This window comes from Mycobacterium liflandii (genome assembly GCF_022354805.1).
In the GTDB taxonomy this organism is placed as follows: domain Bacteria; phylum Actinomycetota; class Actinomycetes; order Mycobacteriales; family Mycobacteriaceae; genus Mycobacterium; species Mycobacterium marinum.
The window spans coordinates 575650-690992 of sequence record NZ_CP023138.1 but is presented as its reverse complement, the minus strand read 5'-3'; the positions used below and the strand labels follow the sequence as shown (position 1 = coordinate 690992).

General features: G+C 64.5%; 91 protein-coding genes and 12 pseudogenes (2 of these 103 only partly in view). 47 read left to right on the top strand and 56 right to left on the bottom strand.

The annotated features are described in order from the left end of the window. The 3 genes from glyA to CKW46_RS03255 all read left to right on the top strand — a co-directional run. A protein-coding gene (glyA, locus tag CKW46_RS03265; protein WP_482052806.1) for a serine hydroxymethyltransferase crosses the window boundary here: on the top strand, positions 1-808 show its 3' portion. Its footprint begins 470 nt before the window's first position; 808 of the gene's 1278 nt are visible here — the last part of the coding sequence; its start codon lies off the left edge, out of view; the stop codon is at positions 806-808. Next, positions 805-2190, top strand: a complete 1386-nt coding sequence (locus CKW46_RS03260) for an L-serine ammonia-lyase (protein ID WP_015354020.1) — start codon at positions 805-807, stop codon at positions 2188-2190. Before glyA ends, CKW46_RS03260 begins: the two co-directional genes overlap by 4 nt. 117 nt (positions 2191-2307) lie before the next feature. Further along, complete coding sequence (locus CKW46_RS03255) at positions 2308-3921, top strand: FAD-binding protein (protein WP_482052805.1); 1614 nt, start codon at positions 2308-2310, stop codon at positions 3919-3921. Between the two features lie 58 nt (positions 3922-3979). Here the strand turns inward: CKW46_RS03255 and CKW46_RS03250 are convergent, their stop codons facing one another. Continuing rightward, entirely contained in the window at positions 3980-4537 is a 558-nt protein-coding gene (locus CKW46_RS03250) for a TetR/AcrR family transcriptional regulator (protein WP_011742382.1), read from the bottom strand. Between the two features lie 238 nt (positions 4538-4775). On the opposite strand from CKW46_RS03250, the gene CKW46_RS03245 reads away from it, so the two are divergent. Further along, a complete protein-coding gene (locus CKW46_RS03245; protein WP_015354018.1) occupies positions 4776-5051 on the top strand; it encodes a hypothetical protein in 276 nt (91 codons plus the stop codon). A 118-nt stretch (positions 5052-5169) separates the two neighbouring features. Here CKW46_RS03245 and CKW46_RS03240 read toward each other — a convergent pair whose 3' ends face one another. From CKW46_RS03240 to CKW46_RS03210, 7 genes are all read right to left on the bottom strand, one after another. Then, complete coding sequence (locus tag CKW46_RS03240; RefSeq protein WP_238559480.1) at positions 5170-5622, bottom strand: hypothetical protein; 453 nt, start codon at positions 5620-5622, stop codon at positions 5170-5172. Positions 5623-5774: 152 nt separating this feature from the next. Then, positions 5775-7826: an EspK C-terminal domain-containing protein gene (locus CKW46_RS03235; protein ID WP_482052804.1), complete on the bottom strand. Its 2052-nt coding sequence runs from the start codon at positions 7824-7826 to the stop codon at positions 5775-5777. Between the two features lie 3 nt (positions 7827-7829). Next, complete coding sequence (locus CKW46_RS03230) at positions 7830-8201, bottom strand: hypothetical protein (protein WP_238559479.1); 372 nt, start codon at positions 8199-8201, stop codon at positions 7830-7832. 7 nt (positions 8202-8208) lie between these two features. After that, on the bottom strand, positions 8209-8574 hold the full coding sequence (locus CKW46_RS03225) for a hypothetical protein (RefSeq protein WP_482052803.1): 366 nt from the start codon (positions 8572-8574) through the stop codon (positions 8209-8211). Between the two features lie 25 nt (positions 8575-8599). Further along, positions 8600-8887 (bottom strand): WXG100 family type VII secretion target, encoded by a 288-nt coding sequence (locus tag CKW46_RS03220; protein WP_015354013.1) that lies wholly within the window; start codon positions 8885-8887, stop codon positions 8600-8602. 33 nt (positions 8888-8920) lie between these two features. Continuing rightward, the gene (locus CKW46_RS03215) at positions 8921-9223 is read right to left on the bottom strand and encodes a WXG100 family type VII secretion target (RefSeq protein ID WP_117436702.1); all 303 of its coding nucleotides are present in this window, start codon (positions 9221-9223) and stop codon (positions 8921-8923) included. 59 nt (positions 9224-9282) lie between these two features. Further along, on the bottom strand, positions 9283-9411 hold the full coding sequence (locus CKW46_RS03210; RefSeq protein WP_015354011.1) for a hypothetical protein: 129 nt from the start codon (positions 9409-9411) through the stop codon (positions 9283-9285). Between the two features lie 619 nt (positions 9412-10030). Between CKW46_RS03210 and CKW46_RS03205 the strand changes: the two are divergent. Then, a pseudogene (locus tag CKW46_RS03205) lies at positions 10031-11234 on the top strand (ISAs1-like element IS2404/ISMul1 family transposase). A 166-nt stretch (positions 11235-11400) separates the two neighbouring features. Here CKW46_RS03205 and CKW46_RS03200 read toward each other — a convergent pair. From CKW46_RS03200 to CKW46_RS03095, 22 genes and pseudogenes are all read right to left on the bottom strand, one after another. Next, a complete protein-coding gene (locus CKW46_RS03200) occupies positions 11401-13269 on the bottom strand; it encodes a PE family protein (RefSeq protein ID WP_482052802.1) in 1869 nt (622 codons plus the stop codon). A gap of 694 nt (positions 13270-13963) precedes the next feature. Then, complete coding sequence (locus CKW46_RS03195; RefSeq protein ID WP_117437001.1) at positions 13964-15202, bottom strand: MlaD family protein; 1239 nt, start codon at positions 15200-15202, stop codon at positions 13964-13966. Continuing rightward, the gene (locus CKW46_RS03190; protein ID WP_015354008.1) at positions 15199-16326 is read right to left on the bottom strand and encodes an MlaD family protein; all 1128 of its coding nucleotides are present in this window, start codon (positions 16324-16326) and stop codon (positions 15199-15201) included. The genes CKW46_RS03195 and CKW46_RS03190 overlap by 4 nt, the downstream gene beginning before the upstream one ends. Next, positions 16323-17435, bottom strand: a complete 1113-nt coding sequence (locus CKW46_RS03185; protein ID WP_117437002.1) for an MCE family protein — start codon at positions 17433-17435, stop codon at positions 16323-16325. The genes CKW46_RS03190 and CKW46_RS03185 overlap by 4 nt, the downstream gene beginning before the upstream one ends. Continuing rightward, the gene (locus CKW46_RS03180) at positions 17432-18478 is read right to left on the bottom strand and encodes an MCE family protein (protein WP_015354007.1); all 1047 of its coding nucleotides are present in this window, start codon (positions 18476-18478) and stop codon (positions 17432-17434) included. The genes CKW46_RS03185 and CKW46_RS03180 overlap by 4 nt, the downstream gene beginning before the upstream one ends. After that, positions 18471-19544: an MCE family protein gene (locus CKW46_RS03175; protein WP_240274453.1), complete on the bottom strand. Its 1074-nt coding sequence runs from the start codon at positions 19542-19544 to the stop codon at positions 18471-18473. Before CKW46_RS03175 ends, CKW46_RS03180 begins: the two co-directional genes overlap by 8 nt. An 18-nt stretch (positions 19545-19562) precedes the next feature. Further along, a pseudogene (locus CKW46_RS03170) lies at positions 19563-21052 on the bottom strand (MlaD family protein). Positions 21053-21054: 2 nt separating this feature from the next. Then, positions 21055-21888, bottom strand: coding sequence for an MlaE family ABC transporter permease (locus tag CKW46_RS03165; RefSeq protein ID WP_482052800.1), 834 nt, complete (start codon positions 21886-21888; stop codon positions 21055-21057). 28 nt (positions 21889-21916) lie between these two features. After that, on the bottom strand, positions 21917-22762 hold the full coding sequence (locus CKW46_RS03160; protein ID WP_012392173.1) for an MlaE family ABC transporter permease: 846 nt from the start codon (positions 22760-22762) through the stop codon (positions 21917-21919). 9 nt (positions 22763-22771) lie between these two features. Then, on the bottom strand, positions 22772-24412 hold the full coding sequence (locus tag CKW46_RS03155) for a fatty acyl-AMP ligase (protein WP_015354002.1): 1641 nt from the start codon (positions 24410-24412) through the stop codon (positions 22772-22774). An 8-nt stretch (positions 24413-24420) separates the two neighbouring features. Then, positions 24421-24702 carry an acyl carrier protein gene (locus tag CKW46_RS03150; protein ID WP_012392171.1) on the bottom strand — a complete coding sequence of 94 codons (282 nt, stop codon included), beginning with the start codon at positions 24700-24702 and terminating at the stop codon, positions 24421-24423. A 15-nt stretch (positions 24703-24717) separates the two neighbouring features. Further along, a complete protein-coding gene (locus CKW46_RS03145; protein WP_012392170.1) occupies positions 24718-25494 on the bottom strand; it encodes an ABC transporter permease in 777 nt (258 codons plus the stop codon). Then, the gene (locus CKW46_RS03140; protein ID WP_015354000.1) at positions 25491-26465 is read right to left on the bottom strand and encodes an ABC transporter ATP-binding protein; all 975 of its coding nucleotides are present in this window, start codon (positions 26463-26465) and stop codon (positions 25491-25493) included. The genes CKW46_RS03145 and CKW46_RS03140 overlap by 4 nt, the downstream gene beginning before the upstream one ends. Next, complete coding sequence (locus tag CKW46_RS03135) at positions 26440-27183, bottom strand: hypothetical protein (RefSeq protein WP_482052799.1); 744 nt, start codon at positions 27181-27183, stop codon at positions 26440-26442. The genes CKW46_RS03140 and CKW46_RS03135 overlap by 26 nt, the downstream gene beginning before the upstream one ends. Continuing rightward, on the bottom strand, positions 27180-27686 hold the full coding sequence (locus CKW46_RS03130) for an SRPBCC family protein (protein WP_011742406.1): 507 nt from the start codon (positions 27684-27686) through the stop codon (positions 27180-27182). The genes CKW46_RS03135 and CKW46_RS03130 overlap by 4 nt, the downstream gene beginning before the upstream one ends. Then, a complete protein-coding gene (locus tag CKW46_RS03125; RefSeq protein WP_011742407.1) occupies positions 27683-28426 on the bottom strand; it encodes a hypothetical protein in 744 nt (247 codons plus the stop codon). The genes CKW46_RS03130 and CKW46_RS03125 overlap by 4 nt, the downstream gene beginning before the upstream one ends. Then, positions 28423-29931, bottom strand: a complete 1509-nt coding sequence (locus CKW46_RS03120; RefSeq protein ID WP_482052798.1) for a pyridoxal phosphate-dependent decarboxylase family protein — start codon at positions 29929-29931, stop codon at positions 28423-28425. The genes CKW46_RS03125 and CKW46_RS03120 overlap by 4 nt, the downstream gene beginning before the upstream one ends. Then, positions 29928-31277 (bottom strand): aminotransferase class III-fold pyridoxal phosphate-dependent enzyme, encoded by a 1350-nt coding sequence (locus CKW46_RS03115; RefSeq protein ID WP_020785342.1) that lies wholly within the window; start codon positions 31275-31277, stop codon positions 29928-29930. The genes CKW46_RS03120 and CKW46_RS03115 overlap by 4 nt, the downstream gene beginning before the upstream one ends. Then, the gene (locus CKW46_RS03110) at positions 31277-32374 is read right to left on the bottom strand and encodes a fatty acid desaturase (protein WP_015353996.1); all 1098 of its coding nucleotides are present in this window, start codon (positions 32372-32374) and stop codon (positions 31277-31279) included. The genes CKW46_RS03115 and CKW46_RS03110 overlap by 1 nt, the downstream gene beginning before the upstream one ends. Next, entirely contained in the window at positions 32371-33351 is a 981-nt protein-coding gene (locus CKW46_RS03105; protein ID WP_015353995.1) for an SDR family oxidoreductase, read from the bottom strand. The genes CKW46_RS03110 and CKW46_RS03105 overlap by 4 nt, the downstream gene beginning before the upstream one ends. Then, complete coding sequence (locus tag CKW46_RS03100; protein ID WP_482052797.1) at positions 33351-34532, bottom strand: GNAT family N-acetyltransferase; 1182 nt, start codon at positions 34530-34532, stop codon at positions 33351-33353. The genes CKW46_RS03105 and CKW46_RS03100 overlap by 1 nt, the downstream gene beginning before the upstream one ends. Further along, positions 34525-35613: a hypothetical protein gene (locus CKW46_RS03095; RefSeq protein ID WP_015353993.1), complete on the bottom strand. Its 1089-nt coding sequence runs from the start codon at positions 35611-35613 to the stop codon at positions 34525-34527. The genes CKW46_RS03100 and CKW46_RS03095 overlap by 8 nt, the downstream gene beginning before the upstream one ends. A gap of 374 nt (positions 35614-35987) precedes the next feature. Here CKW46_RS03095 and CKW46_RS03090 point away from each other — a divergent pair, with 374 nt between their 5' ends. The 3 genes from CKW46_RS03090 (at position 35988) to CKW46_RS03080 (ending at position 38342) form a co-directional block, all read left to right on the top strand. After that, complete coding sequence (locus tag CKW46_RS03090; protein WP_117437010.1) at positions 35988-36713, top strand: Rv1363c family protein; 726 nt, start codon at positions 35988-35990, stop codon at positions 36711-36713. A gap of 11 nt (positions 36714-36724) precedes the next feature. After that, complete coding sequence (locus tag CKW46_RS03085) at positions 36725-37516, top strand: mannan-binding lectin (RefSeq protein WP_482053506.1); 792 nt, start codon at positions 36725-36727, stop codon at positions 37514-37516. Between the two features lie 247 nt (positions 37517-37763). Beyond that, positions 37764-38342: an Rv1363c family protein gene (locus CKW46_RS03080; protein WP_117437011.1), complete on the top strand. Its 579-nt coding sequence runs from the start codon at positions 37764-37766 to the stop codon at positions 38340-38342. A gap of 162 nt (positions 38343-38504) precedes the next feature. On the opposite strand, the pseudogene CKW46_RS03075 reads toward CKW46_RS03080, so the two are convergent. Continuing rightward, positions 38505-39707: pseudogene (locus tag CKW46_RS03075) on the bottom strand (ISAs1-like element IS2404/ISMul1 family transposase). Between the two features lie 687 nt (positions 39708-40394). Here CKW46_RS03075 and CKW46_RS03070 point away from each other — a divergent pair. From CKW46_RS03070 to CKW46_RS03055, 4 genes are all read left to right on the top strand, one after another. Continuing rightward, the gene (locus CKW46_RS03070; protein WP_012392157.1) at positions 40395-42632 is read left to right on the top strand and encodes an NADP-dependent isocitrate dehydrogenase; all 2238 of its coding nucleotides are present in this window, start codon (positions 40395-40397) and stop codon (positions 42630-42632) included. Positions 42633-42745: 113 nt separating this feature from the next. Then, positions 42746-43870, top strand: a complete 1125-nt coding sequence (locus CKW46_RS03065; RefSeq protein WP_240274448.1) for an adenylate/guanylate cyclase domain-containing protein — start codon at positions 42746-42748, stop codon at positions 43868-43870. Between the two features lie 122 nt (positions 43871-43992). Continuing rightward, positions 43993-45216, top strand: a complete 1224-nt coding sequence (locus tag CKW46_RS03060; protein ID WP_482053505.1) for an acyl-CoA dehydrogenase family protein — start codon at positions 43993-43995, stop codon at positions 45214-45216. A 30-nt stretch (positions 45217-45246) separates the two neighbouring features. Next, positions 45247-46302: a phosphotransferase family protein gene (locus tag CKW46_RS03055; protein ID WP_499018762.1), complete on the top strand. Its 1056-nt coding sequence runs from the start codon at positions 45247-45249 to the stop codon at positions 46300-46302. A 21-nt stretch (positions 46303-46323) separates the two neighbouring features. Here CKW46_RS03055 and CKW46_RS03050 read toward each other — a convergent pair whose 3' ends face one another. Further along, positions 46324-47364, bottom strand: a complete 1041-nt coding sequence (locus tag CKW46_RS03050; RefSeq protein ID WP_015353986.1) for an LLM class F420-dependent oxidoreductase — start codon at positions 47362-47364, stop codon at positions 46324-46326. A 58-nt stretch (positions 47365-47422) separates the two neighbouring features. Continuing rightward, positions 47423-47854 (bottom strand): nuclear transport factor 2 family protein, encoded by a 432-nt coding sequence (locus CKW46_RS03045; RefSeq protein WP_011742421.1) that lies wholly within the window; start codon positions 47852-47854, stop codon positions 47423-47425. Between the two features lie 127 nt (positions 47855-47981). Between CKW46_RS03045 and CKW46_RS03040 the strand changes: the two genes are divergently transcribed. From CKW46_RS03040 to CKW46_RS03015, 6 genes are all read left to right on the top strand, one after another. Continuing rightward, a complete protein-coding gene (locus tag CKW46_RS03040) occupies positions 47982-48548 on the top strand; it encodes a PadR family transcriptional regulator (RefSeq protein WP_012392152.1) in 567 nt (188 codons plus the stop codon). A gap of 139 nt (positions 48549-48687) precedes the next feature. Then, positions 48688-49905 (top strand): GNAT family N-acetyltransferase, encoded by a 1218-nt coding sequence (locus tag CKW46_RS03035; protein ID WP_015353984.1) that lies wholly within the window; start codon positions 48688-48690, stop codon positions 49903-49905. Between the two features lie 77 nt (positions 49906-49982). After that, entirely contained in the window at positions 49983-50627 is a 645-nt protein-coding gene (locus CKW46_RS03030; RefSeq protein ID WP_482053504.1) for a TetR/AcrR family transcriptional regulator, read from the top strand. A gap of 4 nt (positions 50628-50631) precedes the next feature. Further along, positions 50632-51843, top strand: a complete 1212-nt coding sequence (locus CKW46_RS03025; protein WP_015353982.1) for an acyl-CoA dehydrogenase family protein — start codon at positions 50632-50634, stop codon at positions 51841-51843. 68 nt (positions 51844-51911) lie between these two features. Then, positions 51912-53120, top strand: a complete 1209-nt coding sequence (locus CKW46_RS03020; RefSeq protein WP_482052794.1) for a glycosyltransferase — start codon at positions 51912-51914, stop codon at positions 53118-53120. A gap of 54 nt (positions 53121-53174) precedes the next feature. Then, entirely contained in the window at positions 53175-53918 is a 744-nt protein-coding gene (locus tag CKW46_RS03015) for a CPBP family intramembrane glutamic endopeptidase (protein ID WP_020727646.1), read from the top strand. A 21-nt stretch (positions 53919-53939) separates the two neighbouring features. Here CKW46_RS03015 and CKW46_RS03010 read toward each other — a convergent pair whose 3' ends face one another. Then, positions 53940-55103, bottom strand: a complete 1164-nt coding sequence (locus CKW46_RS03010; protein WP_041298618.1) for an AAA family ATPase — start codon at positions 55101-55103, stop codon at positions 53940-53942. Between the two features lie 133 nt (positions 55104-55236). Here CKW46_RS03010 and CKW46_RS03005 point away from each other — a divergent pair, with 133 nt between their 5' ends. The 4 genes and pseudogenes from CKW46_RS03005 (at position 55237) to CKW46_RS02990 (ending at position 57911) form a co-directional block, all read left to right on the top strand. Beyond that, positions 55237-55728, top strand: coding sequence for a MarR family winged helix-turn-helix transcriptional regulator (locus tag CKW46_RS03005; RefSeq protein ID WP_011742428.1), 492 nt, complete (start codon positions 55237-55239; stop codon positions 55726-55728). Between the two features lie 30 nt (positions 55729-55758). Then, positions 55759-56175: a DUF5313 domain-containing protein gene (locus tag CKW46_RS03000; RefSeq protein WP_482052793.1), complete on the top strand. Its 417-nt coding sequence runs from the start codon at positions 55759-55761 to the stop codon at positions 56173-56175. A gap of 95 nt (positions 56176-56270) precedes the next feature. After that, positions 56271-56669 (top strand): annotated as a pseudogene (locus CKW46_RS02995) (Zn-ribbon domain-containing OB-fold protein). Positions 56670-56699: 30 nt separating this feature from the next. Next, complete coding sequence (locus CKW46_RS02990; protein WP_012392143.1) at positions 56700-57911, top strand: thiolase family protein; 1212 nt, start codon at positions 56700-56702, stop codon at positions 57909-57911. An 8-nt stretch (positions 57912-57919) separates the two neighbouring features. Here the strand turns inward: CKW46_RS02990 and CKW46_RS02985 are convergent, their stop codons facing one another. Next, positions 57920-58495, bottom strand: a complete 576-nt coding sequence (locus CKW46_RS02985) for a TetR family transcriptional regulator (RefSeq protein WP_011742432.1) — start codon at positions 58493-58495, stop codon at positions 57920-57922. Positions 58496-58809: 314 nt separating this feature from the next. Here CKW46_RS02985 and CKW46_RS02980 point away from each other — a divergent pair, with 314 nt between their 5' ends. From CKW46_RS02980 to CKW46_RS02970, 3 genes are all read left to right on the top strand, one after another. Continuing rightward, positions 58810-59676, top strand: coding sequence for an amidohydrolase family protein (locus tag CKW46_RS02980; RefSeq protein WP_482052792.1), 867 nt, complete (start codon positions 58810-58812; stop codon positions 59674-59676). 7 nt (positions 59677-59683) lie between these two features. Then, entirely contained in the window at positions 59684-61909 is a 2226-nt protein-coding gene (locus CKW46_RS02975) for an acyl-CoA dehydrogenase family protein (RefSeq protein WP_482052791.1), read from the top strand. A 155-nt stretch (positions 61910-62064) separates the two neighbouring features. Next, positions 62065-63258 carry an amidohydrolase family protein gene (locus CKW46_RS02970; RefSeq protein ID WP_482052790.1) on the top strand — a complete coding sequence of 398 codons (1194 nt, stop codon included), beginning with the start codon at positions 62065-62067 and terminating at the stop codon, positions 63256-63258. A gap of 39 nt (positions 63259-63297) precedes the next feature. Here the strand turns inward: CKW46_RS02970 and CKW46_RS02965 are convergent, their stop codons facing one another. The 4 genes from CKW46_RS02965 to CKW46_RS02950 form a co-directional block, all read right to left on the bottom strand. After that, positions 63298-63564, bottom strand: a complete 267-nt coding sequence (locus tag CKW46_RS02965) for a YdeI/OmpD-associated family protein (protein ID WP_012392139.1) — start codon at positions 63562-63564, stop codon at positions 63298-63300. A 51-nt stretch (positions 63565-63615) separates the two neighbouring features. After that, positions 63616-64752 (bottom strand): MFS transporter, encoded by a 1137-nt coding sequence (locus tag CKW46_RS02960; RefSeq protein ID WP_482052789.1) that lies wholly within the window; start codon positions 64750-64752, stop codon positions 63616-63618. 158 nt (positions 64753-64910) lie between these two features. After that, complete coding sequence (locus tag CKW46_RS02955; protein WP_015353971.1) at positions 64911-65630, bottom strand: NUDIX hydrolase; 720 nt, start codon at positions 65628-65630, stop codon at positions 64911-64913. Between the two features lie 9 nt (positions 65631-65639). Next, the gene (locus tag CKW46_RS02950; RefSeq protein WP_015353970.1) at positions 65640-65954 is read right to left on the bottom strand and encodes a hypothetical protein; all 315 of its coding nucleotides are present in this window, start codon (positions 65952-65954) and stop codon (positions 65640-65642) included. 361 nt (positions 65955-66315) lie between these two features. On the opposite strand from CKW46_RS02950, the pseudogene CKW46_RS02945 reads away from it, so the two are divergent. After that, a pseudogene (locus tag CKW46_RS02945) lies at positions 66316-66918 on the top strand (GAF domain-containing protein); the annotation flags it as partial. A gap of 462 nt (positions 66919-67380) precedes the next feature. Here the strand turns inward: CKW46_RS02945 and CKW46_RS02940 are convergent. After that, entirely contained in the window at positions 67381-68007 is a 627-nt protein-coding gene (locus CKW46_RS02940; RefSeq protein WP_482052787.1) for a response regulator transcription factor, read from the bottom strand. A gap of 346 nt (positions 68008-68353) precedes the next feature. Here CKW46_RS02940 and CKW46_RS02935 point away from each other — a divergent pair, with 346 nt between their 5' ends. The 7 genes from CKW46_RS02935 to CKW46_RS02905 all read left to right on the top strand — a co-directional run bounded on the left by CKW46_RS02935 (position 68354) and on the right by CKW46_RS02905 (position 74246). Next, entirely contained in the window at positions 68354-69613 is a 1260-nt protein-coding gene (locus tag CKW46_RS02935) for a ferritin family protein (RefSeq protein ID WP_482052786.1), read from the top strand. Next, the gene (locus tag CKW46_RS02930) at positions 69613-69738 is read left to right on the top strand and encodes a hypothetical protein (protein WP_265339419.1); all 126 of its coding nucleotides are present in this window, start codon (positions 69613-69615) and stop codon (positions 69736-69738) included. Before CKW46_RS02935 ends, CKW46_RS02930 begins: the two co-directional genes overlap by 1 nt. Beyond that, positions 69738-70829 (top strand): aromatic/alkene monooxygenase hydroxylase subunit beta, encoded by a 1092-nt coding sequence (locus tag CKW46_RS02925; protein WP_482052785.1) that lies wholly within the window; start codon positions 69738-69740, stop codon positions 70827-70829. Before CKW46_RS02930 ends, CKW46_RS02925 begins: the two co-directional genes overlap by 1 nt. After that, on the top strand, positions 70826-71143 hold the full coding sequence (locus tag CKW46_RS02920) for an MmoB/DmpM family protein (protein ID WP_012392131.1): 318 nt from the start codon (positions 70826-70828) through the stop codon (positions 71141-71143). Before CKW46_RS02925 ends, CKW46_RS02920 begins: the two co-directional genes overlap by 4 nt. A gap of 8 nt (positions 71144-71151) precedes the next feature. After that, the gene (locus tag CKW46_RS02915; RefSeq protein ID WP_012392130.1) at positions 71152-72174 is read left to right on the top strand and encodes a 2Fe-2S iron-sulfur cluster-binding protein; all 1023 of its coding nucleotides are present in this window, start codon (positions 71152-71154) and stop codon (positions 72172-72174) included. Positions 72175-72308: 134 nt separating this feature from the next. Continuing rightward, entirely contained in the window at positions 72309-73418 is a 1110-nt protein-coding gene (locus CKW46_RS02910) for an NDMA-dependent alcohol dehydrogenase (RefSeq protein WP_012392129.1), read from the top strand. 69 nt (positions 73419-73487) lie between these two features. Next, a complete protein-coding gene (locus CKW46_RS02905; protein ID WP_015353964.1) occupies positions 73488-74246 on the top strand; it encodes an SCO6745 family protein in 759 nt (252 codons plus the stop codon). A 31-nt stretch (positions 74247-74277) separates the two neighbouring features. Here the strand turns inward: CKW46_RS02905 and CKW46_RS02900 are convergent, their stop codons facing one another. After that, positions 74278-74712 carry a MarR family winged helix-turn-helix transcriptional regulator gene (locus CKW46_RS02900; RefSeq protein WP_499018750.1) on the bottom strand — a complete coding sequence of 145 codons (435 nt, stop codon included), beginning with the start codon at positions 74710-74712 and terminating at the stop codon, positions 74278-74280. 133 nt (positions 74713-74845) lie between these two features. Here CKW46_RS02900 and CKW46_RS02895 point away from each other — a divergent pair, with 133 nt between their 5' ends. Further along, positions 74846-75778, top strand: coding sequence for a quinone oxidoreductase family protein (locus CKW46_RS02895; RefSeq protein ID WP_482052783.1), 933 nt, complete (start codon positions 74846-74848; stop codon positions 75776-75778). Positions 75779-75833: 55 nt separating this feature from the next. Here CKW46_RS02895 and CKW46_RS02890 read toward each other — a convergent pair whose 3' ends face one another. Continuing rightward, on the bottom strand, positions 75834-79169 hold the full coding sequence (locus CKW46_RS02890; protein WP_482052782.1) for a LuxR family transcriptional regulator: 3336 nt from the start codon (positions 79167-79169) through the stop codon (positions 75834-75836). 153 nt (positions 79170-79322) lie between these two features. Between CKW46_RS02890 and CKW46_RS02885 the strand changes: the two are divergent. Next, a pseudogene (locus CKW46_RS02885) lies at positions 79323-80560 on the top strand (cytochrome P450). 16 nt (positions 80561-80576) lie between these two features. Here the strand turns inward: CKW46_RS02885 and CKW46_RS02880 are convergent. Continuing rightward, positions 80577-82917: pseudogene (locus tag CKW46_RS02880) on the bottom strand (FdhF/YdeP family oxidoreductase). Positions 82918-83078: 161 nt separating this feature from the next. Next, a complete protein-coding gene (locus CKW46_RS02875) occupies positions 83079-84461 on the bottom strand; it encodes an AAA family ATPase (RefSeq protein WP_482052781.1) in 1383 nt (460 codons plus the stop codon). Positions 84462-84646: 185 nt separating this feature from the next. Between CKW46_RS02875 and CKW46_RS02870 the strand changes: the two genes are divergently transcribed. The 4 genes from CKW46_RS02870 (at position 84647) to CKW46_RS02855 (ending at position 87315) form a co-directional block, all read left to right on the top strand. Next, complete coding sequence (locus tag CKW46_RS02870; protein ID WP_012392120.1) at positions 84647-85222, top strand: TetR/AcrR family transcriptional regulator; 576 nt, start codon at positions 84647-84649, stop codon at positions 85220-85222. A 516-nt stretch (positions 85223-85738) separates the two neighbouring features. After that, positions 85739-86038 carry a hypothetical protein gene (locus tag CKW46_RS02865; protein WP_020785386.1) on the top strand — a complete coding sequence of 100 codons (300 nt, stop codon included), beginning with the start codon at positions 85739-85741 and terminating at the stop codon, positions 86036-86038. Beyond that, positions 86039-87058, top strand: coding sequence for a hypothetical protein (locus CKW46_RS02860; protein ID WP_482052779.1), 1020 nt, complete (start codon positions 86039-86041; stop codon positions 87056-87058). Further along, positions 87055-87315: a hypothetical protein gene (locus CKW46_RS02855; RefSeq protein ID WP_012392117.1), complete on the top strand. Its 261-nt coding sequence runs from the start codon at positions 87055-87057 to the stop codon at positions 87313-87315. The genes CKW46_RS02860 and CKW46_RS02855 overlap by 4 nt, the downstream gene beginning before the upstream one ends. Positions 87316-88154: 839 nt before the next feature. Here the strand turns inward: CKW46_RS02855 and CKW46_RS02850 are convergent. Beyond that, complete coding sequence (locus CKW46_RS02850) at positions 88155-89036, bottom strand: haloalkane dehalogenase (protein ID WP_482052778.1); 882 nt, start codon at positions 89034-89036, stop codon at positions 88155-88157. Positions 89037-89452: 416 nt separating this feature from the next. On the opposite strand from CKW46_RS02850, the pseudogene CKW46_RS02845 reads away from it, so the two are divergent. Both CKW46_RS02845 and CKW46_RS02840 read left to right on the top strand, forming a co-directional pair. Beyond that, positions 89453-90647: pseudogene (locus CKW46_RS02845) on the top strand (ISAs1-like element IS2404/ISMul1 family transposase). Positions 90648-90753: 106 nt separating this feature from the next. Further along, entirely contained in the window at positions 90754-91728 is a 975-nt protein-coding gene (locus tag CKW46_RS02840) for a PE family protein (protein ID WP_482052777.1), read from the top strand. A 35-nt stretch (positions 91729-91763) separates the two neighbouring features. Here CKW46_RS02840 and CKW46_RS02835 read toward each other — a convergent pair whose 3' ends face one another. Together CKW46_RS02835 and CKW46_RS02830 are read right to left on the bottom strand one after the other, a co-directional pair. Beyond that, the gene (locus CKW46_RS02835; protein WP_240275164.1) at positions 91764-93203 is read right to left on the bottom strand and encodes an FAD-binding oxidoreductase; all 1440 of its coding nucleotides are present in this window, start codon (positions 93201-93203) and stop codon (positions 91764-91766) included. 159 nt (positions 93204-93362) lie between these two features. Further along, positions 93363-93638, bottom strand: a complete 276-nt coding sequence (locus CKW46_RS02830; protein ID WP_482052776.1) for a hypothetical protein — start codon at positions 93636-93638, stop codon at positions 93363-93365. A gap of 237 nt (positions 93639-93875) precedes the next feature. On the opposite strand from CKW46_RS02830, the pseudogene CKW46_RS02825 reads away from it, so the two are divergent. Beyond that, a pseudogene (locus CKW46_RS02825) lies at positions 93876-95079 on the top strand (ISAs1-like element IS2404/ISMul1 family transposase). Here CKW46_RS02825 and CKW46_RS02820 read toward each other — a convergent pair. From CKW46_RS02820 to CKW46_RS02810, 3 genes are all read right to left on the bottom strand, one after another. Then, complete coding sequence (locus tag CKW46_RS02820; RefSeq protein WP_482052775.1) at positions 95080-95361, bottom strand: hypothetical protein; 282 nt, start codon at positions 95359-95361, stop codon at positions 95080-95082. A gap of 108 nt (positions 95362-95469) precedes the next feature. Continuing rightward, positions 95470-96075, bottom strand: a complete 606-nt coding sequence (locus CKW46_RS02815) for a TetR/AcrR family transcriptional regulator (RefSeq protein ID WP_015353950.1) — start codon at positions 96073-96075, stop codon at positions 95470-95472. Between the two features lie 141 nt (positions 96076-96216). Next, the gene (locus CKW46_RS02810) at positions 96217-97230 is read right to left on the bottom strand and encodes a glycoside hydrolase family 6 protein (protein WP_015353949.1); all 1014 of its coding nucleotides are present in this window, start codon (positions 97228-97230) and stop codon (positions 96217-96219) included. Between the two features lie 260 nt (positions 97231-97490). Between CKW46_RS02810 and CKW46_RS02805 the strand changes: the two genes are divergently transcribed. Both CKW46_RS02805 and CKW46_RS02800 read left to right on the top strand, forming a co-directional pair. After that, on the top strand, positions 97491-98522 hold the full coding sequence (locus tag CKW46_RS02805; protein WP_041299850.1) for a fused (3R)-hydroxyacyl-ACP dehydratase subunits HadA/HadB: 1032 nt from the start codon (positions 97491-97493) through the stop codon (positions 98520-98522). 164 nt (positions 98523-98686) lie between these two features. Beyond that, positions 98687-98992: a 2TM domain-containing protein gene (locus tag CKW46_RS02800; protein WP_499018740.1), complete on the top strand. Its 306-nt coding sequence runs from the start codon at positions 98687-98689 to the stop codon at positions 98990-98992. A 104-nt stretch (positions 98993-99096) separates the two neighbouring features. Here the strand turns inward: CKW46_RS02800 and CKW46_RS02795 are convergent, their stop codons facing one another. The 5 genes and pseudogenes from CKW46_RS02795 to CKW46_RS02775 form a co-directional block, all read right to left on the bottom strand. After that, positions 99097-100482 carry a phenylacetate--CoA ligase family protein gene (locus CKW46_RS02795; protein ID WP_482052774.1) on the bottom strand — a complete coding sequence of 462 codons (1386 nt, stop codon included), beginning with the start codon at positions 100480-100482 and terminating at the stop codon, positions 99097-99099. Positions 100483-100545: 63 nt separating this feature from the next. Beyond that, entirely contained in the window at positions 100546-101388 is an 843-nt protein-coding gene (locus tag CKW46_RS02790; RefSeq protein WP_482052773.1) for a hypothetical protein, read from the bottom strand. A 267-nt stretch (positions 101389-101655) separates the two neighbouring features. Continuing rightward, positions 101656-110010 (bottom strand): annotated as a pseudogene (locus CKW46_RS02785) (SDR family NAD(P)-dependent oxidoreductase). 27 nt (positions 110011-110037) lie between these two features. Then, the gene (locus CKW46_RS02780) at positions 110038-110757 is read right to left on the bottom strand and encodes a chorismate--pyruvate lyase family protein (RefSeq protein ID WP_252872241.1); all 720 of its coding nucleotides are present in this window, start codon (positions 110755-110757) and stop codon (positions 110038-110040) included. A 47-nt stretch (positions 110758-110804) separates the two neighbouring features. Next, on the bottom strand, positions 110805-111326 hold the full coding sequence (locus tag CKW46_RS02775) for a thioesterase domain-containing protein (protein WP_482052772.1): 522 nt from the start codon (positions 111324-111326) through the stop codon (positions 110805-110807). Positions 111327-111503: 177 nt separating this feature from the next. Between CKW46_RS02775 and CKW46_RS02770 the strand changes: the two are divergent. From CKW46_RS02770 to CKW46_RS02760, 3 genes and pseudogenes are all read left to right on the top strand, one after another. After that, a pseudogene (locus tag CKW46_RS02770) lies at positions 111504-112698 on the top strand (ISAs1-like element IS2404/ISMul1 family transposase). A gap of 24 nt (positions 112699-112722) precedes the next feature. Beyond that, positions 112723-113055 (top strand): annotated as a pseudogene (locus CKW46_RS02765) (MMPL family transporter); the annotation flags it as partial. 167 nt (positions 113056-113222) lie between these two features. Beyond that, a complete protein-coding gene (locus CKW46_RS02760; RefSeq protein ID WP_117437328.1) occupies positions 113223-114818 on the top strand; it encodes a DHA2 family efflux MFS transporter permease subunit in 1596 nt (531 codons plus the stop codon). Between the two features lie 27 nt (positions 114819-114845). Here CKW46_RS02760 and CKW46_RS02755 read toward each other — a convergent pair whose 3' ends face one another. Further along, a protein-coding gene (locus CKW46_RS02755; RefSeq protein WP_015353941.1) for a class I SAM-dependent methyltransferase crosses the window boundary here: on the bottom strand, positions 114846-115343 show its 3' portion. 162 nt of this gene lie beyond the right edge of the window; 498 of the gene's 660 nt are visible here — the last part of the coding sequence; its start codon lies beyond the right edge, outside the window; its stop codon occupies positions 114846-114848.

The following is a 115343-nucleotide window of genomic DNA, read 5'->3' as shown; positions in this document are numbered from 1 at the left end:
TGCCGTCGCTCAATCAGCCCGCGATCACCAGCCCAAGATGATCATCGCGGGCTGGTCGGCATACCCCCGGCAGTTGGACTTCGCCCGATTCCGTGAGATCGCCGACGAGGTCGGTGCCGTGCTGATGGTCGACATGGCACATTTCGCCGGCCTGGTCGCCACCGGCCTGCACCCCAGCCCGGTGCCGCACGCGCACGTCGTCACCTCCACCACGCACAAGACGCTGGGTGGGCCGCGCGGCGGCATCATCTTGTCCAACGATGCGGTCATCGCCAAGAAGATCAACTCCGCGGTGTTCCCCGGCCAGCAGGGCGGGCCGCTCGAACACGTCATCGCCGCGAAGGCCACCGCCTTCAAAATGGCTGCGCAGCCCGAATTCGTGCAGCGCCAACAGCGTTGCCTCGACAGTGCCCAAATCCTGGCCGATCGGTTGAACCAGCCCGATGTCGCCGAACGGGGCATCACCGTGCTGACCGGCGGAACCGACGTTCACCTGGTGCTGGTCGACCTGCGCAACGCCGACCTTGATGGCCAGCAAGCCGAGGACCGGCTGGCCGCCGTCGACATCACGGTCAACCGCAACGCCGTCCCATTCGATCCGCGGCCCCCGATGGTCACCTCCGGGCTGCGCATCGGCACCCCCGCGCTGGCCTCGCGCGGCTTCTCCCACGATGACTTCGGTGCCGTAGCCGACATCGTCGCGGCGGCGCTGACCGCTGCTGACGACGACCAGCTGGGTGAGCTGCGCAAGCAGGTCCAGGAGCTCGCCGCGCGCTATCCGCTGTACCCGGAACTGCACAAGCCATGACGATCAGCGTTTTCGAACTCTTCACCGTGGGCATCGGGCCCTCCAGTTCCCACACCGTGGGCCCGATGCGCGCGGCCAACGAGTTCATCGCTGCGCTGCGCAGCGCGGGGCAGCGCGATGCCGTCGCCGCGGTACAAATCGATCTCTTCGGCTCACTCGCGGCCACCGGCGCGGGCCACGGCACCATGTCCGCGGTGCTACTCGGCCTGGAAGGCTTTCAGCCCGAGGCGATCAGCAGCGAAGCCAAGGAGCGCCGGCTCGCCGAAATCGCCGAGTCCGGAGTCACCCGGATCGACGGCACCGTGGCGGTCCCCCTTACCGAGGGGGACGTCAAGCTGCATCCCGACGTCGTCTTGCCCACCCACCCCAACGGGATGACGCTGACCGCCACCGATTCCGGCGGGCGGGTGCTGGCCACCGAGACCTACTTCTCTGTCGGCGGCGGCTTTATCGTCACAGCGGGTTCCGATCACAGCGACGACCGCCATTCATGTCGCACCCCCCTGCCGTACTCCTCGGGCCAGGAGTTGCTCGACATCTGCGACCAATTCGGCATCTCGATCAGCGAGGTGGCGCTACGCAACGAATCCTGCTGTCGCAGTGCACAAGACGTCCGAAGCGGTCTGCTGCACCTACGCGACGTCATGGTGGAGTGCGAACAGCAGAGCATTTCGCGCGACGGTTTACTCCCTGGCAGCCTGCAGGTGCGGCGTCGCGCGAAGAGCTGGTATGAGCGCTTGAACGCCGAAGACCCGAACCGCAAACCCGAATTCGCCGAGGATTGGGTCAACCTGGTTGCGCTGGCCGTCAATGAGGAGAACGCTTCCGGCGGCCGCGTCGTCACGGCGCCAACAAACGGTGCGGCCGGCATTGTGCCCGCCGTCCTGCATTACGCCGCCCACTACACACGGGCCGGTACCGCGGACTCCGACGACGCCACGGTTCGTTTTCTGCTGACCGCGGGCGCCATCGGATCCCTATTCAAGGAGCGGGCGTCGATTTCCGGGGCCGAGGTGGGCTGTCAGGGCGAAGTCGGCTCCGCGGCCGCGATGGCCGCCGCCGGACTGGCAGAGGTCCTCGGTGGCACGCCGCGGCAAGTGGAGAACGCCGCCGAGATTGCCATGGAACACAGCCTTGGCCTGACCTGCGATCCCATCGCCGGGCTGGTGCAGATCCCCTGCATCGAGCGCAACGCGATCTCCGCGGGTAAGGCCATCAACGCCGCCCGAATGGCGCTGCGGGGTGACGGTTTCCACCGCGTGACCCTTGACCAGGTGATCGACACCATGCGGGCTACCGGCGCCGACATGCACGCCAAGTACAAGGAGACCTCGGCCGGCGGCCTGGCCATCAACGTCGCTGTCAACATCGTCGAGTGCTGAGGACGTTTCGGTCGCTCCCCATGCCGCCGGTGCAGCCCGCCTCGATCCCCTTCGCCGCGCATTGGCACCTGTTACAGTCACCCGCGCCGGCAAACGAAGACTGATTGGGGTAGCCGCATGGCTGATGACACACCGGAGCACATTGTCGAATCCACCGACGTAGTCGTGATCGGTTTTGGCGCGGCAGGTGTGTCCGCGGCCATCACGGCACGCGAACAGGGCGTGCAGGTGGTGGCGCTGGATCGGGCTAATGGTGGTGGCGCAACCGCGATATCGGGCGGCATCATCTATGCCGGCGGTGGTACGGCGGTCCAGCAGCAAGCCGGTGTGCGCGACAGCTTCGAACAGATGCTGACCTATCTCCGCCTCGAAGTCGCAGATGCAGTCAGCGAGTCGACCCTGGAATCATTCGTGCGCGGTAGCCCCGAAATGATCGACTGGCTGAGCAACTACGGCGTGCCTTTCGACTCCACCGTTTGTCCCTACAAAACCTCGTTTCCGAATAATCACTACTACCTCTACCACTCGGGTAGCGAGAATTCCGGGGCGTTTCGCAGCCACACTCCGCCCGTCCAGCGCGGACACCGAGTCAAGGGAAAAGGCACCTCGGGCAAGCAGCTATATGCGCCACTGGCCAAAGCCGCACTCTCCCTTGGTGTTCAGTTCTACCCCCACACCAAGGTGACAAAGCTGCTGCAGGACTCGACGGGTCGGGTGACCGGAGTCGAAGCGATGACGATGCACGATGCGCCACCCCGCATTCGGCGGGCGTATGCCGCGTTGGCGGCGGTGTCCACCAAGCCCGGGATCTACTATCCGCCGCTGCGAAACTTGATGGAGCGCCGCCTGCGTGCCCTTAAGCGACGCTACGCCCGCGCGGTTCAGATCCGGGCACGCCGAGGGGTGATCGTGTGTGCCGGTGGCTTCATCGCCAACAGCGAATGGATCAAACGGTATGCCCCGCGCTACGTGACCGGGCTTCAACTCGGCACCAGCGGTGATGATGGCAGCGGTATTGCGCTGGCACAGAGCGTGGGAGCGGTCACCGAACGGATGGACAACGTCTCGGCATGGCGCTTCATCACGCCACCGAGCGCATTCATCAGCACCGTCATGGTCGACCAGCAAGGTCAACGCGTCATCGACGAGAGTCGGTACGGCGCTGCGGTCGGCAAAGCCTTGGTGCAAGATCACAACGCCAGGGCATGGCTGGTCACCGATGCGGACTTGATGAATGAAGCTCGGCGCCAGATGCTCAAGCAGCCGTTGTGGTTTCAGCGCGCTCAAGCCGCGGCATTGATGGTCGCCGATTCGGTGAGGGCCGAGACGCTGGTCGACGTGGCGCGCAAGGCGGGCGTCGATCCCGACGGCCTGCAGGCCACCGTCGACGCGCACAACAACGCAATCGACGCCGCAGCGACAGACCCCGCCGGTAAGCCCGCGGAATTTGTGCGCCGAGTAGCCCGCGCTCCTTTCACCCTGCTGAACATCTCGGTTCGGCCCAGCCTGCTCAACCCCACCCCGATGCTGACCCTCGGCGGGATCAAGGTCGATGAACAGACCGGAGCCGTGCTCGACGCATCCGGTGCGGCGATTCCCGGTTTGTTCGGTGCGGGTCGCACGGCAACCGGCATCTGCTCCAACTCCTATGTCAGCGGGCTGTCCATCGCAGATTGCGTGTTTTCCGGGCGTCGCGCCGGCACCCACGCCGCCAGCGCCGCGCTCGAATAGCCCACCGGCAGCGCAACGGGGAAGCCGGCTCGGGCAAGTTCGGATCCGGAAACGGTCGTCACGGCGCGGGGTCGGTCAGGTAATGCACGATCACCGGCCGCAGCCATCTGATGAGTTCCTCGTCGTCCATGTGCAGCAACGGCGGGAGGCCGATTACGTAGCGGGCCGTCGCCACACCGACCATTTGCGCTGCCACCAGCGCGGCGCGTTCGGGCCCCCGGTCCGGCACGATCGCCGATAGCGCTGGGCCGACCCGGTCGACGAACACCTCGACCAGCGCGTCCGCCGCGTCACGGTTGGTCGCGGCCGCGCGCAGTAGCGGGAGGAATGCCCCCCTGGGCCCCCACACCCTGAGGAAATTGGGCAGCAGCGCGTCGGCGATGCGGTCCATTGGGATGCCCGAGAGATCCGGGAATTTGATGTCGAATCGGGTGGCTGCCGTGAAGAGCCCCGCCTTGCTGCCGAAGTAGTGCATGACCAGCGCCGGATCGACCCCGGCGGCCTTGGCCACCGATCGGATGGTTGTTCGCTCGAACCCGTTCTCCCCGAACTGGGACTGTGCAGCGTCCAGGATCGCTGACCGGGTGGCGGTTGCGTCTCGCGTCTTCACGGGCATGCCAACCAGTGTATTCAACGATCGTTGACAGTGGGGATATTGAGATCTAACCCATAGCGGATTGCCATCTTGGCCGCTCAGTAGCCCAGTGCTTCGCGTAGTGCGGCGGCGCGTAGTGCTGCCGCACTACGCGAAGCACTCGACTACTAACCAGCCAAGCCGGCAGCGGTCAATCACTCCACCTACCAACGCCCAACGCCCAACGCCCAACGCCGAAGACAACCAAAGGGATCCAGCAATGACCTCCCCTCTGACCGTCAGTATCCCCAGCCTGCGGACTGCGGCGGGTGAGCTGTTCGCGATCAGTACCGCAGCTGACTTTCCGAGGATTCCGCCGGGAGTCCTTGCGATCGGAACTGATCCGGCATCAGTGCATTTCAATCGGCTTTCGCCGGCCATGTTGGGAACGTTGAACGCGAGGCTGCTGGCTATCCAAAAGGATCTTTTCCAGCTGTCGAATGATATGGCTGCCGCGGCCCGCGCCTACCAAGAGGCCGATGCGGCCGGGAGGTAGGTCACCCCGGCCGGGCGGACGCGCGCCAGCTGACCAATCCGGTCCGGCGTTGACCGGCTCTTCGGACTTGGTAGGGACCTGGTGTGCGGATCCCGTTGGCGATCTTGATCTGTGCCGCTCAGATCTCGGCCAGCAGCACCGTGCCGTCGGCCCCAATGTGCAGGCCGAGCCCGCTGACCTTCAAGATGTTGCTCACATGCTGCGCCGCGATCAACGGCGGGACCGCTTCGGGTTGGGCCTCCCGTGTCACCTCGATCAGCGCTTGAGTGCTGAGGACGCCGGCGAAGATATCCTCCTTGACCTCCGTGGCGAATTCGCACACGTCGAAGTGCCAGTCGGTGACAAGTGCGAGAGCGGCCAGCACGGACCTCATCTGTTCCAGGATTTCCTCGAACCTCACAGCGGCTGCGGCGCCGGCCGGGCCCTGCCAACGACCATCCTCAAACAGCGCCCCCGCCTCCCAGCACGCCTCCCCCACGTCTTCGAGCTGCGCGCACGTGCGGCGCAACATCACCGCCAGGTCCGACACGAGGTCTTCCTCGATGCCGGGCCATCCGTCAGGTTCGAGCATCGCCGGGGCGTCGGCAGTGGTCGGTCTTGGGATGGGCATCGCTTAGCTACCTCCGATGGTTGACGCGGTCAGCTGCGCCCCGAGGGACCACCTTGCCCACTCACACCCTGGCCGAGTGCCGGCTCGGCCAGGGCGTGAGCAGCCGACCCCCATCAGGCAGCGATTGCTTGTGCGCTGTCGAGTTGCGCGGTGATGTACAGCCAGTACAGCCAGTCGGTCACCGCAGCGCGCTGGGCGTCGGCGTCGACGGCGTTGTGTGCCCGCCAAAGCAGAATCTCTTGGCTGTGGGCCGCGTAGTTGTAGAACTCGGCCACGCGCGCAATCTCGCGGCCCGCGCACTCGCTGCCCATGGGTTTGAGTACCTCGAACCACAACCTGTGGCGTCGATCGACCGGCGCATTGGCATCCGCCGGTGCGGCGGGTAACAAGTCGATCAGACGCGCATCAACGGTCGCGGCCAGGCGCTTGGCCGCGCGTGGGTCCACCACTTCCAGCCGAGTTCGACCGCTCATCTGGCCGGTGTCGGGGATCTCGTCGGGTTGCAGCAGAATCTTCGGCACGCCGGGATCGCAGTTGACCAGCTGTTCTTCGGTGGCGATGATCGCGCGCAGCGTGGCGTTGTGATGGGCGGCCCAGCCCTGCACGGCCATCACCGGGTAGGTGGCCCAGCGGGCCCGCTCGCTGGCGGCGATCCCCCGGTCGCTGCTGGCCATGTGCACCGCTGCCGGCAGGTGCACCCCGTCGGGGATGTAGGCCAGCCCGTAGCTGTTGGCCACCACGATCTCACCGTCGGCGGTCACAGCGGTGACCCAGAAGAACCCGAATTCATCGGTGCCGCCGACATCGGGTGCGTTCAGCGCCGCGGCGATGCGTCGGGCCAGGGCCAATGGATCGGGCGCCTCGCTGGTGCGTGGCGTCGAGGCCGCAGCGATCGCATCACGTTCCGCCAGCGCGGCGGCCACCGGAATCGCCACCAGCGCATCAGCATCCATCGTCTCGGCGGTGCCGGCGAAGTCCCCATCCGCAGTGGATCGGGCGTCCACCGGGGCCTTGCCCGCTGACTTGTCTGCTGCCGGTGTGGTGGGCGTTCGACCCGATCGGGTGCCGGCTACCGGAGCACTCGAACGCACGCCCGGCCCCGCGGCGGCACCCCCCGACGCAATCGATGTCGTCGGTGCCGCCGAGGCTGACGAAGCGCCCGACGCGGCGGCCGCCGGATCAGCCTGCGGTACTGGGGAACTCGCCCCGACCTCCGGCCCCAAGAACTGGGGCCGGATCCCTTGTCCACCCGGGTGCGCGCCACCCCCACCGGTGGGCACCGGTGCAGCGGCCGGCTCGGCTGCCGACGTGTCCGGCTCCGAGGAAGGCGGACCTTGAGGGGCGGCCGCCGAGGATCCCGACATTCCCGCACCCGACATCGACGCCAGAGACGACGGTGAACTCAGACTCGACAGCGGGCTCAACGCGGCCGTCGCACCCGAAGTCGGCACCGAGGTGGCTGCCGGCGTGCTCCCCGACGTGGGTTGCACGGTGTCCGATGACGTCGAGTCCGAAGCCTGTTCTTGCTGGCCCAGTAGTGGCTTTATCGGCTTGGGGATGTTGTTGGAGATCGGCGCGGGTAGCGGCGGTAGCGGCGGGTCGAGATCGGGGAGGTAATCCGCGGGTGAGTTCATATCGATCGCCGGGAACATGTCCTCCGGGATCAATCCCAAGCCCGTCTGCAGCGCCGTTGCGACGGTAACCACCATGGCGGTGTTCGACGCGTTGGCCTCAGCGAGCAGCGCCATGATCTGAAGGGGCGCTGCGGGGTTTTCCTCCGCGGACGCCTCGAGTTCGTCCACCTCCGCTTCAGTCTCTATGACGAGCATGCAGATTCGCTTCTTGACCGTCATGAGCAGCGCGGCCATGTCGCCGTACCAGATGTATACGCCCAACAGCTGTTTGACCACGGTTTCCAGCCGCGAGCTGAAGTCGCTGAGCTTGGCGTGGGCGGCCTCAGCGGCATCTCCCGACCAGACATCTTTGGTGAACATCTCGCTCATCTGCTTGAGACAAGCCGAGTGCACTTCGCTCAGTTGCTTGTGTGCCATGAAGTAATCACGGGCCTGGTTGATCAGGTCGAGCTCGTAGACGTTCGGCCACCCGTTCGGTTCGAGCATCGCCTCCGAGTTGGGAGTGTCCGGTTTCTTGATTATCTGCGGCATCGCCTAGCCACCTCTCACGATCTGAAAACCCTCATCGATCACGTCGGCCAGGGCCGACAGAATGCCGTGCAAGTGCGGCAGCGCTCGAGCCAGCCGCTCATCGAGCTCGGCTGGCATCTGCGGGTCGGCGGATTCCAGCACCTCTTGCAGGTACGCACACCAGACCCGGGCCGCTCGGTCGGTGCCCCGATGGTTCTTGGCCGCCCGCTCGAAACCCTGCGCAAGTTGTTGCGGCGCCTGGCTTCCGCCCGTACAGGAGGTCCGCCACGTGTCGCCCGAAAGGGTCAGGACTTCCGCCGCGCTCTGCACCTCCAACTCGGCGCCTTTCGGCGTCAGGCCTTTGGGCGCCACCTGCACATCTGGACGTCTCGTCATGTTTGCGTCAGTCCTCGACGCCAGTACCCGCCGGCGCCTGATTCGCGGCCGCCGGCGGTTGGAACTTGTACTGGCTGAGCTGCTCACCCAGCGTTTTGTCGGTGTTCGTATAGGTGTTGGCTGCGGTGACGATGTTGGAGCCCAACTGGTGCAGGGTGGATTGAGCGGTGTTGAGCACGTCCTTCACCGCGAAGTAGATGTGCGGCAGCACCTCATTGGCCGCGATCACCGCGTAGTCCATTTCCAGCCCGATCGGCGGCTTCGGCGGTGACGGAAACGAGAGACCCCGCAGCGCGTCCCCGGCAGCCGCCAGGACAGGGGCATCGACAGTGACTGGGTTCTTCGATGTCGTCATTCGCGGATCCTTGTGCATGTGTTTGTCATTGGCTGTTGGTGGGCTAGGCGAACAGGGCCGCGAGGCCTGTTTCGGTGGTCAGCATTTCTTGGTTGGACTGGTGGATGGCGTGCGCGAGGGCCTGCAGCGCGGCGTTGAGGTCAGCAGAGGCGCTATCCCATTGCTGTTGGACCTGTTGGTAGGCCTCAGAGCCGCTGCCACCCCACACCTCGGTCAGGGTGGAAAGAACCTGGTTGGCGTCGTGGAGGTGCTTTTGGGTTTTGATGACCTCGGCCTGGATTTCGGCAACCCCGATCTCGATGGCGGCGAAGTTGTAGTGCAGTACTGCCATGTCGCTGTTCCGTTTCTGATGCTCAGGAGGGGACTAGAAGTTCATTTGGTTTGACAGCAAGCCGGTTTCGTGGTCATCGGTGTCGGTGTAGTCCTGCGCGGCAGTCCAGATCTTTGTCGAGATTTCATCGAGTTTCTTGACCTGCTGGGTGGCCGCCTGGTGATACAGCGCAATCGCAGCCTGGGCGGCATGGCCGGCATCACCGCGCCAGGCCAGCAGCAACCCGGCCGCGGTTGTCTCCACCCGCCGGATCGAGGCTTTCAGGTCATCAGCGATCCGTTCGAACTGACGGGCCTGACCGGTCAGGGTCGCGGCATCGGTCTTCATCTCCGCCATGGGCGATCACCTTCTCCTTTTCACAATGCGGGTCAAACTGCCGGCCGAGCACGGCCATCTCACTCGATGACGCCGGGGGTGCTGGCCGGGTTGGGGTCTGGTGTCGCGGGCCGGGCGCCTGGTGTGCCGGGGACGCTGGGCTGGACGCATCCGGTCGCCGCGGCGATCAGCTGGTTCATGTGGTTCATGTCGCCCTCCTCACCGTCGACTCATGTTCGGCGGCAACGACGTTGGTGATGCCGAGGATCTTCTTGTTGGTACGTTGGCGCCCGCTTCCACGGGCGTGGTCAAGCGGGCTCGCGCAGACACTCGAGTCAGGCGCTTGCGCGATAGCTCGCCGATCGCGGTTGCACTGTTCCGGGTCTCTGCACCGGTTAGGAATAACCTAATATCATTATCCGGCGCATTAGCTCAACGATTTTGACTGTGAAATACCTGAAGATTATTAATGGCCATCGGTGAAATTCACCAGCACCGCAGTTTAATTCATCAATTTGGCCAGGCAATTCATCGTTGCGCGCTGGCCGCCATCCGGCCCGGTCAGTAAACATCCTGCTAGAGGCCCCCGTTTGCGACGGGACGCGCCTGCGCTGGATGCCGGAATTCATCACTGTCGACACCGTAATTCGTCGGCTCTCCGCCCGACAATTCATCACTCATGCCCCAGGGCTCCGGCGTTGTTGACTAGCAGGCTTGTGAGCTGGGTTGATGATCTTTGGTGCCGCGCTATTGGGGCCGGAGTGTAGGCACGGGCTATCTGGAGAACGATCGAGTTGGTTACTGTTCGTCGTTGGTCTGGAGTTGCCCGTGCCTACCGTTTCAGTATTGCCTGTGTCGTCGGTTCCAGAGGTGTTCGACCGCTGGAGTCCTGGTGAGCGCAGCGAGCTCATCGGATCGGAGTTTCTCGATGTGTTGGCCTCGGTGCCAGACCCGAGGGACCCACGCGGTCGGAGGTATTCGCTGATGGCTTTGTTGGCGATCGCGGTTCTGGCCACTGCCGCGGGGATGCGCGGCTATGCTGGTTTTGCCACATGGGCGGCCACCGCTCCCGATGATGTGTTGGCCCAATTAGGGGTCCGGTTCCGGCGGCCCAGTGAGAAGACCTTCCGCGCTGTTTTGTCTCGGCTAGACCCCGCCGACCTCAACGCCAGGATGGGCAGTTACTTCACTGCACACGTGGCCAGCAGCGACCCCAGTGGATTGGTGCCGATCGCGTTGGACGGCAAGATGCTGCGTGGTGCCTTTACGCGCCAAAGCGACAGCCACGCATCTCGTGTCGGTGTTCACCCACCGTGCCCGATTGGTGCTCGGTCAACTCGCTGTCGCCGAGAAAAGCAATGAAATTCCCTGCGTACATGCCCTGCTCACGCTGCTGCCGGGTAGCTTGCGGTGGCTGGTCACCGTGGATGCGATGCATACCCAGGTCGTCACCGCGAAGTTGATCTGCGCCACCTTGAAGTCGCACTACCTGATGATCGTCAAGTCCAACCAAGCCAAAATACTTGCGCGTATCACCGCGCTGCCCTGGGCCGAGGTGCCCACAGCCGCTACCGACGACTCCCGCGGCCACGGCCGTGTCGAGACCCGCACCCTGCAAATCATCACCGCTGCACGAGGAATCGGCTTCCCCTACGCAAAACAAATCATCCGGATCACTCGTGAACGCTTGATCACCGCCACCGACCAGCGCAGCGTGGAGGTGGTCTATGCCATCTGCAGCCTGCCGTTCGAGCACGCCCGCCCTACCGCGATCATGACCTGGATGCGTCAACACTGGGGAATCGAGAACAGCCTGCACTGGATACGCGACGTCACCTTCGACGAAGACCATCAAAGGGCACATACCGGAAACGGCGCACAGGTCCTAGCAACGCTACGCAACACCGCGATCAATCTGCACCGCCTCAACGGCGCCGACAACATCGCCGAAGCCTGCCGGATCACCGCTTTGACCGCCAACCGCCACCTAGACCTCCTCAATCCACAATTCCCCAGCTCACAAGCCTGCTAATCAACAACGCCGGAGCCCTGGGGCTGTCCCAGACTCAGGTGTCCAAGCGACGGCGCCGATCTGGCACGCAAGCACGAAGTCAGCAAAATCGGCGGCCCAGTGCGGGCTAGCGGGCCCCGCGGATCGGGACTACCGCCTTCCGGAACGCCCTGGCGGCGCGCGCAATTCACATCGTCTGGGTCAACCCATTCAACCCGTCTGCACCGAGTAGCAGACCGCCGGTGCCACCGTTGCCGCCGCCGCCTGGCGTGCCGCCGGTAACAACGGCGCCACCGTTACCGCCGTTGCCGCCGTTGCCCAACAGCAGCGCGCCGCCACCATCCCCGCCTGCGCCGCCCGTGACCGTGCTATCCCCGCCGGCGCCACCAGCACCGCCGACTCCGCTGGTGCTGTCGCCACCCGCCCCGCCCGCTCCGCCGGCGATCGAAAAGCCGAATCCGCCGCTGCCACCGGTCCCGGCGGCCCCGAACCAACCTCCGTGGCCTCCGGTGCCGCCGGATCCACCGCTTGGGCCCAGTCCGCCCGCTCCGCCGACTCCTCCACCGGAAAACAGCAGCCCCCCATAGCCGCCGGCCCCGCCGATTCCACCGGTACCGCCGGGGGTGACGCCTCCGGTCCCATCGGCGCCGCCGTAACCGAAGATCACGCCGCCATCGCCACCCTGGCCACCTTGCCCGCCATCGCTGGTGTTGGCGTAACCGCCGGCATCGCCGGCATTACCGCTACCGAACAGGCCCGCGATGCCGCCGCTTCCCCCGTCTCCCGCGCCGGTTTCACCGAATCCACCTATGCCGCCCTGGCCCCCGGTCCCGCCAAGTATCCCGCCGGCGCCGCCGGCGCCGCCGGTGCCGCCCGTTCCAAGCAGTGCGGTGCCGCCGGACCCGCCGGCCCCACCAGCGCCCAGCAAGCCACTGTCCCCGCCTGCCCCGCCGACACCGCCGGTCCCGTTGGTGTTGGCGATGCTGAGACCACCTGCCCCGCCGCCGCCGCCATTGCCCCACAACAGCCCCGCGCTGCCGCCGGACCCGCCGGCCCTGGCGTCGCCGACTAGGCCGGCGCTGCCGCCGACCCCGCCGGCCCCGCCGACGGCGTCGACGCTATTGCTGAGTCCACCGGCGCCACCGTCACCGCCGCGACCGATCAACGGTCCACCGTCACCCCCGGCACCCCCGTCGCCTCCGGCGGTAACACCAGCTCCACCGAGCCCTCCGTGACCACCGCCGGTCCCGAACAGACCGCTGAGCAACCCGCTGTCCCCACCGGCACCACCAGCCCCGCCCACGTCCACGAAGCTGGTACCACCAGCACCACCGGTACCGCCGGGCCCGAACAACCCACCGGCGCCACCGGCGCCGCCCTGTCCCCCGGTGGTGCCGACCGTCAGCCCGCCGGCACCACCGGTGCCGCCGGCCCCGAAGAGCCATCCGCCCGCCCCGCCGGCGCCGCCGGCTCCGCCGACTCCGCTAGTGCTGGCACCGCCAGCGCCACCGGCGCCGCCATTGCCGATCAGTCCGGCGGCTCCCCCGGTCCCGCCAGTACCGCCGGCAGAGCCCAGGCCCGGGCGTGTTCCCGAGCCTCCTGCCCCGCCGTTGCCGATCAGCCATCCACCCGCTCCGCCGTTTTGTCCGGTGCCGGGCGCACCGGCGACACCATTGCCGATCAGCGGGCGGTCGGTGAACGCCTGGAAGGGGGCGTTGACTGCGTTCAGCACATCTAGCGGCAAAGTCTGCAGGGAACTGGCCGTGAACGTGGCATTGGCCGCCTCGGCTTGCGAATACTCGTTGGCCCCAGCGCTCAACATCTGTGTGAACCGGGCATGGAACTCAGACAGGTGCGCACCGAACTGCTGGTACTGCTGCCCGTGTAAGCGCAATAACCCCGCAATCGCCACCGACACTTCGTCAGCCCCGGGCGCCAGCACTGTCGTGGTCGACGCGGCCGCCATCGCGTTAGCCGCAGTCATCGACGAACCAATGTTCGTCAAGTCTGCGGCCGCGGCGGCCACCATCTCGGGGAGCACATTGAGAAATGTCATGCCGCGCCTCCATCCGCCCTGCCATTCGTGGCGTCAGGCTAGCCAGGGCAGCCAGTACCGCGACGCTGCTTTCAGCAAATTCCGACAAGACGAAATACCTTCTCTCGCAGCACGATACGAACGCTGTCTCAACACAAGCCCGAGACCAGCACTAACAACCCGGCAGGCCTCGTTCCAGGTCTCACGCGGGAGACGCAGCAGCAGCCGCATCTCCGGTGGTGGCCGGGACTTTGGCGTGGGTTCGCCCCTGACGGAGCAGCGGAAATTGTTGGAGTGACCGACGTTTGCGCCAAACGGTCGCGCGTATTCGGCAAGGAGCATCGCTCGGTGAATGGGCTTCCACAAGGCGTGGCGGACCCATCCGCCGGCCAAAATCCATGAGAGGTAGGCCGAAGGTTTCGGTCGTCGGGAATCCCGGGAATCCCGGGAATCCCGGGAATCCGTCGTGGGAGCGTGCATTCCAGGATTCGCAGTAGCCGGTAACCCACGATGCGCCGGGTTGGATGACTCCAAGGCGAACTGGGCCGGTCGGTCAGGGTGGGACTGCTCCGTTTCGGCCGATGTCCATGCGCATTTTGTTTCCGAGCCATGTCTCGGTAGGCCGGCGGCCGCTGTCTAGCCCCACACCTGGGGCGATGTGGTTACGCGGTGGGCATGGGGTCTGTTTGTTCACGGTGTGGCCGAACCCTGATCGTTAGTGCGGCGGTTCGATCGGCAGCCTTGGTCCGCCGTAGGGGGTCGGGATGGTAAAGCGGCCTTGCGGTGTGGGGCCGGTGGTCGCTCCCAGGTCTGCCCCCGGTGGCGGCCCGGCGGTGTCGTCGCCAGGCGGTCGCGGCGCGTTTCGAGCCCCCCGGATCAGCACCGCCGGATCGTCGTCGCGGCAGTACGTGTACAGGAACGGCTCCGGGTAATCCGCTGCCGAAGGCGGATGGCTCGGCGTGCCGTAATCGCAGGTGTATCGCGGATACAAGTCCGCCGTGGCCCAGAGTCCGCCATCGTGCATGGTGCTCATGAATGCTTCCAACGCCGAACCGCGGTAGTCCGGAAACAACGCTTTGAGCGCGGGTACTCGAAGATACGACAATTTTGCGACGGTCGTCAGGTTGCCCAGCAACTGGACCATCGTGTCGGAGTTATCGCTGAACAGGTTGTCCGCGGCCTCTAGCACCCCCGGTGTCTGGTCGACCATGCGGCGGTACCCGTCATCCATGGACGAAACGCCGGTTAGCAGTTGATGAACGTTGCGAGCGGTAGCGTCGATGCCGTCATTCACATCGATAGCAGCAGATAGCACCACGCGGCTGTTCCTGAGCAGGCTGACCGTTTGCGGTAGCACCGAATCCAGGGTGGAGATGAGGAAGACCCCGCCGTCGACAATCGCGGTCAACTTTTCCGGCGCTGCTTTGCTCAGGTTCAACTCACGCCTGATCCCCGCCAGCTTGGCTGGATCGATCTGGGCCAGTACGCCATCGGCATGCTGCACGAGTTCGGCAGGCGTCACCGGTGTGGTGGTGCGATCTTGTGAGATCGCGTCGCCGTTCTTGAGGAAGGGGCCCTCACCAGAGGTGGCGTTGAAGTCAACGTATTGTTCGCCCGCCGGTGACAACGCCGATACCCGGACCGTACTGGCGACCGGAATGCGCACGCCGGCATTGATTCGCAGTATGGCCGTGACACCGGTCCGAGAGATCTCGAGTGACTCGACTTTACCGATTTGCACGCCGTGCAGGGCAACGTCCTGGTTGGGCAGCAACCCGCCCGACTGGCCCAGTTCGACGGTAAGGGCGTAGTTGGAAGCCAACGGCCTGACGTGCAGCACACCGATTAGCAGGTAGGCGACCGACACCACCAGGGTCAGCAACAAACCAACGCATGACAGCCAGGTGTGTCGGCCGCCACGCATGTTGGTCAAGGAGGGTTCGACGTCGGTCATTGCGGCGGCCCCTGACCGACAACGCGCTCCTGAAGTCGCCACAGCGTGAACTTCAACGAACCGACGAACTTGCGCCAGTCGTACCGCTTGGGGCCATGTAGGCCTGGGTCCCCGCCGAACCCGATGTCCGGAATGGAACCAAGGACCAGTCTGTCGATCCCGGCGCTGCCCGAGATTGAGTTGCCCGCAGTGAGTTTGACGAATGGCGCGTACAAATTCGACAAGGCCGACAACCGTGCGTCGGGGTCCAGCGCCACATCGTTCCACGCGGCGGCAACAGCATTGGCGTCCTTGATGACGCTCCTGCCGCTGCTGTCAGTGCCGGCAATCGACGGGAACTTCTTCAGCTCGGTGGCCGCGCCCCCCATCAATAACAGCAAGTCGGAGATCTGGCTGGCATCTGCTGCCAGTACGCTCGTGGCCGGGTCGGTGGCTTGTAGCAACTCGGCGATCACTTCTCGTTTGCGGTCGAGTTCGGCGGCCAAATGCTCGGTTTGCGACATCGCGTCTTCGAGCTGCCCGGTTCGGGCGTCAAGTTTTCCCAGCAATTCATTGGACTTGCGGATCAGTTCGCCATACACCTCGCCGTCATTGCCGGCGGCCTTGCCCAGCCCATTGATGACGTTGGTCAAGTTATGAGCCACACCACCGTTGATCAGAATGGCCGCCGAACTCAGTACCGATTCGACGGTGGCCGCCGTCGCGGTCTTGTTCAGCGCGATGGTGTCGCCATCTTGGAGCGTGGGGGTATCCGCAGCACGCTGGCTCGGCGGGACGATCGACACAAAGACGTCCCCCAACGGTGTTGCGGTGCGCAGTTCGGCGCCACTGCCCACCGGCACCCGCACGTCGCTCCTGATGCGCAACGTGGTCACCGCGTTGAAGTCGCGAGCCGTCATCGACTCGACGAGGCCTATGTCTGCGCCGCCGAGCTTCACCTTGGCGTGTTCGTTCAGATTGAGCGCATTTGCGAAGATGGCGGTTATCCGATAGCCGCCCGAACCCAGGCCCGGGGCCGGAAGTGGCAGATCAGCCAACCCATTCGTGGAACACGCAGTGGTGGCGAGCACGGTCGCCAGAATCCCCAACCGCCAACGCGGCCTGCCGGATAGCCGCCTGATCATTTCTGCCCCATCGCGGCGAGACCGTCGAGCACATAGGTCAGACCGAAGTCGGGCCCATAGTCCTGCAAGGTGCCGGTACTGCAGCCAAGCTGCCGCAAACCCATCAGGTTGCATACCTCCTTGCCAAACTGCGAGTCGAAGATCATGCGGTCGGTCAGTTGGTGGGCTCTAATCGAACCGTTACGTTGATCGACCGCGTTGTACAGGTTGTCGGCCATCAACGGCAGCACATCGAAGAACTCGGTGACCTCCCGTTGCCGATCAACCACCGACTGTATGGTGGTGTTGCCGTTGGCAATTCCGCGTGCGATGGCTTCGCGGTTGGCATTGAGAATGTCTTCAGTGCGTTGAATCAACGCGTTGAGTTGCTGGCCGCTGGTTCCAGAACCGAAGCCCTCGTTGGCCATGATCTGACTGAGTTGGCGTACGGTCGATCCGAACTGCCGCAACGTCGAGTCATTCTTCGCCGCCGCATCCAGCAGTGAACTGAGATTCTCGATAATCGCGGTCATCTGTTCACGGGTATGCACTCCGCGATCGGCGCTGAGCCGCAACGCTTTCGACAGCTCGTCGAACGCCTCCTTGAGGTGCTGCCCATTGCCGTTCACAACGTCGTACCCGGCATCGAGAACGCCAGCCACCGGACCGCCACCCCGGCCGTCTCCTTGTAGAGAGCTGGCTAGTCTGTCCAGCATCCCGAGGACCCGGTCGAACTCAACGGGTGCCCTGGTACGGGTCAGCCCGATGGTGTCGTGATTTCGCAGCGTGGGCCCACCGCGGTAGGCAGGAGTCAGCTCGATCTGGCGGTCGGTGAGGATTGATGTCGAGATGGTCACCGCCTGCACATCCGCCGGGACCTGCACCGCGCGGTCGACAGTGAATTCCACCTCGGCGTAGCCGGATTTCGCGACGATTTTGGTGATATGCCCCACCGGTATTCCGAGCACTGCCACTGCATTGCCCTCGTAGAGGCCAGCGGCACTGTCGAACTGGGCCGTCACCACGATCGGTCCGCGGTCGCGGGCCAACCCGTACCAGCCAGCGCACGCGAGGGCGGCGACGACCACGAGGCCTACACCAACCCGAATTAGGTTGTGCCGGTGTGTCATGCGCAGTCCTTGAAGTATTGGATCAAACCGAACTGCTTGGCGCGGCCGCTAATCGCACACATCCACGAGTCGACCAGCGGTCCGGCGGCCGCGTTGAGTTCCAACGCATTGCCATAGCCGGACGCATTGGCCAGCTCCCTGACCGGCACTGGGGCGATTTCCAACAAGTTCCTGAAGAGCGCATCCTGTTCGGCGAGTTTTGCGCTGAGCTGCTCCATCGTTTGGACGACATCTTCAAGCGCGGCCCGGTCATCGACCACGATTGTGCGCAGCGAGCCGACGACCTGCGTCAAGGCCTGCATCATTGCGTGGAAGGCCGCTGAATGTGCGACGAACTCTCCGATCAGGTCTTGGCCCTGCCGAATCATGCTGCCGAGGTCGGATTGCTGGCGACGCAATATGTAGGTGACGTTCTGCGTGCTCTTGAGCAGTGTCCCAAGTTGGTCGCGACGCTGGGAAATCACCGAAGACAACGCGCGGACATTCTCTAGCGCTTGCGGAAAGACGTCTGGCAGACCGTTCAGCGCTTGGCCGAGGACGGTCAGCGATGATGCAATTCGATCACCGTCAACCTGCTCGAAGGTTCTGGTCGAGTCGGCCAGCGCCGCCTGCAGATCGTAGGGCACCTCGGTGTGGGCCAAATCGATTGTCTGGCCCGGTGGTACACCAGCACCCGTCGGATGCAGGTCGATGTAGCGGGAACCGAAAATTGTTGTGATCTTGATTGCGGCCCGAGTGTCGCGGCCGAGCGCAATATTGTCCTTGACCCGCAATCGAGCTTCAACATGGTTGCCTGCCAGACGAACGCTGATGACGTTGCCCACCGGTACACCTGCCACCGAGACCACGTTGTCCGGCTGCAAGGACGCCGCTTGCAGAAACTCCGCTGTGTAGCGCCGATAGCCGATGCCTGCTTGCTTGACCAGCAGCAGCGCCCCAATCAGGACTACTGCCAGTGACAGCCCAACGAATCCGAGCCAGGTCTTGTTGTACGAGGCCAGCGGGCGCAGTCGCGGGCGAAGGTGCTTTATTCGTTCAGCCATCGGTGACATTCCTGCATTTCGGGGTGTACATGGGCTTTCCACCGGGCGTCGCCGCGGCCACGATGATAGGGACCATGTCGTTGAGGCCAGGGAAGTACCCGTAGAAGTTGACATCGCAGCCATACACATTCATGTAGGTGCCCTGACCGAACACGCGGGCCAGGCCCTTGAGTAACAGCGGAGTATTCATTCCCACGAAGGCCGCCTGAGGTTCGATGTCCAGCAGGTGCTTGGTGTAACCGGGCTGGCGGTCCAGGATTTGACGGATTTGCGGGTTGACATCTGCGAGGATGCCGCCCAACTGACGGACCACCGCCGCCATGTTGCCGGTCGACTCGACCAATTCCGAACGCCTGCTGTTGAATTGGGAGACCATCTGGCGCGTCTGCGCGATCGTGTGCTCGAATTCAGCGCTTTGGCTGGCCAGGCTGCCGGCCACCCTGTCGAGGCTGCCGATCACGTTGGCCAGGGCGTCGTCGTTACCGGCGAAAGTCGCTGTCAGCGTTGATGTCTGGTTGACAAGGGTGGCAAGAGCCGAAGTGTCGCCCTGAAGTGACGCAATGACCGCTTTGGTGAAGTTGTTGACCTGATCCGGATCGAGCACCGCGAACAGCGGCTCGTAGCCGTTGAGTAGCGTGCCGATATCGAAGGATGGCTCAGTCCGCTCTACCGGAATGACACTGCCCGGCGGTATCGGGATGCCGCGACCGGTGCGGCCGGGGGCAAGCGCCAGATAGCGCTGACCGACAATGTTCTGGTATGTGATCGATGCGATGGTGTCGGTGAGAATCGGCTGGCCCTGCTGCACGATGAACGACACGCGCGCCAGCGTTTGGTCGAGTTCGACCTTCTGTACCCGTCCAACTCGCACCCCCGCGACCCGGACATCGTCACCCTCACGAAGCCCGAAAACATCGGTAAACAGGGCGCCATAGCGGGCCGTGGGGCCTTTGACGTCGTGGCGCAGCGTGACATAGACCATCCACGTCAACGCCGTAGCGACCACCAAGAAGAAAGCCACCCACAGCAGCGCGCCGCGTCGTGTTCGTGTCCGGGGACTAGTCATTGGCCGGCTGCCTTCGCATCATTTGCTCTCCGTCGGTGTTTGCTGAGTTCGGCTGGCGATGGCGCCGCGGGCCACCGGCCCCAGCAGCAGCTGGGTCGCGACGGTCGCTTGCTCCCCGGTGATCAGACTCAGGGCTGACAGTTCTTGCACACTGCCGACCGGCCCGACGTTGCCCCCGAAAGATGACGGAGCCGCGGGAAGCAGATCCGGGTTAGCGGTGCCCGGAACTGGAGGCGCAGGCGTCACCCCGGCAGGCAGTGGCGGATTGGGATCCTCGAGGTTCGGGGTGGGATTGATCAGCGGCGGGCCAACCGCGACGAGGTTTCCGTCAGGACCCACGACCGTCCCAGGGGGGGAGCCAGATTCGGTGGAGGCTGGTAATTCTGCGGGAGTAACACCTCAGGAAGGTCGGGCCGAGCCTGAACCAGGGGTGCGGTAAAGCAGCTCGGGGCCCGCAGCTCCCCGTACCTCGGGCAGTCGGCCCGGGTATAGGTATAGGACGGTGTGAACGAGACGTTCACACGACCGTGGGCAACGGTCGAGGCCGGGTCCCAAACCTCCTCGAAAAACTTGTCCGAGAATCTGGTGATCCGCTCGGTGATCGGCACGAAGTGCTGTGCGTTGTCGGCGAATACACCGACGACCGGGGTGAGATCCGTCGTTATCTGAACGAGCTGGTCGGAGTGGTTCTGCAAGGAATTGACGGCCAGCCCGGTCGTGTATTGCCCGGCCCCGAGGAAGTCGTGCAGCGCCTGCTGCTTGTCGACAAGTGTCCGCATCGGCGCGACGGCATCGTGAAACGCATCCAGTAACTCCGGTGCGCTCTGCGACAGCCCACGCGCCGCATCCACCAGCGCGGCGACAGTCGACGGACCTTCGTCAGTCGCAACGACACCGTTGAGCTCGTCGATGATCCGAATCAGCTGGTGCGTACTCAGCTGCAGTGCGCCGTTGCGATTGTTCGTCGCGGCTCCGACGGCCGCAAGCACTCCGAGGGTGTGATCATCGCGATTACGGCCGGCAGCGGCAAGAATGTCGCGCAGCTTGGTCAGCGCTGTCTGGAACAACACGGTAGGTAGGTCGGTGTCTTCGCTGATCCGCTCGCCGTCGCTGATGGGTGTGCCGGGCCCGTGCTCGACGAGTTGGATCGACGACACCGCAAAGACATTGCTCGGTACGACGCGCGCGGTGACGGTCACCGGTATCGACGCCGCGTACTCCGGTTTGAGGCGAATCCGCACCTGGTTCGGTTGGTTGCCGATCGACGGATCGAGGCTCTCGACGGTGCCAACCTGGATCCCCCGGTATTTGACGTCGGACCCGGCCGGTAGACCGTCGCCGATGTTGCGCAGGTCGGCGACCACTTGGACACCGCGATCCAGATAGCCCATGGACTTGGCCAGCAGCCACGACGTCACCAGCAAGACAACGACCAGCGCGATGCCCCCACGCGCGAGCAACTGTCGCTTCGAGAAGTAAATCCCGTCGAGGTCAATGTGATTGGTCATCGTCAGCCGCCGAACCTGACGCCGGCGTCAACGCTCCACAGCGCCATGGTCAGCACCATGTTGACGATGATGACGACGGTGATACTGGCACGCATGGCGTGTCCGGCGGCAACACCGACGCCCTCTGGCCCGCCTTCCGCGCAAAAGCCGTAGTAGCACTGGACCACCGACGCCAGCGCCACGAAAACCACGGCCTTGATCACCGAGTAGCCAACGTCTCTGGCGTCGATGAGCATCGTGAAGTAGTGCAGATATGGTCCCACCGACCCATGGGTCGTGAAGATAACCATCAGTTGGCACGACAGGTAACTGATCGTCAGACATGCGATGTACAACGGGATGATCGCGACGGCAGAAGCCAGCAATCGGGTGGTGACCAGGTACGGGATCGGCCGGATAGCCATCGCGTTGAGAGCATCGATTTCCTCGGCCACCCGCATTGCACCGATCTGCGTGGTGAAGCGGCATCCCGCCTGGACCGCGAAGCCGAGCGCAGCCATGATGGGGGCGAGTTCGCGTGTGGTCACCAGGGACGAGACGACACCGGTGGCCGGGCCGATGCCCATCATGTTCAGGAAGTTGTACCCCTCGATCGCGACTAGCGCGCCAGCCGTAATGCCCAGCACCAGAACCACTCCCACCGTCCCGCCGCCGACCACGATGGAGCCGTTACCCCAGGTGATGTCGGAGAGTAGCCGCATGAACTCCCGGCGGTAGCGTCGCAGCGCGACCGGAATGGCAAGGACCGTGTGGAGGTAGAACGCAATCATGTGGCCGAACCTGGCGAGCGGCTGGCCGGCACCGGCGCCGGCAAACACTATTTGACGTATCGACATGCGGCGCATCGCGACAAACGAGGTCATGTCACAAACCCGTTCTCGGGAAGAGAACGGTATAGAGCTCACTGACCACGACGTTGACGATCATTAGCAGCAAGACGGCCTCCACAACCGCGGCGTTGACCGAATTGGCGACACCGGCTGGACCGCCCCGAGTTGATAGCCCTTTCTGACATGCCACCACCGTCACGATGAAGCCATAGACAGCGGCCTTCAATAGGGCGAGGATCATGTCGCCGGTGGTGGCAAACGCCGAAAATGTGGCCAGGAAGCTGCCCGCAGAGCCGCCCTGGACGTACACGTTGAACAGGTAGCTGGCCAGGAATCCGACAAAGCACACCACGCCGCACAACGCGACCCCGATGACCATGGCTGCCAGCAATCGAGGGACGACCAGATTGCGGACCACGGAGACGCCCATCACCTCCATCGCGTCTGTTTCCTCGCGCATGGTGCGAACGCCCAGGTCCGCGGTGATTGCGGAGCCGACCGCCGCAGCCAGCAGAATGGCCGCCACCAGCGAGGCGGCCTGCCGGACGACGGTCAACCCGCTCGCCGCTCCAGCCAGCGAGGTCGCCCCGACCTGGCCAGCGAGCATCGCGAACTGGATGGACAGGGTAGCGCCGATGGGCAATGCCACCAGAATCGTCGGCATGATGGCGGTGGCGGCCATGAAGCTCGCCTGCCGGATGCACTCGGTCCATGGGAACCGGCCGGTCACCAGATCTATCGCCAAGTAGCGCAACGCGGCGACGCCCAGCACGATCTGTTCGCCAGCCGTGGCAAGCGATGCCGCTGGGTGCTGACGCAGGTACGTGACGCTGAGGCGGCGCAGCCCGATCAGTCGGTCGTTAACAAAGGTCGTCGCCATCACACGGCCTCACAATGCGTCGTCGAAGAGTCGCAACCGCTCGGAGGTCTGCCGCCGACGCAGCTTTCCCGACGACGTCTTGGGGAGCCAACCCGCCGGGACCACATGGACTGCTCGCGGACTCACCCCGAGATTGACGAACACGCGGTCGGCGACCTCGGTTCGGATACGGTTGCTTTCGGCATCGTCGGCATGCAGCGCAGATTCGGCGACCATTACGAATCCCTCGCTAGCGGAGGCGGTGGCCAGGCGCACGGCGGCGACGCCGCCGGAATGAATGCCCGCGATACCGACAACGGACCGCTCGATGTCCTCAGGGTGCACGTTGCGGCCCGAGATGATGAGAATGTCTTTCTTGCGGCCGCAGATCACCGGTTGCCCGTTCTCGGTCAGGTAGCCGACGTCACCTGTGGCCAACCAACCGCCGGCGTCAACCGCCGGCTCGAAACCCGCCTCAGTGCGGTATCCGGCCGTCACGTTGTCGCCGCGGATCTCGAGTTCGCCGATTTCCGACGGCGCGAGGACGGTTCGGTCTTCGGACACCACTCGCACATCGCATCCGGGCACGGGCGGTCCCAGCATGACTCGCGGTGCCGCCGCTTCGCCCTGTGCCGCGACCAGGTCGGGATGCGGCGGGCAGACCCGGAATCCTTCACCGGGTCGTACGACGGATATCGCCAGGGTCGCTTCGGCCATACCGTAGGCCGGCACGATGGCATCCCGCCGCAGTCCAAAGCGCGCACCCTCGGTGGCAAGCCGCTCCAGCGTGGCGACGTCGATGCCTTCGGCCCCATTGAGCGCAAAGCGCAGGGAGGAGAGATCGAACGCGTGGTCCTGCGCTCTGCGTAGGCGCCGAGCCAGCAGTGAATACGCGAAATTCGGTGCAGCAGTGATGCTGCCGCGGTGCTTGGTGATCAGTTCAGCCCATAGCAGGGGATCGTTGAGGAAGTCCGCCGGCGTTATGTGGACAGCATCCATACCCTCATACATGGGAATGATCAGCAGACCCATCATGCCCATGTCGTGGAAGAGTGGCAGCCAGCTGACTACGACATCGGAGGCGACATCGGCGCTCGCGGCGGCCATCAGTGCGCGCCCGTTTGCCTCGATGTTGCGGTAGGTGATGCTGACGGCCTTGGGATGCCCGGTCGAACCGGACGTCAGTTGCAGGAATGCGGGCGAATCCTCCTCTGCGACAACGATGCGCCCTTCATCTGCGGTAAGCAGCTCGGAAAGTTCCAAGCCGCGTAGGCCCACCTTCGCGAACTCCTGCGCGGCGGACTGAAATGGGCTGCCGACCACGACGGTCGATGCGCCGACCATCGACAAGGTCTTCTTGGTGTCGGCGGCCCACGCTTGTAGGTCGGACCGATGAGTGGGTTGATGCAACATCGTCACCGCGGCACCGCACATCCAGGCGCCCTGCACCAGAGGAGCGATCTCACCGGGCGCGCCAGCCAACACCGCCACCACGTCGCCGGGGGTGACGCCGTCACGTTGTAGCGCACCCGCCGCGCGGCGGCCCAAGTGGTGGATATAGGACCACGGCGTGTTCGTCAGCTGGTCGAGATGGGATCGCCCGTCGGCGCCGACCGGAGCCGTGGTCAGACCGTGCTGTGTCGCCCCCTGGCTGTCACACAGCCTCCGCATGATCGTGTTCACGGGTTACCCGACGCGTTGACGGCAGCATTCACCGCATCCGGCGCGCTCTTCCGGCTCTCCACCAGCTCAACCAACGCGCCCACCGTCTTGGATTCGAAGACGTCGTCTTTGCTCAGTCGCACACCGAACCGGCTGGCAATTTCCGACACCGTCGAAGCGAACGCAAGTGAGTCGAACCCGAGGTCCCTGATGAGTTCGGAAGAGTCCCGCACCTCAGTTGTGGCGATCTCGAGTTCGTCAGCGATGAACTCAACAAGGAAAACACGCACCTCTGACATGACAGCTTTATGCCCTTACTTTCCGATTTTGCGACGAATAACGAAGTGGATGGGAATTTGCAGGATCAAGAACATGCCGAGGCCCACCAGACAACCCCGGAGGACCGTCATGGTGTCGAAATCGCCGTACATGATCGTCGACGCTGCAGAGACGATGTGTGAGAACGGATTCACATTGATGCTGATGCGCAGCCAGTCCGACAGGAATACCGAAGGCATGAGCGCCTGGCTGACGAACAGCACCGGCAGTGCCAAAGGCAGCATCGCGACCGGCGCCTGCGGGTTGAGCGTGCGGAGTGCCACCAGATAGAACAGTGAGCTATATGCGGCCGACCACAGAAACATCAGCAGGATGAGTAGCGCTGCGGTGAGGATCCCGGCGCGCAAAGGGGCATCGAGCAAAGCCAGCAGGCCGATGACGATCACCGCCGCGGGCAGGATCCTGAACATCTCGAAGCCGATCTTGGCGGCCATGATCTGACCAGTCGAGACACCATAAAGCCGCAGCCGGTCGGTGAAGCCCGAACTGATCTCTTCGATCAACGTTCCCGCGCCGTATCCCGCGCCAAGCATCGGAATCAGCATGATGAGGCCCGGGGCGATGTAGGCGGTATAGGAAGTCAGCGGAAATCCGGGCAAGTCCGCGACGCGTTGGAACATCGACCGCACGAAGACCACCAACACGACCGGAAACACGATGGGAAAGATGAAACCGAAGACCGGCTGTCGCAGCCCCACAACGACATAGCGGCGAAAGAGGCGGGCGGTGTTCGCCAGCGCGGAGCGGGTCATTGGGTAGCCTCCAGGAACGCGTCGCGCAGCGACGTCGATCGAATTTCGATGTTCGCGCCGGCCAGTCCGAGCCGATCCAAAACCGTGGCGAGCGAACCGATCTCGGAGGCAGACGCAGAGTCCAGTGATCCGGTTACCGCGCTGCTGCCCTTGCGCTGCATCGGGTAGCCGGCGCCGGCCAGTTGCCGCACGGCGTCGTCGGTTATCTCCTGGGGTGCCGAAATGTCCACGGCGAAGCCGTGGCTTCGGGTGAACTCCTGTGTCGAACCCGCAGCGACGAGCACCCCGTCCTTGATGATTCCGACTTCATCGGCCAGCGAGACGGCTTCGTCCATATCGTGTGTGGTCAGGACGACGGTACGGCCCTCAGAACGCAGCAGCCGGATTGCGTTCCACACCTCCTGCTTGCCTTCGATGTCCAGCCCGCTGGAAGGCTCGTCGAGAAACAGCATCTGTGGGTTGTGCGCGACCGCGAGGGCCACGTCGACGCGGCGGCGCATACCACCAGAAAGTGCTCCGACTTTGCGATTCAGGTACTTTCCGAGGCCGAACTGCTCGACGAGTTCGCCCTCGCGACGCTTCCTGTCGGATTTCGGCCAGCCCGCCATCGCCAGGCTCATGCGTATCTGCTCGACGGGTGACATCCACAGATCGAGGGCGACCTCTTGCAGCGCCACGCCGATGAGTGGCCGCAGCTGCGTCGTGTTGTCAACCGGAACCCCCAGCACCTCCAGCTGGCCGCTAGTCGGGGTCAGCAATGTGGTAGCCATCCTGATGGTCGTGGTTTTACCCGCCCCGTTGCGGCCCAACAGGCAATAGACCACCCCGCGCGGAATCACGAGGTTGAGACCGTCGACGGCGTTGGCGTCCGAACCGGGATAGGACTTGACCAGGTCGACCGCTTCGAGAGCGGAGGTTCCTGGCTGCGAATTTCCGGTTTCGTTGTCAGTCTTGGACTCTGGGGAGGACATAGCGTTCCAGCTCTTCCGTTAGGTTGATGCCTTGGGCGGTCATGTTCACGTCGATGGCCGTATACAGCGGAAAGCTGCCGCCCTTCGGTACATCGTTGATTTGGTGGACTTTTCCGCTCGTCATCCCCGTAATGGTCAAGTCGACAACGGTGCGGGCCAGCTCAACCGGCTTGCCGCGCCACGTAGCCTGGCGCGTCCCGTCGGCCCGCACGGTGCCCGACAACTTCGCGCCCCCGCCGCACTCGCCGTGCAGGTCTCGTGGCTCGTTGAGGTTCTCGAGCGCGATGCCGCCTGCCACGGCGCACTGCAACGACACCCGGGAATCCAGTGGGTTGACGATGGTGATGGCGTTGAGGGTGCTCGCCGTCCCGTCCTTGGAAAGGACGCCGGTCTCGTAGGGGAACCGGTCACCCTGGTAGTAGTGCTGCACCTGCAGCTCACCAGCGCGTGGCCCTGGGCCGATAGTCAGCAGACCGCTCTTGGGCAGGACGGTCGTTTCCTTGAGATATGTAACCGAGCCAGCTACCTCAACCGAGTAGCCGCCATAGGGCGATCCCTCAGCGGGCTCGGCAACCGGCTGCGAAACCGGCTGCGGGTACTCGAGCAGCTGGAACGCATGGCCGACGGGTTCGCCGGCGGCCTTGTTCACCGCCGTACATCCGCCGGTCAGCGCTGCCGCGGCGACCAACACCGACGCGGCCATCGAAGATGGTCTCATTGCGCTACACCGGTTTTGGCCAAACTTTTGCGAAGACGTCGGTGACGGTGAGCAAAAAACGCCGACAAGATCTTGCTCATCAGCTTGCCCCACCCGGGGATAAGGCCCATGGGTGCCTGAGGAGCCAGCGTGATCTCGTCGCTGACCACCGTTTTATCGCCTTTTGGTTCCAGGGTGCGGTGGTGTACCCACACCCGCATCCCCGTCATCGTGGACTCTTCGCGGAACATCCGGCCGGGTTCAATCCTGGTGATGGTGATGTCGTCAAACCCGAAGGGAAGGAACCCGAATAGTAGAAGGAAGCTCTTGCCGATCCGGGTACCCGGTTCCACGTCGGCAATGGATCTGCCGATGAACTGTTTAGGCATGGTCATTTTCATGTAGGGGCCCATCTCATGATTGATCCCCTCTTGGGTGGTGACCGTCTGCCATACCCGTTCGACGGGGCAGTCGATCTCACTGACTTTGCGGAAAACGTGCTCGTCGGTGTGGATTGATCTCATTGCTCTCTCTCTTCTTCCCCGGAAGGTCCTGGTACAGCTGAGGCTGGATGTGGTGCTTGGACTGTCAGCGCCAGCAGTGATGCCGAATCCGCATCCATGTCGCGAATGGAATCCGAGATGAATGACCCGCCGATATCGACTACGGCGGGCACACTGTCGGCGCCGATGTAGTTCGGCAGAATTTCTCCGATCTGGTGCAGGCGATCGGGCAGCAGTTGGCGATACCACTCGAACAACGGCACGACCAGCGCCACCGTGACGAGATCGACGCCGTCGGCGGCGAGACTGCTGAAAAACGCTCGCCAGATCTGTTCGATCATCCCGGAGCGACGCGCGCTTCGCAGCACCCCCTGGGTAGCGAGTTCTGCGATTCGCCGCGGATCGATGCCGTCGAAAAAGTCACTCCAGCGCGGGTAGAGAAAATTGCGGCGAGTGCGTTCGTCCACGGGGTAGTTGCGCGCGTCACGTAGCGTGCTGAAGCTGTCCAGCCCGAGCTCTGGGTCATGGCGCAGCGCGCGGAGAACTCCCACGGGCTGGTGCGGTGCCGCGGTGTCGAGGCTGACGAAAATCTCCGACGAGCGCTCCCAGTCTCGGTAGTGCACCATTTCCGCAGCGGCGATATCGGCATCGCTCGCAAAGTTGTTCTCCAGACCGAAGACGGTGTACTCGACCTGTTTGGCCCATCCAAAACGCGGATCGGACGCCGCCACTCGCTCGATACGACACAGCTGTTCGGTCATGCCTGTGCCGCCAGGTCGTCGGGTAGACCAGCGATTTCGTTGCCCCGGCGGGACACGTCAGCGATGACCCCGGTGGCCAGGTCTGCGGTGATAAGCGGATTGACGAAAGTCAGCTTGATCGCCTGGTGTCCGGCCGCGCGCGATCGACCAACGAGTGCGAGGCCACAACGAGCGAGGCTGCTGCGGATCGCACTGTTGACCGCGTCGCACTTCTGCTCGGTCAGCTCCGGATGGCGCCACCGCAGCACTACCGTGTTGACGGCCACGGGCGCACACAACGTGAGGTGGGGGTGGTCCGATACGGCCCGGCCTGCGGCTGCCGCGGCGGCGCAGGTGGCGTCGATCATCGCCCCGATACGCCGCTCACCGAGCGCACGCAGGGTGAGGAATATTTTCAGCGCGTCGAATCGACGGGTGGTCTGCAGAGACTTGCCGACCAAATTGACGACATCGTGTTCGACATCATCGGCGGGATTGAGGTAGTCGGCGTGGCAGGCCGAGACGCGAAAGGACTCGGCGTCTCGGACCAGAAGGGCACTGCAGCTGATCGCCTGAAACAGCAGCTTGTGAAAGTCGACGGCCACGGAGTCGGCTAACTCGATACCCCGCAACAGATGTCGGTGTTGGGCACTGAAGGCCAGACAGCCCCCGACACACGCATCCACATGCGCCCAGACACCGTGCTGCCGGGCGATCTTGATCGCGGGCTCGAGCGGATCGATGGCCCCGTAGTCGGTGGTTCCCGCGGTGAGGAACAGTCCGAACACCGGTGTGCCGCGGGCTTGGCTCTCAGCGATGCACCCCGCCAATGCCTCGACGCACAAACGTCCTGCATCGTCGGTAGGCACTTCGATCACGGCGTCGGCGCCAAGGCCGAGGATGCGCAGTGCCTGGCGCGCCGAGAAGTGCGCCTGCCGAGTGCAAAGCAGTCGCCATGAGCGCGCCGCCGCCGGCAACCCGGCGGTGCCGACATCCAAACCCAGCGTCCGCTGCGCGAAAACATCACGTGCCATCAGCAACGCGTGCAGATTGGATTGGGTGCCGCCACTGGTGAAGGTACCGTCCGCATCTGTCCCGTATCCGATTCGGGCACAGAGATGTTCGACAACTCGTTGCTCGATGGCCGTGGCTGCGGGAGCTTGGTCAAACGAATCGAGGGACTGATTGAACGCGCTGATGAGAACCTCAGCGGACAGGGAAGCAACGGTGGGCGGGCAGTGCAGGTGCGCCAGGTACGCGGGGTGGGTGACCACAGCGGAGTGCCCCGCCATGAGGCCGACGGCCTCCTCCAGGGCCGCCGGCAGGCCGACACCGGCAACGGTATCGAGCCTGGGCTTATCCGCCAGCTCCTTCAGCAACGAGTATCCGTCCACCAGGCCGGGCGCGTCGGCCGCTTCCAATGCATTCGCAACCAAGCCGCTAGCCAACGTAATTGCGTCGCGGTAGGCGGCCGTGCCGCTGCCCGAGACGAATTCGCCGGCGAAGTCACTCACGTCGCGGCTCATCGCTGGTCCGCCCGGAGGTCAACTGCCTTGGTGCGGTGCCGTTCTACCTGCTTGACGGCAGCTTCGAAGGCAGTCAAAGCCGCGCTGATGTCGGCTTCCTCGATGGTCAACGGCGGCAGAAATCGGATGACGTTTCCATACTGTCCGCCAGATTCGATGATGAGCCCGTTACTGAGGCTCGCACGCTGAATCTGCCTAGCCAGTTCGGGTGCCGGTGCCACACCCGACGGCCACGGCAGCTGCGGGTCCACAATCTCGGCGGCCAGCATCAACCCGCGGCCGCGAACGTCGCCAACGATCTCGCACTCTTCGAGAATGCGTTGCAGTCCGGTGCGGAAGTACTCCCCCATCCGGGTTACATGCTCGGCCAACGCCGCTTCTCGGGCGTATCGAATGACCGCGCTCGCCGCGGCGAAGGCCATCGCGTTGCCCCGGAACGTTCCGGTAAACGCACCGGGTTCCCAGACGTCATAGCCTTCGCGAACCACGATCACGGCAATCGGCACACCCGAACCGAGGCCCTTGGACATCACGACCATGTCGGGCTCGATGTCGCAATGCTCGAACCCCCAAGCCCGTCCGGTCCGAAACATCCCTGCCTGTACCTCATCGGCGATCAGGGGGACTTCGAAACGGTTTGCCAGGTTGCGCAACGCCTTGGCCCAACGCGGGTGGGCCGGCAGCACGCCGCCCTCACCGAGGACGAATTCGGAGATGATCGACGCGGGGGCGCTGATGCCGGCGTGGGGTGCGGCGAGCTGCTCGACGGCCGTCACTGCCAGGTCTACGCCACGTTCGCCCCCGACGCCGAAGGGACACCGATAGTTCTGGGGGAAGGGCAGAAACGTCGTCCGCGGTGCCATCACTACGGGCTGTTGCCGAAGTCCGCCGCCGGAGCTTGCCGCGCGCGCAGCCCTGGTGCAGCCGTGGAAACCTCCCTGCACGCCAACATGTTCACGCCCACCGGTGGCGATTTCGGCAAGCGTGAGGGCCGCCTCGACAGCGCTGGCACCGCTGGGCGAACACAAGTGGACCCGGCCGTCGGCGGCCAATCCCGGCGGCAGGATGGAGAGCAGGTCTTCGACGAACTGCTCCCTCGCGGGGGTATGAAAGTCCAACGACAGCCAGGGCTCACCGGAGTCAACGGTTTTGATGACCGCCTCACTGACCACCGGATGGTTCCAACCCAGCGACATCGCCCCAGCGGCCGCTAGGCAGTCGATATACCAACGCCCGCTGCTGTCACGTACCCGGGTACCGCGGGCCTCGACCAGTCGTATCGGGAGGCGTCGCGAGTAGGTCGCCGCATTGGATTCCCGCATGGGGGGTGGGTTTTTGGCCAGCATCACACAGCCTCATCGGTGAGTTGCCGGATCGGCTTCGACGACTCTGCCCGGCGGCTGAGCAGGCGACGGAATGAGCTGACCACCGATGGGTCCTCGGTCACCCAATAGCCGCGGTCGCGGGGAACTGCCTCCGCGAGCCGTCGTCGAGCCTCGGCGAGCTGGTGGTAGGGCAGCTTGGGGAATAGGTGGTGAACAGCGTGCAGTCGCAGACCCAACGGGGCCCAGAGCTCACCCAGGACCGGCAGCGACGGATGGTCGATAGAGTCGAGCACTTGCTCGGGGAATGTCATCCGCTGGTTTTCGCTCTCGTACCGATGAGCAACGAGCACCCGAATCCAGTTGACGAACAGGATCAGGCTCACGACCGCGTAGGCCTCCAGCAGTCGGTACGGCGCGAATACACCAAGCCCGAAGAGCACGGCCACCCCGACCAGGTAGGCGAAACAGGCGAATTCCTGGATCAGCCAGGAGCGAGGGACGCCACCGGGCGGAAGTGTGCGGCAGAAGTCTGCGTCGATCATCAGTGCCGACGCCCGAGTCAGTACGTACCGACGCAATGGTGGGACAAGCCAACTCAGCGGCGCCAGCACCAGGAACCGCACCACGAAGAACACCGGCCCCAGCAAGGCGGTGAAGGGTAGGGCGACCACCCGCCAGCGCGGTTCGGTGGCATAGGCCACATACTCGCCGTCGGCGGCGGTGCCGTAGGTGCGCGACGCGTGATGTTCTTGATGAAACTCGTAGGTGAATTGCGGAACCATCAGCGGGATCCCGCAGACCGCATGCCAGTACAGCGCGAATGAACGTAGTTCGGCACCGGCGTGCACGATCTCGTGGACGAAAAGGACGGCACGGTATAGCGCCAACGCAGCGACCACCACGCAACCCACAGCGGCGGGCGAAAGGGGTTGCCTGGCCGGGCACAACAGGAATGCCGTGTAGCCCACCGCTACACACACCGTCAGGTCGACCCAGTAAATCCACTGCCGTCTTACAGCGAGGTCGGCTACCAAGGATCGCGCCTGCGCCATCGAGATCCCGAGCACGTCCTTGGAGCCGGCCCCCTCGGCCAGCGCCTGCCGCGTCTGAGTACTCATCCAACAAACTCCGTAATCAATTCCGCCACTGACACTTTGGGAATGCCCAGCTCACGCACCGCCCGAGTAGGGTCGTAGTAGACCTTGCGGGCCATCAGGTCGATGTTCTCGGGAACCAACGGGTCATCGAAATGCGCCCGACTCGAGAAATCGGATGCGATACGTTTTCCCCTCCCGAGGGCGCGGAATGGCCGCATGGGCGCGACCCGTACCTGGTGGGATCGCCCCACGGCGCGCACGAGCAGCTCAGCGATCTGCCGGTACGAAAGGTTGTCGGTGCTGAGTATGTATCGCCGCCCCGGTTGACCCTTGTTCATCGCCGCTGTGACACCGGCCGCGAAGTCGCGGGCCGAACAAACGGCGGTTCCTCCCGGCGGAACGACCCGCAACAGACCTTTGCGCGCCGCGACCAGCAGGCCCTGCCAAGACCGGGGCGGCCCGAACCCAGGCGCGAAGACGGCCGCCGGGTTCACCACCACGACATCGAGCCCGCGGTCGACGAAGTCGAGCACCAGCTGTTCGCCAGCCCGCTTGGTAGTCGAGTAGACGTTGTCGAGCACCGAATCTCGCGGGTCGAAATCTTCGTCCGCGATCACACCATTGGGGGGATATCCGATGGCCGCCGTGGAGGACACGTGCACGAGGCGTTGCACCCCGTGCCGCCACGCCGACTGCGCAACATGGTATGCGCCGAGCACGTTTGTGCGCCAGATCTGGTTGGCTAAACGGGAATTCGGCGATGCGATGCCGGCGAGATGGTAAACGCGCGCAATTCCGCGCATCGCCTCGTCCACGCTTTGAGCATCGGTGATGTCACCCCGAACAACATCGACGTTGGAGCGCAACTCCGGGCTCATGACGTGCGGATCGCCGGGCTGCACCAATATGGTTGCCCGCTCGCCAGCGCGCACCAGCGCTTCCAGGATCGTCGAGCCGAGATACCCCGTGGCGCCCGTGACCAGAATTCGCGGTGCCATCAGAGCTCCTTTTGATAAACTCGATGACGCTTCTCGGGCGCCTTCTTCATCTGCGCCGCAAGCGAATTGGACCACATGTTGTCCTCGTGCATCCACGTGGTGGCGACAGCGGAGTACCCAGCGCCGGTTATCGTTCGCACGATCTCGCCAGCCAGGATCCGGCCTAGGCCCGCGCCGAACTGGGTTTGGACCGCGCCGATGAGCACCACGACGGCAGTGCGCACCCCGCGGATTCGACCGCCTCGTTTGGCCGCGATCCGGAGCAGGGCCGAGGGCGTGAATCTGCCCGATTGACCAGTGATTTCATTGACGTCGGGCAGCATGAACAAGAAGCCCACGGGTGTGTTGTTCGCTTCTACGATCCTGACGATGTTCGGATCGATCAGCGGCCGCATCTCGGCGGCCATGCTGGCAAACACGGGCCTGCTTAGCGGCACGTTTTCTGGATGCTTTGCGAACGAGTCGTTGTAGAGCTTGCGCAAGAGTTCGACTTCCTGCTCGTAATCCGACAGTCGTACCGGCCGAACGCTGGCACCTTGCGCGCCCAGTACCGCATCGGCTCGACCCAGCAGGCGCTGCTGGACTGACGGGTTTTCATCCACGCTCCAGCGAAAACAGGCGGTGTCGAACTTCTTTGAGTATCCGGCCGCCTCAACCAACCTCGGGTAATACGGTGGGTTGTGCGGCTGCATGATCGTTGGTGGAGTGTCATATCCGGAAATGAGTAGCCCGACGTCCTCGCGTGACGTGTAGCTGAATGGGCCGATGATGGCGTTCATGCCGCGCCCTCGCGCCCAGTTCTCGGCGGTGGTCAACAGCGTCGATGCGATGGCCTGATCCGGCTCGCTCTCGAAAAATCCGAAGAACGCGTAGTCGCCATAGCGTTGCACGTAGTGGGAATCGATGCAGGCCGATATCCGCCCCACCGGCCGTCCTTGCCGGTAGGCGACGAAGTTGGCGATCTGAACCTCGGAGTGCAACGGGTTCTTGCGGGGATCCATCTTGGCGCGCATGACTCGGCGCAGTGTGGGCCGCCACGCGTCGTCACCGCGATAGATCTGCCACGGAACGCCGATGAAGTCCTTGATCTCCGCATTGGTGCGTACCGGACGGACGGTCGGCGCCGGCGGGTGCGCTAACGCCTCGGTCCATCGATGTGCGCCGACTTCTTCATCAAGCACGAATGATTCCCAGGTCGTATGCCAACTCGGGATTTTTCTTGCTCTTCCAGAGTGCGCCATCCATGTAGAAGTGATGCAGGACGAAGGTCAGTGGTACGGCAAAAATAATGGTATCGAGTTGCCCGGCAAGCACGCCGAGTCCGGCAAGAAATGCGATGTAGAGCGGCAACGCCTTTCTGGTAGACAGCCGTGCCAGCAGAAGCTTCTTCTCTTCGGAGTTCTTGCTATGCGCAAACCGCGTGTTATTCCTGGTCCAGTTGATCAGGTGATATTGCAGGCTGTGCGTGGTGGTGGCGATCAGGATGAGCGCGAACAGATCTGATACGAGGAGGTAGGAAAGGTTGTAGGACAAGGCGGCCACGACGAAGGTCGCCACCGCCATCGCTGGCAGGGTGCGCTGTCCGTCGCGTTTGAGCTGGAGCTGCTCAATGACGGCAAGGGCCAAACAAACCGCGGCGACGATAAATCCGGCGATGACTATGAGCTTGGGCACCGGGGGCACTGGAACGCTCAAATTAGAGAATGGAAGTCGCTTGCCGAAGACTTCATACTCGGAGAAATGCAGCCCGTGAGCCGCTCGAAAGACTACGGGCGCCAGACACGTCGAGTAGAGGGCGTACTGGATCTTTTTCCTGGGGCCCTTGTAGCCATTCTTTGCGGCGTAGATGTTGATCATGCCGAAATGCTGTTTCAGCACGTGGAAAACTTGCCAGTACGCCCAAATCGCGAGCAGCGGGATGAGCCATCCCCCAAACCATAGGATCGCGACCAGTGTGCCGATCACGGCGAGGCTCATCAGGTAATGCGCCCGGTAGCGCGACCGCTCCCGCGGGTCCAGCCAGATCCGGACCGAGGTGGTGAAGACGTGCGGAAGGTCGGACAACAGGGAAAAACCGACCGCGCCGACCAGGAACAACCCCTTGTGGCTACCGGCGGCAAAGAGGACTGCCGACAGGAAGGCACCCAACCCGAATACCAGGAGGATGTCTACCCGTTGTCCGACGAACCACCCTGGCTGCTGCGCCCCATCGCGCGACAGCGGTTTGGCCGCTTCGGTACGACCACTCGCGAGCCCCTCCATGTACACTCACCCCAACCGATTGGTAATGACAATAATTTTCATTTAGCCTGGCACACGATATGGACTCCGCAGTCCGCATGTCAAACGCAGGCCGCACGTCTTCCCGCTTCGCCTCCGGCCCCAGCCGCTAACAGCGCACGCTGGACCGGCGGGCGCTGCGCGTGACCGGGCCGAGCAGGTTCGGCGGCGCTCAGTGCAGCGCGCGATGGCCCGATCGACGGCTCAACCGTTGGCCGAGCTGCGGGGGCCATCTCGGACTCGAAGGTCGGCCTTAGGCGCGTCTGGCAGGTGGCGGATCTTCACCACCCGCCACGGCCTCGTTGTCCCACAGGCAAGAGGTTTATCAGGCTAGCCGTTGGAAAGGAGCCGTTGCCTTGGTCGCCATCACCGGAGACGACGTCGAGAACAGCAACATCACACAACTCACGGATACGACGGATACGACCGAACGTGGCCAACCTGCTATCGCCACTGATGAGCTCGAGTCACCCAGCACGGCCGCGGGGCCCTGCGCCGATGTGGAATCGGGTAACGCTGACGATCTCGACTGCACGGACACCGACGCCCATGCCCCGCGTGCACCCCGGCGTTGGCGTTCCCGGTGGTCGCGGATGCGAGTCAAGCGGGTCCGCGTCGGATTCAACCAGGCAATCCTGGCCGTGATTCTCGCGTCCCTGAGCGTTTCCGCCGTGCTGGGGTGGCACCTGTTTGCGGCGCATCACGCCAACGTGGCGGCCGAGCTGGCTCAGCAAACAGCGATTGGATACGCCCAGACATTAACGAGCATCGACAGCAACAATGTAGATGCAAACTTCAACCAAGTCCTCGACGGCGCGACAGGCGAATTCAAGGATATGTATACGCGCTCGAGTGTTCAGCTCCGCCAGCTGCTGATCGACAATAAGGCCACAGCACACGGAGTCGTGGTTGATTCCGCCATCCAGTCGAAGTCCAAGAGCAGGGTCGTTGTGCTGCTGATGATCGATCAGACGGTAACCAATGCCGCTCGCCCGGATCCCCGAGTCGACCGGAGCAGGATGAAGATCACCATGGAGAAGACCGACGGGCGTTGGCTCGCCAGCAAAGTCGAGCTCTCATGACCGGCCCCGCTATGTCTGGGTGGAAAGCCGCGTTAGCGGCAGGGGTGCTGGTGGCCGGCTGCGCTGTCTCGACCGCCCCCTCGGCATGGGGATCTGCCCAGTTGTTCTGCGGTGAGCTCGGCGGCGACTTTGACGGCCGCTATTGCCATACCACCGTGACCTCGGTCCGCAAGGCGGACCGAGACATCAGGATGGCAATTCCGGGCGACCTGGTAGACAACGCCGTCAGCGGTCCGGTGGTCCGGGACTACCTGCGGACCCTCTACAACAATTGGAGAGAAAAAGGCGCAGACATGGTTCAGGACAGCTGGGGCGAAGAAAACTACCAGCAGTTCGGCCACCAGAGCGCCGTATCCGTGGTGTTCCATGAGGATTACCATGCCGACGGTCCCAAGATCAACAACGCCTACCGGACCTTCACCTTTGACACGGCCCTCGGCCGGCAACTGCAGCTGACCGACATTGTGAAAGCGGGACTGGATCCTTTGGCCGTCATTCCGCCGCTGGCTGAACCGTTCGTCGCGGCAGCACTCGATCGTGCCGCCCCACCGCACCAGCCGGGAACCTATCCCTTCACCGTCGATCGGTGGACTCCTGACAAGGTTTACTCGGGCGGGTACAAAGCGTGGGCATTGACGCCAAGCGAATTGATCCTCTATTTGCCGGACTACCCTGTCGCGCACGACAACCCGATCAACTATGAGCCCGGCATGCCGGTGTGGTCGATGGACGGGGGTGCGGTTGAGGCCCACATCCCGATTGATGTGCTGGCCCCGGTGTTGAGGTCGGGCTATGGAGGGTAAAGACGACGGGTGCATCTCCCCGCAGGAGGGAGGAACCACCCGCAAGCCTCGAAGAGTCGGTCCTGACGCCAAGGCCAAGGCGGGGTGCACTTCAGCTACGACAGATGCCGCCGCCCAACCGGGGCCCGATCCGACCCGAGATCCGGTCTCCGACTCACCCGAGACATGCGGAGGAGACCACGGCGGCAATACGATCGGTCGCGCGCCGGGTGCTGCCGAACCAAGTAGCCAAGAAACGGAATTGGAGGTGGATCACGACGATCGCGATCCCGGCATCCAAGCCTGTGCCGCCGCTGGCGATGGTCCCGATCCTGCCCTCGAGCCAGGACATGACGTAACGCCACAACGTCGGGCGCGATCACGGACAAAGGACGCTGCCGCACTTGCAGCGGCCGCCGTTCTCGCCGGCACCGCGGCGTTGGGGTGGTTATGGAAAGAGCAGCGTGACAACGAGATTGCTGGCCGACAGGCGCTCAGCGCAGCGCTGCGGTTCACTGAGAACTTGACCACGATCGACAGCGCCAATATTGATGAGAACTTCCGCGAAACCATCGACGGGTCGACCGGAGAGTTCAAAGAGATATACCTCAAGTCCAGCGCCGCGTTGCAGCAGGCACTGAGGGAGAACAAGGCATCAGCGCACGGAGTGGTCGTCGAGTCGGCCATCAAGTCGACATCACCAGACACGGTTGTAGTGGTGCTGTTCGTCGATCAGTCGGTGAGTAATGCGCGAGCACCCGAACCTAGGCTGGACCGAAGTCGCGTCGAAGTCACCATGAAAAAAGTCGACGGCCGCTGGCTGGCCGCGAAGGTCGAGTTGCCCTGACACGAATCACCAGTGAGCAGTCGGCGTTCCGATCAGGACGAGCCGCTCGGCCTCTGACAGCTTGATCGGGCCCGAGTCGACTGCGAGGTATCAGAAGCGCGCCAAATCGTTGGGCAGCATCAGATCGAAGCCCTCCTTTAGGCAGGGCTCCGGCGTTGTTGATTAGCAGGCTTGTGAGCTGGGGAATTGTGGATTGAGGAGGTCTAGGCGGCGGTTGGCGGTCAAAGCGGTGATCCGGCAGGCTTCGGCGATGTTGTCGGCGCCGTTGAGGCGGTGCAGATTGATCGCGGTGTTGCGTAGCGTTGCTAGGACCTGTGCGCCGTTTCCGGTATGTGCCCTTTGACGGTCTTCGTCGAAGGTGACGTCGCGTATCCAGTGCAGGCTGTTCTCGATTCCCCAGTGTTGACGCATCCAGGTCATGATCGCGGTAGGGCGGGCGTGCTCGAACGGCAGGCTGCAGATGGCATAGACCACCTCCACGCTGCGCTGGTCGGTGGCGGTGATCAAACGTTCACGAGTGATCCGGATGATTTGTTTTGCGTAGGGGAAGCCGATTCCTCGTACAGCGGTGATGATTTGCAGGGTGCGGGTCTCGACACGGCCGTGGCCGCGGGAGTCGTCGGTAGCGGCTGCGGGCACCTCGGCCCAGGGCAGCGCGGTGATACGCGCAAGTATTTTGGCTTGGTTGGACTTGACGATCATCAGGTAGTGCGACTTCAAGGTGGCGCAGATCAACTTCGCGGTGACGACCTGGGTATGCATCGCATCCACGGTGACCAGCCACCGCAAGCTACCCGGCAGCAGCGTGAGCAGGGCACGTACGCAGGGAATTTCATTGCTTTTCTCGGCGACAGCGAGTTGACCGAGCACCAATCGGGCACGGTGGGCGAACACCGACACGAGATGCGTGGCTGTCGCTTTGGCGCGTAAAGCACCACGCAGCATCTTGCCGTCCAACGCGATCGGCACCAATCCACTGGGGTCGCTGCTGGCCACGTGTGCAGTGAAGTAACTGCCCATCCTGGCGTTGAGGTCGGCGGGGTCTAGCCGAGACAAAACAGCGCGGAAGGTCTTCTCACTGGGCCGCCGGAACCGGACCCCTAATTAGGCCAACACATCATCGGGAGCGGTGGCCGCCCATGTGGCAAAACCAGCATAGCCGCGCATCCCCGCGGCAGTGGCCAGAACCGCGATCGCCAACAAAGCCATCAGCGAATACCTCCGACCGCGTGGGTCCCTCGGGTCCGGCACCGAGGCCAACACATCGAGAAACTCCGATCCGATGAGCTCGCTGCGCTCACCAGGACTCCAGCGGTCGAACACCTCTGGAACCGACGACACAGGCAATACTGAAACGGTAGGCACGGGCAACTCCAGACCAACGACGAACAGTAACCAACTCGATCGTTCTCCAGATAGCCCGTGCCTACACTCCGGCCCCAATAGCGCGGCACCAAAGATCATCAACCCAGCTCACAAGCCTGCTAATCAACAACGCCGGAGCCCTGCTCCTTTAGGCTATTCCACCGCTGCGTGAAATGACGGCTGGAATGCGCGCTTGGCGCCGAGATCAAATTCCCTTTCATGACACGACCGCCCAACTGGTGAAGCTGCGAACACTCCGGCAAACCGACTAGTCACCTGGTTAGTGGCCAAATTCAGCCCCAAAATAGTTCACTCCGACACACTTTCCACATGATGCGCTGAACACAATTCAGCCAGAAATCCGACCGTCGCATGCGCGTAAATCTGATAACCCACTAGCAAAACTACTACGTACGCCTTGCCGGCCGCTATTGCCGCCTCCGCCGAGAACCGCCATGATCGGCGCGTGGCCCACCTTGCCCACCTTGCCCACCCGTGCCGACCGGGCCCGAACGCGGCCCACACTAGGCTTGAGGAGAAGTCGCAGATATCAGTGCAGGCGACAAGCTGTATGCCGCCGAGCCGCAGCGGGCTGTCTGCCGAGGACGCCGATCCGCGATACTGGTAGCCGCACCTACAACGCAGAGAACCTCGAAACCGAACCGACAGTGACGCCGGGAGATACACATGAGCGCCGAGCAGCCGACCATCATCTACACGCTGACCGACGAGGCGCCACTGCTGGCGACCTACGCTTTCCTGCCCATAGTGCGGGCTTTTGCCGAGCCCGCTGGCATTCAGATCAAGACCAGTGACATCTCGGTGGCCGCACGCATCCTGGCCGAATTTCCCGACTACCTCACCGACGAGCAGCGGGTCCCGGACAATCTGGCCGAGCTGGGCGAGCTGACGCAGGACCCGGACACCAACATCATCAAGCTGCCCAACATCAGCGCATCGGTGCCCCAGCTCAAGGCGGCGATCAAGGAGTTGCAAGACAAGGGGTACGCGATTCCGGACTATCCGGCCGACCCGAAGACCGACGAGGAAAAGGCGCTCAAGGAGCGCTACGCCAGGTGCTTGGGCAGTGCAGTGAACCCGGTTCTGCGCCAAGGCAACTCGGACCGTCGGGCGCCCAATGCGGTCAAAGAGTACGCCCGCAAACACCCGCACAGCATGGGTGAATGGTCGATGGCTTCGCGTACCCACGTCGCCCACATGCGACACGGCGACTTCTATGCCGGTGAGAAGTCGATAACGCTGGACCGCGCGCACAAGGTGAAGATGGAACTGGTGACCAAGGGCGGCCAGACGCTGGTGCTCAAGCCCGAGGTCTCGCTGGATGACGGCGACATCATCGACAGCATGTTCATGAGCAAGAAGGCCTTGTGCGAGTTCTATGAAGAGCAGATCGAGGATGCCTACAAGACCGGCGTGATGTTCTCCCTGCACGTCAAGGCGACGATGATGAAGGTCAGCCATCCCATCGTCTTCGGCCACGCCGTCAAGACCTTCTACCGGGACGCCTTCGCCAAGCACCAGAAGCTGTTCGACGAATTGGGTGTCAACGTCAACAACGGGTTGTCAGATCTCTACAGCAAGATCGAGACCCTGCCGGCCTCCCAGCACGATGAGATCATCGACGACCTGCATCGTTGCCACGAGCACCGCCCCGAGCTGGCGATGGTGGATTCCGCCCGCGGAATCACCAATTTCCATTCCCCCAGCGACGTCATCGTCGACGCCTCGATGCCGGCGATGATCCGGGCCGGCGGCAAGATGTACGGCGCCGACGGAAAGCTCAAAGACACCAAGGCGGTCAACCCGGAGTCCACGTTCTCGCGGATCTACCAAGAAATCATCAACTTCTGCAAGACCAACGGACAGTTCGATCCGACAACGATGGGCACGGTCCCCAACGTCGGCCTGATGGCGCAACAGGCCGAGGAATACGGCTCACACGACAAGACCTTCGAGGTTCCCGAGGACGGCGTCGCCAACATCGTCGACCTTGACACCGGCGAGGTGCTGCTCACCCAGGATGTCGAAGCCGGCGATATCTGGCGCATGTGTGTGGTCAAGGACGCGCCGATCCGCGACTGGGTCAAACTGGCCGTCACCCGCGCCCGCAATTCGGGCATGCCGGTGCTGTTCTGGCTGGACCCGTACCGTCCGCACGAGAACGAACTCATCAAGAAGGTCAAGACGTACCTGAAGGATCACCACACCGAAGGTCTGGACATCCAGATCATGTCTCAGGTGCGTTCCATGCGGTACACCCTGGAACGCCTGATTCGCGGGCTGGACACCATTGCCGCGACCGGCAACATTCTGCGTGACTATCTGACCGACCTATTCCCGATCCTGGAGCTGGGCACCAGCGCCAAGATGTTGTCCATCGTGCCCCTGATGGCCGGCGGCGGGATGTATGAAACCGGCGCCGGAGGCTCAGCGCCCAAGCACGTCAAGCAACTGGTCGAGGAGAATCACCTGCGCTGGGATTCGCTTGGCGAGTTCCTCGCCCTGGGAGCCAGCCTGGAAGACATGGGCATCAAGATCGGCAATGACCGGGCCAAGATTCTGGCCAGGACTCTTGATGACGCAATCGGCAAGCTGCTGGGCAACAACAAGAGCCCCTCACGCAAGACCGGTGAGCTCGACAACCGGGGCAGCCAGTTCTATCTCGCCCTGTACTGGGCCCAAGAACTTGCCGAGCAGACCGACGACGCGGAACTTGCCGAACACTTCGCCAAGCTCGCCAAGGCGCTGGCCGATGGCGAGGAGGCCATCGTGGCCGAACTCGCCGAAGCGCAGGGCGAGGCGGTTGACATCGGCGGCTACTACGCGCCGGACAACGAGAAGACAACCGCGGTCATGCGGCCCAGCAAGACGCTCAACGCCGCGCTGGAGGCCGCACAGGGCTGAGGCCCGCCACCCTCTGAATAGCCTGTGTCCGCTGGAAATCCCGGGCCGGGCGGGCCCAGCTGCGCGGCGCTGGTCCCGCTCACGGCCGCGGGTTTCCAATAGAGTGAGCAGCTATGGCCGCAGACGTCGATATCGAGGCGTCAGGCCTGCTCGACGGGCTTGAGGGGACCGCACGCCAAGACCGCGCGGAGCTGATCGCTTGGCTACTCGAGCGTGGGTTCAGTCTCGAGCACATCCAGGCGTCGGCGGCCGCACCGGTGATGCTGCCCGCCTACCGGGTGCTCGGTGATGATGGAACGCTGGTGTCCGCGCGCGAGATCTGCGCGGCAACCGGCATCGAACTCGATGTGCTGCAGCGCCTGCAACGTGCCGTTGGCCTGCCCCGGATCGACGATCCGGACGAGGCCGTCTTGCCGTGGGCCGACGCCGAGGCGGTCAGACACGCGAAGGTCTTTCTGGATATCGGCTACGACCTCGAAGATGCGGTTGCCGTCATGCGGGTACTGGTGGAAAGCCTGGGGCATGCCGCCGCCATGATGCGGGAGGCGGCGCTGAAGACGCTGTTGCGGCCGGGGTTCTCCGAGATCGAGCTGGCCGAGGCGTCCGAGCAGTTGGCCCAGGCAGCGATTCCGTTGCTGCCTCCGATGATGGACGATCTGATGCGCCTGGAGCTGCGCCATTCGGTGGAGACGGAAGCCGTCAACGCGGCGGAACGGGCCGCGGGCACGCTACCGGGCGCCCGACCCGTCACCGTTGCTTTCGCCGATATGGCGGGCTTCACCCGGCTCGGCGAAGTGATGCCGGCCGAGGACCTGGAACGGGTGGCCGCCCGGCTTGCCGACCTCGCCCACGACGCCGCGACCATGCCGGTCCGGTTCGTGAAGTCGATCGGCGACGCGGTGATGCTGGTCTGCCCAGAACCCGCACCGCTGCTGCGGGCGGCGCTGGACTTGGCCGCCGCCGCGGCAAACAACCTGCCACCCTTGAGGATTGGTGTTGCATCTGGGGCTGCGGTCACTCGGGCGGGTGACTGGTTCGGCAGTCCGGTCAACCTGGCCAGCCGGGTCACCTCGATCGCATACCCGGGCACGGTCGTGGTTGCCGAATCGACCCGTGATGCCGTCGGCAACGCTGGTGACTTCGAGTGGTTTTCGATCGGTGCCCAACGGATCAGGGGGATGCGCGCCGAGGTCAAGCTCTTCCGGGTAGAGCCGGCCCGCCCCGCTGGGCGCGGCTGACACCGGCTGGGGCGGTCGGCGGCACACCCCGCGGCGGGATCATCGCAAGGGTGTAGGAAAAGATCACGCCACCCTCACATGGCGGGTGGCCGACCCCGTGTCAACAGATGCCAGAGGTTCTCATGTCACTGTTCGATATTTCCGATCGCGCCAAGCAGTACCAATCAGACCTGCTCGAGTTCATGGATTCCCAGGTGTACCCGGCTGAGGCCATCTACGACGAACAGATGCGCGCCGCCGGCGACCCGCATTTCCATCCTCCGATCTTGGAGGAACTCAAGGCCGCGGCCCGAAATCGCGGGCTGTGGAACCTGTTTCACCCGCACCCCGAGTGGGGGCCGGGATTGACCAACCTCGAGTACGCGCCATTGTCGGAGATCCTGGGCCGCAGCCACATCGCCTCGGAGGCCTGCAACTGTAGCGCCCCGGACACCGGCAACATGGAGGTGCTGACCCTCTTCGGTACCGATGAGCACCAGCAGCGCTACCTCAAGCCGCTGCTAGAGGGCAAAATCCGCTCTGCCTTCGCCATGACCGAGCCCGCGGTGGCCAGCTCCGATGCGACGAACGTCGAGATGTCGATGGTGCGCGACGGTGACAGCTACATCCTCAACGGGCGAAAATGGTTTGCGTCCAACGGCATGCACCGTAATTGCAAAGTCTTGATCGTGATGGGTAAGACCGACCCCACCGCGCCGGTGCACCGCCAGCAATCGATGATGGTGGTGCCGATCGATGCGCCGGGCCTCACCGTGCAGCGCAACCTGCCCGTCTTTGGCTACCAGGACCGCGAAGGACATGCCGAAATCGACTTCGTCGACGTACGGGTGCCGGTCAAAGACGTGCTCAAGGGCGAAGGCGAGGGATTTGCCATCAGCCAGGCCCGGCTGGGCCCCGGCCGCATTCATCACTGCATGCGCGCGATCGGCATGGCGGAGCGGGCGCTGGAGTTGATGTGCAAACGAGCCCAATCCCGGGTCACCTTCGGCAAGCCCATCAGCGAGAACGCGAACGTGCGCGACTGGATCGCCGAGGCCCGGATCGAGATCGAGATGATCCGATTGCTGACCCTCAAGGCCGCCTACCTGATGGATACGGTCGGAAACAAGCACGCCCGTACCGAGATTGCGGCGATCAAGGTGGCGGCCCCCAACATCGCGCTCAAAATCGTCGACCGGGCCATTCAGGTGCACGGCGGTGGCGGGGTCACCGACGACTTTCCGCTGGCGATGGCCTGGGCCCACCTGCGCACATTGCGGCTGGCCGACGGCCCAGACGAGGTGCACAAACGAGCGATTGCCACCCAAGAGTTGCGCAAGTACCGCAACGGCGCCCACGGATCGTGAACCCGGTCAACCGCACCGATGCCCGGACCCATGAGTGAGGACATTCCCGGTGTCCACGCCGACGCGGTGTCACGGTGGCTGGTCACGCTGGGGCACCAAGTCGCCGCGCCACTGCGTTTTCAACGCATCGGTCTCGGTCAGTCGAATCTGACCTATCGGGTCACCGATGCCGCTGGCCGCGCCTGGGTGTTGCGCCGCCCGCCGCTGGGGCATCTGCTGGCCTCGGCCCACGATGTGGTGCGCGAGGCCCGCATCATGGCCGGGCTGGCCGAGACCGACGTGCCGGTTCCCCGGATCCTCGGAGTTACAACGGATTCGGAGTTTTCCGAGGCGCCATTGGTGTTGATGGAGTTCGTTGATGGATTGGTCGTCGACACCATGGAGGTTGCCGAGGCGCTGACGCCACGGCAGCGCCGCCAGATCGCCTTGTCGTTGCCCCGCACCCTGGCCAAAATCCACGCCGTCGACCTGGCGAAGGTGGGGCTCGACGATCTGGCCAGCCACAAGCCCTACGCCCAGCGCCAGCTCAAACGCTGGGCGGGACAATGGGAGCTGTCCAAGACGCGCGAGCTTCCCGAACTTGACGACCTGACCCGCCGGCTGGTCGCCGCCGCTCCCGAGCAACGGGAAATCAGCTTGGTGCATGGGGACTTTCATCTGCGCAACCTGATCACCTCGCCGGAGACCGGCGCGGTGGTGGCGACCCTGGACTGGGAACTGTCGACGCTGGGCGATCCGCTCGCTGACATGGGAAGCCTGCTCACCTACTGGATGGAGCCCGGTGAATCTGGCGTCGGTGACTTCGCACCCTCGACCCTCGACGGATTTCCCGACCGCGCCGAAATGACCCGCCTCTATCTAGAGGAGACCGGCCGCGATCCGGCCGCGCTGCAGTACTGGCATGTTCTCGGGCTGTGGAAATTGGCGATCATCGCCGAGGGCGTCATGCGACGGGCGATGGACGAGCCGCAGAACAAGGCGTCTGAGGGGACTCCGACCGTCGCATGGATCGATGCGCGGGTACACATGGCTCGCGAAATCGCCGATGCCGCAGGCATGAACCAAGTCTCCGACTCAGCTTCCTGACCCCGGAAAGGCCCCGAGCGCCTAGTCGACCAGTTGGCGAAGCGTGTCGATGAGCTTCACCCGCTCGGCAGCCGTTTCCGCGATCGGCGCCACATTCAATGTCGTGACCCCGGACTCGCGGAACGCCGCCAGCCGGTCCCTGACGAACCCTGGCGTGCCGATCAGGTTGACGTCTCGCACCAGCTCGTCTGGGACAACCTTGGCGGCGCCGTCCTTGTCCCCGGCCAGGTACAGCTGCTGGATTCGGTCCGCCTCGGCTCCGTAGCCATATCTGGTCGCCAGCATGTGGTAGAAGTTCTTGCCCTTGGCACCCATCCCCCCGATGTAGAGCGCCAGATGCGGCTTCACGAATTCGCGAAGGGATTCCACGTTGTCACCGATCGCCAGCACCGGGCCGGCATACACGTCGAGTTCGCCCAACGCCGGGTCCCGTTTGGCCCGGCCGGCCGCCAGCGCCTGGCCCCAGACATCGTGGGCCTTCTCCGGCAGGTAGAAGATGGGCTGCCAGCCTTCGGCCACTTCGGCCGCCAACTCGACGTTCTTGGGCCCCAACGCGGCTAACAAGATCGGGATACGCTCCCGCACAGGCTGATTGATGATCTTGAGTGGCTTGCCCAGCCCGGTACCCTGGCCGGCCGGTAGTGGGATCGTGTAGTGCTTACCCTGATATTCCAGGCGCTCACGGCGCCACACCTGACGACAAATCTCGATGATTTCGCGGGTACGCGCAATCGGGGCGTCATAGGGCACCCCGTGAAAGCCTTCGATCACTTGCGGACCTGAGGCACCGAGCCCAAGGGTGAACCTACCGTCGGATACATAGTCCAGCCCGGCCGCGGTCATCGCCGTCAAGGTGGGCGTCCGCGTGTACAGCTGCAGGATGCCCGAGGCGAGCTGAACGCGGTCCGTGCAGGCCGCCAGGTATCCAAGAGCACTGACGGCGTCGAACGAATACGCCTCGGGGACAAAGACGATGTCCAGTCCGGCACCTTCGAGGTCGGCCACTTCGGCGGCCACCTCCTTGAAGCCGCCCGCGTAATTGATGGCCAATCCGATTCGCATGACCAACACCCTTCCTCAAATTTGTTCACGCTCGGCGCGGAGCCAAGCGATGAAAGTTCTATGCCCCGGCGAACTGCTGGGCCAGTTCCAGCGCCTCTTGTTGGATCCGGTCGAACTGGGCGCCCATCGCCTCCGACAACGCCATGGCGCCCGACATTGGCCGCACCATCACCATGAAGTCATCGATCAGTCCGTCCTCGTTGAAATGCAGGAAGTCACAACCCATGACTTTCTTACCCGACGCCCCGGAAGCCCCGGCAATCGTCGCCTCGAACACGAAGGCGTGGTCACGTCCGTTGCCGTCGGCGATCTCGCGGATGTAGCGAAAGTCTTCGAACACCCGCAGAACACCGCGCAGCAGCGCTGCGGTGATCGCTTTGCCCACGTACGGTTTGAACACTACCGGGCTGGTAAAGACCACCGTGTCGGCCAGCATCGCCTCAACGGCTGTCACATCACGTTCTTCAACCGCTTTACGGAACGGATGCATCAAACACCTCCACCTAGTGTATTTATCGAATATTCATATTTTCGGGTAGCCGCCGTCGCGCCCATAGCGAGCGAACCACTCACGAAGCCAGTTCGCCAGATCTTTCTTGCCATGTATCATGGGCCAGATGTCACTCCGTGACGCGGTTTTGGCTGCCCTCTTGGAAGGCGAGTCGTCCGGATATGACCTCGCGAAAGAGTTCGACGCCTCGATGGCGAACTTCTGGATGGCCACACCACAGCAGCTGTATCGCGAGCTCGAACGCCTGACCGAGCAAGGGCTCATTCAGGCCCGTGTAGTCCACCAAGAGCGCCGGCCCAACAAGCGCATGCACTCGTTGACCGAGTCAGGTCGTGCGGCGATCCTGCAGTTCACCAGCAAGCCGCCCAAGCCCGCGGTGATTCGCGACGAACTGCTCATCAAGATTCAGGCCTGCGATGCCGGAAACATCGACGCCGTTCGGGAATTCGTTGTCGAGCTACTGCAATGGGCCACGGCAAAACTGGAGCGCTACGAGCGGGCACGCAGGCGCATGCTGGACGGCCGCACCGAGCAGGAATACTTGACCCAGGCCGAACGGATAGGCCCTTACCTGACGCTGCTGCGCGGAATTTCCTTCGAGCAGGCAAATATTCAGTGGGCCGAGCAGACGTTGAAAATCCTGGACTTCCGTCTCGCTACGCAAACGGGATAGAAAACGACTGCACGACCCTGGGGAAAAATTGCCCCAGGCGGCAATTTCGGCCGGACACTCGAGTCCATGCCGTCGGCGCGCATGACCCGATCCTGACGCGCTGCAGACCAGCCTCGCACGGACGCGACATGATGGCCGGGTGAGCACCAACATCCGCGTTCTCGACACCGAGCAAGACCTGATGGCGGCGGGCAAAGTGTTCCGCGTCGCCATGGTCGGCCTACCCCCCATGCCGAACCTGTCGCCGGGCCAGATCACCACACTTCTCGAGCCCGGGCGAACCGTGGGCACATTCATCGATGAGCAACTGGTCGGTACCGCCGACGCCGCCACCAGCGACCTGACCCTGCCCGGCGGAGCGATCGTGCGCCATGCCGCCGTGACGCGCATCGGTGTGCTGCCGACGTTTCGCCGCCAAGGCATCGCTACCGAGCTGATGAGCCATCAGCTACGCGACTTCGCCGCACGGGGCGAGACGGTGGCGACGCTGCGAGCCTCGGAGGCAACCATCTATGAACGGTATGGCTACGGCGTGGCCAGTTCAGCGCAGAGCGTTGAAATCCAGACGGCACGGGCGACGTTGCGCCCGGGTGTCGGAACCGGCGGACCGGTGCGGCTACTCGACACCGTCGATAGCTGGGACGTCCTTGCCGGGATCTACGCGAGGAATCGGCCGTCGCGACCGGGAACCATTGACCGCCCGGGGGTTTGGTGGCAGTTCCAGCGACTGCGCGCCGAAACATCGCCGGGGCCTTCGTATATCGCAGTCCACGGCGAGCCGGGGCGGGAGACGGGATTCGTCCGCTACCGCCCCATCGACACCGAGAAGTGGTTCGTCGCCGACCAACGCACCATCGTGGTCGAGGACTTCTTCGCGCCGACCGGCGCCGCCTATCTTGGATTGCTGCGTTTCCTGTTCGGACTCGATCTGATTGACCGCGTGGTCTTCTGGATGCTGCCTTTGGACGATCCGCTGCCCTGGCTGCTTGTTGATCGACGGGCCATGAAGGTGACGGCGGTGCATGACGAGACGTGGCTGCGCGTGATCGATGTCCGGGCCGCCTTGGCCGCCCGGCGTTATTACGGCGATGGCACCGTCACCATCGCGATCGATGATCCCTTGCTGGCCGGCAACTCGGGTCACTTCACCATCTCGGGCGACGGGGCCGAACCGACGAGTCGGCGTCCCGCGTTGCACCTCGACGTTGCGGGCCTTGCCGCCGTTTTGCTCGGTGGCGCGCGTTGGCGCGACCTCGCCATGGCAGGTTTAGCCCGGTGCGAGGACCCGACCGCACCTGCCGTTGCCGATCAGCTGTTCGCGGCGCCGGAAGCGCCCCACGCCGGGTTCTTCTTCTAGGGCGTACTGGCGTTCTACCAGGTACTGGTGGCACCGAGCCACTTGCGCTCGACTTGGTGAGTGAGTACTCTCTCACCATGTCCACGTCCGGACGAGATCGCCTGCTCTCGGCGGCACTGAAGCTCTTTGCCGCCCAGGGCTACGCGGCGACGTCGGTCGCCGACATCCAGCGCTGCTCGGGCCTCGCGCCGGGATCTGGCGCGTTGTACAAGCACTTCGGCTCCAAACACGAGCTGCTCGAGGCCGCGGTTGAGCACCGCATCGACAGCATCGTGGCAGCGCGCGAGCAGTACGACGCCGGCGAGCCGGGCGGTGTGGAGCAGGCGGTGCGAACCTCCGGACACCTCATCTGGACCAACCTGAAACAGAGCGAGGATTTGCTCAAGGTGATGCTGCGCGAGCCCGGTGCACTCGGTGACCTCGACGAGAAAACCTGGCAGATCATCACCGACAACGCCTACCAGCGATTCGCCGACGAACTGGCGGCGTCCAACCGGTCGGGCCGCACCCGAATACCCGATCCCGAAGCGGCGGCCAGTGTCGCCATCGCCTCGCTGTCCTACGCCGCGACGCTGCAGGCACTGACCGGTCGCTCGCCCGGAAACATCGATGACAGCCGCTACTTCGAGGCGTGGGTCAATCAGACCGTCAGCATGCTCTCTCAATACACCAACCCCGCGCCCTCCAGAAAACCCTGGGCCGACAACAAATTCCAGGAGTAAGACTGTGACCTTCTCACTAGAACTCAGCGACGACGTGATCGAAGTACGCGACTGGGTGCACAAGTTTTCGGCCGAGGTTATCCGCCCGGCCGCCGCAGAATGGGATGAACGTGAAGAGACTCCCTGGCCGGTAATCCAGGAGGCCGCGAAGGTGGGGCTCTACTCGCCCGACTTCTTCGCCCAGCAGTCCGTCGAGCCGTCCGGGGTGGGCATTCTCGCCGCGTTCGAGGAGATGTTCTGGGGCGATGCCGGTATCGCGATTTCCATCATGGGCACCGGGCTGGCCGCCGCGGCCCTGGCCGCCAACGGAACTCCCGAACAGCTGGGCCGCTGGCTGCCGGAGATGTTTGGCACCCCCGGCGATCCCAAGCTCGGAGCGTTCTGTTCCTCAGGACCCGACGCAGGCTCCGACGTCGGCGCCATCCGCACCCGTGCGCACTTCGACGAGGCGGCCGGGGAGTGGGTTCTCAACGGAACCAAGACCTGGGCGACCAATGGCGGCATCGCCAACGTGCACATCGTGGTGGTATCGGTACACCCCGAACTGGGCACCCGCGGGCAGGCCACGTTCGTGATCCCGCCCGGCACCAAGGGCCTGACCCAAGGGCAGAAGTTCAAGAAGCACGGCATCCGCGCTTCCCACACCGCTGAGGTGGTGCTCGACAACGTGCGTCTGCCCGAGGACGCGATCCTCGGCGGGCGAGAGAAGTTCGAGGCGCGCATCGCTCGGGTCAAGTCCGGCGCCTCTGCGCGCGGGCAGGCCGCGATGAAGACCTTTGAGCGCACCCGGCCCACCGTAGGGGCAATGGCGGTCGGCGTGGCCCGAGCGGCCTATGAGTACGCCCTGGAATACGCCTGCCAACGCGAACAATTCGGGCGCAAGATCGGCGAGTTCCAGGCGGTGGCGTTCAAACTAGCCGACATGAAAGCGCGCATCGATGCGGCGCGTCTGTTGGTGTGGCGAGCCGGATGGATGGCCCGCAACAATCACAACTTCGATTCGGCGGAGGGATCGATGGCCAAGCTGGTGGCAAGTGAGACCGCCGTTTACGTCACCGACGAGGCCATTCAGATCCTCGGGGGCAACGGCTACACCCGCGACTACCCCGTTGAGCGGATGCACCGCGATGCGAAGATCTTCACCATCTTCGAGGGCACCAGCGAGATCCAGCGCCTGGTGATATCGCGAGCGCTGACCGGGCTGCCCATCCGATGAGCATTCGGTGCGGTAGCGCCGACGGCCGTTGATGATCCGGTAGACGTTCGCAGCCGAAATTTCCGCCGATGAAAGCTGTGGTCGCAAGCTACGGAAGCCGCGGCGACGTTGAGCCGTGCGCCGCCGCCGCGCGTGAGCTGCTGCGACGTGGCCATGAGGTGCGGGTGGCGGCCCCACCCAACCTGGTCGGCTTCCTCGAGTCGGCCGGGCTGACCACGGTCGCCTATGGCCCCGATTCACACCAGCAGATGGGCCCCGCCCCGAACCTGGTTGGCGACTTAGCGGCCACGGCCCAGCACCCAATCACCATGGTGCCCAAACTCATTGAACACCTAACCCGGGTGAACGCGGCCAAGAGTGAGACGCTGACCGCGCTGGCGGACGGTGCCGACCTGCTTGTGGTCGGCTTCAACGAGCAGGCGGTGGCCGCCAATGTCGCCGAGTACTTCGGCATTCCGCTGGCCGGGCTGCACTTCTTCCCTGCGCCGGCATTGCCGGCGGGCATGCTCTCGACGCTGGCAACGAAAGCCGCCGACGACGCCCAACGCCAGGCCCTGGGACTGCCGCCGGCATCGGAATCCGTCCCGCAACGGGTCGCGGAACAGGGATCGCTCGAAATCCAGGCCTATGACCAGATCGTCCTGCCCGGACCACCGGGCCGGTGGGTGCAAGCCGATGGCCGACACCCATTCGTCGGCGCGCTGACGTTGCAGTCACCCACCGATGACGATGACGCGATCCTCGCCTGGATTGCCGAAGGAGCCCCACCGATCTACTTCGGCTTTGGCAGCACCCCGTTGACCTCGCCGGCGGAGCAGTTCGCCATGATCAGTGCCGCGTGTGCTCAGCTGGGTGAGCGGGCGCTGATCTGCGCCGGGCCGAACGACTTTGGCCAGATGCCGCATTCCCACCAGGTCATGGTCGCACCGGCGGTCAACCACGCGGCGGTCTTTCCGGCCTGTCGCGCGATAGTTCATCATGGGGGCGCCGGAACCACCGCAGCCGGCCTGCGCGCCGGCATCCCCATGCTGATTCGCTGGCTATGGCTCGATCAGCCGATCTGGGCCGCTGGCATCGAAGAGCTTGGAGTCGGTGTCGGACAGCCCTTTTCGGCAGCCACTTCGGAGTCGCTGGCCGCCGGCCTGGGTAGCATCCTGGCCGCGCAGTACATCGCCCGTGCCCGCACGGTGGCGGACCAGATGACCCCACCCGCCCACAGCATGGCCATGGCGGCCGACCTGCTCGAGCACACCGCTCACGTCGACCGGCGCAGCTGAGGCGGCTAGTGCGCTAGCGTCACGGCAGTGCAAGCAGAACCCGGCGATGACCCGTTGCTGCCCACCTCGTCGAGCACGCCGGATGCGCCGGCCCTTCGGCCAACCGCGGCGCCCGCACATCGCTGGGGGCTGGGCGCCTTCGTCCTGGTAGAGCTGGTCTACCTACTCAGCTCCACGTTGTTGGCGCTCGTCGTGGCGAGCGCGGGTCCCCGGTCCGCCGCGCTCATTTCACTGGCGGTGGCCGCTCCCACGGTCATCGCGGCGGGGCTGGCCGTATTCATCACGATGCGGCGTGGCAATGGTCCCCGCACCGACCTACGCATGGGCGGGACGTGGCGCGACGTGCGCTTGGGACTCGTTTTCGGTCTCGGCGGGCTGGTGGTCAGTGTGCCCGCGTCCATGCTCTACGCCTCGATCACCGGTCCCGACGCGAATTCAGCCCTATACAAGGTGTTTGGTGACGTCCGGGCCTCGTGGCCGTGGGCGGTGGCCGTGTTCATCGTCGTCGTGTTCGTTGGGCCGCTGTGTGAAGAGATCCTCTACCGCGGGCTGCTCTGGGGAGCGCTGGAGCGGCGTTGGGGGCAGTGGGTCGCGCTGGTGGTCTCCACCGCGGTGTTCGCACTGGCCCACTTCGAGTTCACCCGAGCACCGCTATTGCTGGTGATCGCCGTCCCGATCGCGCTGGCCCGGTTGTACTCCGGCGGCCTGTGGGCAAGCATCGTCGCGCACCAAGTGACCAACTCATTGCCCGGCTTGGTACTGATGCTGATATTGACCGGCACCATGCCCGCATCCTGAGCGCGTCCGGCCCATCAGCGGTTAGCGGGGCGGCCAATGCCAGGACGGCTGATCGAGCATGCCCTGACCCACGATCCGGGTTTCACCGAGTTCTTTGGTCAGGCGGATGGTGTGCACCTCCGCGGCCTGCTGCAGACCCGCCACCAGGGGCTCGGAATGGGTAACGACGATTATCTGGCTGCGTTGGGCGGCCGTGGCGATCAGCGACGCCAACGCCGGCAGCAGCTCGGGGTGCAAGCTGGTCTCGGGCTCGTTGAGCACCAGCAACTGCGGCGGCCGAGGGGACAGCAAGGCTGCGCTCCACAGCAGATATCGCAGTGTTCCGTCGGAGAGCTCCGCGGAACCCAATGGCCGCAGCATTCCGGGCTGTTTCAGCGCCAGTTCAAAGCGGCCGTTGTCGCTGGCGACGTCTATCCGACTGCCCTCAAATGCTCGATCGATGGCTTCATCGAGCGCCGCCTCGTCGCCAATCTCGCGAATCGTTTCCAGCGCGGCGGCCAGGTCGGCCCCATCGTGTCCGAGCACCGTGGTGCGGGTGCCGATCCGGGCCTGCCGGGCGGGTGCGTCGGCATCGGTGCGCAGGTGATCATAAAAGCGCCAGTTCCGGATGCGCTCACGCATCTCGATGAGTTCCGGGGCCCGCACCGGATCTGCCAACTCACTGAGCATCGAATCGAAGGGCCGCAGCGCGTCGGTGATCAGGTGCCAGTTGTCGTCACCGTCGCGCAGCCGCGCGACCGGGCCACCCCGTTCGGCAATCGCCGTGGCGCTGCGCCACACCGGCCCGACCCAGAGCGCCTCCACTTTGACTTCGGGATCGAGTTTGAACTTGCTGATCGACGCCTGCGGCAGACCAAGATCCATCGCATAGCCGAAATCGGATCCGGCGAAGCCGAGTTTCAAACTAACCGAATCGGTGCGAACCGTCCCCTGGACCTGGTGGCGCCCCTGACGCACCGATTTGCCGATCACCGCCGGCCCGGCCCACATGGTCGAACTCAACCCGCCTTCGCGGGCCAACGCGGCCACCGCCCCGTTGCGGGCCGAGTCGGCCATCAGGCGCAACGCGCGATAGAGATTGGATTTGCCGCTTCCGTTGGCACCGGTGACCACATTGAGCTGGTGTAGCGGGACCACCAGCTGGCGCAGCGACCGGTAGTTCTCCACCGCGACAGTCACCAGCACCTGGCCACGCTAATCCAAAACCGGCACGGCGCGCCCGAGCACCCCCGGGCGTACCCCATCGCGGCCGCTCAAGCCCAGAAAGTGACCAATGGCCCTATTGCTGGTGCACTAACTATTAGGGCACGATGTAGATATGGCCGCACCAACGACGCCGCAGGCCGATCCACTTGCCCTCGAACAGCAGGTGTGTTTCGCGCTCGCGATCACCAATCGGGCCGTCCTGGCCGTCTATCGCCCGCTACTGGAACCGCTTGGCCTGACCCACCCACAGTATCTGGTGATGCTGGCCTTGTGGGATAACCAGAGAACATCATCGGGACAGGGTTCTGCGCTGGCGGTCAAGCAGATCGCCGCGACCCTGCAGCTGGATTCGGCCACGCTGTCGCCGATGCTCAAGCGCCTCGAAGCACTCGGCCTGGTCACGCGGACCCGAAACGCGACCGACGAACGCTCCACCGACGTCAAGCTCACCAGGTTCGGTATCGCACTACGCGAACGGGCGGCTGAGGTACCCGCTGCCGTAATCGCGCGCCTGGGCGTCGACCCGACCGAACTCGAGCAACTCCACCGTGTGCTCACCCGTATCAATGTGGCGGCCTTGGCGGCCGACGCACCGCAGTCCTAACAGTTCGAAATTGTCCCTATAGGAGTCCTGATGGCCGCCGGCAAACCGAATTTCTGGCAGTACATTGCCTACTCGTATGGGAAGTGCCTACCCGATTCGATGCGCAGCTGGGTTGCCAACGACCTAGCCGGCAAGGGAGCCATCCGCCGGCACATGATCAGGTGGGCGCTTCCCCCGATTCTGATCCTCGCCCCGTTGTGGCTGTTGCCGGCCTCGCTGTATGTGCATTCCGAGATGACGGTGCCGCTCTACATCTGGTCGCTGTTGATCTCGCTGGCCCTGAACAAGGTCTGGCGCCGGCACCGACTGGCCCAGCACGGTCTGGATCCCAACCTGGTTGACGTGCTCAAACAGAAGAAGCAGGCGCGGATGCACGAGGACTACGCTCGCCGCTACGGCCCGCGGCCCGAAGAGGCGCACTGGCAGTCCAACAGCAGCCCGTTCTAACCGCCTCGAGCGCGGCCGTCGCCGCATCTGTCGCTGATGGCGCGCACTCGCTACGGTCGGGATAGACCGGGGATAGACATGGCGGAGGTGCTCACATGACCAAGCAGATCCCGTTGGTCGACTACCTGGTGCTCGACGACGGCGATCCGCACCTCATGGCCCGGTAATGCACCCACTGCGGCGCCCGCTTCTTCGACCGCCGCAACGCGTGCGCCAACTGCTTTGCCACCGAGTTCACCACCGTGCCGGTGCCAACCGAGGGCACGGTGCGCACGTTCACCATCGTCACTTTCGCCGCACCCGGTATCCCCACCCCGTTCATCGCGTCCGTGGTCGACTGCGACGGCACCCAGGTCCGCGCCAATCTCATCAACATCGACCCCGATCCCGAGCACGTGCACGACGGGATGAAGGTGCGCCTGGCCACCTACGCGATCGGCACCGACGCGCAGGGGACCGAAGCGATCGGCTTCGGCTTCGAGCCCGCTACTTGACCATCCGGCACCGCGGAAAGGGCAACGACGATGAGCGCCAGCGACGAGATTTGGATCCTCGGGATCCGGATGACCAAGTTCGGCAAGCACCCCGACCTCGACACCGTCGACCTGGCGGCCCAGGCCGCGATGAGCGCGCTCGATGACGCCGGCGTGAGCATGGCCGACATCGGCGTACTCGCGGCCGGCAACCTGATGGCCGCCAACGCCGGGATCGGTCAGCAGCTGCAAAAACAGATCGGCCAGACCGGCATCCCGGTGTACAACGTGGCCAACGCCTGCGCCACCGGGGCCACCGCGTTGCGGACCGCCATCATGGCGGTGAAGGCTGGCGAGGTCGACTACGGCATGGCTGTCGGGGTCGAAAAGTTGTCCGGCGCCGGGCTGCTCGGTGGGGGAGGTAAGAAGAAGAGCGACGCCGACGTCTGGACCCCGGCCGGTCGCTACGGCGCGGTCGCGCCGGTGGATGGGCGGATCGGCACCGAGACCATGCCGGGCGTATTCGCTCAGATCGGCACCGAATACGGACACAAGTACGGCGGCACCAGCTTCGAGCTGTTCGCCAAGATCAGCGAGAAAAACCACGCCCATTCGACACTGAACCCGCTGGCCGCCTATCAGAAGAGGTTCACGCTCGAGCAGATCATGAACGACGTCATGATCGCCTACCCCAACACCCGGCCGATGTGCTCGGCCAACTGTGACGGCGCCGCCGCCGCGATCGTGTGCAATGGCGAGACGCTGAAGTCTCTGTCCGCACGGCAGCGTCGACGCGCGGTGAAGGTTTCGGCATCGGTGCTGACCACCGATCCCTACGAGCCGGGCTGCCAGGTCCTGCCAAACGTCAACACGTTGACCCGCAACGCCGCCAAGACCGCCTACGAGCAGGCCGGCGTTGGACCCAGCGATCTCGATCTAGTCGAGCTGCACGATTGCTTCGCCACCGCCGAGTTGGTGCATTACGACAACCTGATGCTGTGCGAACAGGGCGGTGCCGCAGACTTTTTCGAGTCAGGCGCCCCGTGGCGCGACGGCTCCACGCCGGTCAACGTGTCCGGCGGGCTGCAGTCCAAGGGCCATCCCATCGCGGCCACCGGCATCGCCAACGTCTGGGAGATCTGCCATCACCTGCGCGGCGAGGCCGGCGACCGTCAGATCGACAACGCCAAAGTCGGGCTGGCTCACGTGATCGGTTTGGGCTCTGCGTGCGGCGTGCACATCCTGGAAAGGTCGGCGGCCTAACGCCCGCTTCACGGATGCGGCCGGCCTTCATCGAGCAGAGCACGCGCGACCCACTCGACATGGCCAAGCGCTTCCTCCAAGGTCAGCCTGCTGGTCAGCAACCCGGTCAGCGCACCGCTAAGTGCGGCGTTGAGAGCGAAGCTGACATTCGAAATGTCTGCTGGGGCAACACCGTGCAGCAGGCGATTGAACATCTCGACGTTGGTGCGATCCATCTGATCGATCGTCGCTTTCGCGTCCCGATCGGTAGAGGTCATCATCTGAAGCATCAACGCCGTCATCTCGGGATTGCGATGAAAGGCGCGCAACGCGCGGCGCAGGTAGTCCAGGATGCCGGGCAGCGGGTCTTGATCGGGTGAGCCACTGGCGCTCAGAATGCGGCGGGTCAGCCGCATCTGCCAGTCCTGAAGCGCCGCCGCCAACAGGTGCTCCTTGGAACTGAAGTAGCGATAGACGGTGGCCAGGGCCACTCCCGAACGCTGGGCCACGTCACGCATCTGCACCGCGTCGGCGCCGACATCGGCGATCAGATCGATCACCTCTTCGATCACTTTTGCGCGACGAAACAGCTGGCTGGCGGTCATCTCCGCCAGCGGAACGACGTCGGGGTTGGCGCGATCGATCCGCGAGCGGCCCTGCGCCGCCTCGGGCGACAGTGTCAGGCCGGGGACTGATGTACCGATGGCGCGACCTCCGATTCAACCCGACGGCAAGAACGGGCCCCGTTTCCAGAACACCCTTCTTTGTGTTGACCAAATGCTACGGCATACAAACGGCATATCCGGCCTTTTATCCCAGCTTTTGCCCACCACCGTCCTTGACGTGGATAGAACCTGGTTTCACTATTGTGTCAGGCGCGGTGCTAGTGTCGAAAACTCGCGCCTGATCGGAGGACACAATGGCCGGACCTGTCGGTTTGCCGGTGATCGACACCATGATCGGATTCCCGCACGAGGGGTCCGCCCAATATGACTTCATTCGCAAGCAGACCAAGGACCGTGAGTCCAAGGAGAACTTCGAGTTCCCCGTCGAGTACATGTTCAAAGACGTGCCCAAGGGCCTGCCCACCGATGATCCGGTGTCCCTGGTGCTGCAGCAGATGGACCGGTTCAACATCGAGAAGGCCATGATCGGGGTCCGGGAGGACTCCGCGCAGCTGGCACTCAAGACATTCCCCGACCGGTTCATCCCGTCCGGAGCGATCGCCGATCCGAACGATGTGATGGGGTCGGTCGCCGCGATCCGTCGGGAATACGAGCAGTTCGGCATCCGCGCGACCTCAGTGTTTCCGGCCGGCACCTTCCCCCAAGTCCCCATCGATGATCCGAAGATGTATCCCATCTATGCCACCTGCGTCGAACTCGGCATACCCATCTTCGTCTGCGCCGGCATCCCCGGCCCGCGGCTTCCTTTCCGGCCCCAGGAGGTTTCCCGGATCGACATCGTGATGTTCGACTTTCCCGATCTGGTCTTCGTCACCCGCCACGGCTGCGAACCCTGGGAGGAGCTAGCCGTCAAGCTGATGCTGAAGTGGCCCAACCTGTATTACTCCACCTCTGCCTTCGCGCCCAAGTACTACCCGAAGGCCATCATCGACTACGCGAATTCGCGCGGCGCGGACAAGGTTCTCTACGCCGGCTACTTCCCGATGGGGTTGTCACTGGAACGGATATTCAGCGAGCTGCCCAAGGTCGGCCTCAAAGACGAAGTCCGGCCAAAGTTCCTCTACGGCAATGCCGCTCGCATTCTGGGCTTGACGGGCTGACCATCCAGTGGCGCTGGCGATCACGGCCGAACAAGAGCAACTGGCCCAGGCCGTCGCTCAGTTCGCGGCCCGGCATGCGCCGATAGACAAAACCCGGGCCGCATGGGACTCGATCGCGGCCGGCGAATTGCCGCCGTGGTGGGAGGAATTGACCGCGCACGGCTTTCATGCGGTGCATTTGAGCGAGGACGCCGGCGGCCAGGCCGGCACGCTGGCGGACATGGCCTGCGTGCTCGAGGCAGCCGCCGCGGCGTTGCTGCCGGGGCCGTTGTTGAGCACCGCGACGGCAAGCGCGGTCGCGGGGTTGGCGGACACATCCGCGGCAGCACTGATAGCGGAGCTGGCTGGCGGCGCGACCGCGGCCGTCGTGCTGCCCGAACATTGCGACGTGCGCGCCGCCCGGGTCGCGGCCGGTTGGCGCCTTGATGGCTCGTCTCAAACGACGCTGGGAATCTGTGCGGCGCAACGTGTTCTGCTAGCCGCACGCTCCGAAGACGGCGCCCAGCTGTGGTTCGTGCTGGACCCGCGATCGCCGGGTTCGGGCCTTTCAGTCCAGCCGCAGCGCGGCACCGATCTGTGCACCGACGTGGGTGTGCTGACCCTCGCCGACCATGTCGTCGCGGCCGAGTCACTGGTGTCTGGGATCGCGACCGAGCGGGCTCGCTGCCTGGTGGTGGCCCTTGCGGCATGCGCCGCGGCGGGGACGGTACGCCGCGGCGCCGAAGCCGCCGTGGACTATATCCGCACCCGCGAGCAGTTCGGCAAACCCGTTGGGGCCTTTCAGGCCCTGCAGCACAAAGCCGCTGTGCTGCTGGTCAACGCCGAACTGGCCGCGGCAGCGGCCTGGGACGCGGTGCGCGCCGCCGACGAGCCCCTCGAGCAGCACCGCCTGGCCGCTGCGTCGGCCGCCCTGGTGGCGGTGGGTCCGGCCCCCGACCTGACTCTCGATGCCCTGCTGATGTTTGGCGCGATCGGCTACACCTGGGAACACGACATGCACCTGTACTGGCGCCGCGCGATCAGCCTGGCCGCGTCGCTGGGGCCGACAACGCGCTTCAGCCGTGCGGCCGGCGAGCTGGCCCGCACGCTGAGTCGCTCTACCGCAGTCAATTTGGGCAACGTCGAATCCGAGTTCCGGGCCCGAGTAGCGGCCACACTGGACCGGGCACAAGCGCTAGCCAACGAGCACCCCACCGATGACTCCAGGAATCCCGGCCTGGCGCACGGGTCACAACGGGATCTGCTGGCCGAGGCGGGTCTGGCCGCCCCACACCTAGCCAAGCCGTGGGGCCTGGCCGCGACGCCGGTGCAGCAGGTGATCATTGCCGAGGAGTTCAGCAAGCGCCCCGGCGTGACCAAGCCGTCCCTGGGTATCGCGGAGTGGATCTTCCCGACGATTCTCGACCGAGGATCCGACCTGCAACGCGACCGGTTCGGGTGGCCCATCCTGCGCGGAACCCAAAGATGGTGCCAGCTGTTCAGCGAACCGGGAGCCGGTTCAGACCTGGCGTCGCTGCGCACCCGCGCCGTCAAGGTCGACGGGGGATGGCTGGTCAACGGGCACAAGATCTGGACCTCCCACGCCGACCGGGCACAGTTCGGGGCGCTGTTGGCGCGCACCGACCCCGACTCGGCGAAACACCGAGGGATCAGCTACTTCCTCGTCGACATGGCGTCCCCGGGCATCGAGGTCTCACCGATCAAGCAGGCCAGTGGCCGGTTCGACTTCAACGAGGTCTTTTTCACCGATGTGTTCGTTGCCGACGACATGCTGGTCGGAAATCCGGGCGACGGTTGGGATCTGGCGGTGGCAACCATGGCCGTCGAACGCACGGCGATAGGTAATTACGTCAATATCGATCGCACGCAGGTACTTCGACACGTGGCGATGGCCGATGGTCTCGACCAGGACGCGGCGCTGCGGGCAGTCGGAGATGTCGAGTCCCACACCACCGCCATCAAGGCAATGGTGTTGCGCGAGACGCTGCGACAGATCCAGGGACAAGTTGCCGGCCCGACCTCCAGCATCGCCAAGTACGCGATGGTGCTGCTGCTGCGGCGGGTCTGGACCGCAACGCTGGGCCTGGCCGGGCGCGTCGCAATGCTGGAGGACTCGGATCCGGCCGTACTCGGGCCGTACTTCGACATGCCTTCCGAGCTCATCGGCGGGGGTACCGCGGAGATCCAGCTCACCGTCATCGCTTCGATGATCCTCGGCCTTCCCCGCAAATAGCTTCACCTAAACAGAACACTGTTCTTGCCTTTTCCCGGATAAATGAGCACTATAACGCGCATTTGGCTTGTACAAAGTGAAACATCGTTCTAGCCTTCGATGATGCGGCCTGGCTCGGATGGATCGGGTCCGGCCACGGAAAGGACACGACGGCGATGAAGACCGAGCTCGGGTTCACGTTCTTCGACTGCGACAACCACTACTACGAGGCGGTGGACGCGTTCACCCGCCACATCGAGCGCGAATACAAAAAGCGTGCCATCCAGTGGGCCCAGCTGGACGGCAGAGCGCGGCTGATCGTCGGGGGCAGGGTAAACAGGTTCATCCCGAATCCGACCTTCGACCCGGTCGGCAAGCCCGGCGCGCTCGACGAGTACTTCCGCGGCCGCAATCCCAGAGGCGCCGACCTCAACGCACTGTTCGACGACTTGGAGCCGATTCGTCCCGAGTACCGTGACCGCGACGCTCGGCTGGCGGCCATGGACGAACAGGGCATGCAGGGCTGCATCATGCTGCCCACCCTCGGGGTCGGGATGGAGCAAGCGCTGCTGCCCGACCTGGAGGCCACGGCGGCGACCTTCCGCGCCTTCAATCGCTGGATGCAGGAGGACTGGGGATTCGCCTATCAGGAAAGGATTTTCGCCGCCCCCTACATCACGCTGTGCATACCGGATAACGCTGTGCGGGAGCTCGAGTGGGCGCTGCGCCACGACGCGCGCTTCATCGTCATGGTTCCCGGACCGGTCACCACCGAGGTCGGCATGCGTGCGCCCGGTGATCCACTGTTCGACCCGTTCTGGCAGTTGGCCAACGACTCCGGCATCACCGTGTGCTACCACTCGGGCGAGACCTACTACTCGAAGTTCATGCCGGCCTGGGGCGAAGCGGACTACATGATGTCTTTTCAGGCGCTGCTGGGCTTTCGGTCGTTGTTCTCCGGGGATCCGTTGCAGGACACCTTCGCCAACCACTTGCACAAGGGCCTCTTTCACCGGTTCCCCAACCTGCGGATGGCCTGCATCGAGAGCGGTTCGGCCTGGGTCTTCCACCTGTTCGAGAAGCTGGCCAAGTCCTACGGCCAGATTCCCTTCATCTATCAGGAAGACCCCCGGGAGACCTTCAAACGTCACGTCTGGGTGTCCCCGTTCTATGAGGACGAGCTGGCGGACCTGCTGAAACTACTGGGTGCGGATCGCATCATCATGGGTTCGGACTACCCCCACGTCGAAGGACTGGCCGAACCCGCCTCCTACATCAAGGATCTGCAGAACTTCGACTACGCGCCCGACCAGTGTCGCGCCGTCATGCGTGACAACGGCCTCGAATTGGCTCTCCGCCGGCCGGTATGACAGCCGATCGGTCCGGCCCAGAGATTCAGCGCGCCGGGCTCACTTGCCGGTGCGCTCGCGATGCTTGCACCCCGGCCAGCAGCAGGGCCGGCGCTGGCCTTCTTCCAGCTCTTCGCGTGTCCGGCGAATACGGCGCTCACGCGTCTTCTGTTGCTTGGCATCCTCGACCCAGCAGATGAACTCGTTGCGGGCCAAGGGCGTAATGTCGTTCCAGGCGGCCAGCGCGGTGGAGTTGGTCACCAACGCCTCACGCAGGTCTGGGGGCAGCGCGTGTACCACCCCACCGGGCACTTGCTTGCTGCTCACCAGGTCAGCGTAACCCGGTGCGCGCTGCCCCGGTCCGGACTCGAACCCCGATCACCTCGCCCGTCGCCGCGTACCGGCCGCGGCGGCCAGCAGCGCGAGCGCGAACACCGCTCCGGCCCCACCCGAGATCAGCAGCGGCAGCCGCCCGTCCACACCCCACAGGAACCCGGCCCAGAGTCCCGCCGCCAGCACCGCAAATCCGCTCAGGCCCTGGAACACACCTTGGGCGCTGGACTGTAGCTCCGCACTGACAATCGCCGAGATCCAGGCCTTCCCCACACCGTCGTAGCAAGCGGTAAACAGCCCGTAGGCCGCGATCAGCGCCCATGCGGTTGCGGTGTCGGTGGTGATGCCCAGCCCGAGATAGCCGACCGCGAAAAACACCAGCCCAAACGCGTACACCACCGGCCGACCCAAGCGGTCGGCAAGCGCCCCCACCGGAAAACTCGCCAGTGCGTACACCGCGTTGTAGCCGACGTAGGCCATGATGACGCCCACCACCGAGAAGCCGATCTGCTTGAGCCGCAACAGCAGCAACGCGTCCGGGAAATTGGCGATGCTGAACAAGACCAGAAACGAGACCACCGCCCAGTATCGACGGGGCAGCCGCCGAGTCCCGTCGAGTATCGATGCAGGCTTGGCTTTCGCAAGATTGCGCGGTGGTTCCCGAACCCAGGCGATGAGCAGCACGCTGAGCACAGCGGGAATCACAGCCAGGTAGAGCACCGGGCCGATGACCGCGCCGAGCGTATCCATGGTGCGGTGAAACCCGAATGCGCGACCGCGCTGCGCCGGCTCGACGCCGTCGACCAGCAACGCGTCGCGAGGCGCACCGCGCAGTCCCTTGCCCAATCGGTCCACAACCCGACCGGCCAGTACACCGGGCCAGGCGCCGGCGGCCGCGACGATGAGCTTGCCCAGCGCCGCCATCCCGTAGCCGCTCGCGATCAGTGGGCGCCGGGCGAACCGGTCGCCCAGCGGGCCCGACACGATCTTGGTGAGTGAGGCGGCCCCCTCGGCCGCGCCTTCCACCGCCCCAACCACCGATGGCGGCGCGCCCAATACGGTCGTCAGATAAATCGGCAGCAGCGGGTAGAGCAGCTCGCTGGCCGCATCTTGCAGCAGCGACACCAGCGAGAGCACCCGCAGGTTTCGGGTGAGCCATTGGGGCGCGCTACCGGAAGTCATCGGCGGTCACCTGAAGTCGCCCGCCGCAGGCATTCCCAAGGGGGGCAGCTGGTGCGCTTCGGTGTGTTGAGTGTGCATTTCGAATGAACTTACTGGCGATCCGAAGCCAGCGCCGGGTGTGCGGACGCCACACCGCAGCGGCCTGATTACCCACCGACCTATTTCCAGGCGAAGACCGGTTGTTCGAGTTCGTCGACCGGATCGTCTCGCCCTTCCAGGCACAGCCAGCGCACCTGCAGCAGCACGGCACCCGTCGGCGCATGAATGAGGTCGTTTCCCAACGGGACTTGAACGACCGGCCTGGGGCTCTCCGGGATGGCGACAAACCGCGGCGAATCCTGACGCTGCAGTTGGTGCAGGCCCACCCGGTAGACCGCCACCACCTCGTCGGGCACCGGGTGCGGATCGAGGCGGCCCCCACCCCAGATCACCACCGGGGTGATGACATATCCCGATCGGGTCGGGTAGTCATCGAGCAGGCCCAGCACCGCCGAGTCCGGCAGCCTGATGCCGATCTCTTCGTCCAATTCGCGCAGCGCGGCCTCGATCGCGTTTTCTCCCGGGTCCACGCGTCCGCCCGGCAGTGCCCACTGGGCGGCATGCGCACGGAGCCGAGATGCTCTGCGACACAAGAAGAACGCCGCACCCCCTGACACGTCGACCATGCGGCCGTCGAGTCCGGGCTCCGGCATCGGGCGCCCCCCGATCCACTCGTCGACCGGCGCCGGATCCACCCGGTCCTCGCCGACTTCGGAGTCCACCAGCACCACCGCAACCGCCGCGTGCCGCTTGGTCGGATCGGTGACGGCGCGGCGCTCGTGCGACGTCAGGCGGGCCCGAATCCGCAAACGCAGCGCCTCGTCATAGGTGATCGTCACCGGTCGACCCTATGCCCGGCCACCACCCCGGTGGCTTACCCGTTGCGCGTGGGCGTCCAACATCTGGCGGATCCGATCGACGGCGTCGCGGATCTCCTCGGCGACGCGACGCTCGGGCTGGCCTTGACCCGCGGGCAGGAATCGGCGCCAACTGCCCCACCACGTGCCCAGGCCGGGACCGGATTCCCGGGCGGTGACATCCCAGACCGTCTCCAGCACGGCCGCCCCGGCACGCGGCGGCGCCACCACCTTGATGGTGATGTCCACGTCATCGAAGTGGAGATAGGCGGCGGCCTTGTGATCCGAACCTCCCGCACGCCACAAAGCTGGGCGGTATCGATGCTGGGCATCTCGGCATGGCTTTGCATACGGTGCACGGACCAAACATCGCACGAAGTCATCGATGCGCGACACCTCCGATCGGAGGTTTGACCACCGGCGTCTCGGCCCCCGCTCGGACATTCACCCGATTCGTCGGTGTCGGCCGCGAAGGCCGCCGCGGGCGGCGACAGCCGGGGCAACCCCAGCTGGGTTCCGGGATTCCAGACGGCGCTGCCCCAGCATCGGGGAGGACATATTGCCCGAACGGGACGCAGGAGATTAATTTCGAGTCAACCAGCGCCAACGACGGCGAAGCTGGCCGAGGAGGTCCACGCACCTGGACACCAATCCTGAGTTCAACGCGGTGTTGGCGCTGCTCGACAGAACAGCGGCGCTGCGCCATGGTGCCGATGTCGTGCACCGGCGCTTGGGTGCAGACCTGGCGGCCGGAGCCAATCGGATCGCCGAGGACGACACCATGGAAGTGGTCGCGGTCGTGGGCGGCCGCACCGAAGAACTCAACGGCTTGGTCATCGGGCCGCAGGAAGGGCTCGGCGGGCAGGCGGCGGTGCTCCGCCGAACTGTCGCGGTGCACGACTACTGCATGAGCCGAGACATCACCCACCACTTCGACCACGCGGTGCGCGCGGAGGGGTTGCGGGCGGCGATGGTTGCCCCGATCGTGCGTGCCCACCGGCTCTACGGGCTGCTCTACGCGGCCCGGCGGTCGCCGGTGGCCTGGACCGACCGTGACCGGGCGGAGCTGCTTTCCCTGGCGCGGCAGGCGGCAGTCGCCATGGAGGTTGCCGACAGCGCCCGGGAGATGGCCGAGGTCGCCGCGTTCGGCGAACGCCAACGCCTGGCGATCCGGTTGCATGATTCCGTCGGCGCGACGTTGTTCAGCCTGCGGGTGGCGTTGATGTCGGCGCAGGAGGAAACCGAGCCCGGCCGTCGCGAAGAGCTGCTGTCGGATGCGCTGGTGCTCACCGAACGCGCGACGTCGGAGTTACGGGCTCAGACCTTGTCGTTGCATGACCTGCCGGAGGACAAGGCGCTGGCAGTCACGCTGGAAGGTGATTGCCGGGACTTCGCCACGCGCACCGGTACCGCCGCGGAACTGGTGGTCTTGGGCGACCTGCCACTTCTGGATTCGGCCAGGACCGATGCGCTGCGGCGCACCGCCCGCGAAGCCCTGCTCAATGTGGAAAAACATGCCGGCGCTCACTCGGTGGTGGTCAGCCTCTACCGCGCAGAAGACGGTGTCGGGCTGACCGTGGCCGACGACGGTACGGCCCCGACATCGCGTCCGAGCACCGGCGCGGGTTGGGGCTGCGGGCCACCGTCGAGCGCATCGAACGGGTGGGCGGGTGGTTGTCGTGCACGGCCAATGAGGAGGGCGGCGGCACCGTACAGGCGTGGGTTCCCGCGGCTAGAGCATTCCGGCCTGTTGGGCCTTGATCACCGCGTCCAATCGGTTGCGGGCATCGAGGTGCGCCAACAGCGACTGCACGTAGGACTTCACGGTGTTGGGTGCCAGCTGCAGCTTTTGGGCGATCTGCGCGTTGGTCTCGCCGATCGCCAGCCGCTCTAGCACCTGATACTCGCGCCGGGAAAGCTCCAGCGGATTGCCGGTGCTGATCACCGGGTCGCAGAATCGCCGTCCGGCGGCGACCTCTTCGATCGCGGTGACCAGTACGGCGCACGCGTTGTCCTTGTGCACCACCGCGTCCATCCCGACCAGTCCCGCAACCTGACTCACCGTCGGCTTGCTGTCCCCGGTGAACAAGATGAGCTTGACGCCCAGGCAAGCCCCTCGCAGCGCGGCGGCGGCTTCCGGCAGCGCCATGTCGGGCAGATGCAGATCCAACAACACCACGTGCGGCCGTTCGGCAGCGGCGACCGCGACGCCGGTTTTCACATTGCGTGCGCCCGTGCACATCTGGACCCTCAGGTTGCCCTGCACGAGCCGCTCCACGCCCAGATGCACGATCGGATGGTCATCGACCACGAGTACGCGCACCGCCTCAGGGGCTGTGTTCGCGGCAGCGGAATGCACAAGTGAGCCGTCCTGGCTTCCTCCGTGCGGATGCACAATTCGACTGTAGCCCCATGCCGGTTGGCTCCCGGGCAAAAGCCGTCGTCGCGACCTCCGATCGGAGGTAGTGCAGACCGGCGGGTGGTGTGATCCTGGTCTCAGCAGTGCTGAACTGCGCACGGGCTTGTACATAGGGGCAAGAGGAGAACGCCAATGACGGCATCGATCACAACCCAGCACGAGAAGATCAAGTCTTTCGACTGGGAGCCCAGCTACTTCCATCGAGACGCGTTGTACCCGACCAAGTACAAGATCCCGCCAAGGACCAAAGACCCGTTCCGCACCCCTGGTGCGCGAGTACGTGGGCATGGAGGAGGAAAAAGACAGCCGCCAATATGGTGCGCTCGAAGATGCGTTGAGCCGGATGAACAACTCGGCTCAGGTCGAGCCGCGTTTCATGGAGGTCTTGAAGCCGGTCCTGGCCTTCGTCGACTTCGGTGAGTACCCCGCGATGAAATGCACGGCCATGCTCATCGACACGGTGGAAAACCCCGAACTGCGCCAGGGGTACCTGGCCCAGATGATCAACGAAGTGCGCCATACCAATCAAGAGGCGTACTTGATGCGCTACTTCGCCAAGCACGCGCCCGACCCCGCCGAGTTCAATTCCGGCTTCGAGATGCGCGCCAACGACCCGATCGGACGACCGGCGCGGGCCGTGTTCGAAGCGTTCATGAACGACGACCCGATCACCAATTCGCTCAATCTTCAGGTCGTTGCCGAGACCGCCTACACCAACCCGCTGTTCGTGTCTTTGACCGAGGTGGCGGCCGCGAACGGGGATCAGGCGACCCCGTCGGTCTTCCTGTCGGTCCAGTCCGACGAGGCGCGGCACATGGCAAACGGCTATGCGACGCTGGCGGCGGTACTGAGCGAACCCGACAACTTGCCGATGCTCCAGGAAGACTTCGACACGGCGTTCTGGCGTCAGCACGCCTTCATCGACAACTTCCTCGGTGGCGTCAACGACTACTTCTCGAAGGCTCGGGTGAAGTCCTACAAAGAGTTCTGGCAGCAATGGATCTGGGAGGACTGGGCCGGTAGTTACATCGAGCGGCTGGAGCCGTTCGGCCTGCATGTGCCCCGGTGGATGGACGACGCCAAACGGCACGTGGAATGGGGCGGTCACACGGCGGCGATGGTGTCCGCAGCGTTGTGGCCGGTGCATGCCTGGCGGTCGGACTACATGACCGACGAGGACTTCACCTTCTTCGAAGACAAGTACCCTGGCTGGGAGAAGTACTACGGCGACTTTTGGCGCGCGTACCGGCAGATGGCCGATCCCCGCAACGGCCAACTCGCGCTCGGACTGTTCCCGGCCATGCCCCCGATCTGTCGGGTATGCCAGATGCCTGCGGTCTTCCCCGGGTTGACGTCAACGAGATCCGGCTATCGGTCGACAAGGCCGGCCAGCGGCACGCATTTTGCTCGCAGGCCTGCCAGCACATCTTCCGCCAGGCCCCGCATCGGCACACCGGCAAGACCTGGTGGGAAGTCAATGACGGCATCGAGCTGTGGCGCTACATCGAGATCAATCATCTGCTTCGATCCGATGGCAAGACGCTGATGGGGCAGCCGCACGTGCACACCGACGAACGCTGGCTGTGGACCATCGACGACATTCGGCGCACCGGGGTCGCCATCCAGGATCCGCTCAAAGCGGCTCCCGCCGAAGCCTTCACGGAGATCTGATGACAACCGGAGCAATTTCCGAAGGCGCGACTCCCGAGGCTATTGGTGAGGGGTTCTACTCGGAGCGCGAGCTGACCTACATCCAGCCCCAGAAGCGCCGACTGTCCGAATACGAGGCCGTCATCTGCAACGCCCAGCCCGACATGGGCCAGTTCGACTCCGGCGGTTGGTATCTACTGAGCCCGGACGGGCTGGGCTGCCAGGACACCCGGACCACCGCACTGGTCCACCCGAATTGGTTCGACTATCGCGACCCATCCGGGCTGTGGCAGCGGTCCTACATCAACATGGCGGCCCAACAGGAACGGTCCATCGCCGGGGCAAGTTCGTCGGCGAAGGCCAACGGCGCATTGGGCGAGATCGCACCGGACTGGCTGCACCTCGTGGCGCGCTACTACGAGGCGTACGGCTCCTTCGAGTGGGGGATGTTCAAGGCGCACGCGTTCGTCACCAGGGAGGCCTTGTCGGACACGCTGTCGATGACATACACCTTCAGCGCGATGGACCGGCTTCGGCACCAGCAGGACATCGCCCTCTACAGCCTGGGCCTCTACGAACAGGCGCCCGGCTACACCGAAGGGGCCGGCCGGGAGGCCTGGCTCAACGACCCGGCCTGCCAGGGGGCCCGCCGCCTGGTCGAACGGCTCCTTTCGCTGCGGGACTGGGGCGAGATGGTGACGATGACCAATCTGGTGGTGGAGCCGCTGATTGCCACGGTGATCGGCAGCGAGTTCTTCCGCCGGCTGGCCCCGTTGCACGGGGACCCGGTCACCGCGGTGATCGAGATGACGGTGGAGGCCGACCGGCGTCGCAACCGTGCCGCAACGCAAGCGCTGGTCAAGATGCTCACCGCCGACACCGACCGCGCGGGCCGGCCGGTACCGGCGGCAGAAAACCGCGACCTCATGCAGCGCTGGGTGGATTCCTGGTATCCGGACGCGTTGGCCGCCGTCGATGCGTTCTTGCCGGTCTTCGACGCCGCCCCGGTCGGCTCCGGTGGTGGTGAACAGGCCAAACGGCGCGTCGTCAGCGCGACCGCAGACATCCTCGAGCTGGCGGGCCTGCGCGCGCCGGTGGAGGTGACGTCATGAGCGCCAGCGAACAGCACGCGTCCACGACCGTCGGCATCGTCTTGATGAAGAGCGAAGAGGCCGACGCGACCGTCGCCTACTTCACCGCGGAATGCCCGCAGGTCCGGATCCAGGACAGACACACCTTCTACCTGTGCGAGACCGAGGGCATGATCCGCATCCCGTTGGCCGAGGTCGAAGAGTTCCTCGGGAAGCCGCTGACCATGTCGCGTTTTCTGGTGGTCATGTCGAGCTACTACGGGCGCGCCCGGGTCGAGGACGACGCGTTCGTCATCACCTCCGAGATGTCCCAGCTCGAACCGGCGAGCAGCTGAGCAGCACCATGGCGCGGGTAACCCTCGAGCCCGGAGCCGAGGAATTCCTGGTCGGCCCCGACGAGGACATTCTGTCTGCGGCCCTGCGTAGCGGCATCAATCTGCAATACGGATGCCGGCACGGCAACTGCTCATCGTGTAAGCACTGGCTCATCGACGGTGACGTCGATGACTCGGCGGCCTCGGTGTACGCGATCCCGCGGGACGAACGCGAGAACGGGGCGATTCTGCTCTGCTGCACGTTTGCCCGCAGTGATCTGGTCATCGAGATCCACCAGAACGACGGCGCCGAGGCGCTGCCACCGATGACCCCGCCCAGCCGAAGGCGGGCGAAGGTCCTCGGGCTGCGGACCCGGACCTCGAACCTGATCGAGCTGCGGGTGGAACTCGACGATCCGCTGAGCTTTCGCGCCGGTCAGTATGCGGAGTTCACCCTGGATAGCGGTGAACGCCGCTCCTACTCACTGGTCAACCCGCCGAGTTCGGCGCGCGAGCTGACCTTCTGCATCAAACGCGTGCCGAATGGCTTGTTCAACAAGGTGCTGGACCGGATCGAACCGGGCTCCACGCTGCATCTGGAAGCGCCGTTCGGCACCATGTTTCTGCGCGACACCGAGCATCCGGTGATCGCCGTCGCGACCGGCTCCGGGATCGCGCCCATCCTGTCCATGCTCACCGATGCCGCCGAACAGCACCCGGACGTGCCCTTCCGTTTCTATTACGGAGCACGCTTCGTCCGCGATCTGGTGTACCTGGATGAGATCGCGGCGCTCTCGACGCGATTGAAGGATTTCCGGTTCATTCCGTGCCTGTCGCAGCAGGCGCCCGACCCGGTGCCCAACGGTCGATCCGGGCGCGTCACCCGGGCCATCGCCACCGACATCAGGGACGCCTCACCCTATGCCGCCTACCTGTGCGGCGCGCCCGAGATGTGCAACGACGTCGGCCGGCTCCTAGAGGCGAAGGGCCTGCCCGAGGCGCGCATCCACGCCGACAGGTTCTATCCGGCCGTGGAATCGATCTCGGTATGACACCGCGCACCACCAAACCGGCGAACCACCTTGACCAGCAACGTGCCGGGGGTATCTGATGACAACCATGGCCACGCCGTCCACATAGCCCTCTAAGAAGCTCTCCAACAACGCAATTCCATCAGGAGCGCATCATGAAGACCACAGCAGCCGTGTTGCTGGAAGCGGGCAAGCCCTTCGAGATCATGGAACTCGAACTCGACGGCCCCCGCGTCGGCGAAGTACTGATCAAATACACCGCCGCGGGTTTGTGCCACTCAGACCTGCACCTGACCGACGGCGACCTGCCACCGCGGTATCCGATTGTCGGCGGCCACGAAGGATCGGGCGTCATCGAGGAAGTCGGTCCCGGGGTCAGCAAGGTCAAGCCCGGGGACCACGTCGTGTGCTCCTTCATCCCCAACTGCGGCACCTGCCGATACTGTTCCACCGGACGGCAGAACCTTTGCGACATGGGCGCGACCATCCTCGAAGGATGCATGAGCGATGGCAGCTTCCGCTTCCACCGCAAGGGGGTGGACTTCGGTGCGATGTGCATGCTCGGCACCTTCTCCGAGCGCGCCACCATCTCGCAGCACTCGGTGGTCAAGATCGACGACTGGCTGCCACTGACCACCGCGGTGCTGGTGGGCTGCGGAGTTCCGACCGGCTGGGGTACCTCGGTATATGCCGGGGGCGTGCGGCCCGGCGACACGACGGTCATCTACGGCGCGGGCGGGCTGGGCATCAACGCCGTACAAGGAGCGGTGAGCGCCGGAGCCAAACACGTCGTGGTGGTCGATCCGGTTGCGTTCAAGCGGGACACCGCACTGAAATTCGGCGCTACCCATGCCTTCCCCGACGCGGCCAGCGCGGCCGCGAAGGTCAACGAAATCACCTGGGGCCAAGGCGCGGACCAAGCGCTCATTCTGGTCGGCACGGTCGACACGGAAGTGGTCAGTGCCGCGGCTGCGGTGATCGGCAAGGGCGGCACCGTGGTCATCACCGGGTTGGCGAATCCGGAGAAGCTCACGGTGCAACTGTCGGGCCTGGATCTGACCCTCAACGAGAAGACGATCAAGGGCACACTGTTCGGATCGGCCAATCCCCAATACGACATCGTGCGCCTACTCCGGCTCTACGACGCCGGCCAACTCAAACTCGACGAGCTGATCACCACCCAATATCGACTCGAAGATGTCAACCAGGGCTATCAAGATCTGCGCGACGGCAAGAACATTCGCGGCGTGATCGTCCACGACTGAGGTCAAACATTCATGCTGGGCCAGCGCACCGCATTGGTAGGTTGGAAACCCCCGCGAAGGAGAATTTTCATGAGCGATAGCGACATGTTCGACGCCGCCCGTGCCGCGGGCTCACCCATCGAACAAGCGGTCGCGGTGTTCATGCTGCACCCGGACACCTTCGCCGAAAGCATCGAGGCCGGATACGAGCACCCGTTCGCGGGATATGTGGCAGGCCGCGCCGGTGTACTGGGCGAGACCACCGGCGTCACGGCGCATTCGGTCTTCGCGGTATTCGAACCCAATTTCATCCATGGGATGTGGGAAACGGGCATCGCGGTTCGCGGCGCGATCGGTGCGGCCGAGCTCTACTGGGACCAGGTCGCCGGCTTCGCCCGCAAGTATCTGGCCGCCGCCACGGGGCTGGATCGCATCGCGGCGCTGGGCGAGAAGATCATCGCGGCGACACCGGACGCGGGCCTGCCGCTGTATGCCGGGTGGCGCACCATGGCGTTGGCCGACGACGCCGCGGCGCGGGCGCTGCAGGTGATGTTTGTCTTGCGGGAGCTGCGGGCCGGTGTTCATTTCAACGCCCTCACCATTTCCGGCATCACCCCGATCGAAGCACACATGCTCAACAAGGGACATGAGTACACGACCATGTTCGGCTGGCCCGAGCCGTTCGCCGATGGCACGGACAAGAAGGACCGCTACGCCGCGGTCGAGGAGGCGACCAACCGCCGGATGGCCGAGATTTTCGGTGCCGCGCTCGACGGTGGCGAGGCCGACGAGCTGGCCCGATTGAGCACCGATGCCCTGGCGACGCTGAAGGCCAGCGCAGCCAGCTGAACGGGCGCGTTTGCGCGGCGCGACCGCAACATCAGCGCTCCAGCGTTTTACTCAGCAACGCCGCCAGGCGCTGCTGTTCCCTGGTGCTCAACCGCCCCAGCATTGGTGCGATCCGCTGCTCAATCGCCTTGGTGGTTTCCCGCTCCAGGCGGCGGGCCCCAGTGGTGAGGTTCACCCGCACCGCGCGGCCGTCGTTCTCATCGGCGGTCTTGACGACCAGGCCGCGCACCGCCGCGCGCTCGATCAGCCCACTGACCGTGGAGCGCTCCAAGCCCGTGTAGCTCGCCAGCTCGCCCATCGTCGGTTCGCGATCGCGCATGATGCCCAGCACGCGCAACTGCGTCAGCGACAGGTCGTGTTCGGCGGCCACTTCGGTAAGCACCGCCATCAGCGCAAAAGATGTTTGCACCAGTGCATCTCGCAGATCATCCGCGAGTTGTTTGCCGGGCGAACCGCCACCACTCATGGCGACAACCATATCCAAATAGATTGGATTGCGAACTATAATAGTTCGTAGTACCATATTTTTACTCGAATCCACCCCTGGCAATCGCGCGGAGTCGCTCGCGCCGCGCAAGACCGGGGAGAAAATGGACACCATGAAAGCCGCGATCGTCCGCACCTTCGATGAGCCGCCCCACTTCGGGGACTTCCCCGATCCCACCTCAACCAAGCCGGGGGAACTGATCGTCGACGTCGTCGCCACGGCACTGCATCCGCGCGTTCGCGCCCAAGCCGACGGTTCGCACTACACCAGCACCGGCGAGCTTCCGTTCGTGCCCGGTATCGATGCCGTGGTCCGCGACGCCGAGGGCACGCTCTACTACGCCCATCTCGCGGACACCACGCTGGGCACCATGGCGCAGCGGACAATCATTGACCAGCAGTGGGCCGTCGCGCTGCCCGACGACGCCGATCCGATCACGGTGGCCGCCGCGGTCAACCCCGTGCTCTCGTCGTGGGTGGCGCTACGAAATCGGATCAACTTCAAACCCGGATCACGAGTCCTGATCCTCGGCGCGACAGGCAGCTCCGGGGGCATGGCAATCCAGGTCGCGAAACGTTTCGGAGCCGCGGAGGTCATCGCCGCCGGACGCAATCGTCAGCGGCTCAACGAACTGACCTCGTTGGACGCCGACCGCACACTCACCCTTGACCAGCTCGGAGCGGCCGGCGATGTCGACGTCGTCCTCGACTACGTGTGGGGACCGCCCACCGCCAAAGGCATGGTCGACCTGGTCACCAATCGTCGCGACCCGCACGAAGAGCTCATCTGGATCCAAATCGGCTCGACGGGTGGCCCCAGCGCCGATATCGTCTCGGCGGCCCTGCGCTCCACTCGCCTGCAGATCGTCGGGAGCGGCATCGGCTCCGTATCCGAACGCGACATCCGCAACGACATTCCCGGGATCGCCCAAGCCGTCGCCGCGGGCGAATTCGAGGTCCGTACCCAGGCGATGCCACTAAGCGACGTAACCTCGGCCTGGACGCGCCCGCTGGGCGCGGACCGGCGCGTTGTGTTTCTTCCCTAGACCGCCAACAGCGCGATACCTCCGTCGGCGCCCGCGTCGCCCGCCGTGACCCGGATCAGGCGTGACGGGCGACCTCATGAACGAGCTGGATCCGCGAGGTCAGCCCGAGTTTGGTGTAGACGTGGGTGAGGTGGGTTTGCACGGTACGCGGTGAGATGAACATCCGCGCGGCGATGTCCTTATTGGACAGCCCTTCCTGAACCAGTCGAACGACGTCATGCTCGGTGGGGGTGAGCGAACCCCATCCGCTGCTGGGCCGCCTGCGCGTGCCCCGGCCACGCCGCACATAGCTGATCACCTCGTCCGTCGAGATGACCGCGCCCTGTCCCCACACCGCGGCAAAGTCCTGCTCCCCCAAGTCGTTGCGAAGTTCGGCGAGAACGACTTCGCAGTGCGCGTCGAGGATTTTCAAGCGGACTTCGCCGGTGCGGTGCCGAATCGCCTCAGCGGAAGCTAACAACCGGGCGGCCTCTCGGCGATCGCCCTCAGTGGCTGCCAGCTCGGCGAGACATTCCAAGGTGTCGGCGACTCCTAGAGTCGTCCCGTTGGCCGCGCTACACGACAGGGCGGCATGGCTATCCCGATCGGCCTGCCCCAGTTCACCCTGCGCCAGCGCGACCCGCGCCCGGGCCGTCAGCGCCACCGATAGGTAGCAGCCGTAGCTGGTCGACACGACGTCGTCGGCCCAACGGCGCGCCGCGCTCAGGTCCCCACTCACCAACGGCGCCAACGCCCCAAAGGGAAAAACGCCGGCCATCTGCGGGTCCATACCCACGAGTTCGCGGGCCTTCTGATAGGCCTGCCAGGCCGCCGTCGCATCCCCTGCGGCCTGGCACGCAATTGCGGCTGTCGCATAGCCGAGCCCCTCGTTGGCGCCCACCAGCTCCGCCGAACTGGTGAAGACGGCATCCGCGCAGGCGCACGCACCGTCTGCGTCACCGACGTAGGCATAGGTAAATCCCTGCACCACTTGACTTATCATCAGCAGCAACAGATCGTGGGCCGCGCTGGCTTCAGCGATTGCCTCGCCGAGTTGGTGCAGTGCTCCGATTGGATCTCCCCGCCAGGCCCGCACCCAGCCGAGCGCACCGCGGCACTCCCGAGACGTCGTGCGATCGCCGATCGCCTCCGCGATCCGCAGCCCCTCCTCGCCCGCCGCCTCGAGCGCAATCGGGTCTCCGGCGGCCATCGCCGCCCGGGTCTGCAGGCTCAGGATCTGGCTCAATCGCCAGGAATCCCCGAGTTCACGCGCGAGCTGGGCCGCCTCATCGAAGTAGGGGCGCGCGACGTCGGCGTCGTAGGCCGTGATCACTCCGCGGGCGACGAGCGCGCGGATCAACAGTGCGGGGTCGGCCAGCTCTCGCGCAATCGTCAGGGCACGCTCGGTGTCATCAAACCCTGCCATCGACCCCGTCCACGCCAACAACGTCACTTTGTCGGCGAGCGCGCGCGCCAGGGTTGAAGGAGAAACCTGGACATCCTCATTACCCAGCCCAGCTTCATTACCCAGCCCGGCTTCCAACCAGGCCAGTCCCTCTCGGCCCTGGCCGCGCGTCATCCACACCGGGTAAAGCGAAGTGGCCAGCTCCAGTGCGCTGTCGAAGTCGCGCGTCTCCAGGCTCCATCCGAACGCGCTTCGTAGATTGTCGAGCTCCTCCTCGGCCTGCGCGAGCCTGCGTTCATGGTCGGTGCCTGTGGGCGCGTCCAACAGCTTCGCCACTGACTTGTAGTAAGTGACGTGGCGCGAGCGAACCGCCTCGACTTCGCCGGATTCCGCGAGCTTCTCTTGGGCGTATTGACGCACGGTCTCGAGAAGCCGGTAGCGCGTTGGGCCCCCGCCGCTTTCGGCGATCACAAGCGACTTATCGACGAGCAGCGCGAGTTCGTCGACGACCTGGTAGCGCTGCACCTGCGAGTCACCCGCGACGGCTTGGGCGGCGTCGAGGTCGAAGCCCCCGAGAAAGACTGCGATTCGGCGGAACAGCACCCGCTCCGGCTCGGTCAGCAGCGCATGGGACCAGTCCACCGACGCCCGTAGGGTCTGCTGGCGACGCACCACGGTTCGTGCGTCACCGGTGAGTAGCCGAAACCGGTCATGCAGGCCCGTGCGGATCTCCTCGATGGACAGGGCTCGGACTCGCGCGGCGGCCAGTTCGATCGCCAACGGCATGCAGTCCAGCCGATTGCAGATCTCGGTGACCGCGGTCGTGTTGTCGTCGGTCACCGCGAAGTCCGGGCGAACGCGCCGCGCCCGGTCGGTGAATAGCTCAGTGGCTTCGGTCACCGACAGCGACGGCACCAGGAACGTCACCTCGCCCGGCACACCGAGGGGTTCTCGGCTGGTGGCGAGTAGCCGCACTGCCGGACAGCGGCCGGTCAATTCCAGCAGCAGGGCAGCCGTCGCATCCAGTAGGTGCTCGCAGTTGTCGAGCACGACGAGCACCTGGTGCTCACCGATGAACCGAGCGAGCGCATCCACCGTTGAGCGCCCCGGTTGATCGGACAGGCCCAGTGCGCGGGCCACCGTCACCGGAACGGCCTCGGCGTGGCTGACCGGCGCGAGGTCGACGTACCAGAGGCCATCACCGAATTCGTCCACCGCGCTGGCCGCGATCTCCACCGCGAGGCGTGTCTTGCCAGCACCCCCAGCGCCGGTCAACGTGACGAGCCGGTTGTCCGCCAACAGGGACCGCACGTCCGCCATCTGCGCGATACGCCCCACGAACCGGGTCAGTCGCGCCGGCATCCGGTGCACAGCACTGGATTTGGTAGTCCGCAGCGGTGGGAAGTCATTTTGCAGGCCGGAATGACACAGCTGCACCACGCGCTCCGGCCGGGGCAGGTCCCGCAGCGGGTGCAGCCCTAGATCAGCCAGCCAGGCCCCATCCGGCAGCTGGTCGACAACCAGCAGTTGCGTGGCACCGGATATTACGGTTTGGCCGCCGTGGGCCAGTTCGCGTATGCGTGCGGTGCGATTGATGGTGGGTCCGATGTAGTTGGTCGGGTCATTGGGGTCGCGCAACTGGATATCGCCGGTGTGTACGCCAATGCGCAGCCGGAGCGGCCCCAGCGGTGATCGCTGCAAGTCCAACGCGCATGCGATGGCCTCGCGAGCGGAAGCGAAGGCGACCACGAAGCTGTCACCCTCACCCTGCTCGACCGGCCGCACCCCATGATGAGTCGCGACGGTCGTGGCCAGCACGGAATCAAGGTGCGCGACGGCTGCCGTCATCGGCTCGGGCTGGTTCTGCCACAGCCGGGTAGAGCCTTCGACATCGGCGAGCAGCAAGGTGACCGTTCCGGTCGGCAGCAGCTCGCCCATGTCGACATCACTCCAGTCCACCAGCGGTGCTTCCGCGCGTGGGTCGATCTCGCTCATGCTAGCCAGCATCGCTGGGGTGTAGGTGGCGAAACATCGGCGTCAGCGCGTAGGTGCGCTCTCGGCACTGCGCAAATCTACGACCCCGCTGGCGCAGATCTACGCGTCGTGGCCGAGTCCGCACAGCCTCATCGTTGAGCCCGAGACGCGCCCGAGGAGGAGATCATGACCAGCACCGTTGACCGCCAGGTCGCCCCGAATGTCTTTGCCGCCGGTCTGCCGAACATTGACTACCAGAACGCGCAGAGCCCCGATGAGGCCCACCAGATCCTCGCCGAAGCGCGGCGCCGGTCGCCGATCGCCCTCGGCCCGCATGGGCCCGAACTCTTGACCTACGACTTGGTGCACACCGTGCTGCGCGACCCTCGATTCCGGATGCCGCCGGGCATGTTCCTTGCCGCCCAGGGCATCACGTCCGGACCGCTGTGGGATCGTCTTGCCGCCAACCTGATCAGTCTTGACGGCCCCGCGCATCATCGGCTGCGCCGGCTGGTGTCGCAGGCCTTCACCCCCGCGCGACCGGGCGGTTGAACACCACGATCACCGAGGTCATCACCGATTTGGTCGACCGCTGTGCCGATCGTGGACGTTGTGATGTGGTCGCCGATATCGCTCGCCGGTACCCGATCCCGATCATCTGCGCGCTACTGGGAGCACCGGCGGGTGACTGGAAACTGTTCTCCGGCTGGACCGACGACATCCTCAAGGCCTTCAGCTGGGATGCCGCCGCCCAGCAGCCAGCCATCCTGGCGGCCTGGGACGAGCTCGACGCCTACATCGACGACATGGTGGCCGCGCGGCGCGGCAGCTTGACCGAGGACCTGATCTCCGCGCTGATCCGCGCCGAAGACGACGGTGATTGCCTCAGCTCCGACGAGTTGCGGATGCTCGTCGCGGGGCTGCTCATCGGCGGCACCGACACCACGCGAAACCAGCTCGCCGCCTCGGTGCAAGCCCTATGCGATCACCCTGACCAATGGGTACTGCTGGCCCAACATCCCGACCTGGCGGCCAACGCCGCCGAAGAGACGATGCGCCACTCGCCGATCACCTTCAGCACATTGCGAATCGCACTGGACGACGTCGAATTGGCCGGCGTGATGATCCCGACCGGCACGCTGGTGATCGCCAACACCGGCGCCGCCAACCGCGATCCGGCGCTCTACCGTGATCCCGACCGGCTAGACATCAGCCGCCCGATCGCGGGGACCATCCAAACCTTCGGTGCCGGTATGCACTACTGCCTGGGCGCCAATCTCGCCCGCCGCGAACTCACCGAAGCCCTCCGGATCATCACCCAGCGCATGCCCGGAGCCCGGCGCACCGGCGCTGCCCCATGGAAGTCGCTGACCGGGCTGAGCGGACCGACAACGTTGCCGATCGAGTTCGACGCCGGGCATTGAGCCGCGCCGAGCCGCACTACCGGCGGTCGTCGCCACCCGAGGCCGGCTCCACCCGCACGACGATCGCCTTCGAGACCGGGGTGTTCGACTTTTCCGCGGTGTGGTCCAGCGGCACTAGTGGATTGGTCTCCGGATAGTAGGCCGCCGCGTTGCCGACCGGAGTCGAATAGCCAATCACCAGAAAGTCTTTTGCCCGCCGCTCCTGCAGATTGCCGCCCGCATCGTGGTATTCCGACACCAAATCGACACGCTCCCCCGCCGTCAGTCCCAGCGCTTCGATGTCGGAGAGATGCAGGAACACCACCCGCCGGCCACCCTTCACCCCGCGATAGCGATCATCGAGCCCGTACACCGGGGTTTTACTGGTCGTGGCTGCGCAGCGTTTGCAGGATCAGTCGTCCCGGTGGCACCGGAACCCACTGCAGTGGGCTGACCGAGAAGTTCGCTTTTCCGGTGCTGGTGGGAAATTCGCGGGCATCGCGCGGCGGATGGGGCAGCTGGAAGCCATCGGGCTGACGCACCCTGAGGTTGTAGTCCGCACATCCGGGCACCACGGAGGCGATGGCGTCGCGGATGGTGTCGTAGTCGCTCGCGAATCGCTCCCACGGAACCGGATGCTGCGCTCCGAGTAGGGTGCGTGCGAGCTGGCAGACGATCTGAACCTCGCTGCGCACCTGGTCGCTGGGCGGATGCAGGCTGCCGCGGGACAGCTGCACCATCGACATCGAATCTTCCACCGACACCACCTGCTTACGGCCGTCGCGAAGGTCGCGGTCGGTGCGGCCCAGGGTCGGCAGGATCAGCGCCGTGCTGCCGTGCACCAAGTGGCTGCGGTTGAGTTTCGTCGAAATCTGCACGGTCAGTGCGCAACTGCGCAAGGCCGCTTCGGTGACGGCGGTATCTGGAGTGGCCGATGCGAAGTTGCCACCCATCGCCATGAACACCGCCGCCTGCCGGTCGCGCATGGCCCGGATCGCGGCCACGGTGTCGTAGCCGTGTTTGCGCGGACTGTCGATGCCGAATTCGCGATCCAGCGCCGCCAGGAATTGTTCGGGCATCTGCTCCCAGATGCCCATCGTGCGGTCGCCTTGCACGTTGGAATGTCCGCGCACCGGGCACACACCCGCGCCCGGCTTGCCGATCATGCCGCGCAGAAACAGCAGGTTGGTGGCCTCGCCGATGGTGGCCACCGCGTGGCTGTGCTGCGTCAAGCCCATTGCCCAGCAAATGATCGTGCGCTGCGAGGCCATCACCATTGCCGCGATGCGCTCGAGCTGCGGCGCGCCAACGCCCGTCGCGGCCAGCACGGTGTCCATCTCGATCTGCAAGGTACGACGCCGATATTCATCGAACCCGGCGCAATGCTGGTCGACGAAGGCCTGGTCGACGACGGTGCCCGGGGCGCGTTCCTCGGCTTCCAGCAGCAGCCTGCCCAGCCCGGCGAACAACGCCATGTCGCCGCCGATGCGGATCTGCACGAACTCGTCGGCGATGGGCACACCGTGCCCGACCACCCCGTTCATCTTCTGCGGGTCTTTGAACCGGATCAACCCGGCCTCGGGTAGCGGATTGATGGCAATGATCTTTGCGCCGTTGGCCTTTGCCTTCTCCAGCACCGTCAGCATGCGCGGGTGGTTGGTGCCCGGGTTTTGCCCGGCGATGATGATCAGGTCGGCATGCTCGACGTCCTCGACGGTGACCGATCCTTTTCCGATCCCGATTGATTCACTCAGGGCCGACCCCGAGGATTCATGGCACATATTCGAGCAATCGGGCAGGTTGTTGGTGCCGAAGCTGCGGACCAGAAGCTGGTAGCAGAAGGCGGCCTCGTTGCTGGTACGCCCCGACGTATAGAACAGCGCCTCATCCGGGCTTCCCAGCGCCTTGAGGTGCTCGGCGATCAGCCGGTAGGCCTCGTCCCAGCCGATCGGCCGGTAATGGTCGTCGCCGGGCCGCAGGACCATCGGATGGGAAAGGCGGTCCTGTTGGGAAAGCCAGTATTCGGGCTTGGCCAACAATTCCGTGACCGAATGCCGGGCGAAGAATTCCGGCGTGACGGTGCGCCTGGTGGCCTCCTCGGCAACGGCCTTGGCGCCGTTCTCGCAGAACTCGGCCAGTTTGCGGCCACCGGGCTCTTCGGGCCACGCGCAGCCCGGGCAATCGAAGCCGTTGCGCTGATTCAGGCGGGCCAGCGCGGCCGCGGTACGAAATGCGCCCATCTGTTCCAGGCCACGCTGTAGCGACACCAGCACCGCGCGCACACCCGCGGCTTCGCGTTTGGGCGAGGTGACCGTTATCGAGTCCTCGTCGTATTCGGCGGGAACGTCACCAGATGCTGCCGAGCGCTGGAAGGCCACCTCGTCAAACTACATCGCCGGGCGCGTCCATCGGCGGGCCAACCGGCCGCGGCGAAACTCGCCGCCGCGCCCTTCGCACGCCAGATCGGGCTAATGTCCACTGAAGCAATGGCTTTCGCCGAGGCGGTGGTGGCGAACCGGCACCAATCCCGCCCGCGGCTCTACAGGTACATCCCGTGCGGCACCGTCGCCCGGTAGCGCCCGCTGCCCAGTTCAGCCAGCAGCGCTGCGGTGCTCACGGAGCCGCGATCGCCGGCCAGCACGGCGCGGCGGACGACTTCGCGGATATCGCTACCGCTGGTCCGCTCGGGGAGTGCGGCCACTACCGCCGCCGTGTCGACGGCCGCTCCCCCGGGAATTTCGCGGATCAGCGCCGCCAGAATGCGGGCGGCGTCGGCGCGGTTGGGGTAGCCGACCTCGACGATGGAGTCGAACCGCCCGGTGCGCACCGCCGCCTTGTCCAGGGTCTCGGCGTCGTTGGTGGAGGCCAGGGTCAGGATGCGGGCCTCGGGCCGAATGTCCATTGCCGCCAACAGCTCCGAGAGGCCGCCATCACCGGCCCGGCGGTCCCGGCACCACAGGTCGACGTCTTCCAACACGATGAGCACCGGACCGCCGAGGCGCTGGGCCTCTTCCACAACGGCGGTCAGCAGGTCCGCCCCCGCTTTGGCCTCGACGTAGATGACGGTGAATTCACCGACCACCTCGGCCGCCACCACCGCGCTGACCGCCGACTTGCCGGGCGGGCCGCACAACAGCACACCGCGCCGTGCTCCCAGGCCGTGCGCGTTGAGCAGGTCGTGGCGGTCGCGCACCGAGGCGACACCGAGATCTACCTCGGTCCACACCGCGTCGGGGACGATGACGGTGTCGCGGGTCGCCGTCGATGGCAGGTCGATCACACTGAAGTTCAGGCCGTGGTTGTTGGTCGCGCGCACCGCTTCGCCCCGGTATGGGTTGAGTTCGTTGGCCCGTTCGGCGAGCCGATCCAGCACGGCGCGGGCATGGGCCTGATTGTCCGGCGTTACGTACGCGCTGACCTCGGCGGAATGCATGACCGTCTCGCGCGCCTCGATGTGGATGACGCAACCCGTCTCAGCCAGCAGCGTCCCGGCCGGAAAGTGCACGCACAAGCACAGTGGGTGGCGGTAGCGGCGGCCACCGATCTCGATCTGGGTCCACTTCGGCGGGTAAGCGTGCTCGCCCGGGCCGACTTCGCAGGCGTGCGCGTGTTGCTCGATCCATTCGGCCAGCGCCAGCGCGGTGGTCAACCGGGAAACGGGATTGAGATCGCGTTCTTCGTCCAGAAGGTGCCCGGAATCCGGCACGCCCAGACAGCGTGCGATGAAGCGATCGGCGTTCTCGCAACCTTCGCGCTCGGCGGCGCCGATCAGCAACTCGCCGAGTGCGCGCAGCGCGGGCCGGACGCCGTACTCCAGCCCGTCCAGCCACGCGTTGACGTCCGTGATGGGCTGGCGGCGCGCCTCATCACCGCCGGTTAGGCCGGTGGTCAGGTCGGTCAGTTCATCGTTGGTCAGGGTCATGGCTGTCTGCTGGTCGGGTACCGGGTTGGATACTGGTCGGGCAATGGTCAACCGACCAGGTTGACACCCGGCCAGCAGACGGTCAACCGATTTTGTTGCGGCCCGGCGCCCTCGGCCCGCCCGAGATGCTGTTCAGCTCTTGGGATCAGCGATCCAGCTCACGTCATAGTGCGGCACGTCCGCAAATGCCCAGATATATCGACGTCGATGGCCTATTCGACATTACGGTGACGGTTTTCGCCGAGTGCGGGTACCGGGCTACCACCACCCAGGAGATCGCCCGCCGGGCCGGCGTCAACGAGGTGACGCTGTTTCGCCGCTACGGCAACAAGGCCACGCTGATCAACAGCGCGCTCACCCACGCTTTGGCGAACTCCCCATTCGCGCGAGTGGTGGCCACCGATGATATCCGGGGCGACCTCCTTGCGCTGGTGACCGCCTATGCCGAGACCGTCCAGAAGTATGGGGGCGCGGTGGTGACCCTGGCGGTCGAGGTGCCCCGCAATCCCGAACTCGGTACGGCCATGGCGGCGCTGATGCCCAACCTGCACAACGCGGCGCAGGTGATCGAAACGCACCAGACCCAAGGCCAACTGGCACCCGGCGACCCCTACCAAAAGCTGGTGATGCTGCTTGGACCGCTGATGGCCGCCGGCCTGTGGTCGCGCACCGGGGCCGAAGCACTGGCATCGCAACTAGACTTCGGCGCCCTGGTCGCGGCATTCCTTGATGGACACCGCGCACCAGAAGACCGTCGGTAGCCGAGTCCGGTTAGCCGCCCGCGAGGGCCCCGTTGTGCCGTGTCGGGAAACAGCGCGGCCCATCGTCGCTGAAAGCCCAAGGGGTCGTTACGTTCACCGAAGATGGTCAGCAACCGACGATCGCTACGCCCCCCATGCCGGCCAACGCCAAAGCCCGTGCCGTCATCCGCGGCAAAAGGGCGTCACCACATCGATTTCGCGCACCGATGCACTACCCATCAGGGCCAGCATCCGCCGGAAGAGCGCGCCGGTCGGCCGCCAAAAGCAGTTGATCGCCGACCTAGCTAGGACAACCGCCAACGCCGTTGGCCGGGCCAGCGATACTGCGGCCCGCCCGCCTGGCCGATGCACCGCTCTCCCCGGCCGCCGCGGCGGCATAAACCTACGACGACAGAAAAGCCACGGCAGGTGCGTCCAAACCTGGTCAACACGCGCACAACGTCACTGGTCACGAATCCAACGAGCGCGCATGAAGCTAAATGGTGTCCCCGCGGCCCTGGCTTTAGACTCGCGCGGGTGGGATCGGATGAACTGCATGTCAAACTTGGTCAGCTGGGAGTTACGGCTAGTCAATGGCAGGACCTTCGCGCCCAACTCGCTGCCGGGGCAACGCCGCCGGCACCGGGCCAGCCGTTTCAAGCCACTGCGGCGGCGGTCAGTGGTATCGGCGCAGCGATCGGCGGTACCGGGGTGGCCTTGGCCACCCGAACTCAGGCTACGGCTGCCGCGGTGGCCGCAGCTGCCGCAGGTTACGCCAACCAAGAGGCGACCGCAGCGGGCGAGATGGCCGCCGTGACGCAGGTGAGGGTGGTGTAGATGCCGGCCACCCTGTCCCAAATCCGGGCATGGAGCACCGAGCACCTCATCGATGCGGCCGGCTACTGGACCAAGACCGCCGATCAGTGGGAAAACGCGTTCTTCCCGATGCGAAACCAGTCCTATGCCCTGGGCTGGAGCGGCGCTGGCGGGGACGCGCTACGGGAACGGACCAGCGCCGACCTGCCGATTGTCGGCGCAAAAGCCGACATGCTGCGCCAGGCAGCCGGGATCGCGCGCAATGGTGCCAGCGACATCAGCGCAGCCCAAAGACGAGTTCTCTATGCTGTCGAGGACGCCCACAACGCGGGATTCACTGTCGGAGAAGACTTGTCTGTCACCGACACCCACAGGAGCGGCACGCCCGCCGAGCAGGCCGCTCGACAAGCCCAGGCGCAAGCATTCGCCGGTGACATCCGGCTACACGCCCGACAGCTCGACGGGGCCGACGCCAAGGTGGCGGGTCAACTCACCGCCGCCACCGCTGACCTAAGCAGTGTCGGCTTTGCGCAAAACCCGATCCCCGCGACGCAAGCCCCAACCACCCACCGCAACGGGGTCCAGTTAGTCGACTTCAAACAGAACGGCGGCGAGCCGCCTCCGTTTGCGCCGTGGGACACCCCTGATGGAACGCCCCCACCGGGAGCGCCCGGCCTGAGCCCTGAGCTGCAGCAAATGATCCTCGGTGGCGACCCAGCCAACCTCACCGGCCAGGGTCTTTTGGACAACCTGCAACAGCTCGTGCAGTCACTGCCCGAAAACGACCCCCGCACCGCCTGGTTGCGCGGCCAGGTGGCGGATCTACGGGCGCACATGAGCGACATCGACTACGCCCGCACCCATTGCACTACGAGCGACTGGTTCGACCGGACCACCCTGTTCGCCAGCGGTCTGGTCAGCACCGGCATCTTGACACTGACCGCAGAGACCGGGGTGGGGGGCGTCGCCGCCGTGGCCAGCGGCTTCGGCACCCTCGTCGCGGGCAAGAATCTGCTCGGATGCCTGGTAGGCAGCAAATGACAGACCTGCTCGTTGCTGCGATCCTGGCTGGCGCGTTTGGGCTGGCACTGTGGGGCGCTGGCGCGTTCGGGCTGGCGCGTCGCCCGCACTACCCTCTGGCGTCCTACCTCGCAGCCGGTGGTGTGGTCGTTGCGCTGATCGTGGTCCTGCTGACCACCGGCCGGACCGACTGGGTCATTGTCTCGGCCGGCGCGCTGGCCCTGTTCATTCCCTTGATTGTCATCAGAGAACGGCGAGCAGAGCGTAAGCGCCGCTGATGCCTGCGGCTGCGTAGGCCAACCGCGCGGTGTTCCAGAATCGGTTGATATTGGGACACTTTCAACACGTGAGCCGTGACGTGCAGAAGCGCAGCACGCCCGGCCTCCCATACTGTATGCCTGAAATCCTTTTCGCGACCGGGAGATTGGTACACCGTGGAAGCACATACGTAGCTACTAAATGTACGGATCTGCTGAAAGCCTTCCGGTCAGTGTTCTGGGCCGTAATGCTCGTGAAATGCGCTGGAGTCGTGCTGCTCGTGGTGTGCCGCCTGGCTTGATCTCGGCGTTGTCCACGCAGGCCCAGTCGAAGATGTAGGTGAGACGGCGCAGTGGCTGGAAGTAGTACAACCGCTTTCTCGCCCACGTGTTGCTGATGCACGCCAGCCAACCACCATCGAAGCACCCCGAGTGGCAACGGCGACTGTGCATGGACCGGCTATTGCCGGAACTCGTCACGATGGACGTTGGCCAGGCGATCGTGGAATCACGCGGCCTCAAAGAGGACCAAAAAGACCATCGAACCGTGGGCAATCTGCGCAGGAAACGCGCTTCGGAGGTCGTCTGCACCTTGATCACGTCGGTGGTCCCACTAAGCCCATGCTGTGGATTCCCGACGCCTGTTGCGGCGCCGTCACGCAGCATCGTTGTGGCGATTCCGAGGACTACGCCCTGATCGAATCCCAAGTGACGATGATAGAAACCCGGGCCTGAAAAGCGCCAAACCCCAGGCCCTGTCTTCCGGCAGGAACTCCTGGGGTCCACTTCTGATAGCACCACAGTGCCTCAGCTGCTAGCTAGCGCAGGCAGTGCGCGCACTGCTCGGCGGTGCTGCGCGTTCAGCCGAGACTCGACAGCCAGTCAGCGATCGCCTGGCCGATCTCATGCGGGCTGTCCTCTTGGATGAAGTGGCTACCGGGCACCGTCACTTCGGTCAGGTTGGTCCAACTTCGGCAGAACTCGCGTTGCGATCCGGTGAGAATGGCACCGGGTTCGGCGTTGATGAACAGCTTTGGAAAATCCGCGGTGGGCAGCCACTGGGCGTAGTCGGAAACGATCTGATGCACGTCGGCAGGCTCACCCTCGATTGGTATCTCACGCGGCCAGCTCAGCGTCGGCCGGCAGTGTCGCGACTCGACGAACGGGCGCCGGTACTCGTCGTGTTCGGCGGGGGTGAGACCGCGCAGGACGGAACCGGGCAGGACCGCCTCCACAAACAGGTTCTTGTCAATGACCATCTGTTCACCCGCATCCGAGCGAAACCCCCGAAAGATTCCCGCTGCGGACTCGGGCCACTCCGCCCAAGTCACCGGCCGCACAATGGCCTCCATGAAAGCGATGCCGCCGATCCGCTCGCGGTGGCGATTGGCCCAGTCGAATCCGAGGGCCGAGCCCCAGTCGTGGATCACCAAAACGACATCATCGCCGAGGTCGAGCTGGTCAAGAAGGCCGTCGAGGTAATGCCGATGCTCAACGAAGCGGTAACTGCCCGGTCCGGTGTCATCGAGCTTGTCCGAGTCACCCTGCCCGATGAGATCGGGAGCGATACAGCGTGCGCGATCGGACACATGCGGAATGATGTTGCGCCACAAATACGATGAGGTCGGATTGCCGTGCAGGAACACAACCGAACGGCCCTCACCGCTTTCGTGGTACGCCATTTGCTTGCCGTCGACGGCCAGGCGGCGTTTGGTGAGTGGAGTGGGATCGATCTCGGTCATCGGAGCCTCCAAGTGGGTCGACGAGAATGCCTGGACTCGAGCGTAGTAGCCGGGCAGGCCGTATCGGCAGTCGATCGGTGGCGCCCCGGCCGGCACTGGGCTCAAGTCCCTTCTCCCACAACGCGGCTAACCCGACGGTTCGGGCCTTCAACATTGCCCGTACCCGGGCATGCCGTCAGAGCCACTCCCAAATGAATGGTGATTGAACGGCGTTGCCGGAAAACGCGCGGGACCAAATTGCCCAATCAGTCAAAAATCAGTTTTCCCACCCGGCAGGGCTCCGGCGTTGTTGATTAGCAGGCTTGTGAGCTGGGTTGATGATCTTTGGTGCCGCGCTATTGGGGCCGGAGTGTAGGCACGGGCTATCTGGAGAACGATCGAGTTGGTTACTGTTCGTCGTTGGTCTGGAGTTGCCCGTGCCTACCGTTTCAGTATTGCCTGTGTCGTCGGTTCCAGAGGTGTTCGACCGCTGGAGTCCTGGTGAGCGCAGCGAGCTCATCGGATCGGAGTTTCTCGATGTGTTGGCCTCGGTGCCAGACCCGAGGGACCCACGCGGTCGGAGGTATTCGCTGATGGCTTTGTTGGCGATCGCGGTTCTGGCCACTGCCGCGGGGATGCGCGGCTATGCTGGCAAGGGCGGCCACCGCTCCCGATGATGTGTTGGCCTAATTAGGGGTCCGGTTCCGGCGGCCCAGTGAGAAGACCTTCCGCGCTGTTTTGTCTCGGCTAGACCCCGCCGACCTCAACGCCAGGATGGGCAGTTACTTCACTGCACACGTGGCCAGCAGCGACCCCAGTGGATTGGTGCCGATCGCGTTGGACGGCAAGATGCTGCGTGGTGCTTTACGCGCCAAAGCGACAGCCACGCATCTCGTGTCGGTGTTCGCCCACCGTGCCCGATTGGTGCTCGGTCAACTCGCTGTCGCCGAGAAAAGCAATGAAATTCCCTGCGTACGTGCCCTGCTCACGCTGCTGCCGGGTAGCTTGCGGTGACTGGTCACCGTGGATGCGATGCATACCCAGGTCGTCACCGCGAAGTTGATCTGCGCCACCTTGAAGTCGCACTACCTGATGATCGTCAAGTCCAACCAAGCCAAAATACTTGCGCGTATCACCGCGCTGCCCTGGGCCGAGGTGCCCGCAGCCGCTACCGACGACTCCCGCGGCCACGGCCGTGTCGAGACCCGCACCCTGCAAATCATCACCGCTGCACGAGGAATCGGCTTCCCCTACGCAAAACAAATCATCCGGATCACTCGTGAACGCTTGATCACCGCCACCGACCAGCGCAGCGTGGAGGTGGTCTATGCCATCTGCAGCCTGCCGTTCGAGCACGCCCACCCTACCGCGATCATGACCTGGATGCGTCAACACTGGGGAATCGAGAACAGCCTGCACTGGATACGCGACGTCACCTTCGACGAAGACCATCAAAGGGCACATACCGGAAACGGCGCACAGGTCCTAGCAACGCTACGCAACACCGCGATCAATCTGCACCGCCTCAACGGCGCCGACAACATCGCCGAAGCCTGCCGGATCACCGCTTTGACCGCCAACCGCCGCCTAGACCTCCTCAATCCACAATTCCCCAGCTCACAAGCCTGCTAATCAACAACGCCGGAGCCCTGTCCCACCCGGCGAGCTGACGTGCCGTTACGCTCATTTTCGCCCTTATCATCGGGCACCCACGGTAATGCGTCGATGGGAGAAGGAAATGTCCTTTGTACTCGCGACACCAGAGCTGATGACGACGGCGGCCCAAGACTTGGCGGCTATTCGTTCCACGTTGGGAGAGGCAAGCGCGACCGCTGCCGCCCCCACAACAGCATTAGCGGCCGCGGCCGAAGATGAGATATCGACCGGGATCGCGGCGTTGTTCGGCGCCTTCGGCTCCGACTACCAAGCGATCAGCGCCCAGGCGCAGGCCTTTCACGAACAGCTGATCGATCTATTGACCGCTAGCGGTGGTGCCTACCTCAGCGCCGAGACCGCAGCTACCGCCACCGTCACTACCGGCGGTTTCCCGAGCCTGGTCGCCAACACCACCGCCAATCTGCAGACCATTGCAGACACCTGGACCAACCAAACGGTGCCCATCCTGACACACGCCGTCACCGGGTATCCGCAGCTGATTTCCACCTCACTGGCCAGCGGCAACGTGCTGCCGCTGCTGGCGATACCGGCAAACCTCGCACAGGGCTCCGCCACCCTGTATCAAGCGTTCAGCAGCCCGGTCTCGCTGTCGTTGACGTCGCTGACTCCGTCGGGCATATCGCTCGGGGTCGAGCTCGGGCTACCGCAGCTTCTGGCCCTCAACGCTTTGGGCGCCCCCGCCAATGCGGGCCTGGCCGTCGGAGCAAGCGGCACAGCATTTTTCGGGGCGCTACAGGCCGGCGACACGATGGGTGCAATCAGCACGCTCGCCGACACCCCCGCCAATATCGCCAACGGATTCCTCAACGGCAGCCAGACGCTATCGATGCAGCTGTCGCTTCCCGGGCTGTCCGTGGCCGCTGACATTCCGTTCTCCGGTCTGCTCAGTCCCCTACAACCACTCTCCCTGACGGCGACGACACCGGTACTCCCCCTGCTGAATTCACTGACCATCACCGGCCCACCGGTCGGCGGCCTCGTCCCGAGCCTGGTGCAGTATGTGCCGGAACTGCTGGCGACGTCGCTAGGCCCCTAGCCATCGGGCAGCCCGGGATTGCCGCCACTTGGCCGCTAGAGATTCAGTCCGGAGAACATCACCCGGCCGGGATCGTACTTCTGCCTAACGGCGCTCAGCCGGGACAGGTTCGGACCGAAGTAGCGCGACGCCGGCTGGTTTGCCTCCAGATAGTTCACGTAGCCACCAGCCGAATACGGTTGCACTGCTTGATGTGCCGTGTTGAGCCAGCCGCTCGCCGCGGCCGGGGAGCCCGGGGTTTCGACATACCACTGCACCAGCGCCGACTCCCGGCGCCACGGAAAGGCCGTGGCCCCCGGCGCCACCGTGGCCAGGGCACCGTCAAGTGCGTGCATGATCGCTAAAGCGCGGCCCGCACCGCGCGGGAAGGCGTCGATCGCCGAGGCGATCCCTTTTGCCGCACCCGCGTTGATGGTGGGCAGCACGTCGGACCCGCCAACGTAGCCAAGCGGTGCGGGGTTGAGGTTCCCGACGGCCAAGTACCGCACCAGATCCAGGTAGTTGAATGTGTGGTGGTCGGTACCGATCGGTTGCACCCCGACGGCGGAGGTGATGGCCGAAGCCACGCTGCCACCTGACCCCACCGGACAGGTGGCAAGAATCCGGCAATGCGTGCCCATCGGGTCGACGGTGGCGTCCGCCAGCGCCCAGTTGTTTCGATCGGCGGTGCGCAGCCATTGTTGCCAACCCAGCAGAACCTGCGCGAAGGACTCGGGCGGGAAGTCGAGGTTCACCACGTCGAGGTCTTTGGTGGCGAATGTGGCAAAGGTCAGCGAGGTCGTGACGCCGAAGTTGCCGCCACCGCCGCCGCGCAAGGCCCAGAACAGATCCGGGTTGCTCGCGGCGGACGCGGTGACCGCCTGGCCGCTGGGCAACACCACCGCCGCCGAGGTCAACGCGTCGCAAAGCAGGCCCGCGTGCCGGGAATGAGCGCCCAGGCCTCCGCCCAACGCGTGCCCGGCGGCGCCGACGCTGGGGCAGGTGCCCGTCGGGATGCCTCGCCCCGCCCCTGCCAACACCTGGTGCATCTCATACAGACTGGTCGACGGTGTCACGGTGACCTGCCCGGTGGCGGCGTCGTAGTTGATGTCGCCGGGAAGCTGTCGCAGGTCGAGGACCATGGCACCGTTGGCGGTGGACGCGCCGATGTAGGAGTGTCCGCCACTGCGCGGGGCGACCTTGAGGTTGTGGGCGGTCGCGAAGGCCATCGCCTTCTGCACGTCTGCCGCCGATGTCGGGGTCACGACCGCCGCGGGCGTGAAATCGTTGTAGTTCGTGTTGAAAACCTGTTTGGCCGTTGCGAACTGGGGTCCATCGTCGGGTCGTAGAACCTTCCCGCCGAGGGCCGAAGAAAGCCCCTCCCAGCCGGAGGGATTCGGCTCGGCGGCGGCGCGGACCGAACCAAACACCGCACCGGCGGCCAACGCACCGGCGGCGCCACGCAAGAACGCCTGGCGCGAGATCTCACGCGCCAATGTCAGGCCCCCGCCGCGTGCGGGCCGGCCAATTGCCTCATGCCCGCATTGTTCAGGCAGCACCACCAGGGCACCGAACGACCTGTCGCGTCGCGACCGAAACGTGCTCGAACCGTTACCCCGCCCGACTAGTTGAGCGCGGGCACTGGCGCCAAGAACCTAGCGCGCCCCCAGCACACTCGTGGCCGCCTCAGCGGATCCGGCGGCGGCCGCCAGGATCGGCCCAAATCCCTCGGCTTGCATCCGATGGATCATCTTGGTGGTCGACGGGCGATGCTCCAGCAGGGCGTTGACCGCCTCCTCGGCGGTATCGACCACCCGAATCAACCGGCCGAATTCCTCGGGCGTCAGCTTCGCATTACCCACGAATAGGCCTTCAAGAACCGGCAGCACCGGTAGTTTTTCGGGCCAGAATTCCCTGCCGTAGAAGATCATCGGAGAAAATTCCTGGCCGGATCTCGGGTAATAGTTTTGGGCGGCGTTCTGGAAAACCTCCTGCAGTGTTCCCGATGCGCCGGGGGTATATATGCAGGGCTCCGGCGTTGTTGATTAGCAGGCTTGTGAGCTGGGTTGATGATCTTTGGTGCCGCGCTATTGGGGCCGGAGTGTTGGCACGGGCTATCTGGAGAACGATCGAGTTGGTTACTGTTCGTCGTTGGTCTGGAGTTGCCCGTGCCTACCGTTTCAGTATTGCCTGTGTCGTCGGTTCCAGAGGTGTTCGACCGCTGGAGTCCTGGTGAGCGCAGCGAGCTCATCGGATCGGAGTTTCTCGATGTGTTGGCCTCGGTGCCAGACCCGAGGGACCCACGCGGTCGGAGGTATTCGCTGATGGCTTTGTTGGCGATCGCGGTTCTGGCCACTGCCGCGGGGATGCGCGGCTATGCTGGTTTTGCCACATGGGCGGCCACCGCTCCCGATGATGTGTTGGCCTAATTAGGGGTCCGGTTCCGGCGGCCCAGTGAGAAGACCTTCCGCGCTGTTTTGTCTCGGCTAGACCCCGCCGACCTCAACGCCAGGATGGGCAGTTACTTCACTGCACACGTGGCCAGCAGCGACCCCAGTGGATTGGTGCCGATCGCGTTGGACGGCAAGATGCTGCGTGGTGCCTTTACGCGCCAAAGCGACAGCCACGCATCTCGTGTCGGTGTTCGCCCACCGTGCCCGATTGGTGCTCGGTCAACTCGCTGTCGCCGAGAAAAGCAATGAAATTCCCTGCGTACGTGCCCTGCTCACGCTGCTGCCGGGTAGCTTGCGGTGGCTGGTCACCGTGGATGCGATGCATACCCAGGTCGTCACCGCGAAGTTGATCTGCGCCACCTTGAAGTCGCACTACCTGATGATCGTCAAGTCCAACCAAGCCAAAATACTTGCGCGTATCACCGCGCTGCCCTGGGCCGAGGTGCCCGCAGCCGCTACCGACGACTCCCGCGGCCACGGCCGTGTCGAGACCCGCACCCTGCAAATCATCACCGCTGCACGAGGAATCGGCTTCCCCTACGCAAAACAAATCATCCGGATCACTCGTGAACGCTTGATCACCGCCACCGACCAGCGCAGCGTGGAGGTGGTCTATGCCATCTACAGCCTGCCGTTCGAGCACGCCCGCCCTACCGCGATCATGACCTGGATGCGTCAACACTGGGGAATCGAGAACAGCCTGCACTGGATACGCGACGTCACCTTCGACGAAGACCGTCAAAGGGCACATACCGGAAACGGCGCACAGGTCCTAGCAACGCTACGCAACACCGCGATCAATCTGCACCGCCTCAACGGCGCCGACAACATCACCGAAGCCTGCCGGATCACCGCTTTGACCGCCAACCGCCGCCTAGACCTCCTCAATCCACAATTCCCCAGCTCACAAGCCTGCTAATCAACAACGCCGGAGCCCTGCCACCGTGGCCACCTCGACGCTGGTGAAGAACTTCGATATTGCGCGCATGATCGAGTGATCGTGCAATGCCTGCATCATCCCGGCGTAGGGGTCATTCGGGCACGCGCCGCCATTGGCGGTGAAGTAACGATAGGTCTGAAAATCCAACGTTTCGGCGGCGCTGAGTGGCCGTTCCGGATCGGAGCCGCTCATCAGCTCTAGGGACGTGTACAACGAATTTCGCAGCGGCTGAAATAGAATATCCATATTCGGCATGCCCACTCCCGGATAGTGAAGAAGGACTGACGCGTCACGGTACTACTCAGGCTGCGGACTCGTCACGTTTCGCCGAACTCCATAAATTCGCCAGCCTCCGGTCTCACCGCACCATTAGCGACTTGCGTCCCATTCGGCGCGTTTGGCGCGGACGCCATCGACAACGGTGCCTAGTGCCGCGGCCACACGGGCCCGGTCATTGCTGGCAAGCAGGTCGAATTGCAGGCCGCGCAACTGGGCGATGAGCAGCGTGGCGAAATTCTCGGCCTCTTCACTGGGGCATCCGGCCTGCACAGCGTGCTGACGGATCGTTTCGATCCAGTCGGTGACGATGCGGTCGAGGAACCCGCGGTACTCGTCTGGGTGGCGCACTGCCTGCGCGTAGGCCTCGAAAAGCAGTTGAGACCGCCGCTGCGCTCCCGGCTCGTTCCAACGCCGCCACAGCGCCTCGACATCATCGGCGCCGAGCTGCTCCGGAATCACGATCCGAGTGCCGATCGCGCCAAGAATTTCGACCAGCAGCTGGTCCTTGGTGCCGAAGTGGTGGCGCAGCGTCACATGCGATACGCCGACCGCGGCGGCCAGCGTGCGAAACGACAGACCGGTAATCCCGTGTTCGAGCACATGGGCCATGACCGCGTCGAAGATTTCGCCGCGCCGGTGCTGATAGCGCAGCTGACGGCCGTCGGCACGCCGCTCGGTCCCGCTGGTGGAGATCATCGCACTCGCCCCCTATCCCGCCCTCACAGAGGAATAGCCATACCATTTGGTAGACCTAATCCGGAAAGATAGAACTACCACATGGTAGAGCCAGGCGGCAACGGGACCGGCCGGCCCGGCATGGGCCGGTACGTGAGACCGCTACTGGCCCGCGTTGTGGGCCAGGTCGATGGCGTACTGGCTGACGAAGTGACCCGCCTGAGGCTCACCGCGGCCGCATGACCCGTCGGACTCACCCGGACGCTTGATCCACAAGTACGCGTCGGCATGCGCGCCGGCGGTGGCGGTGGTAGGCGCCACGCCCAGGGCGCGGCCGTCAGGGTTGCACCAGTTGAGCGGGGACTCCGGGGCCGGGCCGACACCATTTCGGCCCGTGTCGATCACGTAGTGCGAACCGTTCGTCATCCCCGATATCGCCTCGCCGTAGCCGATTTCCTCATCGGTGGTGTAGAAGTTCGAGATGTTGAGGCTGAAACCCCGCGCGTGGCCCACATCGACCTGGTTGAGCCGGGCAGCCATCTCCTCGGCGCTCACCCAGCGCGAATGCCCGCCATCGACGTAGACGGCAGCGGCCGGATCACGGGTCAGCGTGTTGACGGCGTAGCGCACCAAGTCGAAGCGTTCCTGGCGCTGGTCGGCCGAAAGGCAGTCGGCCATGGCCAGCGCATCGGGTTCGACGATGATCGCCGCGGGCGCCGAGCCCAGGCCCGACGAGATGGCGTCGATCCATGCGCGGTAGTCGGCACCCGTCGCGAACCCACCCGATGCGTAGCTTCCGCAGTCACGATGCGGGATCCCGTAGAGCGTCAGAATCGGCATGGCGCCGGCGGCCTGCGCGGCACCGGTCTGCCTGGCAACCGTGCCGCCGACGGTGGAGGCCGGGAACGCTTGGTCGAGCCAGTAGGACTGTGGGGTGTTGGCGATGGCGTTCAGCTCAGGACTCGGCGGGTTGGCGTTGCGCGCCGCGACCATTGCGGCCGAGCCGGGATCGACGTAGAAAGGCTGCCCGGCCAGCGGGTTTGCCCCGTCGACCAGGGTCATCGGCGGGGCCGGAACGACCGGCGCCGGGGCGGCAAAAAACGCCAGGTATGCGGCGGCCGAAACGGCCAGGAAGGGGGCGATCCGGCGTGCGAGTGCGCCAAAAGCTGAGGACATCACCCCAGCAAAATAGTGCCACAATTCGACAAACGCCAATTAGGGACCGCAGCGCGGACGGAACAGAAATTCTCGATGGCGCCGCCGGGGTGGACCACATGGACGGCGTGGCGGGCTGATCAGGCCGGTCATCGGCACACCCCCGCCGTCGGCCACAGCAGCCAGGCAAACGCCATCGGTGTCTATTAACGCGGCTTTGGCGCGTTACTGTGCTCTGGTCGGCCACACCGAACAAGCCGATAGAAAAGTTGAGCAAATTCATGACCGCAGCAGCAGAAGCGTCGGCGATGGAATCGCGGGTCGGCCACTACTACCGGCTGGACGAAACCTACCGGGTCGGCCGCGAGAAAGTGCGCGAATATGCCCGCGCCGTGCAGGACTACCACCCTGCGCACTGGGATATGGCCGCCGCCGAAAAGCTGGGCTACTCCGGTCTGGTGACGCCGCTGACCTTCACGTCGATACCGGCCATGGCCGCCAATCGCTACCTGTTCGAGTCGGTGGTCGTCGGCTACGACACCTACATGCAGACCGAAGAAGTCTTCGAGCAGCACCGCCCGATCGTGGCCGATGACGAACTGCACGTGGATGTCGAACTGTCCTCGGTACGCAGGATTGCCGGCCGAGACCTCATCACCGTGACCAACACCTTCACCGACACCGCCGGCGAACGGGTGCACACCTTGCACACCACCGTCGTCGGCATCACCGCCGAGGATGTCGATCCGGCGATCAAGTCGGCCGTGCAGAACACGATCAGGCACGACGTGAACATCCTCGAGATCGCCGCAGCCGATGCCGCGTATCAGAAGACGGTGCGCCCCGAGGGCGAGATTCGCATCGCCGACGGTGGCACGACCCGGACGCCGGGTACGCCGTCCTTCGATGACGTGCAGGTGGGCGACGAGCTGCCGGTCCGCCACGCGCGACTGTCCCGCGGCGACCTGGTCAACTACTCCGGCGTCGCCGGCGACGCCAACCCGATCCACTGGGACGAAAACATCGCCAAGCTGGCGGGGCTGCCCGATGTGATCGCCCACGGGATGCTGACCATGGGTTTGGGTGCCGGATTCCTCTCCGCATGGTCGGGGGACCCGGGCGCGGTTACCCGCTATGCGGTGCGGCTGTCCCAGCCCGCCATCGTGTCCGCCGCCGAAGGCGCGGACATCGAATACAGCGGCCGGATCAAGTCGCTGGACCCGGCGACCCGCACCGGCGTCGTCATCGTCGCCGCAAAGTCCGGTGGCCGCAAGATCTTCGGCCTCGCGACTCTGAACGTTCGCTTCAGCTGACCGCGGCCGCGGTGGACCCCACGCGGTAGGGCATCTGGACCACTCACCCGGGCAAGCGTTTTCGGGCCACAGCCGACCAGCCGGTGCGCGCACCGGCTACGTCACTGCCGGCAAAGGGGCCCCGACCTCGAGCAAGGCACTACGTTTCCGTCGAGCCTGCCCGTATGCTCGAGGACATTGGAGATTGCCGGCTCGAACGAGGCGATATGACCGATGAACAGCGACGCCAGGCGCTAGCCCGCATCCATGCGAAGCGCAGTTTCTGGTGGCACCTGGGCGCTTACATCCTCGGCAACGCGGCGCTGATCGCGATCTGGTTATTTACCTCCGGCGGGTACTTCTGGCCGATATGGCCCGCGCTGGGCTGGGGGATCGGCCTCGTCTTTCATGGCCTCGGCGTTTTCCTGGGCATGCGACCGATAACCGAAGAGCAGATTCAGCGGGAAATCGACCGGGGCCATCTGTCGTGACGAAGCGGCGTAGCCCTGTTGACCCAGCGTCGCCGTTGCCTTCACCTGCCGGGCATGACCGCAAACATGTTGCGTTCGAAAAGAACTCGCGATGGTGGTGACGATCAGTGCGCTGACCATACCTGGCGGAACTTGCCGCTGCGCGGGTCGACGGCGGGCGGTTCGACCGCGTGTTCCACCGCAACGGGTGCGGTTTGCTGCGCGGCGAAATACGCGTGCAACCGCTCGTCGACCGCACGCCACACCTGGCCCGGGTCCGTGTCGGGTGACATCTCCAGCCGCACCGTCAGGGCCCGTGGACCGGTGCGGATGGCCTGGCACCGGTGCACACCCGGGGTTTCTTCGATTACGGTCACCAGGGCCAGCGGCAACACCGTGATCGCGGTCCCATCGGGCGCCTCGAATAAGAGCAGATCGGCGGCGCGCCCTTCTACCGTGGTGGCCGGCAGCCGTTTGCCGCACGCGCACGGGGTGCCGGTCAGTTTCACCCGGTCACCCAGGTCATAGCGGATGAGCGGCTGCACCCGATTGGCCAGGTTGGTGACCAAAACGGTGTGGGAGACAGCCCCCGCTGCCACGGGTTGGTAGTTCTCATCGACCGGCTCGAATAGATACCAGTCGGTGTTGACATGCAATGACCCGTACCGACATTCCATCGACAAGCCGGGGAGTTCGGCTGAGGCATAACGGTTTTGGATCGGGCAGCCGAACGCTGACTCGATGTCGGCGCGCAGCGCGGGCGTCAGCTGTTCGCCTGCGGTGATCGCCAGCAGGGGCTCAATCGCTAGCCGGCCAGCGCGTTGTTCGCCGGCCAGCAGCGCCAACGCGCTCGGGTAGCCCTCCACGATCGTTGGCTGAAACTCGTTGATTTCCCGCACCAGATCCGGCACCGGTCGCAGCACCGAGAAGACCCGTGCGCGGCTGGCCAGAAAGGCGCTGCGGCGTCGCGCAGCGGCCAACGCGGCCGAGGCACCGATGTGCCCGTCGGCGACGAACAGCGCCGCCGCACGCAGACCGCGCCGCAGCACCCCCGACAGCAGCTCTCGTCGAGCGATGAACCGCGATTCGCCCCGGCGGCCCACGAACTGGAACACCGCCCACGACGCGTCATCGTGAATCAGGATGGCCGGCTCTCCGCTCGTTCCCGATGTAGTCGCGACGTGGTAACGGCCCAGATAGCGGGCCCCCAGCAGCGAGTGGTCGGACAAGAAGTCGCGCCGCAGGGACTCGATGGTGATGTCCGGGTCGGTCACCCAGTCGTCGAAATGCGCCATGAGGTCGCGCTTGGACACGACGGGCAGTGACGCCAGCGGGACCTGCCCCGAAGGAATGTCCCGGTACAGGCGGCGATAGTACGGGGACGCCGTTCGCGCATGCCGAACCAGCGTCTGCAAACGGGCCCGTTGACGCCGCGAGATCGCCACGCCGTCACCGCGCCGGAAACGCCAGGCCTCCCAGGCAATCAGCGTGGTGCACTCCCCCACCGCCATCACCTACGGGCTCGCCAGGCGGACACCATGGCTTAGCGCGGGTGTGCCGGTGCGCCGGTCGACTCACTCATCGACGCCAGCTTGGTCCGTGGTGCGCTTGGCGCGCACCGCCGGCCGCGTCGACCGCCGCCGCGGAATGCGATCGGTGATGCCGCTGAGCGAGTTGACCATCTTGTTGAGGGTGACGACAGCGGACTCGAGGGTGTCGGTGGTGGGCGTCAACTTGTCCACGGCGGGCGCGAGCTGGCTCAGGATTTCGGCGGCTTCGGTGAATTGCTCGAGCGGCCCGTTTTTGACCAGCAGCTTGTCGATGACGCCGTCCTCGGCGAACATCCGCTCGATAATGCCGTCCGCGGCGAACATCCGCTCCAGCGGGCCGTCCTCAGCGAGCAGCCGATCAGCGAGCCCCCCGGGCGCCAGGATCCGCTCTAGCGAGGAACTGTCTGCAGCGGATACCCGATCGAGTAAACCCCCGGGTGCGGTCAACAGGTCAACAATCCCACCCGGACGCATCAGCTTGTCCGCCGCCCCGCCCCGGACCAGAGCGCGCCCCATCGCCCTGTCGTTTTCGGTCAACTCGGCAACCCGGTTGGCACCCACGATTGCGCCGCGCAGCGGAAATAGGTCGGTGATCGGGTCTACCGTCTTCGGGCTTTCCTCACCCAAGGATTGCTTCACAGCCCCGAGCGCGACGGCCGCAACGCTGAGTCCTGCGTCGGCCACCGCGACGCCGGCCCGGATAGGTGCTGTCGCTACGCCGACGATGGCCTTGCTGATGTTCACGCGGCAAGTGTATGGCTCGGCGGCGCTTCGTGGGCCTGGCTCCATCCCATCAAAACGCTGCGCCGCACGATCATGCTGCCCCGTATCCCATTCTTTTGAAGGCAACGCCCCCAACGCAAACATGTATTTCAAGCCGGGGTTGCACCCCGATGACGTTGACCACAGCGAAAACTTGGAAACGTGGCGGGAGAAATATTTGGGTCGACTGGCCTATTGCCCAAGCGCCGGTGGCTGACAACTGTGACCCGCTGAGTTTGAGCGCGCTAGGCCGGTCGGTGCTCGGCTGGCACCTTGACGAACGCGCCGCATCGAGCCACGCCCTATCCGGCTGCGACAGCTGACCGCGAGCGCACTTCGGACCCAGTTGTTGCATCGCATCGGGCCCGCGGGCTAACCGCCACTATCCATGCGATTGCCGCCGGAGGGCTCGGCGAGCGCCATCGCTACCAATTCTTCGGGGCTTAGTGAGTTGATCATGCCTTCGAGTTCCTGCTGCTTGGTTCCTACGTTGTCCACCCGGTCCACCCGGAGATTTGGATCGGGGTCTTTCCGCAGGCGTAGCAGTTTGTCCAGCAGGCCGGCATCTCGCAGATCGGCAACCGAGATCGTATTGAGCACGGACCGCAGCTTTTCGTCCTCAGAATCGGCGGGCGCCATGGCGTTGTGAGATTCGTGCTGATGGGTGGCGCACAACTGTTGGCCGAGGTGTTGGGCGAGCGCGCTCGGGGCTCGGTGATCGAAGATCAAAGTGGGCGGCAAAGTCAGCCCGGTAACGGTTTTGAGCCTGTTGCGAAGCTCGATAGCTGTCAGCGAGTCGAACCCGAGGTCGCTGAAGGTAGCGTTTGGGTCGATGTCGGCGGCGTTGAGCCGGCCCAGCACCATCACCGCTTGGGCACACACAACTTCGGTCAGCAGGTCGTGCTGCTCATCCTGGGTCATCATGTTCAAGCGGTTGACGAGCGCCAATTCCGTTGGCGTGCCGTCGTTATCGACGTTGCGCCGCATGGGCCGAGTAATCAAGTCGCTAAACAGGGTCGGCAAGTCGGCATTGAGCGCCGGGTTTTCCAACGCTCTGCGATCGAGACGGGCGGCCAGTACCGTGGGTTGATCCACAATCAGCGCGGCGTCGAATAGATCGAGCGCCTGCTGGGCGGATATCGCCGCGAACCCGCCGCGACTGAGCCGACTCACATCGCTGCCGCGCAGATGTTTGGTCATGCCGCTCGCCTGCTCCCATAACCCCCACCCCAACGACACGCCCGCCAAGCCGTGTGCGCGCCGGTCTGTGACGAGCGCATCCAAAAACGCGTTGGCCGCGGCGTAGTTCCCCTGACCGGGAGCCCCAACCACGCCCGCAATCGAGGAGCACAACACGAACATCGACAGCCCTAGACCACGAGTCGCGTGGTGTAGATTCCACGCCCCGTCGACCTTGGCCCGCAGCACCGAATCGACTTGATCCGGTGTCATCGAGGTGATTACCGCATCATCGAGCACCCCGGCCGCATGAATGACCCCAGTTAGCGCCGGATACTCCCGGCCCCAGCCGACTATCAATTTCTCCACCGCACTCTGATCGGCCACGTCGCAAGCGGCCACCAGCACACGGGCGCCAGCTTCGGAGAGCTCATCCACCAGCTCGGCCACACCCGCGCCCTGTTCGCCCATGCGGCTGACCAGCACCAGATTCCGCACGCCGTAGGCACTGACCAAATGGCGAGCCAACACCGAGCCGACCAGCCCGGTGCCGCCAGTGATCAATACCGTGCCTGCCGCCAGCGCATCGCGCAGTTCCGTTGGTGTGGAGAGGACCACTTTGCCGATACGACGGGCCTGACTGACGAACTGATAGGCCTGCGGAGCGCACCGCACATCCCAGCTCTTGACCGGCAGCCGATGCAGCTTCCCGGCCGCAAACAGCGTCATCAATTCGGCCAGCATCTGCCCCAGGCGTTGCGGCGCAACCTCGTTAGCCAGGTCGAATGCCCGATAGCTGACGCCAGGATGTTCTTGAGCAACCTCCTGGCCGTCACGGATATCGGTCTTACCCATCTCGATGAAGCGCCCCCCGTCGGCCAGCAACCGCAGCGAGGCATCGGTGAACTCTCCCGCAAGCGCGTTCAGCACAACATCGATTCCACGGCCGCCGGTAGCCGCCGAGAACTTCTCCTCAAACTCCAACGTGCGGGAGTCCGCGATTTGATCATCGTCAAAACCCATCGCGCGCTACGTGTCCCACTTGCCGCGGCTGGCAGTCACAAAGACCCGCGCCCCCCATAGCCGCGCCAGTTGAATCGCTGCCATGCCCACCCCGCCGGTGGCCGCATGGACCAACACCGACTCTCCACGACGAAGCCCCGCCAGATCCGACAACCCGTAAAAGGCCGTCAGGAACACGATCGGCACGCTGGCCGCCTCAGCAAACGACCACCCTGCCGGTATCGGAACCAACAGCCGCTGATCAACCACACACTCCGAACGGCCGCTCATCAGTCCCAGGACGCGATCACCGGGTTCCAGCCCGCTGACTCCCGGGCCGACCTCGACCACCACCCCGGCGCCCTCGCCGCTGAGGGTGGGCTTATTGCCGGGATACAGCCCCAACACCACCAGCACGTCCCGGAAGTTGACCCCAAGCGCAGCCAATGCGACCCGCACCTGGCCCACCGCCAGTGGTTCATCCGACCGCGGGCACGGCTCCAACACGACGTCATCAAAGGTGCCCCCGCCGGTGGCGGCCAGCTGCCACCCTTGGCCCGCGTCCGGTGTGCGCAGCGCCGCCCTGCCTCGGGCAAGCCGGGTGGCGTACACATCACCCGCGCGCACCACCAACTGCGGTTCCCCTACGCCGATGACTGTGGGCAGGGCCATCGATGTGTCGGTGTCGATCAGCACAATGCGACCCGGGTGTTCGGTCTGGGCCGACCGCACCAACCCCCACACCGCGGCCCCGGCCAGGTCAGTGATGGCTTCGCCGGCGAGCCCCATCGCCCCCCGCGTACACACCACCAACACGGCGGGCAGGTCGTCAGCCAACCAGCGCTGCAGTACCTCTAGGACTCGGTGGGTGGCCGCATACACCGTGTTCACCACCGACTCAGCGCCGCCGGACTCCCACTGCCACACAACCGCAACGTCCCGGTCAAGGTCCCGCACAGCCGCACAACGCCCGGCAAGGAAGTCATCCCAGGAGACCACCCGGCGTTCGCCTTCGCGCTGAACGCTGTCGCGCTCGAACGTGATCGGCGTCCACACCACATCCAACAGCTCCCGGCCGGTGCCATCGCCTCCCGCTGACATCGCGGCCCGTAGCTGCGCGGCGCCAACCGGGCGGGTAGTTAGCGAACCCACCGATAGGACCGGAAGACCCGCACCATCGGCCAACTCCACCGATACCGCGCTCGGTCCAGCCGGCGCGATGCGAACTCGCAGCCGCGAAGCGCCCGAGCCGTGCAATGACAAGTGCTGCCAGGAAAATGGCAGCACCGTCGCCTCGCCGTCGCCACCGAAGCCACCCACACACAGCCATGCGTGCAATGCCGCATCCAGCAGTGCTGGGTGGATCCCGACGTCGGTCAGGTCCAGGCCCTCGTCGTTGGGCAGGCCGACTTCGGCGAAGACGTCGCGGCCGCGCCGCCAGACCGCGCGCAGTCCCTGAAAGGCGGGGCCATACCCATAGCCGCGTCGCGCCAGCCGTTCATAGAGGCCACCGATATCGACCGCCTCTGCACCGGCCGGGGGCCAGGTCGACAGCTCCGCCGAGGCGGCCGGGTCCGGCTGCACCGCTGCGGGTGCCACACTGCCTTGCGCATGCAACACCCAATGCTGATCGGGTTGGTCCGCGCGGGAGTACATCGACACCAACCGCTGCCCCGACTGCCCGGCACTACCCACCACCACCTGCACCTGTACCGCGGTGCCGGCATTGAGTACCAACGGCGTCGCCAGCGTCAACTCCTCGACCACACCGCATCCGACTTCATCACCGGCACGAATGGCCAGTTCCACGAATCCGGTGCCGGGGAACAGCACCGCGCCGCCGACCAGGTGATCGGCCAGCCATGGCTGACGCGCCAACGACAACCGTCCGGTCAGCACCACGGCACCGGTATCGGGCTACTCAACGACCGCACCCAACAACGCATGCCCAGCCGCTACCAGCCCCGCCTCGCCCACATCGGCAGCGCTGGCCGAGCCGTCCAGCCAAAACCGCCGCCGCGCGAACGCATACGTCGGCAACCCCACCTGCCGACCACCCGAGCCCGCAAACACCGCCGACCAATCCACCCCCACCCCGGCCACCCAGGCCTGGCTCAGCGACATCCAAAACCGCTCTACGCCGCCTTCATTGCGGCCCAATGTCGGAATCACGATCACCCCAGCGGAATCGGGCCGCCCGATCCCCTCGGCCAGCGATTCTTCGATACCGCCCAGCAACACCGGATGGGGACTGGCCTCAACGAAGGTCCGGCACCCTTGCTCGTGGCAGTAACGCACCGCTCGATCGAAGCGCACCGTCTGCCGAATGTTGCGATACCAGTAGTCGGCGTCCAACGAAGCGCCATCCACCGACGCACCGGTCACCGTCGAGACAATTTCGATGTCTGACGAACGCGGCCGCACCCCGGTCAGGGCTTCCACCAGGCTAGAACCGATCGACTCCACTTGCGCGGAATGCGACGCATAGTCCACCTCGACACGGCGCGCCCTCATGCCCTCGGCCTCACAACGCCCCGTCAATCCGTGCAAAGCTTCGGCTTCGCCGGAAACCACCACCGCCGCAACACCATTAACCGCAGCCAAGCTCAGCCGATCTCCGTAGTCGGCCAGCAACTCGCGCACCCGCTCGACACCGCATGCGATAGCCACCATGCCGCCGGTGCCAGCCAGATCTACCAACGCCCGACTACGCAAGGCCACCACAGCCGCGCCATCCCGCAGCGACAAAGCCCCGGCCACACACGCCGCAGCAATCTCACCCTGCGAGTGCCCAATCACCGCGTCGGGGACCATGCCCATCGAGCACCATAACTGGGCCAAGGACACCATCATCGCCCACAAGACGGGCTGCACCACATCTACCCGATCCAGCGTCGGCGCCCCCGCGACGCCGTTGACCCCATCGAGCAACGACCAATCCACGAACTCGCCCAACGCCTCTGCGCACAAGCGCATGTGCTCCGCGAACACCGGCGATGCCGCTAACAATTCGCGGCCCATTCCCGGCCATTGCGAGCCTTGGCCGGGAAATACCATGACGGTCTTGCCTACCGTGGCGGCTCGGCCGTTGAGTACTGTTGGGCCGGGCTGCCCGGCGGCCAGTTCGGTCAATCCCGATATCAGTTGCTGACGGTCCTCGCCCAGGACCACGGCCCGATACTCAAACGCCGTGCGCCGTGCCAAGCTGAAGCCCACATCGAGCCGATCGAGGCCTTCATCGGCTTGCACGGCAGCAAATAGCCGCTTTGCCTGCGCGGCTACCGCCGCCTCCGACTTGCCCGAAACCACCCACGGCAGCGAATCCGGGGACACCTCAACGGCTTCGGCCACCACCGCAGGGCAAACCTGTTCCACGATCACATGCGCATTGGTGCCGCTGATCCCAAATGACGACACCCCCGCCCGACGCGGCCGGCCATCCACCGCCGGCCAGGGCCGCGGCTGGGTCAACAACGACACCGCCCCCGAGGACCAATCCACATGCGGGGAAGGCACATCCACATGCAACGTCGCCGGCATCAGCTCATGGCGCATCGCCTGCACCATCTTGATCACCCCAGCGATTCCCGCCGCGGCCTGAGTATGGCCCATATTCGACTTGATCGAACCCAGCCACAACGGCCGATCGGCCGGGCGAGCCTGCCCGTAAGTCGCTAACAGCGCCTGCGCCTCAATAGGATCACCCAACGTGGTGCCCGTCCCGTGGCCCTCCACCACATCCACATCCGCAGCGGTCAACCCCGCGTTAGCCAACGCCGCCTCGATCACCCGCTGCTGCGCAGGCCCATTGGGTGCGGTCAACCCATTAGAAGCACCATCCTGATTCACCGCCGATCCCGCGATTACCCCTAACACCGCAAGGCCCCGCCGCCGCGCCTCCGACAACCGCGTCAGCACCACCACCCCAGCACCCTCAGAAAACCCCGTCCCATCCGCAGCCCCCGCGAACGCCTTACACCTCCCATCAGCCGCCAATCCCCGCTGCCGAGTAAACCCCACAAACGTTGCCGGCGTGGCCATCACCGTCACCCCACCCGCCAACGCCACATCACACTCCCCCGACCGCAACGACGCCGCCGCCAAATGCAACGCCACCAACGACGACGAACACGCCGTATCCACCGACACCGCCGGACCTTCTAGCCCCAACAAATACGCAACCCGCCCCGAAGCCACACTCGCCGCCGCCGACGTCAACCCATAACCCTCCAAATCCCCAGACACCCGCCCCGCCCCATAATCAGAACTCATCAACCCGGTAAACACCCCAGTCACCGAACCCCGCAACGACACCGGATCAATCCCCGCGTCCTCCAACGCCTCCCAAGAACACTCCAACAACAACCGCTGCTGGGGATCCATCGCCAACGCCTCACTAGGCCCAATCCCAAAAAACCCAGCATCAAACCGATCAGCACCATCCAAAAACCCACCCAACCGGCAATACGTCTTACCCAACGCATCAGGATCCGGATCAAAAACCCCCTCCACATCCCAACCCCGATCAACCGGAAACCCCGAAATCACATCCCGACCCCCCACCACCACATCCCACAAACCCCCCGCCGACTCCACCCCACCCGGATACCGACACCCCACACCCACAATCGCCACCGGCGCCCCACCAACCACCGAAGGACCCGGCTTCCCCCGGCCACCCGATCCAGCTAGCTCGGTCTCCAAATGCGCTGCCAGCTGAGAAATCGAGCCATAGTCCCACCCGACCGTCTCCGGTAGCCGCAACCCGGTCACCGCCGCCAACCGATTACGCAACTCAACCGTCATGCGCGAGTCAAAACCCAGCTCGGCGAAGGCCACGTCGCGGTCTATTCGCTCAGCGGCCGGGTCCCCCAGGATCTGGGCCACCTCTGCGCTGACTGTGTCGGCGATCAGGCGGTGACCTTCTTGCTGTAGAACTGCCAGGCGCTCGTCAAGTGTTACCGGGCCGACTCTCGGGCCAACCTTGTAGTTGGTTAGCGTTTGGGGATCGCGCTGCCCATCCGAGTCGGACGTCCCCACCGTGGACCGGCGCTCCCAAACTGGCTGCGCCGCAGGCTGCGTGCGGAGTTGGCCGCGCTGTAGTTTGCCGGACGCGGTTCGGGGGAGCCGCTCTACGATCTCGAATCGATGCGGTACCTTGTGCGGCGACAAGCTGCCAAGCAGCCGCCGATGAAGTTCTTTGATCGCCGATTCACCAATCGACGCGCCACTTTCGGGCACCAGAAACGCTTGAAGCGACGATTCGCCGGTGGCTTCCCGTACGGAAACGACCGCCGTCTCGGCCACCAGGTCGTCTTCGAGAATGAGCTGTTCAATCTCGCGCGGATTGATGTTGATGCCGCCGACGATTTCTATATCGTCCGCGCGGCACCGGTAAGTTACCCATCCGTGGGCGTCGACGCACACCCTGTCCCGCGTGTCGAGCCAGCTATCGCTGATCGACGGAGGCTAGGTAGGTCGATTCCAATAGCCGGCGGTCAGCGACGGTCCGCGGACCCAAAGGTCTCCCTCAACCCCGGGTGCGGCGGTGGTGCCATCCGGTGCCACCACACGTATCTCGTAGGGGGGCAGAACCTTTCCTAGAGTCCCGAGGCGCCATTCATCGACCGTGCTCGAGATGAACGTTTGCCCAACCTCGGTGAAGCCTATTCCATCGAGGAGGGGGATACCGCCAAAGAACTTCATCAGTCGCTGGGCCAGGCCGAGCTCAAGTGCCTCGCCTGCGGAGACCACACAGCGCAACGACCGGAACGCATCAGCGGCGCAGGTGTCGGCAACTCTCGCAAGAAAGGTTGGCACGCCATACAGAACCGATGGCGAGAACCTCTCGCTGAGGTTGGCCACCGACTCGGCACCCAGCGGCGAACGACTGATCACCGCAGAACTGCCGGTGGCCAATGGCAACCACACCGAATTGCCTAGACCATAGGCAAAATACATGCGCGCGATGCTTAGCCCGACGTCGTCGGGAGTGAGCCGTAGTGCATTGCGACACATGGCGTCGATGAATGCCCACACGTCGCCGTGCCGATGCAGCGCCGCCTTGGGGGCGCCGGTGGTACCGGACGTATAGGTGCCGTAGGCAAGGGCATCGCCGATCAACGGCTCGTAGGCCGCCGGTTTGGTCTGGTTGGCTTCCGCCCACAGCTCCCCCGGATCCACGATGCCGGACCGCGCAAACCTGTCGCGCAGAGCATCAGTGGTCACCACAAGTGCCGGCTGCGTGTCCTGCTCCTGGAATGCATGGTCGTCGGGGCGCAGCTCCGGATTCGCAATGAACGCCACAATCCCCCGAGCCAGACAGGCCAGCAGTAACTGCACCAAATCGGTTGAGTCCGGGAGGCACAGCAGGACACGGTCGCCAGTGCACAGACCCCGGGAACCAAATACGTTGCCGAGGCGCGCCGCACCCTCATGGATTTGGGCGTGGGTCACGATGTTCGGCGCGTAGTATGCCGGCGAGGACGCCCATTCTGACGCCAATGCTTGGTTGGCAAGCAGCCACGCTAGATTGTTATTTCGCATGCCGAATGACCCCGTCCTGACTCGCCACTATGAACACATTCGTTTCCCCGCATGGCGCAGGGATGCAGGCCCTTGTCTTAAGGCAGACCTACACGTGAAGAAGTTGGAACTTCCTACAGTCGGCTGGTGCCGATGCCGCCGCTTCAAGTCACTGTTTGGGCCTTGGTGCCGATATAGGCCGAATGTCCTTGTTGATCGCGATGTCGTTGTTGAGACAGCAGATGAATATCTCGGAAGGAAATGCTCCGTGATGACTATCGCCGGTTGACCCGAGATGATGATCGTGTATCGGCGGGCGAGGGCTTGATGTTGTGAGATTCGGTATTCCGGAGCCACGATCCACTCCGGCAACTCGCCGATCCAGACTTCCGGCGCTTCCTTGAAGAACTCGATGCGACTCGCCACCAGCAACTCGCCAATCGGGCGGTCAGTGTTCATCAGGCTTTCTATGAGCTCGGGCGGGACTCGATCGACGACGATCGAAGTCTCTGCGGCTACGAATGAGCTCCCGGGTTGCCTGCCTTGGAGCACTACATTGCGCAGCAGAGTTCGGCCTTTGGGCAACTGCGCGCGGTCCGGCGGAGTCGGCGCGTCGGGCAGAATCTCCTGATCGATGTTCTGGATGACGATCTCGTCGGCGGTGACGATATTGAGAATCCTGGTGAGAGTGCCATTTGTCGTGACCAGTAATCGGAGGTCTCGGTTCAGGCCTTGTATCTCTTCATCCGACAAATAGCGGCGGTTCATTGGTCGTACCTCCAGTCTCAGGGCGAGTCGGTCTTATTGCCGTTCAACTAATGCAGGTAGATAGCGATCCGCTCTCCGAATAATTGCAGTGATTCGATGTTCAGCATCGACTCGTGCGTGCAATCGACGGGATATTCCGTGATATCGCCGGAAACGTATGGCCGCCAACTGTCTGCGAGTGATCGGCCGCCGCTGCCCCGCTTGGCGGAGAAGACGATCATGTCACCGTCAAATACATCCGGGACATGCTTCAATCTCATTGATTGATTGGCGTTCATGTTGTCGAGCATGATTTCTACAATCCGCCTGGGCGGGAGCGAGAACTCGATCGGTGTGCGTTGGTTGAGTAGTGCTTCTGCCTGCTGATAGGTAAGGGGCCGCGGGTGTGCCGCGATATCGATTCCCGCAGCGACCAAAATCATCTCCAGGACATCGCTTTCGGATGCTGGCTCGGCAACGCTGTCGGCGCTATCGACCTCGCCGGCCGCGTCCAGAACGATGAGCCGGCCGACCTCGCATCCTCGCCGGCGGAGCTCAACGGCAATCCCATGGGCGACCACGCCCCCCATGGACCAACCGAGAAGGTTGTAGGGGCCATCAGGGCAGGGCTCCGGCGTTGTTGATTAGCAGGCTTGTGAGCTGGGTTGATGATCTTTGGTGCCGCGCTATTGGGGCCGGAGTGTAGGCACGGGCTATCTGGAGAACGATCGAGTTGGTTACTGTTCGTCGTTGGTCTGGAGTTGCCCGTGCCTACCGTTTCAGTATTGCCTGTGTCGTCGGTTCCAGAGGTGTTCGACCGCTGGAGTCCTGGTGAGCGCAGCGAGCTCATCGGATCGGAGTTTCTCGATGTGTTGGCCTCGGTGCCAGACCCGAGGGACCCACGCGGTCGGAGGTATTCGCTGATGGCTTTGTTGGCGATCGCGGTTCTGGCCACTGCCGCGGGGATGCGCGGCTATGCTGGCAAGGGCGGCCACCGCTCCCGATGATGTGTTGGCCTAATTAGGGGTCCGGTTCCGGCGGCCCAGTGAGAAGACCTTCCGCGCTGTTTTGTCTCGGCTAGACCCCGCCGACCTCAACGCCAGGATGGGCAGTTACTTCACTGCACACGTGGCCAGCAGCGACCCCAGTGGATTGGTGCCGATCGCGTTGGACGGCAAGATGCTGCGTGGTGCTTTACGCGCCAAAGCGACAGCCACGCATCTCGTGTCGGTGTTCGCCCACCGTGCCCGATTGGTGCTCGGTCAACTCGCTGTCGCCGAGAAAAGCAATGAAATTCCCTGCGTACGTGCCCTGCTCACGCTGCTGCCGGGTAGCTTGCGGTGGCTGGTCACCGTGGATGCGATGCATACCCAGGTCGTCACCGCGAAGTTGATCTGCGCCACCTTGAAGTCGCACTACCTGATGATCGTCAAGTCCAACCAAGCCAAAATACTTGCGCGTATCACCGCGCTGCCCTGGGCCGAGGTGCCCACAGCCGCTACCGACGACTCCCGCGGCCACGGCCGTGTCGAGACCCGCACCCTGCAAATCATCACCGCTGCACGAGGAATCGGCTTCCCCTACGCAAAACAAATCATCCGGATCACTCGTGAACGCTTGATCACCGCCACCGACCAGCGCAGCGTGGAGGTGGTCTATGCCATCTGCAGCCTGCCGTTCGAGCACGCCCGCCCTACCGCGATCATGACCTGGATGCGTCAACACTGGGGAATCGAGAACAGCCTGCACTGGATACGCGACGTCACCTTCGACGAAGACCATCAAAGGGCACATACCGGAAACGGCGCACAGGTCCTAGCAACGCTACGCAACACCGCGATCAATCTGCACCGCCTCAACGGCGCCGACAACATCGCCGAAGCCTGCCGGATCACCGCTTTGACCGCCAACCGCCGCCTAGACCTCCTCAATCCACAATTCCCCAGCTCACAAGCCTGCTAATCAACAACGCCGGAGCCCTGGCTCAAGGAGGAAGTCGGGGCCGGGATAAAGACCGGAATCATCCGGGCGATGGGCGGTACTGGCAAGGTAGTGACGTCGGCCGGCCTGGTGTTTGCCTTGACGATGGCGTCCATGGCGGTCAGCGATCTGATTGTGATAGGCCAGATCGGGACCACCATCAGCCTGGGTCTGCTGTTCGATACGTTGATTGTGCGCTCCTTGATGACCCCATCTATCGCCGCGCTACTCGGCCGCTGGTTCTGGTGGCCACTAAACATCCGCTCACGGCCCCCTCGGCTAACGCGTCAGCGACTACTCACGTCCGTCTCGCAAGAGCCGGCAGCGGCGCGCGTGTAGTCGGGCGTCATTCGATGTTGGTTCACGCTACCGAGCCGCCGAACCTGGGTGGTCCGATGCTGTCCAGGCCGTGCGTATAACGGCTGCCGATGAATACCACTCCTGCGAAAGCTACCGCGTTGCAACAAAATCTGCCGGGACGGCCCGATGGGAGCACGGGGAGTTCAGTGGCGGCGGGAGAGCGCCACGCCGATAGACTCGACGGTTCGCTGCTTCGGATTGCTGGAATCTGCGTGTTCGCTTCGGTCGCAGTGAATTTGGCCAATACTGCCGTCAGTGTCGCGCAGCGCAGTCTGATCGTCACCTTTGGCTCAAATCAACCCGTCGTCGCTTGGACGGTGACCGCCTACACACTGACCGAAGCCGCGGCTATCCCGTTGTCAGGCTGGGCGGCCGACCGGATCGGCACCAAGCGACTCTTCATGATTTCGGTGTTGGGGTTCACCCTAGGTTCAGTGTTGTGCGCTGTCGCCCCGAACATCGCGTGTCTGATCATCTTCCGCGCGGTTCAGGGCGGTGGTGGCGGCATATTGATGCCACTGGTCATTACCATCTTGGCTCGCGAGGCGGGCCCCAACCGACTCGCTCGGCTCATGTCGGTGATGGGCATACCGCTACTACTTGGCCCGATGGCTGGGCCGATCCTCGGCGGCTGGCTCATCGACGACTACGGGTGGCAGTGGATTTTCTGGATCAATGTGCCGATCGGCTTGATCACGGTAGCCCTTGCAGCCATCGCGTTTCCCGGAGATCACACAGCACCGTCAGAAACCCTCGACATAGTCGGCATGCTGCTACTGTCACCCGGGCTGGCAACATTTCTCTTCGGATTGTCGACTGTTCCAGCCCGCGGGACCGTAGCTGATCGCCATGTCTTGATACCGGCGACCGCCGGGCTGGTTCTGATGGGCGCCTTCGTCTTTCATGCTCTCTATCGCGCCGACCGTCCGCTGATAGATCTGCGGCTGTTCAGGAACCGGGTGGTGACCGTCGCCAATGCGACGATAGTCTTTGTCGCCGCGGGGTTTTCCGGGGCCGTGCTGCTGGTGCCAAGTTACTTTCAGCAGCTGTTGCGTGAAACACCGTTGCAGGTCGGCATACACATGATTCCGCTTGGGCTCGGTGCCGCGGTGACCATACCGACCTCCGGCGTCTTGATGGACAGACACGGCGCCGGCAAGGTGGTGTTGGGCGGCGTAACGCTGATCAGCGTTGGCATGGGCACTCTCGCGTTCGGCGCCGCCGAGCACGCCGCTTACGTACCCACCCTGCTTATCGGGCTGACGATCGTGGGTATGGGCATAGGCTCCATCATGCTGCAACTCACCACGGTGGCGGTGCAGACCCTGGCCCCGCACCAAATCGCGCGGGGTTCGACCCTGGTTAGCGTCAATCAACAGCTGTCCGCCTCGGCAAGCACCGCACTGATGTCGGTCATACTGACCAGCCAGTTCAATCGCAGCGCCAACATTGCCGCGGCGAACCGCCTCGAAGCCCTTAACGAAAGCGCGACCAGACGGGGGATCCCCCTGGCCCCTTCGCAGATACCGCCGCGAACCCTCAATCCCGATTTTGGGGCCAACCTGTTGCACGACCTGTCTCAGGCGTACACCGTGGTGTTCGTATACGCCAGCGTGGTCATGCTAGTGACTTTTCTCCCTGCGGTGTTTCTGCCCATGAGGGCCGCCATCACGTCGGCCCCATTGCGTGAGCCCATAGACCCGGAGTTCCCTGAGATGGCGGCCCGTGGGCGTCCGAGGTGAATGCGTTCTCGGGTGGCTCAGTCATCCTCAGCCCTTGTGCGCGAGGAGAAGAAATCCCGGGAACATCAACCGGCCCTTGTCGTCTCGCTGCGCCTCGACGCCCGGCGCAGACCCCGCCGCCAGCTGCACATCATTGGCATAGAGCGTGGCCGGGCGCACTTCATCGACGGTCCATTGCGTTGCCACCGTGTCGCGCAGCTCTTCGGCGGTGAAACCGTTAGGACCTGGCATCCCATCGCCAAATGGCCGCTGGGCAAACGCCAGGATGAACAGTCCCGCACCCGGAGCCGCCGCCCGGTGGATGGCCTGCACGTAGGCCTGGCGGCGCTGCACGGGCAGGGCGTGCAGTAATCCGCTTTCCATCACCGTGTTGAACCTGCCGTCGTATCCGTCGAAGGCAGTGACATCGGCCGCAGCGAAGGTGGCCGTGGTCAGTCCTCGCTCGGCCGCCGCCGCACTGGCGGTGGCGATGGCGGTCGCGCTGGCGTCGAGGCCCACGACCGAATACCCTTGCGCGGCAAGCGC

Coding starts and splice junctions, on each gene's coding strand:
- CKW46_RS02790 (WP_482052773.1), bottom strand. CDS start 101,388: ATGTTTGCGTTGGGGGCGTTGCCTTCAAAAGAATGGGATACGGGGCAG.
- CKW46_RS02775 (WP_482052772.1), bottom strand. CDS start 111,326: ATGGGGGGCGTGGTCGCCCATGGGATTGCCGTTGAGCTCCGCCGGCGA.
- CKW46_RS03235 (WP_482052804.1), bottom strand. CDS start 7,826: ATGCCGCAGATAATCAAGAAACCGGACACTCCCAACTCGGAGGCGATG.
- CKW46_RS03180 (WP_015354007.1), bottom strand. CDS start 18,478: ATGGCTGAACGAATAAAGCACCTTCGCCCGCGACTGCGCCCGCTGGCC.
- CKW46_RS02985 (WP_011742432.1), bottom strand. CDS start 58,495: ATGACCGCCAGCCAGCTGTTTCGTCGCGCAAAAGTGATCGAAGAGGTG.
- CKW46_RS03195 (WP_117437001.1), bottom strand. CDS start 15,202: ATGACCGACGTCGAACCCTCCTTGACCAACATGCGTGGCGGCCGACAC.
- CKW46_RS03125 (WP_011742407.1), bottom strand. CDS start 28,426: ATGACCGAACAGCTGTGTCGTATCGAGCGAGTGGCGGCGTCCGATCCG.
- CKW46_RS03060 (WP_482053505.1), top strand. CDS start 43,993: ATGTCACTGTTCGATATTTCCGATCGCGCCAAGCAGTACCAATCAGAC.
- CKW46_RS02990 (WP_012392143.1), top strand. CDS start 56,700: ATGAGCGCCAGCGACGAGATTTGGATCCTCGGGATCCGGATGACCAAG.
- CKW46_RS03085 (WP_482053506.1), top strand. CDS start 36,725: ATGTCTGGGTGGAAAGCCGCGTTAGCGGCAGGGGTGCTGGTGGCCGGC.
- CKW46_RS03020 (WP_482052794.1), top strand. CDS start 51,912: ATGAAAGCTGTGGTCGCAAGCTACGGAAGCCGCGGCGACGTTGAGCCG.
- CKW46_RS03040 (WP_012392152.1), top strand. CDS start 47,982: ATGTCACTCCGTGACGCGGTTTTGGCTGCCCTCTTGGAAGGCGAGTCG.
- CKW46_RS03000 (WP_482052793.1), top strand. CDS start 55,759: ATGGCCGCCGGCAAACCGAATTTCTGGCAGTACATTGCCTACTCGTAT.
- CKW46_RS03145 (WP_012392170.1), bottom strand. CDS start 25,494: ATGACCCGCTCCGCGCTGGCGAACACCGCCCGCCTCTTTCGCCGCTAT.
- CKW46_RS02870 (WP_012392120.1), top strand. CDS start 84,647: ATGCCCAGATATATCGACGTCGATGGCCTATTCGACATTACGGTGACG.
- CKW46_RS02915 (WP_012392130.1), top strand. CDS start 71,152: ATGGCGCGGGTAACCCTCGAGCCCGGAGCCGAGGAATTCCTGGTCGGC.
- CKW46_RS03005 (WP_011742428.1), top strand. CDS start 55,237: ATGGCCGCACCAACGACGCCGCAGGCCGATCCACTTGCCCTCGAACAG.
- CKW46_RS02840 (WP_482052777.1), top strand. CDS start 90,754: ATGTCCTTTGTACTCGCGACACCAGAGCTGATGACGACGGCGGCCCAA.
- CKW46_RS03230 (WP_238559479.1), bottom strand. CDS start 8,201: ATGACGAGACGTCCAGATGTGCAGGTGGCGCCCAAAGGCCTGACGCCG.
- CKW46_RS03045 (WP_011742421.1), bottom strand. CDS start 47,854: ATGCATCCGTTCCGTAAAGCGGTTGAAGAACGTGATGTGACAGCCGTT.
- CKW46_RS03150 (WP_012392171.1), bottom strand. CDS start 24,702: ATGTCAGAGGTGCGTGTTTTCCTTGTTGAGTTCATCGCTGACGAACTC.
- CKW46_RS02925 (WP_482052785.1), top strand. CDS start 69,738: ATGACAACCGGAGCAATTTCCGAAGGCGCGACTCCCGAGGCTATTGGT.
- CKW46_RS03175 (WP_240274453.1), bottom strand. CDS start 19,544: ATGACTAGTCCCCGGACACGAACACGACGCGGCGCGCTGCTGTGGGTG.
- CKW46_RS03200 (WP_482052802.1), bottom strand. CDS start 13,269: ATGACATTTCTCAATGTGCTCCCCGAGATGGTGGCCGCCGCGGCCGCA.
- CKW46_RS02920 (WP_012392131.1), top strand. CDS start 70,826: ATGAGCGCCAGCGAACAGCACGCGTCCACGACCGTCGGCATCGTCTTG.
- CKW46_RS02875 (WP_482052781.1), bottom strand. CDS start 84,461: ATGACCCTGACCAACGATGAACTGACCGACCTGACCACCGGCCTAACC.
- CKW46_RS02830 (WP_482052776.1), bottom strand. CDS start 93,638: ATGATCTTCTACGGCAGGGAATTCTGGCCCGAAAAACTACCGGTGCTG.
- CKW46_RS03065 (WP_240274448.1), top strand. CDS start 42,746: ATGGCCGCAGACGTCGATATCGAGGCGTCAGGCCTGCTCGACGGGCTT.
- CKW46_RS03135 (WP_482052799.1), bottom strand. CDS start 27,183: ATGAGACCATCTTCGATGGCCGCGTCGGTGTTGGTCGCCGCGGCAGCG.
- CKW46_RS02970 (WP_482052790.1), top strand. CDS start 62,065: ATGAAGACCGAGCTCGGGTTCACGTTCTTCGACTGCGACAACCACTAC.
- CKW46_RS03155 (WP_015354002.1), bottom strand. CDS start 24,412: ATGCGGAGGCTGTGTGACAGCCAGGGGGCGACACAGCACGGTCTGACC.
- CKW46_RS02890 (WP_482052782.1), bottom strand. CDS start 79,169: ATGCTGGCTAGCATGAGCGAGATCGACCCACGCGCGGAAGCACCGCTG.
- CKW46_RS03220 (WP_015354013.1), bottom strand. CDS start 8,887: ATGGCAGTACTGCACTACAACTTCGCCGCCATCGAGATCGGGGTTGCC.
- CKW46_RS03210 (WP_015354011.1), bottom strand. CDS start 9,411: ATGAACCACATGAACCAGCTGATCGCCGCGGCGACCGGATGCGTCCAG.
- CKW46_RS03130 (WP_011742406.1), bottom strand. CDS start 27,686: ATGAGATCAATCCACACCGACGAGCACGTTTTCCGCAAAGTCAGTGAG.
- CKW46_RS02905 (WP_015353964.1), top strand. CDS start 73,488: ATGAGCGATAGCGACATGTTCGACGCCGCCCGTGCCGCGGGCTCACCC.
- CKW46_RS02860 (WP_482052779.1), top strand. CDS start 86,039: ATGCCGGCCACCCTGTCCCAAATCCGGGCATGGAGCACCGAGCACCTC.
- CKW46_RS03250 (WP_011742382.1), bottom strand. CDS start 4,537: ATGCCCGTGAAGACGCGAGACGCAACCGCCACCCGGTCAGCGATCCTG.
- CKW46_RS02935 (WP_482052786.1), top strand. CDS start 68,354: ATGGAGGAGGAAAAAGACAGCCGCCAATATGGTGCGCTCGAAGATGCG.
- CKW46_RS02850 (WP_482052778.1), bottom strand. CDS start 89,036: ATGACCGAGATCGATCCCACTCCACTCACCAAACGCCGCCTGGCCGTC.
- CKW46_RS03120 (WP_482052798.1), bottom strand. CDS start 29,931: ATGAGCCGCGACGTGAGTGACTTCGCCGGCGAATTCGTCTCGGGCAGC.
- CKW46_RS03095 (WP_015353993.1), bottom strand. CDS start 35,613: ATGGAGGGGCTCGCGAGTGGTCGTACCGAAGCGGCCAAACCGCTGTCG.
- CKW46_RS03115 (WP_020785342.1), bottom strand. CDS start 31,277: ATGCTGGCCAAAAACCCACCCCCCATGCGGGAATCCAATGCGGCGACC.
- CKW46_RS03030 (WP_482053504.1), top strand. CDS start 49,983: ATGTCCACGTCCGGACGAGATCGCCTGCTCTCGGCGGCACTGAAGCTC.
- CKW46_RS03105 (WP_015353995.1), bottom strand. CDS start 33,351: ATGGCACCGCGAATTCTGGTCACGGGCGCCACGGGGTATCTCGGCTCG.
- CKW46_RS03070 (WP_012392157.1), top strand. CDS start 40,395: ATGAGCGCCGAGCAGCCGACCATCATCTACACGCTGACCGACGAGGCG.
- CKW46_RS03050 (WP_015353986.1), bottom strand. CDS start 47,364: ATGCGAATCGGATTGGCCATCAATTACGCGGGCGGCTTCAAGGAGGTG.
- CKW46_RS02795 (WP_482052774.1), bottom strand. CDS start 100,482: ATGGCGGTGGGGGAGTGCACCACGCTGATTGCCTGGGAGGCCTGGCGT.
- CKW46_RS02815 (WP_015353950.1), bottom strand. CDS start 96,075: ATGATCTCCACCAGCGGGACCGAGCGGCGTGCCGACGGCCGTCAGCTG.
- CKW46_RS02895 (WP_482052783.1), top strand. CDS start 74,846: ATGAAAGCCGCGATCGTCCGCACCTTCGATGAGCCGCCCCACTTCGGG.
- CKW46_RS03110 (WP_015353996.1), bottom strand. CDS start 32,374: ATGAGTACTCAGACGCGGCAGGCGCTGGCCGAGGGGGCCGGCTCCAAG.
- CKW46_RS02960 (WP_482052789.1), bottom strand. CDS start 64,752: ATGACTTCCGGTAGCGCGCCCCAATGGCTCACCCGAAACCTGCGGGTG.
- CKW46_RS02805 (WP_041299850.1), top strand. CDS start 97,491: ATGACCGCAGCAGCAGAAGCGTCGGCGATGGAATCGCGGGTCGGCCAC.
- CKW46_RS02810 (WP_015353949.1), bottom strand. CDS start 97,230: ATGTCCTCAGCTTTTGGCGCACTCGCACGCCGGATCGCCCCCTTCCTG.
- CKW46_RS02930 (WP_265339419.1), top strand. CDS start 69,613: ATGGGGCAGCCGCACGTGCACACCGACGAACGCTGGCTGTGGACCATC.
- CKW46_RS03260 (WP_015354020.1), top strand. CDS start 805: ATGACGATCAGCGTTTTCGAACTCTTCACCGTGGGCATCGGGCCCTCC.
- CKW46_RS03165 (WP_482052800.1), bottom strand. CDS start 21,888: ATGTCGATACGTCAAATAGTGTTTGCCGGCGCCGGTGCCGGCCAGCCG.
- CKW46_RS02780 (WP_252872241.1), bottom strand. CDS start 110,757: ATGAACCGCCGCTATTTGTCGGATGAAGAGATACAAGGCCTGAACCGA.
- CKW46_RS03225 (WP_482052803.1), bottom strand. CDS start 8,574: ATGCACAAGGATCCGCGAATGACGACATCGAAGAACCCAGTCACTGTC.
- CKW46_RS02855 (WP_012392117.1), top strand. CDS start 87,055: ATGACAGACCTGCTCGTTGCTGCGATCCTGGCTGGCGCGTTTGGGCTG.
- CKW46_RS03240 (WP_238559480.1), bottom strand. CDS start 5,622: ATGCTCGAACCTGACGGATGGCCCGGCATCGAGGAAGACCTCGTGTCG.
- CKW46_RS03185 (WP_117437002.1), bottom strand. CDS start 17,435: ATGACACACCGGCACAACCTAATTCGGGTTGGTGTAGGCCTCGTGGTC.
- CKW46_RS03245 (WP_015354018.1), top strand. CDS start 4,776: ATGACCTCCCCTCTGACCGTCAGTATCCCCAGCCTGCGGACTGCGGCG.
- CKW46_RS02800 (WP_499018740.1), top strand. CDS start 98,687: ATGCTCGAGGACATTGGAGATTGCCGGCTCGAACGAGGCGATATGACC.
- CKW46_RS02980 (WP_482052792.1), top strand. CDS start 58,810: ATGGCCGGACCTGTCGGTTTGCCGGTGATCGACACCATGATCGGATTC.
- CKW46_RS03255 (WP_482052805.1), top strand. CDS start 2,308: ATGGCTGATGACACACCGGAGCACATTGTCGAATCCACCGACGTAGTC.
- CKW46_RS03190 (WP_015354008.1), bottom strand. CDS start 16,326: ATGATCAGGCGGCTATCCGGCAGGCCGCGTTGGCGGTTGGGGATTCTG.
- CKW46_RS03140 (WP_015354000.1), bottom strand. CDS start 26,465: ATGTCCTCCCCAGAGTCCAAGACTGACAACGAAACCGGAAATTCGCAG.
- CKW46_RS02900 (WP_499018750.1), bottom strand. CDS start 74,712: ATGAGTGGTGGCGGTTCGCCCGGCAAACAACTCGCGGATGATCTGCGA.
- CKW46_RS03160 (WP_012392173.1), bottom strand. CDS start 22,762: ATGGCGACGACCTTTGTTAACGACCGACTGATCGGGCTGCGCCGCCTC.
- CKW46_RS03055 (WP_499018762.1), top strand. CDS start 45,247: ATGAGTGAGGACATTCCCGGTGTCCACGCCGACGCGGTGTCACGGTGG.
- CKW46_RS02910 (WP_012392129.1), top strand. CDS start 72,309: ATGAAGACCACAGCAGCCGTGTTGCTGGAAGCGGGCAAGCCCTTCGAG.
- CKW46_RS03215 (WP_117436702.1), bottom strand. CDS start 9,223: ATGGCGGAGATGAAGACCGATGCCGCGACCCTGACCGGTCAGGCCCGT.